The 114,206-nt window shown below is 68.6% G+C and carries 106 protein-coding genes and 1 pseudogene (2 of these 107 only partly in view); 59 read left to right on the top strand and 48 right to left on the bottom strand.

Annotation, left to right across the window (positions count from 1 at the left end; all coding sequences use genetic code 11):
• The 6 genes from JFB92_RS01840 to clpB all read right to left on the bottom strand — a co-directional run.
• Window positions 1-181, bottom strand: partial view of a helix-turn-helix domain-containing protein gene (locus tag JFB92_RS01840; RefSeq protein ID WP_199034316.1) — the start only. 2,096 nt of this gene lie to the left of the window's left edge; the window shows 181 of its 2,277 coding nt (coding positions 1-181); the start codon lies at window positions 179-181; its stop codon lies off the left edge, out of view.
• A 142-nt stretch (window positions 182-323) separates the two neighbouring features.
• A complete protein-coding gene (locus JFB92_RS01835; RefSeq protein WP_199034310.1) occupies window positions 324-1,361 on the bottom strand; it encodes a hypothetical protein in 1,038 nt (345 codons plus the stop codon).
• Between the two features lie 9 nt (window positions 1,362-1,370).
• The gene (locus tag JFB92_RS01830; RefSeq protein WP_199034308.1) at window positions 1,371-2,147 is read right to left on the bottom strand and encodes a peptidoglycan-binding domain-containing protein; all 777 of its coding nucleotides are present in this window, start codon (window positions 2,145-2,147) and stop codon (window positions 1,371-1,373) included.
• Window positions 2,148-2,152: 5 nt separating this feature from the next.
• Entirely contained in the window at window positions 2,153-3,067 is a 915-nt protein-coding gene (locus tag JFB92_RS01825) for a hypothetical protein (protein WP_199034306.1), read from the bottom strand.
• Window positions 3,068-3,118: 51 nt separating this feature from the next.
• A complete protein-coding gene (locus tag JFB92_RS01820) occupies window positions 3,119-4,069 on the bottom strand; it encodes a bile acid:sodium symporter family protein (RefSeq protein ID WP_199034305.1) in 951 nt (316 codons plus the stop codon).
• Window positions 4,070-4,151: 82 nt separating this feature from the next.
• Window positions 4,152-6,749: an ATP-dependent chaperone ClpB gene (gene clpB / locus JFB92_RS01815; protein ID WP_199034304.1), complete on the bottom strand. Its 2,598-nt coding sequence runs from the start codon at window positions 6,747-6,749 to the stop codon at window positions 4,152-4,154.
• Between the two features lie 219 nt (window positions 6,750-6,968).
• On the opposite strand from clpB, the gene JFB92_RS01810 reads away from it, so the two are divergent.
• On the top strand, window positions 6,969-8,036 hold the full coding sequence (locus JFB92_RS01810) for a hypothetical protein (protein WP_199034301.1): 1,068 nt from the start codon (window positions 6,969-6,971) through the stop codon (window positions 8,034-8,036).
• Window positions 8,037-8,099: 63 nt separating this feature from the next.
• On the opposite strand, the gene JFB92_RS01805 is transcribed toward JFB92_RS01810, so the two are convergent.
• The 3 genes from JFB92_RS01805 to JFB92_RS01795 form a co-directional block, all read right to left on the bottom strand.
• Window positions 8,100-9,227 (bottom strand): hypothetical protein, encoded by a 1,128-nt coding sequence (locus JFB92_RS01805; protein WP_199034299.1) that lies wholly within the window; start codon window positions 9,225-9,227, stop codon window positions 8,100-8,102.
• Window positions 9,228-9,745: 518 nt separating this feature from the next.
• Entirely contained in the window at window positions 9,746-10,456 is a 711-nt protein-coding gene (locus tag JFB92_RS01800) for a hypothetical protein (RefSeq protein ID WP_199034297.1), read from the bottom strand.
• 14 nt (window positions 10,457-10,470) lie between these two features.
• Complete coding sequence (locus tag JFB92_RS01795; RefSeq protein WP_199034295.1) at window positions 10,471-10,800, bottom strand: hypothetical protein; 330 nt, start codon at window positions 10,798-10,800, stop codon at window positions 10,471-10,473.
• 381 nt (window positions 10,801-11,181) lie between these two features.
• On the opposite strand from JFB92_RS01795, the gene JFB92_RS01790 reads away from it, so the two are divergent.
• The 4 genes from JFB92_RS01790 (at window position 11,182) to JFB92_RS01775 (ending at window position 13,745) form a co-directional block, all read left to right on the top strand.
• Window positions 11,182-11,382, top strand: coding sequence for a hypothetical protein (locus JFB92_RS01790; protein ID WP_199034293.1), 201 nt, complete (start codon window positions 11,182-11,184; stop codon window positions 11,380-11,382).
• Window positions 11,383-11,814: 432 nt separating this feature from the next.
• Complete coding sequence (locus JFB92_RS01785; RefSeq protein WP_199034291.1) at window positions 11,815-12,351, top strand: hypothetical protein; 537 nt, start codon at window positions 11,815-11,817, stop codon at window positions 12,349-12,351.
• Window positions 12,352-12,392: 41 nt separating this feature from the next.
• Window positions 12,393-12,752, top strand: a complete 360-nt coding sequence (locus JFB92_RS01780; protein ID WP_199034289.1) for a hypothetical protein — start codon at window positions 12,393-12,395, stop codon at window positions 12,750-12,752.
• Window positions 12,753-13,049: 297 nt separating this feature from the next.
• Window positions 13,050-13,745 (top strand): DUF4386 domain-containing protein, encoded by a 696-nt coding sequence (locus JFB92_RS01775; RefSeq protein ID WP_199034287.1) that lies wholly within the window; start codon window positions 13,050-13,052, stop codon window positions 13,743-13,745.
• 36 nt (window positions 13,746-13,781) lie between these two features.
• Here JFB92_RS01775 and JFB92_RS01770 read toward each other — a convergent pair whose 3' ends face one another.
• Window positions 13,782-13,916 carry a DUF4259 domain-containing protein gene (locus tag JFB92_RS01770; RefSeq protein ID WP_199034284.1) on the bottom strand — a complete coding sequence of 45 codons (135 nt, stop codon included), beginning with the start codon at window positions 13,914-13,916 and terminating at the stop codon, window positions 13,782-13,784.
• Between the two features lie 403 nt (window positions 13,917-14,319).
• Between JFB92_RS01770 and JFB92_RS01765 the strand changes: the two genes are divergently transcribed.
• Complete coding sequence (locus JFB92_RS01765) at window positions 14,320-14,610, top strand: hypothetical protein (protein WP_199034282.1); 291 nt, start codon at window positions 14,320-14,322, stop codon at window positions 14,608-14,610.
• Window positions 14,611-14,669: 59 nt separating this feature from the next.
• On the opposite strand, the gene JFB92_RS25975 is transcribed toward JFB92_RS01765, so the two are convergent.
• On the bottom strand, window positions 14,670-15,293 hold the full coding sequence (locus JFB92_RS25975; RefSeq protein WP_199034280.1) for a hypothetical protein: 624 nt from the start codon (window positions 15,291-15,293) through the stop codon (window positions 14,670-14,672).
• Window positions 15,294-15,486: 193 nt separating this feature from the next.
• On the opposite strand from JFB92_RS25975, the gene JFB92_RS01755 reads away from it, so the two are divergent.
• Window positions 15,487-16,890 carry a chloride channel protein gene (locus JFB92_RS01755; RefSeq protein ID WP_199034278.1) on the top strand — a complete coding sequence of 468 codons (1,404 nt, stop codon included), beginning with the start codon at window positions 15,487-15,489 and terminating at the stop codon, window positions 16,888-16,890.
• Here JFB92_RS01755 and JFB92_RS01750 read toward each other — a convergent pair.
• The 3 genes from JFB92_RS01750 to JFB92_RS01740 all read right to left on the bottom strand — a co-directional run bounded on the left by JFB92_RS01750 (window position 16,796) and on the right by JFB92_RS01740 (window position 24,567).
• Window positions 16,796-21,706 carry a DNA repair ATPase gene (locus JFB92_RS01750; RefSeq protein ID WP_199034275.1) on the bottom strand — a complete coding sequence of 1,637 codons (4,911 nt, stop codon included), beginning with the start codon at window positions 21,704-21,706 and terminating at the stop codon, window positions 16,796-16,798. The two genes, JFB92_RS01755 and JFB92_RS01750, sit on opposite strands and share 95 nt — an antisense overlap.
• Before the next feature lie 13 nt (window positions 21,707-21,719).
• A complete protein-coding gene (locus JFB92_RS01745; RefSeq protein WP_199034274.1) occupies window positions 21,720-23,786 on the bottom strand; it encodes an SPFH domain-containing protein in 2,067 nt (688 codons plus the stop codon).
• Between the two features lie 112 nt (window positions 23,787-23,898).
• A complete protein-coding gene (locus JFB92_RS01740; RefSeq protein ID WP_199034272.1) occupies window positions 23,899-24,567 on the bottom strand; it encodes an OB-fold-containig protein in 669 nt (222 codons plus the stop codon).
• Between the two features lie 176 nt (window positions 24,568-24,743).
• Here JFB92_RS01740 and JFB92_RS01735 point away from each other — a divergent pair, with 176 nt between their 5' ends.
• From JFB92_RS01735 to JFB92_RS01725, 3 genes are all read left to right on the top strand, one after another.
• The gene (locus JFB92_RS01735) at window positions 24,744-27,146 is read left to right on the top strand and encodes an FtsK/SpoIIIE domain-containing protein (protein ID WP_199034270.1); all 2,403 of its coding nucleotides are present in this window, start codon (window positions 24,744-24,746) and stop codon (window positions 27,144-27,146) included.
• Between the two features lie 19 nt (window positions 27,147-27,165).
• A complete protein-coding gene (locus JFB92_RS01730; protein WP_199034267.1) occupies window positions 27,166-27,792 on the top strand; it encodes a hypothetical protein in 627 nt (208 codons plus the stop codon).
• A gap of 93 nt (window positions 27,793-27,885) precedes the next feature.
• Window positions 27,886-28,851, top strand: a complete 966-nt coding sequence (locus tag JFB92_RS01725) for a hypothetical protein (protein ID WP_199034266.1) — start codon at window positions 27,886-27,888, stop codon at window positions 28,849-28,851.
• Here the strand turns inward: JFB92_RS01725 and JFB92_RS01720 are convergent.
• The 3 genes from JFB92_RS01720 to JFB92_RS01710 form a co-directional block, all read right to left on the bottom strand.
• Window positions 28,785-29,225 (bottom strand): hypothetical protein, encoded by a 441-nt coding sequence (locus JFB92_RS01720; protein ID WP_199034264.1) that lies wholly within the window; start codon window positions 29,223-29,225, stop codon window positions 28,785-28,787. The genes JFB92_RS01725 and JFB92_RS01720 overlap by 67 nt on opposite strands.
• On the bottom strand, window positions 29,212-29,583 hold the full coding sequence (locus JFB92_RS01715; protein WP_199034262.1) for a hypothetical protein: 372 nt from the start codon (window positions 29,581-29,583) through the stop codon (window positions 29,212-29,214). The genes JFB92_RS01720 and JFB92_RS01715 overlap by 14 nt, the downstream gene beginning before the upstream one ends.
• Window positions 29,584-29,646: 63 nt before the next feature.
• A complete protein-coding gene (locus tag JFB92_RS01710) occupies window positions 29,647-29,862 on the bottom strand; it encodes a hypothetical protein (RefSeq protein ID WP_199034260.1) in 216 nt (71 codons plus the stop codon).
• 145 nt (window positions 29,863-30,007) lie between these two features.
• Between JFB92_RS01710 and JFB92_RS01705 the strand changes: the two genes are divergently transcribed.
• The 5 genes from JFB92_RS01705 to JFB92_RS01685 are packed head-to-tail and all read left to right on the top strand — an operon-like array spanning window position 30,008 to window position 33,752.
• Window positions 30,008-31,225: a TetR/AcrR family transcriptional regulator gene (locus tag JFB92_RS01705; protein WP_199034258.1), complete on the top strand. Its 1,218-nt coding sequence runs from the start codon at window positions 30,008-30,010 to the stop codon at window positions 31,223-31,225.
• 10 nt (window positions 31,226-31,235) lie between these two features.
• Window positions 31,236-31,703, top strand: coding sequence for a cyclic pyranopterin monophosphate synthase MoaC (moaC, locus tag JFB92_RS01700; protein WP_199034256.1), 468 nt, complete (start codon window positions 31,236-31,238; stop codon window positions 31,701-31,703).
• Window positions 31,691-32,182 (top strand): MogA/MoaB family molybdenum cofactor biosynthesis protein, encoded by a 492-nt coding sequence (locus JFB92_RS01695; RefSeq protein ID WP_199034254.1) that lies wholly within the window; start codon window positions 31,691-31,693, stop codon window positions 32,180-32,182. Before moaC ends, JFB92_RS01695 begins: the two co-directional genes overlap by 13 nt.
• On the top strand, window positions 32,182-33,342 hold the full coding sequence (locus JFB92_RS01690) for a molybdopterin molybdotransferase MoeA (RefSeq protein WP_199034253.1): 1,161 nt from the start codon (window positions 32,182-32,184) through the stop codon (window positions 33,340-33,342). The genes JFB92_RS01695 and JFB92_RS01690 overlap by 1 nt, the downstream gene beginning before the upstream one ends.
• On the top strand, window positions 33,339-33,752 hold the full coding sequence (locus JFB92_RS01685; RefSeq protein ID WP_199034252.1) for a molybdenum cofactor biosynthesis protein MoaE: 414 nt from the start codon (window positions 33,339-33,341) through the stop codon (window positions 33,750-33,752). The genes JFB92_RS01690 and JFB92_RS01685 overlap by 4 nt, the downstream gene beginning before the upstream one ends.
• Before the next feature lie 43 nt (window positions 33,753-33,795).
• Here JFB92_RS01685 and JFB92_RS01680 read toward each other — a convergent pair whose 3' ends face one another.
• The gene (locus tag JFB92_RS01680) at window positions 33,796-34,419 is read right to left on the bottom strand and encodes a copper resistance CopC family protein (RefSeq protein ID WP_199034251.1); all 624 of its coding nucleotides are present in this window, start codon (window positions 34,417-34,419) and stop codon (window positions 33,796-33,798) included.
• A gap of 181 nt (window positions 34,420-34,600) precedes the next feature.
• On the opposite strand from JFB92_RS01680, the gene JFB92_RS01675 reads away from it, so the two are divergent.
• Window positions 34,601-35,593 (top strand): Gfo/Idh/MocA family protein, encoded by a 993-nt coding sequence (locus JFB92_RS01675; protein WP_199034250.1) that lies wholly within the window; start codon window positions 34,601-34,603, stop codon window positions 35,591-35,593.
• Here JFB92_RS01675 and JFB92_RS01670 read toward each other — a convergent pair.
• The 3 genes from JFB92_RS01670 to JFB92_RS01660 are packed head-to-tail and all read right to left on the bottom strand — an operon-like array spanning window position 35,590 to window position 37,216.
• The gene (locus tag JFB92_RS01670) at window positions 35,590-36,471 is read right to left on the bottom strand and encodes a hypothetical protein (RefSeq protein WP_199034249.1); all 882 of its coding nucleotides are present in this window, start codon (window positions 36,469-36,471) and stop codon (window positions 35,590-35,592) included. The two genes, JFB92_RS01675 and JFB92_RS01670, sit on opposite strands and share 4 nt — an antisense overlap.
• 56 nt (window positions 36,472-36,527) lie before the next feature.
• Window positions 36,528-36,941, bottom strand: a complete 414-nt coding sequence (locus tag JFB92_RS01665) for a YbaB/EbfC family nucleoid-associated protein (protein WP_199034248.1) — start codon at window positions 36,939-36,941, stop codon at window positions 36,528-36,530.
• Window positions 36,938-37,216 (bottom strand): YbaB/EbfC family nucleoid-associated protein, encoded by a 279-nt coding sequence (locus JFB92_RS01660; RefSeq protein ID WP_199034247.1) that lies wholly within the window; start codon window positions 37,214-37,216, stop codon window positions 36,938-36,940. The genes JFB92_RS01665 and JFB92_RS01660 overlap by 4 nt, the downstream gene beginning before the upstream one ends.
• Window positions 37,217-37,362: 146 nt before the next feature.
• On the opposite strand from JFB92_RS01660, the gene JFB92_RS01655 reads away from it, so the two are divergent.
• The 3 genes from JFB92_RS01655 (at window position 37,363) to JFB92_RS01645 (ending at window position 40,086) form a co-directional block, all read left to right on the top strand.
• A complete protein-coding gene (locus JFB92_RS01655) occupies window positions 37,363-38,667 on the top strand; it encodes a hypothetical protein (RefSeq protein WP_199034246.1) in 1,305 nt (434 codons plus the stop codon).
• Between the two features lie 94 nt (window positions 38,668-38,761).
• A complete protein-coding gene (locus JFB92_RS01650) occupies window positions 38,762-39,094 on the top strand; it encodes a hypothetical protein (RefSeq protein WP_199034244.1) in 333 nt (110 codons plus the stop codon).
• Entirely contained in the window at window positions 39,094-40,086 is a 993-nt protein-coding gene (locus JFB92_RS01645; RefSeq protein WP_199034242.1) for a hypothetical protein, read from the top strand. The genes JFB92_RS01650 and JFB92_RS01645 overlap by 1 nt, the downstream gene beginning before the upstream one ends.
• Window positions 40,087-40,125: 39 nt before the next feature.
• Here JFB92_RS01645 and JFB92_RS01640 read toward each other — a convergent pair whose 3' ends face one another.
• From JFB92_RS01640 to JFB92_RS01620, 5 genes are all read right to left on the bottom strand, one after another.
• Complete coding sequence (locus JFB92_RS01640; RefSeq protein ID WP_199034240.1) at window positions 40,126-41,256, bottom strand: hypothetical protein; 1,131 nt, start codon at window positions 41,254-41,256, stop codon at window positions 40,126-40,128.
• Between the two features lie 103 nt (window positions 41,257-41,359).
• On the bottom strand, window positions 41,360-41,626 hold the full coding sequence (locus JFB92_RS01635) for a hypothetical protein (protein WP_199034238.1): 267 nt from the start codon (window positions 41,624-41,626) through the stop codon (window positions 41,360-41,362).
• 51 nt (window positions 41,627-41,677) lie between these two features.
• Window positions 41,678-43,363 carry a hypothetical protein gene (locus JFB92_RS01630; RefSeq protein WP_199034236.1) on the bottom strand — a complete coding sequence of 562 codons (1,686 nt, stop codon included), beginning with the start codon at window positions 43,361-43,363 and terminating at the stop codon, window positions 41,678-41,680.
• 4 nt (window positions 43,364-43,367) lie between these two features.
• On the bottom strand, window positions 43,368-44,132 hold the full coding sequence (locus tag JFB92_RS01625; RefSeq protein ID WP_199034234.1) for a hypothetical protein: 765 nt from the start codon (window positions 44,130-44,132) through the stop codon (window positions 43,368-43,370).
• Window positions 44,133-44,191: 59 nt separating this feature from the next.
• A complete protein-coding gene (locus JFB92_RS01620) occupies window positions 44,192-44,521 on the bottom strand; it encodes a hypothetical protein (protein ID WP_199034232.1) in 330 nt (109 codons plus the stop codon).
• 214 nt (window positions 44,522-44,735) lie between these two features.
• Here JFB92_RS01620 and JFB92_RS01615 point away from each other — a divergent pair, with 214 nt between their 5' ends.
• Window positions 44,736-45,983 carry a hypothetical protein gene (locus JFB92_RS01615; RefSeq protein ID WP_199034230.1) on the top strand — a complete coding sequence of 416 codons (1,248 nt, stop codon included), beginning with the start codon at window positions 44,736-44,738 and terminating at the stop codon, window positions 45,981-45,983.
• A 197-nt stretch (window positions 45,984-46,180) separates the two neighbouring features.
• A complete protein-coding gene (locus tag JFB92_RS01610) occupies window positions 46,181-47,260 on the top strand; it encodes a hypothetical protein (RefSeq protein ID WP_199034228.1) in 1,080 nt (359 codons plus the stop codon).
• Here JFB92_RS01610 and JFB92_RS01605 read toward each other — a convergent pair.
• Entirely contained in the window at window positions 47,251-47,601 is a 351-nt protein-coding gene (locus JFB92_RS01605; protein ID WP_199034226.1) for a hypothetical protein, read from the bottom strand. The genes JFB92_RS01610 and JFB92_RS01605 overlap by 10 nt on opposite strands.
• Before the next feature lie 15 nt (window positions 47,602-47,616).
• The gene (locus JFB92_RS01600) at window positions 47,617-49,170 is read right to left on the bottom strand and encodes a hypothetical protein (RefSeq protein WP_199034224.1); all 1,554 of its coding nucleotides are present in this window, start codon (window positions 49,168-49,170) and stop codon (window positions 47,617-47,619) included.
• 112 nt (window positions 49,171-49,282) lie between these two features.
• Between JFB92_RS01600 and JFB92_RS01595 the strand changes: the two genes are divergently transcribed.
• From JFB92_RS01595 to JFB92_RS26425, 11 genes are all read left to right on the top strand, one after another.
• Window positions 49,283-50,488 carry a hypothetical protein gene (locus tag JFB92_RS01595; protein WP_199034223.1) on the top strand — a complete coding sequence of 402 codons (1,206 nt, stop codon included), beginning with the start codon at window positions 49,283-49,285 and terminating at the stop codon, window positions 50,486-50,488.
• Complete coding sequence (locus JFB92_RS01590; RefSeq protein WP_199034221.1) at window positions 50,485-50,814, top strand: type VII secretion target; 330 nt, start codon at window positions 50,485-50,487, stop codon at window positions 50,812-50,814. The genes JFB92_RS01595 and JFB92_RS01590 overlap by 4 nt, the downstream gene beginning before the upstream one ends.
• Entirely contained in the window at window positions 50,814-52,001 is a 1,188-nt protein-coding gene (locus JFB92_RS01585) for a hypothetical protein (RefSeq protein ID WP_199034219.1), read from the top strand. Before JFB92_RS01590 ends, JFB92_RS01585 begins: the two co-directional genes overlap by 1 nt.
• Window positions 52,002-52,081: 80 nt before the next feature.
• Window positions 52,082-53,878, top strand: coding sequence for a hypothetical protein (locus JFB92_RS01580; RefSeq protein ID WP_199034217.1), 1,797 nt, complete (start codon window positions 52,082-52,084; stop codon window positions 53,876-53,878).
• An 824-nt stretch (window positions 53,879-54,702) separates the two neighbouring features.
• Entirely contained in the window at window positions 54,703-55,890 is a 1,188-nt protein-coding gene (locus JFB92_RS01575; RefSeq protein WP_199034215.1) for a sulfotransferase family protein, read from the top strand.
• Between the two features lie 271 nt (window positions 55,891-56,161).
• Complete coding sequence (locus JFB92_RS01570) at window positions 56,162-56,443, top strand: hypothetical protein (protein WP_233162137.1); 282 nt, start codon at window positions 56,162-56,164, stop codon at window positions 56,441-56,443.
• Window positions 56,444-56,488: 45 nt separating this feature from the next.
• A complete protein-coding gene (locus JFB92_RS01565) occupies window positions 56,489-56,878 on the top strand; it encodes a hypothetical protein (protein WP_199034213.1) in 390 nt (129 codons plus the stop codon).
• Entirely contained in the window at window positions 56,875-59,967 is a 3,093-nt protein-coding gene (locus JFB92_RS01560; RefSeq protein ID WP_199034211.1) for an ATP-binding protein, read from the top strand. The genes JFB92_RS01565 and JFB92_RS01560 overlap by 4 nt, the downstream gene beginning before the upstream one ends.
• Complete coding sequence (locus JFB92_RS01555) at window positions 59,967-61,832, top strand: hypothetical protein (protein ID WP_199034210.1); 1,866 nt, start codon at window positions 59,967-59,969, stop codon at window positions 61,830-61,832. The genes JFB92_RS01560 and JFB92_RS01555 overlap by 1 nt, the downstream gene beginning before the upstream one ends.
• Window positions 61,833-61,834: 2 nt before the next feature.
• Window positions 61,835-62,377 carry a hypothetical protein gene (locus tag JFB92_RS01550; protein ID WP_199034209.1) on the top strand — a complete coding sequence of 181 codons (543 nt, stop codon included), beginning with the start codon at window positions 61,835-61,837 and terminating at the stop codon, window positions 62,375-62,377.
• Window positions 62,374-63,546: a M23 family metallopeptidase gene (locus JFB92_RS26425; protein ID WP_199034208.1), complete on the top strand. Its 1,173-nt coding sequence runs from the start codon at window positions 62,374-62,376 to the stop codon at window positions 63,544-63,546. The genes JFB92_RS01550 and JFB92_RS26425 overlap by 4 nt, the downstream gene beginning before the upstream one ends.
• 32 nt (window positions 63,547-63,578) lie before the next feature.
• Here the strand turns inward: JFB92_RS26425 and JFB92_RS01540 are convergent, their stop codons facing one another.
• From JFB92_RS01540 to JFB92_RS01505, 8 genes are all read right to left on the bottom strand, one after another.
• A complete protein-coding gene (locus JFB92_RS01540) occupies window positions 63,579-63,917 on the bottom strand; it encodes a YciI family protein (RefSeq protein WP_199034207.1) in 339 nt (112 codons plus the stop codon).
• A gap of 355 nt (window positions 63,918-64,272) precedes the next feature.
• Window positions 64,273-64,914: a hypothetical protein gene (locus tag JFB92_RS01535; RefSeq protein ID WP_199034206.1), complete on the bottom strand. Its 642-nt coding sequence runs from the start codon at window positions 64,912-64,914 to the stop codon at window positions 64,273-64,275.
• 65 nt (window positions 64,915-64,979) lie between these two features.
• Window positions 64,980-66,773 carry an alpha/beta hydrolase gene (locus JFB92_RS01530; RefSeq protein ID WP_199034204.1) on the bottom strand — a complete coding sequence of 598 codons (1,794 nt, stop codon included), beginning with the start codon at window positions 66,771-66,773 and terminating at the stop codon, window positions 64,980-64,982.
• A gap of 9 nt (window positions 66,774-66,782) precedes the next feature.
• Window positions 66,783-67,157: a hypothetical protein gene (locus JFB92_RS01525; protein WP_199034202.1), complete on the bottom strand. Its 375-nt coding sequence runs from the start codon at window positions 67,155-67,157 to the stop codon at window positions 66,783-66,785.
• Window positions 67,158-67,346: 189 nt separating this feature from the next.
• Window positions 67,347-67,625 carry a hypothetical protein gene (locus JFB92_RS01520; RefSeq protein WP_199034200.1) on the bottom strand — a complete coding sequence of 93 codons (279 nt, stop codon included), beginning with the start codon at window positions 67,623-67,625 and terminating at the stop codon, window positions 67,347-67,349.
• Entirely contained in the window at window positions 67,622-68,596 is a 975-nt protein-coding gene (locus tag JFB92_RS01515) for a hypothetical protein (protein ID WP_199034198.1), read from the bottom strand. Before JFB92_RS01515 ends, JFB92_RS01520 begins: the two co-directional genes overlap by 4 nt.
• Window positions 68,597-68,688: 92 nt before the next feature.
• Window positions 68,689-69,651, bottom strand: a complete 963-nt coding sequence (locus JFB92_RS01510; protein ID WP_199034196.1) for a hypothetical protein — start codon at window positions 69,649-69,651, stop codon at window positions 68,689-68,691.
• 210 nt (window positions 69,652-69,861) lie between these two features.
• On the bottom strand, window positions 69,862-71,133 hold the full coding sequence (locus JFB92_RS01505; RefSeq protein WP_199034194.1) for a PQQ-binding-like beta-propeller repeat protein: 1,272 nt from the start codon (window positions 71,131-71,133) through the stop codon (window positions 69,862-69,864).
• Window positions 71,134-71,789: 656 nt separating this feature from the next.
• Between JFB92_RS01505 and JFB92_RS01500 the strand changes: the two genes are divergently transcribed.
• Window positions 71,790-72,941, top strand: a complete 1,152-nt coding sequence (locus JFB92_RS01500; RefSeq protein WP_199034192.1) for a prenyltransferase/squalene oxidase repeat-containing protein — start codon at window positions 71,790-71,792, stop codon at window positions 72,939-72,941.
• Window positions 72,942-72,991: 50 nt separating this feature from the next.
• On the opposite strand, the gene JFB92_RS01495 is transcribed toward JFB92_RS01500, so the two are convergent.
• Complete coding sequence (locus JFB92_RS01495; RefSeq protein ID WP_233162157.1) at window positions 72,992-73,735, bottom strand: MBL fold metallo-hydrolase; 744 nt, start codon at window positions 73,733-73,735, stop codon at window positions 72,992-72,994.
• 160 nt (window positions 73,736-73,895) lie between these two features.
• On the opposite strand from JFB92_RS01495, the gene JFB92_RS01490 reads away from it, so the two are divergent.
• Window positions 73,896-74,372, top strand: a complete 477-nt coding sequence (locus JFB92_RS01490; protein WP_199034189.1) for a hypothetical protein — start codon at window positions 73,896-73,898, stop codon at window positions 74,370-74,372.
• Between the two features lie 61 nt (window positions 74,373-74,433).
• Here the strand turns inward: JFB92_RS01490 and JFB92_RS01485 are convergent, their stop codons facing one another.
• Window positions 74,434-75,381: a helix-turn-helix transcriptional regulator gene (locus tag JFB92_RS01485; RefSeq protein WP_199034187.1), complete on the bottom strand. Its 948-nt coding sequence runs from the start codon at window positions 75,379-75,381 to the stop codon at window positions 74,434-74,436.
• A gap of 183 nt (window positions 75,382-75,564) precedes the next feature.
• On the opposite strand from JFB92_RS01485, the gene JFB92_RS01480 reads away from it, so the two are divergent.
• Window positions 75,565-76,209, top strand: a complete 645-nt coding sequence (locus JFB92_RS01480) for a sensor domain-containing protein (protein ID WP_199034186.1) — start codon at window positions 75,565-75,567, stop codon at window positions 76,207-76,209.
• A gap of 127 nt (window positions 76,210-76,336) precedes the next feature.
• Here JFB92_RS01480 and JFB92_RS01475 read toward each other — a convergent pair whose 3' ends face one another.
• On the bottom strand, window positions 76,337-77,482 hold the full coding sequence (locus JFB92_RS01475) for an RNA-guided endonuclease InsQ/TnpB family protein (protein WP_199034185.1): 1,146 nt from the start codon (window positions 77,480-77,482) through the stop codon (window positions 76,337-76,339).
• Window positions 77,483-77,582: 100 nt separating this feature from the next.
• Here JFB92_RS01475 and JFB92_RS26780 point away from each other — a divergent pair.
• Window positions 77,583-77,975, top strand: a pseudogene (locus JFB92_RS26780) (class I SAM-dependent methyltransferase); the annotation flags it as partial.
• Window positions 77,976-78,443: 468 nt separating this feature from the next.
• Here the strand turns inward: JFB92_RS26780 and JFB92_RS25140 are convergent.
• A complete protein-coding gene (locus JFB92_RS25140; RefSeq protein ID WP_233162135.1) occupies window positions 78,444-79,445 on the bottom strand; it encodes a HEAT repeat domain-containing protein in 1,002 nt (333 codons plus the stop codon).
• 313 nt (window positions 79,446-79,758) lie between these two features.
• On the opposite strand from JFB92_RS25140, the gene JFB92_RS01465 reads away from it, so the two are divergent.
• The 9 genes from JFB92_RS01465 (at window position 79,759) to JFB92_RS01425 (ending at window position 91,557) form a co-directional block, all read left to right on the top strand.
• Entirely contained in the window at window positions 79,759-80,625 is an 867-nt protein-coding gene (locus tag JFB92_RS01465) for a hypothetical protein (protein WP_199034181.1), read from the top strand.
• Between the two features lie 164 nt (window positions 80,626-80,789).
• Window positions 80,790-81,611 (top strand): putative endonuclease domain-containing protein, encoded by an 822-nt coding sequence (locus tag JFB92_RS01460; RefSeq protein ID WP_199034179.1) that lies wholly within the window; start codon window positions 80,790-80,792, stop codon window positions 81,609-81,611.
• A 177-nt stretch (window positions 81,612-81,788) separates the two neighbouring features.
• Window positions 81,789-83,198 (top strand): IS607 family element RNA-guided endonuclease TnpB, encoded by a 1,410-nt coding sequence (tnpB, locus tag JFB92_RS01455; RefSeq protein ID WP_199034177.1) that lies wholly within the window; start codon window positions 81,789-81,791, stop codon window positions 83,196-83,198.
• 216 nt (window positions 83,199-83,414) lie between these two features.
• Complete coding sequence (locus JFB92_RS01450) at window positions 83,415-83,852, top strand: hypothetical protein (RefSeq protein WP_199034175.1); 438 nt, start codon at window positions 83,415-83,417, stop codon at window positions 83,850-83,852.
• Between the two features lie 5 nt (window positions 83,853-83,857).
• On the top strand, window positions 83,858-84,442 hold the full coding sequence (locus JFB92_RS01445; RefSeq protein ID WP_199034173.1) for a DUF1707 SHOCT-like domain-containing protein: 585 nt from the start codon (window positions 83,858-83,860) through the stop codon (window positions 84,440-84,442).
• 33 nt (window positions 84,443-84,475) lie between these two features.
• Complete coding sequence (locus JFB92_RS01440; RefSeq protein ID WP_199034171.1) at window positions 84,476-85,054, top strand: DUF1707 SHOCT-like domain-containing protein; 579 nt, start codon at window positions 84,476-84,478, stop codon at window positions 85,052-85,054.
• A 213-nt stretch (window positions 85,055-85,267) separates the two neighbouring features.
• Window positions 85,268-88,336 (top strand): S8 family peptidase, encoded by a 3,069-nt coding sequence (locus JFB92_RS25970; RefSeq protein WP_199034169.1) that lies wholly within the window; start codon window positions 85,268-85,270, stop codon window positions 88,334-88,336.
• Between the two features lie 150 nt (window positions 88,337-88,486).
• Window positions 88,487-89,971, top strand: coding sequence for a family 43 glycosylhydrolase (locus tag JFB92_RS01430; protein WP_199034164.1), 1,485 nt, complete (start codon window positions 88,487-88,489; stop codon window positions 89,969-89,971).
• Between the two features lie 116 nt (window positions 89,972-90,087).
• Window positions 90,088-91,557: a family 43 glycosylhydrolase gene (locus JFB92_RS01425; protein ID WP_199034163.1), complete on the top strand. Its 1,470-nt coding sequence runs from the start codon at window positions 90,088-90,090 to the stop codon at window positions 91,555-91,557.
• Window positions 91,558-91,614: 57 nt separating this feature from the next.
• Here the strand turns inward: JFB92_RS01425 and JFB92_RS01420 are convergent, their stop codons facing one another.
• Entirely contained in the window at window positions 91,615-92,349 is a 735-nt protein-coding gene (locus JFB92_RS01420) for a winged helix-turn-helix transcriptional regulator (RefSeq protein ID WP_199034162.1), read from the bottom strand.
• A 281-nt stretch (window positions 92,350-92,630) separates the two neighbouring features.
• Between JFB92_RS01420 and JFB92_RS01415 the strand changes: the two genes are divergently transcribed.
• The 4 genes from JFB92_RS01415 (at window position 92,631) to JFB92_RS01400 (ending at window position 95,956) form a co-directional block, all read left to right on the top strand.
• Entirely contained in the window at window positions 92,631-93,677 is a 1,047-nt protein-coding gene (locus tag JFB92_RS01415; RefSeq protein WP_199034161.1) for a hypothetical protein, read from the top strand.
• A gap of 10 nt (window positions 93,678-93,687) precedes the next feature.
• Window positions 93,688-94,419, top strand: a complete 732-nt coding sequence (locus JFB92_RS01410) for an LmeA family phospholipid-binding protein (protein ID WP_199034159.1) — start codon at window positions 93,688-93,690, stop codon at window positions 94,417-94,419.
• A gap of 346 nt (window positions 94,420-94,765) precedes the next feature.
• Window positions 94,766-95,617, top strand: a complete 852-nt coding sequence (locus tag JFB92_RS01405) for a sulfurtransferase (RefSeq protein ID WP_199034157.1) — start codon at window positions 94,766-94,768, stop codon at window positions 95,615-95,617.
• 27 nt (window positions 95,618-95,644) lie between these two features.
• The gene (locus tag JFB92_RS01400) at window positions 95,645-95,956 is read left to right on the top strand and encodes a DUF1416 domain-containing protein (protein WP_199034155.1); all 312 of its coding nucleotides are present in this window, start codon (window positions 95,645-95,647) and stop codon (window positions 95,954-95,956) included.
• Between the two features lie 96 nt (window positions 95,957-96,052).
• Here the strand turns inward: JFB92_RS01400 and JFB92_RS01395 are convergent, their stop codons facing one another.
• Window positions 96,053-96,526 carry a carboxymuconolactone decarboxylase family protein gene (locus JFB92_RS01395; RefSeq protein WP_199034153.1) on the bottom strand — a complete coding sequence of 158 codons (474 nt, stop codon included), beginning with the start codon at window positions 96,524-96,526 and terminating at the stop codon, window positions 96,053-96,055.
• 14 nt (window positions 96,527-96,540) lie between these two features.
• Complete coding sequence (locus JFB92_RS01390) at window positions 96,541-97,422, bottom strand: sigma-70 family RNA polymerase sigma factor (protein WP_199034151.1); 882 nt, start codon at window positions 97,420-97,422, stop codon at window positions 96,541-96,543.
• A 90-nt stretch (window positions 97,423-97,512) separates the two neighbouring features.
• On the opposite strand from JFB92_RS01390, the gene JFB92_RS01385 reads away from it, so the two are divergent.
• A complete protein-coding gene (locus JFB92_RS01385; RefSeq protein ID WP_199034149.1) occupies window positions 97,513-98,196 on the top strand; it encodes a hypothetical protein in 684 nt (227 codons plus the stop codon).
• Between the two features lie 3 nt (window positions 98,197-98,199).
• Here the strand turns inward: JFB92_RS01385 and JFB92_RS01380 are convergent, their stop codons facing one another.
• Window positions 98,200-99,351, bottom strand: coding sequence for an NADH-quinone oxidoreductase subunit D (locus JFB92_RS01380; protein ID WP_372451553.1), 1,152 nt, complete (start codon window positions 99,349-99,351; stop codon window positions 98,200-98,202).
• 95 nt (window positions 99,352-99,446) lie between these two features.
• Here JFB92_RS01380 and JFB92_RS01375 point away from each other — a divergent pair, with 95 nt between their 5' ends.
• Window positions 99,447-99,902, top strand: coding sequence for a DUF1707 SHOCT-like domain-containing protein (locus JFB92_RS01375; protein WP_199034147.1), 456 nt, complete (start codon window positions 99,447-99,449; stop codon window positions 99,900-99,902).
• Window positions 99,903-99,953: 51 nt separating this feature from the next.
• Here the strand turns inward: JFB92_RS01375 and JFB92_RS01370 are convergent, their stop codons facing one another.
• The gene (locus tag JFB92_RS01370; protein ID WP_199034146.1) at window positions 99,954-100,871 is read right to left on the bottom strand and encodes a glycoside hydrolase family protein; all 918 of its coding nucleotides are present in this window, start codon (window positions 100,869-100,871) and stop codon (window positions 99,954-99,956) included.
• A gap of 75 nt (window positions 100,872-100,946) precedes the next feature.
• Here JFB92_RS01370 and JFB92_RS01365 point away from each other — a divergent pair, with 75 nt between their 5' ends.
• The 3 genes from JFB92_RS01365 to JFB92_RS01355 are packed head-to-tail and all read left to right on the top strand — an operon-like array spanning window position 100,947 to window position 103,221.
• Window positions 100,947-101,687 carry a LamB/YcsF family protein gene (locus JFB92_RS01365; RefSeq protein ID WP_199034145.1) on the top strand — a complete coding sequence of 247 codons (741 nt, stop codon included), beginning with the start codon at window positions 100,947-100,949 and terminating at the stop codon, window positions 101,685-101,687.
• On the top strand, window positions 101,684-102,340 hold the full coding sequence (locus JFB92_RS01360) for a 5-oxoprolinase subunit B family protein (RefSeq protein WP_199034144.1): 657 nt from the start codon (window positions 101,684-101,686) through the stop codon (window positions 102,338-102,340). Before JFB92_RS01365 ends, JFB92_RS01360 begins: the two co-directional genes overlap by 4 nt.
• Window positions 102,337-103,221 carry a 5-oxoprolinase subunit C family protein gene (locus JFB92_RS01355; RefSeq protein WP_199034143.1) on the top strand — a complete coding sequence of 295 codons (885 nt, stop codon included), beginning with the start codon at window positions 102,337-102,339 and terminating at the stop codon, window positions 103,219-103,221. Before JFB92_RS01360 ends, JFB92_RS01355 begins: the two co-directional genes overlap by 4 nt.
• A 1-nt stretch (window position 103,222) precedes the next feature.
• Here the strand turns inward: JFB92_RS01355 and JFB92_RS01350 are convergent, their stop codons facing one another.
• Together JFB92_RS01350 and JFB92_RS01345 are read right to left on the bottom strand one after the other, a co-directional pair.
• Window positions 103,223-104,365 (bottom strand): trans-sulfuration enzyme family protein, encoded by a 1,143-nt coding sequence (locus JFB92_RS01350; RefSeq protein ID WP_199034142.1) that lies wholly within the window; start codon window positions 104,363-104,365, stop codon window positions 103,223-103,225.
• 79 nt (window positions 104,366-104,444) lie between these two features.
• Entirely contained in the window at window positions 104,445-106,475 is a 2,031-nt protein-coding gene (locus JFB92_RS01345; RefSeq protein ID WP_199034140.1) for a bifunctional copper resistance protein CopD/cytochrome c oxidase assembly protein, read from the bottom strand.
• 131 nt (window positions 106,476-106,606) lie between these two features.
• On the opposite strand from JFB92_RS01345, the gene JFB92_RS01340 reads away from it, so the two are divergent.
• Together JFB92_RS01340 and JFB92_RS01335 are read left to right on the top strand one after the other, a co-directional pair.
• Window positions 106,607-107,752 (top strand): DUF5925 domain-containing protein, encoded by a 1,146-nt coding sequence (locus JFB92_RS01340; RefSeq protein WP_199034138.1) that lies wholly within the window; start codon window positions 106,607-106,609, stop codon window positions 107,750-107,752.
• A 152-nt stretch (window positions 107,753-107,904) separates the two neighbouring features.
• Entirely contained in the window at window positions 107,905-109,038 is a 1,134-nt protein-coding gene (locus JFB92_RS01335) for a nuclear transport factor 2-like protein (RefSeq protein ID WP_199034136.1), read from the top strand.
• A gap of 156 nt (window positions 109,039-109,194) precedes the next feature.
• Here the strand turns inward: JFB92_RS01335 and JFB92_RS01330 are convergent, their stop codons facing one another.
• Entirely contained in the window at window positions 109,195-110,670 is a 1,476-nt protein-coding gene (locus JFB92_RS01330; protein WP_199034134.1) for an outer membrane protein assembly factor BamB family protein, read from the bottom strand.
• 114 nt (window positions 110,671-110,784) lie between these two features.
• Between JFB92_RS01330 and JFB92_RS01325 the strand changes: the two genes are divergently transcribed.
• The 3 genes from JFB92_RS01325 to JFB92_RS01315 form a co-directional block, all read left to right on the top strand.
• Entirely contained in the window at window positions 110,785-111,840 is a 1,056-nt protein-coding gene (locus tag JFB92_RS01325; RefSeq protein WP_199034132.1) for a hypothetical protein, read from the top strand.
• Entirely contained in the window at window positions 111,837-112,901 is a 1,065-nt protein-coding gene (locus JFB92_RS01320) for a hypothetical protein (RefSeq protein WP_199034130.1), read from the top strand. Before JFB92_RS01325 ends, JFB92_RS01320 begins: the two co-directional genes overlap by 4 nt.
• Window positions 112,902-113,010: 109 nt before the next feature.
• On the top strand, window positions 113,011-114,206 hold the 5' portion of the coding sequence (locus JFB92_RS01315) for a choice-of-anchor A family protein (RefSeq protein ID WP_199034128.1). Its footprint extends 262 nt past the window's final position; 1,196 of the gene's 1,458 nt are visible here — the first part of the coding sequence; it begins with the start codon at window positions 113,011-113,013; its stop codon lies off the right edge, out of view.

Here is a 114,206-nt window from a genome sequence, read left to right as displayed (position 1 = left end):
CTTCGAGCCCCAGTCCCTCGGCCAGCAGTTGGACCGTCTTCATCCGCAGGTTGGGGTGCTCGCCGGACTCCACTCTTCGGATGGTGCGAATTCCCAGGGTGGATCGCTGCTCCAGATCGTCCTGGGTCATGCCCGCCCGCGACCGAAGCCGCCGGACCATCTTGCCGAATTCACTGGTCATGGCTCAGCGTCACCTTGAGGGGAGAAGGTGTGCCCCGGGTCCGCGCAGGGCCGCTCGTACTTCGCGGGGCCGTCGTCAATCGGTAATTCCACCGGCATACGGACAATCATACGTTGTCGACCCGATAACACGCGAGTCATGTTCATACCGCTGCCCGCCGTCGAACACTGAAGCCCTTCGCCGGTCTCCCGGGGCGATATAACCAGTCCCCGGATCCGAAGTAGAACAGGTTCGGTGAGTTCGCGATCTCCACTGGGAGTTCGGCCTCCCAGGCGGTCTCCCCGCCGTAGGCGGCGAACGCGATCTGGTCGTCATCGCGCGACAGGTAGCCCGCGGCGGTCAGCGCCGCGCAGTCCTCGCCGACCGACTCCCCCGAGGACAGGTCGATCACGTTGTCGCCGCGCTCGGGACGGATCGTGAATCCGCCCCCATAGGACGCCGCCTCGTCGTAGTCGTCGGCCAGGCACGCGTACCGGCCGCTGGGGTCCACCGCCACCAGGTCGATCACCGGCGGCTCGACGCCGCCGAGCCCGGCGAGCGCGATCGTCTCGATCCGCTTGCCCTCGTCGTCGACGCGGTACAGCTCGGTGACCGCCAGGTCGCGGTAGAGCCCCTCGGCCGCGCCGTCCTCGCCGGTGTACCAACGCAGGCGGCAGCCCGGCTCGAGTTCGACCGCGCCGGGCAGCGGCTCTCCGTCCCGCGAGTACCACTCGGTCGGACCGAAGTCCTCGACGACCATGCCGTCCTCACTCCACACCGCGGCGCGGTGGGCGAGCAGCGCCGAGCCGTCGGCCAGCCAGGCCGGGTCCAGGCACGCGTGGTCGAGCGGGTAGTCGACTGCCTCGGTCGCCTCCCCGGTCTCCAGATCCCCGATCATCAGCGTCGAGTTCTCACTGCCTCCGGCGATCCAGGACGCGCGCGACCCGGTCGGGTCGACGCTCAGCGATGCGGTCAGGACCCGGCCGACGTCGCCCTCGTGCTCCCAGACGCCGCTCAGGTCGAGGATCCGTTCGGGGGCGTCCGAGCCGACCTCCCAGCGCCACAGGGCATGGTCGTCGCCCACGCCGTAGACGTGCCCGCGGTCGTCGGTGTCCTGGCTCTCGGCCGAGTCCGCGTCGCAGCCGGCCAGCGCCGCGCACAGTGCCAGCAGGCCCGCGGCCATGCGTCCGCTCGCGCCCATCTCGCCACCTCAATCCATCTTGTACTTGCCGGCGTTCTCATCTGCCATGGCGTGTCTGGCGATCAGGTCCATCCAGGCCCGGCCGTCGACGGACCTGTCGGTCGGGTCCACGTCGGTGTCGAACTCGTCGCGCAGCAGCGCGAAGCCTTCCCTGGTCTGCGGGCCGAAGTCGCCGTCGATGGCCATCTCGGAGAATCCGGCCAGGTCCCTCGCGGCCCACTGGATGATCGTGACGTCGGTGCCGTAGTCCCAGTCGAGGGCGACCGCCTGCCTGCCCCGGTCGACGTGGATGTGGTTCCAGTGGGAGCCGTCGGGGTCGTTGTGGCAGTGGAGGACGGTCCCGAAGTGCTTGCGGCAGGTCGCGATCACCGCGAGGTAGCGGCGGCGGAGGCGGCGCCTGGAGTCCTTGCCGTGGACGGCCATGTCGACCCATTGGTCCGGGCCCCACACGAACTTGGTGAAGTCGATCGCCGCCCCGTACCGGTGGTAGCCGGGCTTGCAGACCTTCGCTCCGGCCACCCCGGTCCACCGGTACTGCCATTCGTTCTCGTCGGGCGGGTAGTCGCGGCCGAGCGTCCGCAGGTCGCGGATGACCCGGCCGGCCCGGTCGTGGATCTCGGCGTGCATCGTGAACGAGGTGACCGACGGGTGGACTCCGTAGCCGTTGCCATTGAAGGCGGTCCGGTACCGCATCTTCAGGTCGTCCTCGTAGAGCCAGTTGCGGGTGACGTCGGCGTAGCCGCACTTGGAGCTGGCGAATGCCTGGCTGCTGCTCGGGAACGGCATCGCGCTCACCTCGGTTCCATACGGTAGGAGATCCGGTCGGCGTCCGATTCGATCCAGGCGCCGGCCCGGCCCGGTATCGCCAGGACCTCACCGGCGCAGGCGCATTCGGGCGCGGACTCGAGCGCCCTGCCGACGGGCGTGTAGCGGGACTCGCGCACCTCGCCGTGCAGGTCGCTGAACACCCGGACGACACCTGCTTCGGTCCAGACCGCCGCCATCGGCCGTCCGGCGCCGGTCGCGGTCGCGGCGGGGGCCAGTTCAGTTCCCGGCGGGCCGGTGTGGACGGCCTGGGTTCCGCCGCCGTCGGCCACGACGGCGAACAGCCGCTCTCCGGCCGCCGCCAGGCGGGTCCCGTATCCCTCGCCCAGGCCGTCGGCGAGCGGGTGCGGCGACCAGCTCGCACCCGCGTCGCCGCTGGTGGCCAGCCGGGAGCTGGTCACCAGCGCCAGATGAGGGTCGGGACAGCCCTCGACGGCCACCGCCAGGCCCGATTCGCCCACCGCCGCGATCGAGGTCGCGACGCCGGAGCGGATCTCGTCGGGCACCGGCAGGTCGGCGTAGTCGGCGCCCGAGCCGTCGGCCCGCACCAGGGCGGGCAGGGACCGGTCGGGCGACAGCTCGACCGCGCCGGTGATCCACAGGACCTCCCCGAGCGCGGCCATCGAATGCGGGTGGAAGTCCTCGGGCAGCGTGATGCCCGCGGGTCCACAGGTCTCGGCCCGGCCGTCGGTCACGGTCAGGCGCCGGATCTGGTAGTCCTCGGTGAGCGCCAGCAGTTCGCCGTCGCGCGCGGCGGCGGCGCGGATCGGCGCCGCCGTCCCGTGCCCGCGCGCCGGCGAGGCGATCCCCGCCGCCAGCACGGCGGCCGCGCCACCGAGCACTGTTCTCCGCGAATACCGCGGACGTTCGAATGCGGCCATACCATGCACTATGGCCACTGACAACCGTTAAGTCCGCGAAACGGAGAATATTCATTCTTCAGTGGCCGAGCGGCCCTGGACCGGCCGCCTCGACCAGAACGAGGCCACCAACGCGCCGGAGACGTTGTGCCAGATCGAGAAGATCGCGGCCGGAAGCGCGGCGGCGGCCGTGAAGTGGGCGCCTGCCAGGGCCGCGGCCAGGCCGGAGTTCTGCATCCCGACCTCGACGCTGACCGCGCGTCGACCGGACTCGTCGAGCCCGACCAGCCGGGCCGCGCCGTAGCCGAGCGCCAGGCCGAGAGCGTTGTGGAGGATGACCGCGGCGAACAGCAGCAGCCCGCTGGTCAGGACGGTCTCGGCGCTGGCGCCGACGACGGCCGTCACCACCAGCATGATCCCCAGGACCGACACCAGCGGCAGGACCGGCAGGAGCTTCTCGACGAGTTTCCCTCCGAAGCGCCGCACCAGCAGTCCGGCCAGGACCGGGAACAGCACGACCTGGAGGATCGAGGTCATCAGAGCGGCGGCGTCGACCGGCAGCTCCGAACCGGCCAGCCACAGCACCAGCAGCGGTGTGAAGACCGGCGCCAGGAGGGTGGATACCGAGGTCATTGCCACCGACAGCGCGACATCGCCCTTGGCCAGGTAGACCACGACGTTGGAGGCGGTGCCGCCGGGCGCGGCCCCGACCAGGACCATGCCGACCAGCAGCGCCCCGGACAGCCCGAATGCCTGCCCGATGCCCCAGCCCAGCAGCGGCATGATCGCGAACTGGGCGACGATCCCGGCCACCACGGCGAGCGGGCGGCGGGCGACCAGCGCGAAATCGACCGGGCGCAGGGTCAGTCCCATCCCGAACATGATCACGCCCAGAGCCGGGGTGATGGCGGGGGCCAGGGAGGCCGAGGCGTCGGGCGCGGCCAGCCCGATCGCGGCCGCGGCGAGCACGAGCACGGCGAACCAGCGGCCGGCCAGGCTTGAGATGTTGCGGACGATCTTCACGGACCGGAGCGTAAGCCTCCGCCCCGCGCCCTCCCCCGAAGAGGCGAGCCCATCTCACGCATTGGGCGTCCCACCTGCGCCTCTATCCTTTCGAGACGGTCAACCGGTCCCCCACGTCGCTGGTGCCCACTTTGACCGTGTCGCCATCGATGATCTTGCCCTCCAGCAGATCCCGTGACAGCGGATCGCCGATCGAGTTCTGGATCAGGCGGCGCAGCGGGCGGGCCCCGTAGACCGGGTCGAAACCGCGGTCGGCCAGCCACGACTTGGCCGAGTCGTCGACCTCCAGCCGCAGGCGGCGCGTGTCCATCCGCAGCTGCATCTGCCGCAGCTGGACGTCGACGATCGCCTTGAGGTTCTCCTGCTCCAGCGCGTGGAAGATGACGATGTCGTCGAGCCGGTTGAGGAACTCGGGCTTGAAGTGGCCGCGGATCGCGCCCATCACCGATTCGCGCCTGGCCTCCTCCTCCAGGGTCGGGTCCGTCAACGCCTGCGAGCCGAGATTCGAGGTCATGATCAGGATGACGTTGCGGAAGTCGACCGTGCGGCCCTGCCCGTCGGTCAGCCGCCCGTCGTCGAGGACCTGGAGCAGCGTGTCGAAGACCCGCGCGTGCGCCTTCTCGACCTCGTCGAGCAGCACCACCGAGTACGGGCGCCGCCGCACCGGCTCGGTGAGCTGGCCGCCCTCCTCATAGCCGACATATCCGGGAGGCGCCCCGATGAGGCGGGCCACCGAGTGCTGCTCGGTGTACTCGCCCATGTCGATGCGGATCATCGCCCGGTCGTCGTCGAACATGAACTGCGCCAGGGCCTTGGCCAGCTCAGTCTTGCCGACGCCGGTGGGCCCGGCGAAGATGAACGAGCCGGTCGGCCGGTTCGGGTCCGACAGGCCCGCGCGCGCCCGCCGCAGCGCGTCGGCGACCACGTGCATGGCCTCGTCCTGGCCGACCACGCGCTCGCCGAGCACCTGCTCGGCGTGCAGCAGCTTGTGCGTCTCGGACTCCTGGAGCCGCCCGGCCGGGATGCCGGTCCACGCCGAGACCACATCGGCGATCTCGTCGGCGTCGATCTCCTCCTTGAGCATCGGCGGCTTGGACGACTCGCCGGACCCCTTGATGTCGGCCTCGGCCTCGGTCAGCCGCTGCTCCAGCTCGGGGATCTTGCCGTAGCGCAGCTGCGCGGCCTTCTCCAGGTCGTATTCGCGCTCGGCGCGCTCGGCCTGCGTGCGGAGGTCGTCGAGCTGCTCTTTGAGGTCGGAGACGGCGGTGATGCGGTCCTTCTCGGACTCCCACTGGCGGCTGAGGGCCGCGAGCCGCTCGCGGGAGTCGGCCAGCTCCCGCTGGAGGGACGCCAGGCGCTCGGCGCTGGCCGGGTCGGACTCGTTCTGGAGCGCGGTCTCCTCGATCTCCAGGCGCCGGACGCTCCGCTCGACCTTGTCGATCTCCTCAGGGCGCGAGTCGATCTCGATGCGCAGGCGACTGGCGGCCTCGTCGACCAGGTCGATGGCCTTGTCGGGCAGGAACCGGTCGGGGATGTAGCGGGCCGACAGCTGCGCGGCGGCCACGAGCGCGGAGTCGGTGATCCGCACGCCGTGGTGGACCTCGTAGCGCTCCTTGAGGCCGCGCAGAATCGCCACGGCGTCCTCGATGGATGGCTCTCCCACGTAGACCTGCTGGAAGCGGCGCTCCAGGGCGGCGTCCTTCTCGATGTTCTCGCGGTACTCGTTGAGGGTGGTCGCGCCGATCATGTGGAGCTCGCCGCGCGCGAGAGCGGGCTTGAGCATGTTCCCGGCGTCGAGCGAGCCCTCGGACTTGCCGGCGCCGACCATGGTGTGCAGCTCGTCCATGAACGGGATGATCTCGCCGTCGGAGGACTTGATCTCCTCCAGCACGGACTTGAAGCGCTCCTCGAACTGGCCACGGTACTGGGCGCCGGCGATCATGCTGGCCAGGTCCAGGAGCATGACGCGCCGGTCGCGCAGCGACTCGGGTACGTCTCCGGCGACGATCCGCTGGGCCAGGCCCTCGACGATGGCGGTCTTGCCGACGCCGGGCTCGCCGATGAGGACCGGGTTGTTCTTGGTGCGCCGCGACAGGACCTGGATGACGCGGCGGATCTCGGTGTCGCGGCCGATGACCGGGTCGACCTTGCCGGAGCGGGCGGTCTCGGTCAGGTCGACGCCGTACTTCTCGAGGGCCTTGTAGCCCTCCTCGGGGTCGGAGCTGGTGACCTTGCGGTCGCCGCCGCGCAGGGTCGGGAAGGCGCTGATGAGCTTCTTGTCGGTGGCGCCCTGTTCGGCGAGGAATCCGCCGACCTCGCCGCCGGCCTGCACGAGCCCGGTCAGGAGGTGCTCGGTGGAGACGTACTCGTCGCCGTAGTCGGTGGCGATCTTGTCGGCGGCGTTGATCGCGCGCAGCGACTCTCGGGCCATGGACGGCTCGGACACGCTGGGACCGGACGCCGAGGGCATCTCGTCGAGGCGCCGCTCGGCCTCGGCGGAGACGGTGCCGGGGGTGACGCCGACGAGCTGGAGCAGGCCGGGGGCCGTCGAGCCGTCCACGGTCAGCAGCGCGTCGAGCAGGTGCCAGGGATCGACGGCCGGGTTCCCACCGGCCGCCGCGGTGCGGGCGGCCTGGGATATCACTTCGCGAGTCTTGGTTGTCAGGCGATTTACGTCCACGATCCTGCTTGCCTTCCTCACAGAGTAAAGAACACGGTCGGTGAAACCACCGCAGAGTTGAGTCTATAAGACTCAAGTTCTGGAGGGCCAATCAGTTGGCTCAGGTCACAGACTAAATCCCCCTACCCGCGGGTCCGATCCTTTCAGAGGATGGCAGAGCGACCTTGCCGGATTCGACTAACGTGAGCCTCCGTGACGAACACGGACCGCGATTCGCGGGTGAGCGAGCAAGAGATCGAAGCCCTGGCGTTCAGGATGCAGTGGGTCGGACCGTCCTACGAGCGGTCCGAGGAGGGGATGCTGGACCTGGCCGCCCATCTCAAGTGGCGGCCGGCGGCGACCGACGAGTGGCCCCGCGCAGCGGACGGGTCGTTTCAAGGTGTCGCCGGTACGGCGTCGGCCGGTGGCACGGAGAGACTCCGGTATGCCTATCTCGGCGCCGACGGCATCGTCGTTCCGGTCTCGCAGGTCACCGGCGACGCGATGGCGCAGGCGGAAGAGTTCAGGCGGGTATCCGATATCGCACAGGACGCCCTCAACCCCGCGTCGTTCTTCGGGAACTACTCGCCTTCCCAACGCGCTGCCGACCTGCCCGCCTGGGGGACGCCGTACATGCGGTGGCGAGGCCAGTACACCACCATCGAACTGCGTGCCGGAAAGTCCGGGCCCGAGTTCGTATCGGGCTACACCGAAATCTGGGAGGACGATTACCAGAGCGCCATGGTGCGCAAGCCCACCGGCTTCGTGGGCGCGGTCGCCGGGCCCGACCGCATCCAGCACCTGAATTTCTGGACCGCGAGCGGCTGGGACGAGCTCCTCAAGGACATGACCGGCTTCCTGACCGGCCTGACCGCGGAGTTGACCGCCTTCGGAATGTCCTTGAGCCTGGGGCTCTACGGCCGCATCCACTCCGAGGACGGAACGCCCGACAGTCCGATGCTGTTCGACGTCAGGTGCTCCAATCGACTGCACATCGGCTATGTCGGGCCCGATGCCGTCGATGCCGCCGCTCTCGGCTGGAGTCGCACCGATCCGCAGGCGCTCCTGGGCGGAGGCGGTCTCGAACACTTCGAGGCCCCTTGGCATTTCGACGCCGGTGGCCTCGGGGTCGAAAAGGCCGCCGAGGCCGCGGGACTCATCGTGGAGACCGCCAGAGCCGCCGGAGTGCGGGAGGCGGGCGACCTGATGCTCGGAAAGGAAGGCGAGTACTACCCGGCCCAGAGCCGCGCGAAGTACCGAGGCCCGTACACCATCCGCTATCCCGGGCTACGCCTGCGGACCGTCTGACAGAATCGCGCCCGCCCGGGTGAGTTGCGGCGGACCGGGCGGGCGCGAGTCGGGATCTGAGGTTCAGACGTAGGGGTCGTTCTCCGGGTCGAAGTGAAGTCCCCAGACGTCCTCGTCCTCGGTGAGCCAGGTCTCGCGGCCCTCCTGGTCCTCGGGTCCGCGACCGCCCGCCCCGCGGCCGCCGCCCATCATCGAACTGGACGCTCCGCGACCGGCGCCCATGCCGCCCTTGCCCGCTCCGGCGGCCATGCCGCGTCCCGCACCGGCGCCGCCGCTCGGGCTGCCGAACAGGCCGGTACTGGCACCGGCACCGGTTCCCACACCACCGGCGCCCGCGCCGGTGCCGAGCCCGGTGCTCGCGCCCGCACCGGCGGGAGCGAGCGTCCCGCCACCGGTTCCGCTGGCCAGACCACCGCCGACGTCGTCGGGGTCCTCACCGGCGTAGGAGCCCCAAGGGTTGTCGGAGTCGAGCCCGGAACTACCGGTGTCGAGGGAACTGCCGCCGCCATTGCCGCCGAGCCCACCGGACCCGCCGAAGCCACCGGTGGAATCGGGGTTGTTCAGCCCGGTAGTACCGGAGCCGGAAGGCGAACCGTTGAAGTCGCCGCCGCTGGGCGGTGAGTACCCGGAGGTGTCGAGATCGCCGGAAGACTCGCGGAACGTCGTGTCGCGGGAAGGCTCGACGGTCGGGGAGAACTCGCTCCCGGCCGTTTCGGCATCCTCCCAGCGAGCGAGCACGGTGTCGTTCTGCTCGGTCGCGCGGGCCTGGTAGTCCTGGTCGGATTCCTCGTAGTCCTGGGCGGCGCGGTCGTTGCCGTCCTGCTCGGCCAGCCGCTCGGCCTCCTGCCGCAGCGCGGACTCGTCGGCCTCGGGGTCCTCGGCCTTGAGCCGGGTGTAGTGGCGCTCGGTCTGGTCGGTGACGTACTGGTTGAGCTCGTTGGCGTACTCCCCGTCGAACCCGCCGAGCTCCATCGCGCGATTGGTGGAGTCGTCTTCGCCGTCCCAGGAACACCCGGACGCGATCTCGCACTCGCCGTGCGTGAACGGGGGCCGGATGTGGATCTTCGGGTCCGAGAAGAGGTTGCCCTCGCTCTCAGTCCAGTACTGGGGCGCAGGGTAAGGAAGCTCGTGGGAGTCGCCGCCTTGGAGGGCGTAGATCTCGGCTGCCTTCTGTTCAAGAAGCCCAGCCATACCGCTTGACGCATCACCAATGTCTGTCGCGATCTGCTCGCAGTTTGCGAACACCGTCTCCATCTGTTCGCTGAAGGCGTCGAAATCTGAGCCCTGCCACCCGTTCGACAGCTCGGACAACTTCGCCCGAAGAATCGGCTCTACGCCCGTTTCAGGGTTTTTGGAGAAGTCATAGTTGAACTCGGCCCATTTCTCCGAAATGGTTCGCAGCGCGTACTGATCGCCCTCAGCTGGCCGGATCTGCGAGACCAGAGCCTGGACTTCCTCTTGACTGGGAGCCGCAGTTCCACCGGCAACACAGTAGAAGCTCTCAACTTGACCGGCCACCGGAACAGCGGACACCAGCTTCACCCACGCCTCCTCGGCAGGGTTAGAAGTGTTGGTGCAGTCACCGTTGGGGCACGGATCGCTGTCCAGAAGGGAACTGTTGGCGATGCTGTCCTGCGAGCTGATCGCTTCAGATCCCTCCATGCCCTCGTAAGGATCGGTATCGAGTTCGATGTCCTCGCCACTCATGGCTACTGCACCTCCGCAATGCGGTCGTTGATGGTCTGGCTGACCTCGGGAAGGTAGGTGTCGACGAACCATTGATTCAGTTCGTCATCGCTGAAGGCCAATGACGGCTCGCCGCCGCCGCGAAGCCCGAAGTCCTGGGTGTGGTACAGGTCGATATGGAAGACCCATTGCCCGTCACGAGCGATGACTTCAACATTCGGTTGGCTGGTATCGCCAAGCCAGGAGACGACGGTCCCTTGATCCCAGGGATCAGAAAATTCTTCGCTCGCGGCTTCGTCCCACTCGGATGACTCACCTTCGGCGGCCGATACACGTTCTTCGAACACTGCCGTGGCTTCGCCTTCGCCTTCGGTCGGGATGATCTTGACCTGCAATTCACCCCCTGCGCCCATGCCCTCGTTGTCTCCGAGGTTGAGCAGACCGTTGCACCCGAGAGCATCGGGATCCAGGGTGTTCCCGAGCTCTGAATTGCCGGGCTCGCCGCCTTCGGCGGTAGTGCTACCCCAGCCGACGATGCCCATCTCATCGGCGATCGGCTGGAGGTTATCGAGGACCTCGCAGGCGTTCCAGGAAGTCATCTCGGTGTAGACGGGGTCTTGGGCTTCGTCCGAGCCGTTGTCGTCGTCGGAGGAGCCGCTGTCTTCGCCGCACGCGGCGAGGAGGAGTGCAGCGGCACCCGCCGTCGCGAAAGTCTTGGTGAGAGTGCGCTTCATGAGGTATCGGTGCCCTAGCTGTTGATGTCGTCTTCGGGTGCCGAGACTTCTTCGGTGTTTTGCGCCTCGGTCTCGTCGTGGAGGCCCAGTGACTCGTTGATCGTCACGATCGCGCCGTGCAGATCGGCACGGAGCTTCTGCAGGTTGTCCCAGGTGTCTTCATGGGCGTCCTTGTACCGCTGGCGCGCGTCCTGCGAAGAGTCGAGCAGACCGAACCCGGGTTCGACACCCAACTCATTGCCGCTCTTGAGCATCTCGACCTTCTCGGTCACGAAGTCCAGACGCGCTTGCAGTTCGTCACGGAAAGCAGTCAGGTATTCCGGATCGAGGATGCGCTGAGCCATGAGCGGGGACCTCCGGGGCCAGTTTCGGTGGGTTTGTTGGCGCTCATCATGGTAGCGAACAGTTACCAAACGTACGGTCCACGGAAACGGCGATGGTGATCTAGGCACGATCTAGACGGTTTCGAACCGGAGTGCGTGTCGCGCTTGATTCCGATTTTCCGTTGTGCCAAGGTTTCGTCACGCGCAGTGCGCGGATTCTGAGAACAACTGAATGTCATCGGCGGGCCGCCGATCAATCGCCAAATCTCCTGGCGGCCCGCCTCCCAGACCAACGGAAGGAAACCTCCCATGGTCAGCGTTAGCCTACGCCAAAATCGGGCGGCGACACCAGACCAAAACACGCACGATGACCAGTCCGTCACCCTCCCGGAGGACGGCCGCTTGGCGCTGTCCGCGCGGCGGAACCGGGCCGGGCTCATGATGCTCGTCCAGCAGCCGTTCTACCGTCATCCGAACCTCGGACCGGGCGCTCCGCTGGTCGAGATCACCGGCACCGGCGAGACGGCTGGGTTCTACGACTGGGCCGGTCGACGGCTCTTCCTCCCCGACGGCGAACCCGACCCGGCCTGTCCGGGCGTCTAACGATACCAGCACAACCCGTCCTCGTGCGACGTCGACGCACCCGATTCAGACCCGCGTTCGCCGCGCTACGAACCGGCGCACCTGCGACACCGGTCCGGCGATACCTGGCTCATCGATCACGACCGGCCGCGCGACCCGTTCGACCCCGGACCGTACGGGACGCCAGGCTGGCACCAGGACCAGCGCACCGGCCGCCACCGCAGGGACGAGACCCCCGACCCGCTTCCGGCCGAGGGCTGGGTACCGCCCGAGAACGCCTGGTACCCGGGCATCGAAACCCGCGCCGGACGCCAGGATCAGACTGAGGCATCACAGTCCCCGCCCAGATCCGACCGGGTCGACCCTCGGGGCCCGAATCCGCAACCGGGCCCAGCTCGGCCACGCCGCCAGTTCTGGGGAGAGTCCGAGGCGAGTGCGGCGGTCGATGCCAACTTGCGCGAACAGGCGTGGGACCACTTCATGACCGACTCGGCCCCACTGGCCGCCGCCCACCAGCGTCAGCCCGTTCGCCGGTCCCGGCAGAGTGCGTTCGACCGTGAGGCTGGGCTCGCGCTGCTGATGTGGATCCGCCTGGCCCGGTGGCTGTTCGCCCTCATCCGCTCCCTGAGCACCGGGGCCGAACCGAACCCCGGGCCACAAGAGACACAGGCTGCGGGAAAGCGGCTTCGCCGCTTGGCACGCCAACGGACCGTGGAGGGACCGACGTGCATGGCCGCCCCCGCACCGGGGAGCGTGCCAAGCGGCAGAGCCGCTTTCCCGCAGCCGGGGGTCTCCTATGGCCCGGATCGTCGCGAGTCGACCGGCCCGACGGTGCCGGTGATGCCCCAAGGCGGACCGGCATATGGTGGCCTGGACCGCGGCCAGCCGACCAGCCCGGCGGTGCCGGTGAGACCGGCAGGCGCCGCCGCGATGGCCCGCGCCATCGCCGGCGCCCAACGCGCCAGGGCGGGGGTGGCGGCATGGGCCTAGGCAGGAAGGCACCGCCCCGGGCCCGAGGCGCTTACGCGGCTGTGCTCGCTCAGATCCCATTGCCGGTCCGCTCGATCTCGGCGCCGGTCGCCGAGACCCTGACCGTCCTGGGCGAGACCGAGATCAGCGGCAGGACCGTCCAGTTCGGCACGCTCACCGAGGCCCCACGGCTGTGGGTGGCGCTCCCCGGAGCGACCCTGCCGATCTTCGGGTACCTGACGGCGTTGGTCAGCGGGGATCCGATCCTTCACGTCACCGTTGAGAAGCACGGATCTTGGGCTCGGCGATCGGACAGCTCGGCTGAGATCAAGGCGGCCGCGATGAGAGTCTGGACCGAATGTCTCCGCACCTGCAAGGCCGACGGTGGGGATGGCCCCCAGGACGGCCACACGGCCAGTTGACGCGTTCCTGGATTCCGCTGGTGCCCAAGGCGATGGCCGCTACCCATCAATATATGAATGCTTCATGTTCATAAGGAGTGGTCGCCGCCCTCTCCCGGGTCTGCCAGCCGAGCACTCGCGCGTTCCTTGGGGCGCCGCGTCCTACGCCGGTACTACATGGGGCGGGGCGTCCCACCGAGGGTGGAACCGAAGATGGAACCTGAGGTGGGCGCGCCCACGGCGTGAAATCCCTAGGCTCCATGTAAGACGAAACCGTTCCGCCCCCGATCAATCCCCTCTGTTCCTCGGGAGTTCTATATGAACACTGCCCCGGTCCGCACCGCCCGCATCACCGGCGCCCTCTATCTGGCGCTCGTCGTCGCCGGAACGTTCAGCTTCCTGTTCGCCCGCGGCGCGATCTACGTCGAAGGCGATGCCGCCGCCACCGCCGCGAACCTCATCGACCAGGAGACACTCGCTCGCCTCGGTCTGGCCGGCGAATTGGCCAGCGTGGCCGCGGCAGCGCTCCTCGCGCTCTGGTTCTTCCGCCTCTTCCGACCAGTGAACCCCTTCGCCGCCGGATCACTCGCCGCGTTCGGACTGTTCAACGCGGCTACGATCCTCGTCGGAGCGGCGTTCACGTCTGTCGCGATCGGCGTCGGTTCCGGGGAGCTGGCCGCTCCAGACGATGACCCGGCCGGCACCGCCATGCTGATGTACGACCTGAACGGCGCGGCCTGGGGAGTGGGGACGCTCTTCTTCGGGCTCTGGCTCATCCCCATGGGCCGCCTGGTGGTCAGCTCGGGATACATGCCGCGACTTCTCGGCCACTTGCTGGTACTGGGAGGATTCGCCTACATTGCGAGCGCCTTCATTTCGTACCTTTGGCCTAGCGCGCCGGGCGCGGTGATCGAAGGCCTCGCGCTCGTCCCGCAGGTCGGCGAGTTCTGGATCATGGGCTACCTGCTGATCATCGGGGTGCGCCGGACGGAAACGGCACATGACACCCTCTGAGGCGGTCCGGACCGTCGGGTTGCGGGTTCGGTAGTTTCAGTCGTCCTCGTATTCCTCGGTGTCGGTGACCTCGCGCATCGCACCGCCAAGACCGGCGGCTGTGCCTGACGGATCGGCCACGCAGTCGAGCGCGCCGTCATTCTCGAACGGACCCATGCCCCAAGCGCCCATGTCTCAATCCATCTCAACGTGGTCTTTGATTCGGGCAAGGCTAGCCATGCGGGTGACGGCACCGCCTCTTGACGCCGAACCGCCCACCTGGTTGCGGTACAGGTCTGCGGTTTCGCCTCGAGCTAGTCGGCCGCCAACGCCTTCCGAGACTGCGACCGGCGCTGGGGGCCCGTGCCGAGTGCGGGGCGCGTCGGCCGTGCGAGAGCCGTGCAGCAGTCGTGCGTGGTCCGTCCACGATACGGAGTGAACACCGATTCCGATAACGGACTCCGGCCATCTACGCCTTCGCACCGGGCGTGGGGACGGCCGGAGGCGATGGGGAAGGGGGCACTGCTCCGGGTCCCCTTCGCCATCGCGCCGGATCAGTGGTGTTGCTTCGCCGCATACAACTGAAGGGAACAACATGAAGAAGCGTCTCGCAGCCGTCGCCCTCGCGTTCGCGGCCGCCATGATGGTGGGCGTCTCGGCCCCCACCGCGGCCCACGCCGAGGTGGTCGAGTCCGCGCCGACCGTCCAGCAGGATGATTTCTGGGACTGGCGGTACCTCGGGGCCTACAGCTCTCGCGCCGCCTGCGACGACGCGGGGGGCAAATTCGAGTTCGAATCGCTGCCCGCGATCGTCAACACCAAGTGCGTGAAGGGCAACAACGACGGCCGTATCGTCTACAAGCTGTACTGGCGTCCCTTCTTCTGATCGGAGACCCGGACGACGAAGCCCCGGGCCTCTCGGCCCGGGGCTGTCGATCGCGGCGCTTACTTGCGGGTGCCGGTGAGGTTGAAGATCGACTTCAGCTTGTCGAGGAACGACGGTTTCGGGGAAGTCTCGGCCTCGGGCTTGGCCTCCTCGGTCTTCTCCTCGGGCTCCTCGATCGTGTCGATCTCGGGCTCGGGGGCTTCGGCCTGGGTCGGGACCTTCGGTTCCGACTTGTCCTCCGGTTCGGACTTCTCCTCGGCCTCGACCGGCTCCGGTTCTTCCTCGGCCTCGACCGGCTCCGGCTCTGCTTCCGGCTGCGCCGGCTCGGTCTCGGCCTTCACCGGTTCCTCCTCGGGCTCCTCGGCCTTCGCCGGTTCCGGAGCGGCTTCCGACTCGGGGGCCTCCGGTTCCTCGGCTTCGGCGGGGGTCTCGGTTTCCTCGGATTCGAGCAGTTCCTTGAGGTCGGCGAGCTTGATGACGGGCACGCCGGTCTCCTCGGCCTTCTTGACGCGAGCCTCGGAGGGCTTCACCGTGTCGTCGATGACCAGGTGGGTGACGGTCTTGGTGAACTTCGCGGCCACGGCGACATCGGCGTCGGCATCGGCGATGCCGCGGGCCTCTTCGGCGTCAGGGCCGGTGCCCAGGACGATGATCCTGATCTTCGCTCCCGTCTTCGTCGGCACGGGGACCTCCCTATTTCGGTTCGTTATCGGCTACAGGGGCACAACGGGCTTAGAGTCACGCGCTCCCTGGTAGCGTACCGGGCCGCCCGCGCGGCCCGGTCGACTGGAGCCGCGCGAATCGGAGCGAATCCCCGAGAGCCGCGGTATCGTTCCGTAGCGATACGAACACCGCTCGCGGACCTGGGGGCGCAGAGTGGACCGGACCGAGCGCACCGCAGTCCTAAAAGCTCAATTGCGCGTGCTGGCGACCGCGGGGCTCATCGGCGTCCCGGTCTCGTTCGCGGCGTTCGTCTTCCTCGCGCTGCTGCACCGGCTCACCGGGTTCGTATGGGAGGACCTGCCCGAACGCCTCGGCCTCGGGACGCTCCCGTGGTGGTGGCCCGCGCCGTGGCTGGCGGTCGGCGGCCTCCTCGTCGGGATCGCCGTACGCTACCTGCCCGGCCGCGGCGGGCACGTGCCGCTCGAAGGACTCGGTACCGAACCGGTACCGCCCTCGCACACGCCGGGCATCCTCCTGGCCGCCCTCGGCGGACTGCCCTTGGGTGCGGTGCTCGGACCAGAGGCACCGCTGATCGCCGTCGGCAGTGCCGCGGCCACCGCCTTGACCCATCGATGGGGTCCGCGGCGGGACACCCCGGAGCACGCGGTGCTGTCCGCGGCCGGGGCCGCCTCGGCGATCGCCGTCATCTTCGGCAGCCCGTTGATCGCCGCGGTGTTCATCGTCGAGTCCGCCGCCGCCACCGGACACCGGCGAACCAGGATCGTCCTGCCGTGCCTGCTCGCGTCCGGCATCGGCGCGCTGATCTTCACCGGACTGGGCTCGTGGACCGGGTTCGAGATCGCGTCGCTGGCCCTGCCCGAGATCTCCGGACCGCTCGAACTCGGCCTCACTGACATACTGTGGACGGTGCCAGCGGCCATTGCGATCGCCTACGCGGTCAAGCAGCTCCACCGACTCGGCCACTGGTTCGAGTCGCACTCGATCCGGCGGCAGGGGGCCGCCGCCGTACTCGCCGGCCTGTCCGTCGCGGCCTGTGCCGGAGCCTATGCGCTGCTCACCGGCAGGTCGCCGGTCGAGGTGGCCCTGTCCGGGCAGGAGACGCTGGCGGACGTGGCCGCCGAGCCGGAGGCGTGGACGGCCGGAGCACTGGTCGCGCTGCTCGTCTTCAAGGGCCTGGCCTACGGGGTCTCCCTCGCCGCGCTGCGCGGAGGACCGATCTTCCCGGCGCTGTTCCTCGGCGCGGCGGCCGGACTGCTGATGTCCGGCCTGCCGGGGTTCGGGACGGTACCGGCCCTGGCCGCCGGGATGGCCGCCGCCACGACCGCGATCCTGCCACTCCCGGTCTCATCGGCGGTGCTGGTGACACTGCTGCTGGGCCCGGCCTCGGCCTCGATGACGCCGATCGTGCTGGTCGCGGTGGTGGTGGCGTACGTTTCCGAGCAGGCGCTCGACCGGTATCAGCCGTCGAAGCCGAATCGCCCGCGTGAGGCGGCCGCGCGGGTCATCGCGGTTCGGGGCGTCCGCCGCGCAACGCGCCCTCGATGCCGCCGACCCGGTCGGACAGCAGTGAGATCGCTCCGACCGCCCTCGACATAGGATCGTCCTCGCCGCCGCCGAGGAGCTTCTCCCGGCGGAACGCCTCCTTCACCGCTTCCCAGCGCTCGACCTGGTCGTCGGTGAGCCGGTATCGCAGTTCGGCGAGTTTGAGGAGGTTGGCCTCGGCGCCCGAGGCGAGCGTCTGGGCCTCGCCCGCGTAGTGGTCGTCGATGACCGCCTCGAGCTCCTCGTCGTTCATCACCGGGACCACGCGTTCGGCGAGCCGGTTCATGTTGCGGTACGAGCCCTGGAGCAGGAACGGCGGTTCGGTGCGCGCGGCGTCGTCGGTCGCGGCCGAGCCGATGTAGGCCATGTTGTTCCGCAGGACCGTGCGCTGGATGTGGACCATCTTGCGCAGGACCGAGAGGACCTGGTCGAGTTCGCCCGCCGAGTAGGCGTGCACCAGGTCGTCCGGGTTCGCGGTCGGGTCGCCGGAGGCGAGGCGGACCAGCAGTTTGACGTCGCCTCTTTCGCGGCCCGCAAGCGGGGCGGTCACCGGGTTGGAGGTGAGCGCGTTCTCGATGTAGGAGTGCGCGAAGACCTCGTCGCGTCCGGAGAGGACGTCGCCGAGGTTCCATACGTCGGCGCGGTTGGCGAGCATGTCGGGGATGCGGAACTTCTGGCCGGCCTCGGTGTACGGGTTCCCGGCCATGCACACGGCGAACCGCTTCCCGCGCAGGTCGTAGGTGCGGGTGCGACCGTCCCAGACGCCCTCCATCTTGCGTTGGGCATCGCACAGCGAGATGAACTTCTGGAGCAGCTCGGGGTTGGTGTGCTGGATGTCGTCGAGGTACAGCAGCACGTTGCTGCCGCATTCGAGCGCGAAGTTGATCTTCTCGACCTCTTGGCGCGCGGTCGCGTTCGGGGCGTCGGCCGGGTCGACCGAGACCGTCTCGTGGCCGAGGGAGGGCCCGTTGACCTTGACCAGGAGCATCCCGAGCCGGTCGGCCACATACTCCATGAGCGTGGTCTTGCCGTAGCCGGGCGGGGAGATGAGCATGAGCAGGCCGGACTGGTCGGCCCGGCGCGAGTCGCCGGTGCCGGCGCCGATCTGCTTGGCGAGGTTGGCGCCGATCAGGGGCAGGTACACCTCGTCGATGAGCTGGTTCCGCACGAACCCGGGCATGACCTTGGGCTTGAACTCGTCGACCCGCAGCGAGCGGCGGTGGGCCTCGACCAGTTCGCCGCGGCGGCGCTGGTAGGTCCGGTAGCCCGGGAGGGTCCGGGTGCGGAAGCGGCCGGTCCGGGAGAGGAACTCGTCCAATCGGAGTCCGAGCACCCGGTTGTCGATGCGTGGATGGACGCCGAGGAGGCCGGTGACCTGGGTGGTCAGGTCGGCCGTCACGTCGTAGGTGTCCACTCCGGACAGGATCATGGCCAGGGCCTCGGGGAGGTCCTCGGCGTCGAAGTGTTCGTCCTCGGACCGGGCTAGGAACGAGTCGAGCCAGGTCCAGGCCAGGCTCCACTGCGAGTACAGGTCGCCGTCGAGGGCGCGCAGGTCCTCGTCCAGGCCGCTCCTGGCGCCGGGGCCGAGGCGCCGCTCGAGGGCGGCCAGCAGGTCGCGGGCCCGGCCGGAGGCGGCGAACTTGCCTCCTAGGGCGAGCTCCTCGGCGAGGTATTCGGCGGCGAGATCGGTCGGCGGGTTCAGCCGGTAGCCGTAGTGCGTCGACAGGCGGGTGCCGTCGAGGAACGGGGCCAGTCCGGTTTCGATCTCGTCGATCAGGCCCCGCATGGCGTCGGCGCTGCCGAAGGTCTCGCGGACACGCGCCAGGGAGCGGGCCTGGGAGGCGATGCGCTCCTGGTCCTCCTTCTCGACGCCGACGGTCCAGTAGAGCTGGGCGGCGGCGCGGGCGGCGGGGGTGTAGCGGAGCATCCCGGCCGCGCCGTGGAGGCGCAGCAGTTCGGTCAGGATCGCGGCGGCGTCGGCGTCGTGGACGCCGCGCTCGTAGCCCTCGTCGTAGCGTTCGGCCGCGGCCGCCGAGACGAACCGCGGCAGGTCCTCGGCGAGGAGCCTGGTGGGGCCGTGCTCGGCCAGCAGGGCCGCGGCCAGGTGCTCGCCGCGGTAGACGCTCTCGTTCTCCGAGGGCAGGAACTGGTTCCAGTACGGCTTGGTGCCCTCGAACTCGGGGTCGTCGACGACGTGCCGGTAGTCGGTGCCGGTCAGCGAGAACGCGAGCCGGTCTCCGGACGGCACGAGGGTGAGGTCGAGCGGCTGCGTGTTGACCGGGATGCGGTACTCGCCGAACTTGATGGCGTCGCCGTCGAACAGGTCGAGCTGGTCCTGGAGGGCGCGTCCGGCCTCGGACCGGGCGGCCGAGATGCGGCCCTCGATCTCCTCGGCGCGGACGGTGTCGTCCAGTTCCCGCAGCTCGGTGATGACGCGGCGGAGCCGCTCGACCATCGGGTCGGTCGCGAAGTAGGTGTTGACCTCGTCCAGCGAGGACAGGGTGGCGGTGCGCCGGGAGACGGCCTCCAGGATGCGGTCGGCGCTGGCGGCGAGCTGCTCGGCGCGGCGGGCGGCCTCGTCGAGGAGGTTCTGCTTGCGCGAGGAGAACGCCTCGTAGACGTCGGTGCGCTTGTCGGCCAGCTGCGCGAGGAACTCGTCGAAGTCCGCGAAGCGCGTCTCGAGGTTCTCGATGGTCAGCAGGAGGCGACCGAGCTGCTCGTCACAGGCCGCGGGCGTGCCGGCGGCCGAGAGCGCGGCGGTGACGGCCTGCCCGAGCAGGGCGTACTCGGCGGCGAACTCGGCCCTGCCCTCGCCGATCGACAGCTCGCGGCGCCTGGCAGCGAGCGCGGCGCGGGTGCGGTTGACCGCGGCCAGGACCTCCGAGACGCGCCCGAGGATCGCGGTGCGGACGGTCGCGTCGCCGATCTCGAGGGTGGAGACGACCTCGGTGAGGGTCTCCAGGCCGAGCTGGCGGGCGTCGAGCTGCTCCACCAGCGGCTCGGACTCGGCGACGGTCTCGATGGCGTTCGCCTTGCCTTCGAGCTGCTCGATCTCGGCGAAGTACGGCGCGAAGGCGTCCTCGCGTTCGAGGTAGGCCACGGCGCGGCGGCCGGTCGAGTCCAGGATCTCGGCCAGGTCGGCCTCGAGCCCGGCGATCCGGTCGAGGTCGATGTAGCGGACGTCCTTGAGGGTGACCAGGTGGCCCTGGGCGCCCCGCAGGTCGGTGAGCAGGTCGACCCACTGCTCGGCGGACTTGGGGGCCTCGCCGCGGGCGCGGCGCAGCAGCTTGACCGTGTCGTTCCCGGCCTGGTCGAGGGCCTTGCCGGCCTCGGCGGTCAGTTCGGCGACCGTGGCGTACTCGTCCAGCACGGACTCGGCCGTCTCGCGGACCGAGCGCAGCGTCTCGTTCAGCGAGAACAGGCCCTCGTCGCCCAGCCACGGATAGTCGTCCAGGCAGCGGGTGGCGGCCGCGATGAGCGCCTCGAACACGGCCTGCCCGGGGTCCATCTCGCGGACCATGCGCGCCACCGACAGGGCGTCGGAGACCGCGCGGACGGCCTCGGCGTTGCCGATGCGGTGGATCGGGCCGTCGCCGCTCTCGGCGGCCGCGGCGTGGGCCTCGGAGACGAACGGGGTCGACCACACCTGCACCGGGTGGACGCGGGTGGCCTCGTCGCCGGTGAAGCGGAACGCGACCATGGTGCCGTCGTCGAACACCGAGTAGCCGTGGACGCTCATCGGCGCCGCGACTTCCTTGCGGATAACGTTGTACGGCAGGAGCAGCGAGCGTCCTTCGGCTTCGTGGTAGAAGACGTAGAGGACGTCCTCGCCGTTGGGCGAGCGGATCTGCCGCTTGAACTTCAGGCCCTCGGTGTCGTGGTCGAAGGTCTTGAGCTTGCCCTCGTTGAGGTAGTAGCCGCCGGGGAAGATGATGCCGTGGTCCTCGGGCAGGCGGCGGCAGGCCTGGCCGATCGCGTCGGCGCGCTGGACGTCGCCGGTGCGGGTGTTGTAGATCAGGTAGCGCACCTGCGTCTCGTTGTACGGCAGGATGCGCAGCAGGAGCAGCGGACCGATCCGCGCGTAGGCGATGTCGGCGTCGGCCAGCGACTGGAGCGGCTCGGCGACCGGCTCGTCGTAGACGCCCTCGCCGGTCTCGGTGTTGTCCTCGATCTTGACCGTGAGGGTGCCGTTCATGCACTCGACGAAGATCTCGTCCTCGATCGACACGTGCGGGTGGCGGCCGGTGACGTGGTCCTCGCGGGTGGTCTCGGTCCACTCGAACTCGAACGGCTCGGGCCAGGTGTGGTCGGCGTCGCCGCGGGCGTCCATGTAGGAGGCCGTGCCGTCCGGTTCGAGCTGCCAGCGCAGAACGCGCTGGTCGCCGAGCTTCTCGCCGATCCTGAAGACCGCCAGCAGTCTGGTCTCGACCTGCCGCACCTGGAGCAGCTCGGTCGACTTGTAGTAGCGGTACATCTCGGTGAAGTCGGACTCGAACCGGGGATCGTCGAGCACGTGCCCGGGCGAGTCGACCGCCTTGAACGAGTACTTGCCGTCCTCGCGGACGAACTCGTGGACGGCGAACACGTCCCCGACCGCGGTGTGGGACTTGAGCCCCATGTGGACGTTGTAGCCGAAGAGGAGACGCCCGCCCACCTGCACCATGTCGCGCGGCACGCAGTTGTTCCCGGTGCGGATGCGGGTGGTGCCCAGCAGGCTCAGCTCGGTCGACCCGAACGCGGCGACGCGCTCGGCGTTGAGCGCCTCGGCCCGGTCGGTCAGCTCGGTGGCGTAGTCGGCCAGCCGCTTGGACAGGACTTCGTACGTGCCGGCGTCGAGCGCGCCGGACTCGGTCGTCTCCTCTTCGGCCATGTCGTTCCCCCGCCTAGCTCGCGGTCATCTCGACGGCGGGCTTCTCGGAGACCCCCAGCTGCTTGGCCTTGTCGAGCAGGCCCGACAGCAGGTCGTGGTCGCCGCCGCCCTGCATGAGCTTGACCAGCGCGGCCGAGACGGTGAGGTTCTTGACCTCGTCGCTGCCCAGGTTCGCCAGGACGGCCTTGAGGTCCTCGCCGAAGGAGGACTCTCCGTTCGTCCAGTTCGCGGCCACCGACTGGGCGACCTCGGAGTGGGCGACGAAGCCGTCGACGGCCTTGCCGTAGCCGATCGCGCCGACCACCCGGTCGAAGAACTGGGTGTCGCCGCCGACCAGCGAGATGTCGGCGCCCTCCAGGCCCGTGGCGATGACGGAGGCCTGCTGCTCGGCGATCGAGCGTCGGGCCTCGATCTCCAGGCCGCGCAGCTCCTTCTCCATCTCCAGGCGCAGGCGGTACTCCTCGTGGGCCTTGGACGCCTCGGACAGGGCGTCCATGGCGCGGGCCTTCTCGGTGAGGCCCTCGGACTCGCTCAGCAGCCGCAGGCGCAGGGCCTCGGCCTCGGCCTTGCCCTTCGCGGCGCTGGCGTCGGCTTCGGCCTTGCCCTTGGCGGCGTTCGCCTCGGCCTCGGCGCGGCCGATCGCCTCGGATGCCTTGGCCTCGGCCAGTCCGCCCTTCTCGATCGCGTCGGCCTCGGCCTCGCGGACCTGGACGGCCGCCAGGCCGTCGGCGGCGGCCAGGGCCTGGTCGCCCTCGGCCTGGCGGATCTTGGCGCGGGCCTCCAGCTCGGCGGCCTGCTGAGCGGCCTCGGCCTCGGTGATGCGCTGGCGGGCGGTGTGCTTGGCCGCGGTCTCGGCGGCCTCGGCGGCCTTGATGTCCTTGACCAGGTTCTCCTGGGCCTCGGCCTCGGCGCGGATGATGATCTGCTGGCGGTCGCGCTCGGCCTCCTCGGTCGCGCGCAGGCGCTTGATGCCCTCTTCCTGCTCGGCGACGGTCTTCTCCACGGCGATGCGCTCGCGGATGACGTCGGCGATCTCGCGCTTCTCGGCCTCGACCTCCTTGTTGGCGGCGATGCGGGCGAGCTCTTCCTCGCGTTCGCGGGCGACGACCTCGAGGATGCGGTCCTTCTCGATCCGCTCGGACTCGACGGCGATGACGCGCTCGCGGTTCTTCTCGGCCACGGCGATCTCGCGCAGGCGGTTCTCGTTCTGGACGCCGGTGGCCTCGTCGGCCTTGATCTGCGCGGTGTCGGACTTGAGCCGTTCCTCGCTGCGGACCTTCTGGATCTCGGCGTTCTCGCGGGCGCGGAGGGTCTCGACCTCGCGCTGCTGGCGGATCTCGGCCTCTTCCTGGCGGCGCTCCAGCTCCAGGACGGCCTCGCGGGCCTCGACGTCCTGGCGCTTGATCTCCTTCTCCTCGTGGCGGCGGTGCTCGTTCGTGGTCACCGCTTCGCGCGCGGTGAGTTGGGTGATCTTGCGGATGCCCTGCGCGTCGAGGATGTTCTGGGGGTCGAGCTGCTCCATCGGGGTCTGCTCGAGGTAGTCGATGGCCGCGTCCTCGAGCGAGTAGCCGTTGAGGTCGGTGCCGATGACCTGGAGGATCCGGTCGCGGAACTCGTCGCGGTTGGTGTAGAGGTCGGTGAAGTCGAGCTGCTTGCCGACGGTCTTGACCGCCTCGGAGAACTTGGCGTTGAACAGTTCCTGCAGCTTGTCCTGGTCCGAGGCGCGCTTCGGGGTGACCGACTCGGCGACGTTGCGGACGTCGTCGGCGGTGGCGTTGACCCGCACGAAGAAGGTGATCGAGATGTCGGCTCGGATGTTGTCCATGCAGATCAGGCCGTCCTTGCCGGACCGGGCGATCTCGATGGTCTTGACCGAGATGTCCATGAACTCGGCGCGGTGGACCACCGGGAGCACGACCGCGGTGGTGAACGAGACCTTGGTCTTGCCGGCCTTGGTGATGACCAGCGCCTGACCTGGCGGGACCTTCTTGTAGCGGCTGACGATGAACGCCGCTATGCCGAGGACCATGAGCGCGACCACCACAATGACGGTGACACTGGTCGCCTGGGATGTATCCATTGGGCTTCCTTACGGGAATCGGGAGGACGTTGAGAAGCGGGCGCTATGACACCCTACTGAGAAACCGCAAACCGCGGGGTACACGAGTCCGGCTCAAGAGGGCGCGGCCACCCTAGGAGTCGGCCGTTTCGAGATCGGGCGGCAGGGAGGCCGGGACGACCAGGAAGATCTTCTCGGCTTCGTCGTAGTCGAAGATCACCAGCTTGGAGTGCCGTGAGAACAGCTCGTCCTGGATGCCGGGGGGCTCGTGGACGGAGCGGCGGATGTTGATCAGGTGGACCTTGCCGTCCTCTTCGGTCAGTTCGGCCTGACCGGAGTCGGTGGTGACCGTGCCGGTCCGGACCACGCACATCTTGCCGACCAGGCCGCGGTGGGTGGTGACCGGCGGGTCGGCGAAGAGCTTCGACAGGGGTCTGGCCAGGAGTTTCGCGCCGAGCATGCCCACGCCGATCCCGGCGACGAGCAGGGCTATGCCCGAGGCCGCCGCCGGTATGAACACCTCGTCGCTGCTGCGCACCCAGGTGGTGCCGAGCACCGTCACGATCCAGCCCAGCGTGATCCACAGTGAGGCCACCACAGTGAACGGGACCGCGCCGAACCCGAACGCCGACCAGAAGGAGCCGCCCGCGTCCAACTCTGCGTCCGCGTCGCCGCCGAGGTCGAACATGTCCACGTCAAGCGCGCCCACGATGACGGTGATCCAGTACAGGACCACGAGGACCAGACCGAACGTGAACACGATCGGAGGGAATGACAGGGCTATGTCCAGGAACTCACGCATGGTTCGTCCTTGTCTCCCGTGCGCGCGGGCGCAGGCGCGGACGGTGTTGGCAGGCGGGCGGCACAGTCCGGATAGACCGGATCCGGGTCTGCGTCTAGGTTAATGCACGCGGGCGAGTGCCGAAAGGTTGCCGACTCGCCGCTATCCTGTGACCGGGTCAACTTCGAGGAGGTCCGGTGCCAGGTTTCCGCTCCACGCTGGCGAACGCGGCCGCCGGCTGCGACATCGCCGCCGCCCGGCTCGCCTCGGCCCGCAGACGTCTGGGGGCGGCGGCGTTCGAGACCCCAGTGGACCCGGCGGTCCTCGAGGCCGAGCGACAGATATCCGACGCCGCCACCGCCTCGGCAGCGCAGCTGCGAGGCGACGCCTCGCTGCTCCCGGCCGGGACGCTCGTCCTGCACCAGGACCGCACGATCCCGCTGCTGGTGCCCTTCGGCGAGGCCGGCCACCTGGCCACCGGCGTCGACGCCCGCGTCGACGGGGTCGCCGCACTGATCAGGAACGCCGTCCTGCACGTCCTGGCCGGAACCGACCCCGGCGAACTGCGGGTGGCCGCGATCGACCTGGCCACGCTCGGGGCCGCCTTCGCACCGCTCAGGCCCCTGGCCGACGCGGGCGTGATCGAGGCGGTCGCGACCGACACCAGAGCCGCGGCCGACGTGCTCACCCTGGCCGAGACCCAGGTCGCCGAGTCCATCGCCGGGCACCGCACCGACCGGCTGCTGCTGGCGATCGCCTCGCTCGGCGACGCCCCGAGGGCCGTGGTCGAGCGGGTCCACGCCATCGCCCGCTCGGGACTGGAGCACGGGGTGACCGTGCTCGCAGCCGGGCTGCCCGACCTGCCGCAGGCCACGGTCATGCGCGAGGTCGACGGGCACGTCGAGGTCTCGAACCCCCCGGCCGCGCCGGTCACGCAGGGCGCACGGCTGGCGGTCCCGGCCGCCTGGCCCGAGGCCCCCGACCCCGCGTTCGTGGCCGGAGAGGCGACCCGCCTGGCCGAGCGCGCCCGCGAGGCCGCCACCCTCGCCTTCGGCGACCTCATCCCCGGCACGCCGCTCAGCGGCGACCCCGCGAACGGCCTGGAGGTGCTCATCGGGCGCGACGCGGCCGGAGAGGTGCGGCTGCGCTTCGACGACGCCACCCCGCACTGGATGGTCGGCGGCCGCACCGGCGGCGGCAAGACCGTGTTCCTGCTCGACGTCCTCTACGGGCTGGCCTCCCGCTACTCGCCCTCGGACCTGGCGCTGTTCCTCCTGGACTTCAAGGAGGGCGTGTCCTTCACCGAGTTCATCCCCACCCGGCGCGACGACACGTTCATCCCGCACGCGCGCGCCGTCGGCGTCGAATCCGACCGCGAGTACGGACTGGCGGTGCTCCGGGCCCTGAACGAGGAGATGACGCAGCGGTCGACGGTGATGAAGCGCCACGGCGTGGCCTCCTTCGCCGGGCTGCGCGACCACGAGCGCTACCCGAGGATCGTGTGCGTCGCCGACGAGTTCCAGGTGCTGCTGGCCGGGAACGACAAGGTCGCGAGCGAGGCGGTCTCGCTGCTGGAGAACCTGGCGCGGAAGGGCCGCTCCTACGGCGTCCACCTGGTGCTGGCCTCCCAGACCATCTCCGGGATCGAGGCGCTCTGGTCCAAGAGGGACTCGATCTTCGGGCAGTTCCCGATGCGGGTGGCGCTGCCGGGCGCCAAGTCGATCCTCGATGTCAACAACGACGCGGCCGCGCGCATCTCGCTCGGCCAGGTCGTGGTCAACACCGAGGGCGGCGCGAAGGGCGCCGACCGGGTGGCGCGCTTCCCCGACACCGACGCCGCGGTGATGCTGCGGCTGCGGGAGCAGTTGCGGCACGCGCACTCCGATTTCGGCGCACCGCGCGTGTTCTACGGCTACCGCCCGGTGCACTTCACCGACACGCTGCCGGGCGAGCGCAAGCCCGGCCGGGCGCTGCTGGGCCGCGAGGTCTCGCTGCGCCTGGAGGCGGCCGGGGTCGACCTGGACCGGCGGCCCGGACGCCACCTGGCGATCCTCGGCTCCGACCCGGCCGGAGGCGAGACCCTCGAAGCCGCGGCCGAGTCCCTGGCATACGCCGCCCGGCCCGGACCCGGTCTGTGGACTGTGGACTTCACCGGCTCGGCGAAACTCCAGGAAGCGGCCCACCGGATCCCGCCCGAGGAGTTCGCGTCCCGGCTCGGCCGGATCCCCGACGACACCATCGTCCTCGCCTGGGGGATCGAGGCGGCCGGCCTCGACCGGCCCGCCCAGAACGCCCTGCGCGAACTGCTGCGCACCGGACCGGCCCGCGGCGTCCACCTCCTGGCCTGGTGGCGGATCTACCGGCGCTTCCTCGACGACGTCGGCGGCAGCGCCGGACGCGAGGACGTCGCCTGCTCGCTCATCCTCAACCTGCCCGGCACCGAACTGCTCGGACACTTCGGCCAGCAGTTCCAGCACTGGAGTCCCCGCCCCGGCCGGGCCCTGCTGATCGACCGCCACGCCGACACCGGCTCGGGTCGGCTCATCGTGCCATTCTCCCGCCCGTCGCCCACCACCGCCCAAACCGGAGTGAACACTTGACTTTGAGAGGAAAACGCGCGTGAGCGCCTTCGACGACTACCTCGCCCAGCTTCGGCGCCTCGACGAGGTCCGCCGCGGCGCCGAGGAGGCCGCCGCCCGCGACGCCTCCCGCACTGAATCGATGGGCGAACGCGTCGACCGGCTCACCGAACGGGCCACCCAGCAGCGCGCGGCCGTCGACGAGCTCGCCCGCGCCGCCCGCGTCGAGCCCCCGCCGCCGGTCGCGGCCCAGCCGCTCGACGGCGACCCGTCCATCGAGATCGGCGCCGCCGAGGCCGACCTCCAGATCGCGCGGACCGAACTCGAAGAGGCCCGCTTCCTGGCGCACCGGCCGCCGCTGCTGCCGCGATGGCGCGGCGACGAGCGCAACGGCCTGATCTACGGGCTGTTCGCGCTGGCGGCGCTGGTCGCCCAGCTGGTCATCCTGCGCACCGTCAAGGCCGCCGACCTCACCGAGGCGATCCTGTTGGGCGTGTTCATGGTCGCCTGCCCCCTGGCCGCGTTCGCCGCGGGCTGGCTGACGATCGGCGTCGTGGGCCGACCCCGCATCATCGACCGGGAAAAGAAGCTGGAGAGGAACTTCCGCCTGGGCCTGGCCCTATGCGGCTCCACCCTCATAGTCGCCTGCCTCGGCTTCTTCAGTTGATCTGCCCGGCTGTCGCGAACCCGACAACAGACGTTCTCCGCCGATTCGTGTCGTTGTCCCGGTGTTCGAACGAGGGCTCCTAGCGTCTGGAATGTGACCACATACGAGCACGAAGCGCCGCTGCGGCTGCTTCAGGACAATCCGAAGCTCGCCGAAGAGCTGTACTGCGGGTTGCTGGGTCGCCGCCTCCCGGACTACACCGACGTCAAACCCGGTTCGGAGGCGATGACACGCGGCGACGACGCGGTCATCCGCAACTGCGACAACGTCGCGGTCTACTACCGCGGAGAAAAAGAGGCTTTCGCGCTGCTCTTCGAGGTGCAGCGCGGCAGGGACGACGACAAGCGCTACAGCTGGCTCGATTACATCGCTTCGGCAAGGACGCGACTCCAGTGTCCGGTGGCGCTGGTCGTCATCACCTTCGACGAGGCCACAGCGAAGTGGACGAGCGAGCCGATCCAGACGGGCCATCCCGGCCTCATTCTGCGGCCGCTGCTCATCGGGCCGAGTCAGATCCCGGTCATCACCGATCCCGACGAGGGACGCGAGAACGTCTCGATAGCGCTGCTCTCACTCATCGCCCACGGCGGCGGCGAGCAGGGCGGAGACGTCATACGGGCCTACTACGAAACCATCCGAGGATTCGACCGGACGCTCTGGTCGCGGTACGCTGAATACGCGCTGAATGCGCTGCAAGGAGATCAGTTCATGGTTCTGCAGGAGATCATCATGAGCGATACCACGCTCCCCAACACCTACCGACTGGGGCTCTTCGGCGAGAAGTACCGCGAAGGCAGGGCCGAGGGCAAGTCCGAGGGCCTGGTCGAGGGCGAACGTACCGCGCTCAACCTCTACCTCGAACTTCGAGAGATCCCGGTCTCCCAGGAGGTGCGTTTCCGAATCGACTCCTGCGAGGACGCCGAGCAGCTGAAAGCGTGGCTCGGCGACCTGATCAGGACCGACAGCACCGAGCACATTCGCGACTTATCGACCTACACGGCGCGGCCCCCGGCGTCGAGGGCCGCGCCGTTCGCGTCTCTGCGGCGGCGCAGCAGGTAGATCAGACCGGCCATCGGGAGGACGAGGGGGACCAGGCCGTAGCCGGTGCCGAAATGGGACCAGACCGAGGCTTCGGGGAACCAGTCTGGGACCGCGTAGCTCAGCGCGCCGACGCCGAGGACACCCACCAGTTCGACGGTGACCGCCGCCAGGGCGGTATGGGCCGCGCCCTTGATGATCGCCGCGGCCGCGACCAGGTAGATCGCGGCCGCGAGAGTCGAGAGCGCGTAGCTGACCGGGGCCTGGTCGAACTTGGTGGCCACCTGGTAGACCGCGCGGACCCCGGCGGAGACGGCGAAGACGACGTAGACGAGCACGATGAGGCGGCCGAACCCCGAGGAGAGCCGGCGCGGCGCGGTCTCAGGCGACGACATCGATTTGCAGCTCCCAGATCTGGTGGAGCCGCAGCATCAGCGCGGCCACGATGAGGCAGGAGGCGGCGACGGTGCCGATGCCCCACCTGCTGCGGTCGATCGAGCCCCAGAACAGGGCCGCGACCGGCACGAGGAGGGTCGTCACCAGGTAGGAGAAGAACAGCGCCTTGCCGTCGCCGGCGGCCCCCGGCACCACGACTATCGCGGTCACGAGCTGGGCCAGCAGCAGCACTTCGAGGGCGCCGACGCCGACGACGTTGGCCATCCTGACCCGCTTGGAACGCGCCGTGTCGACGAAGAACCACGCTGCCAGGACCAGCGCGGCGGCCTGCACCGTGAGGTAGAGCCATTCGATCACGGACTCGACCGTAATACAGCCCGCCGTCCGGTCTCCCGGGCGGCGGGCTGAAGGAGCGTTCGCTCAGAGGTGGTTGCGCAGATAGATCCAGGTGACGGAATTGGGTCCGACCACCTGCGTAGGCCCTTGGAAGTGCCGAGGATCGGGTTCGCGTTCGGGTATGAGACCGACCTCACGTTTGCGACGCCGCGACACGAGGCGCGCCGCGACCTTGAGGATGGCCGTCCAGCGGCGCTTGACGGGCGGCACTCGGATCTCGCTGGCTTCGAAGCCTGTCATGGGGGTCTCCGTGGTCTCTATCGTTCGACGATCAGAAAGATAACCGATCGGTCAGCTTTCTATTGTCAAAGCTAACACAAAAGCTGACCGAGTGGTTATCTTTTATTGCGCCGCCGCCGACCGGCACCGATACAATCGGCCTCCCATGCCGACATCGAGAGGACCGCCTGTGGCCGGAGCAGAGCAGCGCCGTTACGCCCCCGGTCGCGCCCGGCGCGAACAACTGCTCTACGTCGCCCACGAGTTGTTCGCCGCCAACGGATTCGGTGCCGTCTCACTGCGAACCATCGCCGCCCGGGCGGGCATCTCCCACGCCTCGGTACTGCGCTACTTCGATTCCAAGGACGAGCTGCTGATGGCGTTGCTGCACCGCTGGGAAGCCGTCAACGCCGCCTGGGCCGACGATCGCTTCACACCCGGCAGCGACGAGTGGATGGTCGGACTCGCCCGCCGCAACGCGACCCAGGACGGGTACGTGTCCCTGTTCGCCGGGCTCATCGGAGCCGCCACCGCCACCGAGCACCCAGCCCACGACCACCTTCGACGTCGATACCGGTCGGTGCGCGAATACCACCGCCGGGTCGGCCACGCCGGCGACGCCGCTCGAGTAGTCGCCGCCTGGGACGGACTCCAGGTCATCTCCCTCTACCGCGACGACGTCGACATCCCCGGCGAACTCGCCGACTACTTCTCTCGCACACGCGGGTCGACCGCCCGCTCCGCACTCGATATCGCCGAATCCGCCGTCGCTCCCGCCGCTAAGCCCGAGGTCGACCGGACCGGCTACGCCGCCGGGCGGGCGAAGCGCGCCCGCATCGTCGCCGCCGCCATGGAGCTGTTCGCGCAGCGCGGCTTCGCCGCCACAAGCTTGAGCGAGATAGCCGACAAGGTCGGCACCGCCAAGTCCACCATCCTGCACCACTTCGGTTCGAAGGAGAAACTCCTCGAGGCCGTTCTGACCCGACGCGACGAACTCCCCTGCGACGATGAAACGGCCGCGCTGCCTCCACGTGCGTTCTTCCGCAAGATGATCGAGCACGCCCGGTCCGCCGATGCCCGCCCCGGCCTGATCGAGCTCTACACCGTCCTGTCGTGCGAGGCCACCGCCGCCGACCACCCCGCGCACGAATACTTCGCCCGCCGTTTCGATCTGACCATTCGCGACCATGTCGCCGCCTTCGAGCGACTCCGGGCGAGCGGAGAGCTCGCGCCCGGCCGCGACCCCGAACACGAGGGCCTGTGGTTCGTCGCCCTCTGGGACGGCCTCCAGGTGCAGTGGCTCTTCGACCCGGACTCGATCGACATCGCCGCCGAACTGCGCGCACATCTCGAGGGCCTCCTCGCCGACCCGCCCCGCGGCTAGACTTCTGGGCATGGCTGACCTCACGCATGTCGACCGGGACGGCGAGGCCCGCATGGTCGACGTCTCCGGCAAGGACGTCTCCGCCCGGTCCGCGCGGGCGACCGGCCGCCTGCGCACCACGCCGGAGGTGGTCGCGGCGCTGCGCGAGAACTCCCTGGCCAAGGGCGATGCGCTGGCCACGGCCCGGATCGCCGGGATCATGGCGGCGAAGAAGACCCCGGAACTGGTGCCGCTGTGCCATCCGATCGCGATCAGCGGCGTGAAGGTCGATCTGGCCGTGACCGACGACGGCGTCGACATCGAGGCGCGCGTCAAGACCGCCGACCGCACCGGGGTCGAGATGGAGGCGCTGACGGCGGTGTCGGTGGCGGGACTTACCTTGGTGGACATGGTCAAGGCGGTCGATCCGGCCGCGCAGATCTCCGATGTCCGAGTGGAAGAAAAGCTTGGAGGGAAGACGGGCGAATGGCACCGATAAGCATCGTCGTCGTGGTGGCCTCGAACAGGGCCGCCGACGGCGTATACGAGGACACCTCCGGGCCGATCCTGGTCGAAGGGTTCGTCGCGCACGACTTCAACGTGGCCGGACCGGTCGTGGTCCACGACGGCGACGAGGTCGAGCAGGCACTGCGCGACGCCGTCGACGACGGGTACGACCTGGTCGTCACCTCCGGCGGCACCGGCCTGACCTCGAAGGACCTCACCCCCGAGATGACCAACCGCGTCGTCGACTACGAGGTGCCCGGCATTGCCGAGGCCGTCCGCGCCGCCGGGCTCGCCAAGACTCCGCACGCGGCGCTGTCGCGCGGCATCTGCGGCGTGGCGCGCAGGACCCTGATCGTCAACCTGGCCGGGTCGACCGGCGCGGCCAAGGACGCCCTCACCGTCCTCACGCCGGACCTGCTCGAGCACGCCGTCTCGCAACTGCGCGACGGCGATCACGAGAGGGAGACCTGATGCCGATCGACTGGGCCGAGGCCCGCGCGACCGCCTGGCAGGCCGGATACGAGGCCCGTCCGAACCCGGAGACGACCGGGTTCGAAGCGGCGCTCGGTTCGGCCCTGGCCGCACCGGTCGTCGCCGCCTCCGACCTACCGGCGTTCCCGACCTCGGCCGTGGACGGCTGGGCGGTGGCCGGCTCCGGTCCGTGGATCGTCACCGGCGAGGCGGCCTTGGCCGGTGCCGTCCCCGCACCGATGGGTACCGGTGACGCAGTCAAGATCGCAACCGGCGCACAGGTGCCCGAGGGCTGCGAAGGCATCATCCGTCTCGAGCACACTGACGTCCGGGGCGAGTTGATCGACGGGGATCCGGACCGGGAATGGCGCGAGGCGGGCGAGGAGGCGAAGCTCGGCGAGGAGCTGATCCCGGCCGGGACGCGCATCACGCCGCCCGTGCTCGGCTTGGCCGCCGCTGCCGGGCAGGCGTCCCTGGATGCCTACCGGAAACCGCGAGCGGGCATGGTCGTCTTCGGCGATGAGCTGCTGACCTCCGGGCCCTCCCGCGACGGGCGCGTCCGCGACTCGCTGGGACCGATGGTGCCCCACCTGCTGGCCGCCGCCGGATCCACCTCGCCCGAACCGATCGGACCGGTCGCCGACACCCTCGACGAGCACGTGCGCGCGCTGCGAGAGGGACTGGAGACGGCCGATCTGGTGTGCACCACCGGCGGCACCATGGTCGGCCCGGTCGACCACCTGCACGCCGCGCTGAAGCTGGTCGGCGCGAGCTACATCATCAACTCCGTGGCAGTGCGCCCCGGCTTCCCGATGCTGCTGGCGCGCACCGACGAAGGGCGCTTCATCGCCGGGCTTCCGGGCAACCCGCAGTCGGCGGTGATCGCCCTGATCAGCCTCGTCGTACCGCTCCTGGCGGGGCTGCGCGGCCTGTCGCTGCCCGAACTGGGCGAGATCACCGTGTCCCAGGACGTTCCCGGCCGCGGCGACTTCACGCACCTGTCGCTGGTCGACCGCTCCGGTCGTCGCCTGGGCCACCACGGCTCGGCGATGCTGCGCGGACTGGCGCGGGCGGCCGGGTTCGCCGTCATCGCGCCGGGCGCCGAGGCCAAGGCCGGGCAGACCGTTCCGCTGGTGACGATTCCGGGGGTGAGCGCATGATCCGCGCCGAGGTCAAAGAGACCGCGATCGAGGTCGCCGAACACGAACGCGCGGCGGCGATCGACCAGGCCGGAGCGGTCGTGACGTTCTCGGGCAACGTCAGGGACCACGACCGCGGCCGGGGCGTGGGGGCCCTGCACTACGAGGGCCACCCTTCTGCCGAGCCGATCCTGCGCGAGATCGCCGAGGAGATCGCCGCGCGCCGGGGCGTGCGGGCGGTGGCGGTGTCGCACCGGATCGGCGACCTGGAGATCGGCGACGCGGCCCTGGTCGCCGCGGTGTCGGCCGACCACCGCAAGGAGGCATTCGACGCCTGCGCCGACCTGGTCGACGAGGTGAAGGCCCGCCTGCCGATCTGGAAGCACCAGTTCTTCACCGACGGCACCGACGAGTGGGTCAACTGCCCCTGACCGGCTTTTGTCGCGAAGTCGACAGAGGCGTTCCGCGCCGCCGCTAGGCGTTCTTCCTGCGGTTCACGAGCTTGACCACCACGACGCCGGCGACCACGAGGACCAGAGCTCCGAGCAGGATCGAGGCGATGAGCGCGCCGCTGCCCGAGTCGCCGGCCTCGGAGGCCTCCGTGGCTTCGGCGTCGTCTCCGGTGGCCTCATCGTCGGCCGGGGCCTCGGCCCGCTCGGTCGTCTCCTCCTCGCCGGTCGGCTCGGAGGCGGTGGCCGCCAGCAGGTCGTCGGGGATGTCCTCGACGGTGAAGGCCACCGAGCCGTCGACGCGGTGGCCGTCCTCGGAGATGACCCGGAAGGCCACCGTGTACTCGCCGGGAACGGTGTAGAGCATCGGCTGGGAGAAGGTGTCGCCGTCGTACTCGGCGTCACCGGCGTCGATGACCTCGCCGTCGGGTCCGGTCACGGCGATCTCTGTGGAAGGCCCGTCGAGAATTTCGGAAAACGTCGCCGAGACCGAAGCCGGAGCCGTCTCCACGGTCGCCCCGTCCTCGGGGTCGGAGCCCACCATGGCCGCGTGGGCCGAGGCCGGGCCGGCGGCCGACAGCGCCAGCGCCGCGCCCGCTCCGGCGGCCAGCAGCAGCCTGCGGGCTTGTTTGAGGGAACCTTGCAGCATCTGGTCATGGTGCCATAGCCACCTCGGCGCCCGGTCCGGTCGCGAATCGCCTCCCGTCGCAGATCACAGACATCCGGTTACACGGCGTACGCGACTCGTCCGGCAATTTACCCTCATCGCGAGGATTGTCACGATAGGCCCCGTGTTGACGATCCCCGGAAGTTGTGATGTGCTTACGTCCATGGTTGAACCGATCCGATGGGGAATCCTGGCGACCGGCAACATTGCTTCGACCTATGTAGAAGATCTTGCCCTCCTGGACGATTGCAAAGTCACGGCGGTCGCGTCTCGTTCGGCCGAACGCGCGGCCGCCTTCGCCGAGAAGTACCGGATCCCGCACGCATGGGACTCGGTACAAGCGCTTGCCCAGGACGATGAAGTCGACATCGTCTACGTCGCGACTCCGCACTCCCACCACTACATCCCGACCATCCAGCTGCTCGAGGCCGGCAAGCACGTGCTGTGCGAGAAGGCGTTCGCCTACAACGCCAGCCAGGTCCGCACGATGTTCACCGTGGCCAAAGAGCATCAGCGGTTCCTCATGGAAGCCATGTGGACCCGGTGCAACCCTGCCATCCGGGAGATGCGCCGCGCGATCAAGGACGGCATGATCGGCGACGTGATCGCCGTGCACGGCAACTACGCGCTGCCCGGCCCGTTCCCTCCCGAGCACCGCCTCCGCAACCCCGAGCTCGCCGGCGGCGCGCTGCTCGACCTCGGGATCTACCCGATCACGCTGGCGCACTTGGCGCTGGGCGTCCCCGAGTCGGTACACGCCGAGTCGATGATGTCCCCCGAGGGCGTGGACGAGTACACGGCGCTGACGCTGCGGTATCCGAACGCGATCGCGCAGCTGTCCTGCTCGATCATCGGCGGAGCGGCCGACGAGGTCACCATCTCCGGCACCGAGGGCCGCATCCGGCTCAACGACTACGCGTACCGCCCCAGCGGGTACACACTGGAGCGGTACGGCGAGCAGCCTCGCGAATTCGAGGCCCCGTACGTGGGCCACGGCTACGTGCACGAGGCCCTGGAGGTCCATAGAGCGCTCAAACAGGGTCGGCTCGAGTCGACCCTGGTCCCTCCCTCGTCCACTATCGAGGTCATGGAGATCATGGACGAGGCGCGCAAGCAGATCGGCCTGCACTACCCGGGCGAGACCCGCCCCCTCTAGTACTCGATCTCCTTGCGGGTCCGCTCGCGGCGGGCCAGGATCGCCGACTGCTTCTCGCGCAGCCATTCGGCGCGGCTCTCGGCGCTCTCGATAACGGTCGAGGGGGCCGCCTCGATCGGGATGCCGCGGCGGCCGGACTCGGCCCTGAACAGGTCGTCCAGGCCCGGCACCAGCGCCATGCACGGGCCGGTGAACAGCCCGGTGGCGGCCTCCTTGGTGCGGATCCAGCCTTTGTACTCGATCTCGCTGACGTACTGGCGCTTCGCGGTATCGGGGTCACGCAGGGCCTGCTCGGCGGTGAGGGCGTAGAGGGTGAAGATGATGGAGGTGGCCTTCTCGACGGCCCAGCCGCGACCGGGGACGGGCGGCAGGTAGCCGGCGATGTCCTCGGCCATGGTCTCGGACACGAGCTGCTCGATGATCCCGTCGAGGTCGCGGGTGCGGATCGCCTTGATCTTGTCCCACTTGGCCGTCGTGTCGTCGAAGCCGACCTCCTTGGGGCCGATGTCGATGGCGCCGAAGCGGTCCAGTTGCCGCAGGAGCAGTCCGGTGCCTCTCGGGGGCTTCTCGCCGGACGTGACGATCTTGGAGAGGCTGAACCGCCAGTCCTCGGTCACCGGCGAGGCCGGGACGGGCAGGCGGCTGAGCAGGGTCTCCAGGTCGAGGTCGTCGAATCTGTTCTTCATCGAGCCGGCCGCTGAACCGGCCCGCTGCAAGGTGGCGTCGGTTCTACCCGCGACCGCCTCCTTGGCCGAGTCCACGCGAGCCTGCGCGGCTGCCCGGGCCCCCTCCCTGGCCCCGACTGCCTCTTCCTTCACCTGGTCGCCGACCTCTTTGGCCTTCTGGGCGACACGACCCAGACGATCTTTCATTCCCATGTGAAGAACTTACACACGCTCCGCCGGCTCACGAGCGTCACCGGACCCGGCGACGCTCAGTCGCGGCGCCGGTCCAGGTTGTCCCGGGCGCGGTCGCGCATCTCCTCGGGCATGTAGCGGTTCATCATGCCCATCACGTCGATCTTGTCGCCGACCAGCGCCTGGGCCATCTCGGCCATCTTCAGCCCGTAGGTTGCCGTGGCCTCCTGGATCAGCGCGACGATCGTCGGACCGAGCGACTGCTTGAACCGCATGGCCGACTCGTCGATCTTGATCTTGTCGACCCGGCCGTCCGAATCGAGCTTCACCGAGATGAGCCCGTCCTCGGAGAAGACCTCGACCGCGTCGGCGCCGAGCTGCTGGCTCATCTCGTCGTACTTGCGGAGCGTCTCCTTGGCCTCGGCCTCCATCTGCTGCAGGCGCTCGAGCATCTCCTCGGGGCTGGTGGGGCGTTCGTTGCGGTCGCTCATCCGCGGTCCTCCTGCTGGCTCTCCATGAAGTCTCCCATGATGCCGTTGACCTGCTCGGACAGGTCCTGATCGGCCTTGGCGGTGGCGGACTTGACCGTCGCGGCGATCACCTCTCCCAGCTCGACACCGCTCAACTGGAACGCCTTCATGCGCAGGTCGATCTCCTTGACCACTCCGCTGGCCCCGGCCACGACGCGCACCTCACCGTCCTCGGAGACCGACTCGGCCTCCATCTCAGTGGCCAACCGCTGCACCTCCGCGACTTTGTTCCGCATCTCCTCGTCGGACAACGACCTCCCCTTTCTCGCTCATGACGCGGCATTCCACGCCTAACCCGATGCTATAAGCGTGTTGCACGGCGCGGGTGACGGCCCGATACCCTCGGAAGCCACGGCACCTATCTCACAGATGAGGTCACGCGATGTCACTGTTCCGTCCGGTCAAAGACAAGCTGACCAGCGATCCCGCCTATGCTTTCCGGACCCACCCCCAGAGCAGATTCCCGGTCGCCGAGCCCGGAACCGCGCGATTCGAGCCCGGATGGGGCGGCATCGCCGTGCGCGCGAGCTGGCGCCGGGGCCTGCCGCGCAGGTACTCCGAGTCGCGGATCACGCGCACCGACACGCAGCGGGCCGAGTTCCGCCCGCTTCCGGGCATGGGCCACCTCAACGTGGACCTCATCCGCGAAATGCTCGGCGGCTTCCGGCCGTTCACCCCGGTGGTCACCGTCGACGGCGCCCCGGCGGCCACCGGCATCGGCGAAGGAGTGATCGCCGTTCCGGCCGGCCGGCACCTGGTCCAGCTGCAGTCCGGCGCCTCCGGCCCCTACCGGTCGGTCGACGTGCGGCCCGGCGAGGTCGTCGAGCTCGACGGCGTCACCACCAAGCTGCGGCACCTGACCTGCATGGAAGGCCGCCCGATCGACTCCTACCGCGACATCGTCCTCGGCCCCAGGGGGAAGACGCGAGTCAAGGACGGAGCGCTGTTCCGGTCCCTGGCCGTCGGCGGGCTCGCGGCCATCGCCGTGCTCGGGCTCCTCGCCCTCGCCGGACTCACCGGCGTCCTCGACTTCGAACTCGACTCCGCGGCCACGATCATCCCGGTCGTGGCGACCTACGCGCTCGTCGCCATCGCCTTCGGGATCTGGGAGAACCGGCCCGGCAACCCCGTCGGAGAACCGCACGGGCCCGACCTGCACAGCGGCGTCAACCACCGCGTCCTGGACCCCCACGACGAGCAGCCGCCGCAGGCGGCCCCGGGCCGCGCGGTGCTGCGGGTGCACGCCGTCTACCGCCAAGACCACAATAGAGACGACGTCGGCCCCGGCGAGCCGACCGGCCGGAGCCTCAAGGAACTGCTCGACAAGAACGCCGCCGAACGCGCCAAGAACTGGGACTCGACCGGCGAGCCGGCGCCACCTGCGGCCCGTCCCTGGATGGCGCCGCCACTGGTCAAGGTCAACGGCCGGGACCTGCCCGCGGCGTGGGGCCTCAACGAGTACCAGCTCCCGCCGGGCCCGAGCGTCGTGGAGGTCGCGGTCCCGCCTCCGACGAACCCGGCGGACGGTCGGACGCAACTGCTGATGGACCAGTCGGCGATCCGCGTGAACGCACAGCTGGATCCCTCGCGCCCCACCGAGATCGGCGCCTACGCCCGGGTCCGCATCACGCCCGGGACCGACGGCGCGACCTTGAGGGAGTACCGCGGCCTCATGCGGCAGGCCTGAACGGCTGGCAGAGTCCGTCTAAACTCGAATGCAGACCCCGTACCCGTTACGGGCCCCCGTCCGACCGCCCAATGCGATCCGCAGGAGACGTTCCATGACCGGAACCGGATTCGACGCAGAGCCTGAAGAACTGCGACAAGCCGCCTCCACGCTGAGACAGTCGTGTGAAGAGATCCAGGCCCTGTCCGATTACACGAAAGAGGCCGACCCCGACTGGGAGGCATGGGGTCTGTGCGGCGCACCGCTCGGCGGTATCTACTTCGCGCTGGCCTCGGCCTACCGCTTCGTGCTCGGCGAGTGCAGCGGCGCCCTAGAGGGCGTCGCCGGCGGAATCGAGTCATGCGGCGATTCGTACGCCGACAACGACGACGAACTCGCGAGCGGCCTGGATCAGGTCTGCTCCCAGATCGAAGGGGTCGATGCCTGATGAGCGACGACATCGAGCGCCCCGACTGGCAGGACGGCGCCCCCGAAGACACCCACACCTCGTTCAGGGACCTCGGCAGCTCCGACACCTGGGTTCCCGACGGCGGGGACCTCGAGGCCGGAGCCAAGAGCATCACCGGAGTCAAAGAGGGCTCCAAGATCCTCACCTCCGGCGGTAAAATCGGCGACGCCTTCGGCAACGTCGACAGCCTCACCGACTGGGACGGCCTGTTCTCGGCGGGCACCACGCTCATCGGCGAGGCCAACGAGATCGCCGACCAGGTCGGAAAGTTCATGGAGGGCGCCACCAAGATCGCGGAGGACCCGAAGGGCTGGCTGGCCGGCACCATCGTCGACTTCCTGCTGGAGATCTTCGACCCCCTGGACGACCTCCTCCAGCTGCTCACCGGCAACGAGGCGATCATGAAGAACTCGGCCGAGATGTGGAACGCCGCCTCCGACGGCTGCCCCCAGATCGGCGACTACGTGGTCGAATCCGGTCACGCCGCGATCCAAGGCTGGGGCGGCGACGCCTCCCAGGCGGCTCGCACCCGCATCTCCGAGGTGGGCATGGCGATGCACGTCATGGGCTACGGAGCGGTCGCGATGAAGCACATCATGACCCAGGCCGCCGAGCTCGCCAAGGCCGCTTACGACCAGGTCAAGAAGCTCCTGGCCGAAGGCGTCGAGTGGGTGCTGACCCGCGTCGCGGCCTATCTGGCCGCCAGTTGGGCCACCTTCGGCGCGGCGGTCCCGGTCGCCATCGCCGACACCGTCCGCAAGGTCATGAGCCTGCTGATGACCGCCTTCAACTTCGTCAAGCGGGCGATCAGCATCTTCACCAACATGGTCAAGAGCTGCCAGGGGCTTCAGATGATCGTCGACAAGGTCAAGCCGGTCCTCGAGAAGCTCCAGAAGATCCAGAAGGCATACGACAGCAACAAGGGCATGATCAACGCGGGCGTCGACCTGGCAGGCCAGGCATTCAAGTAGCCGACCCGGCGCGCGCCGGACATACCGGGAGCGCACCGCTCAATGCTCGGCGAGGTTCGGAACCTCGACGACATCGCGGGCGCTTCCCGGCTTCAATGTCATCGAATACTCATCGCCAAGTGGTTCGGCTTCACGGTTCGAGGAGCTGAACCGCTTGGTCACGACCACGTCGAGCGCCAGCTCGGCGATGTCCCCGCGCCCGACCCGCGCCACGGTGTCGGCGCGCGCCGCTCCGGCCGCCGCCTCGACCCGATGCTCGCCGGGAGCGACCTCGAATATCCAAGTGGCCCATCCGGAAGCCAGAGAATCGCCGTCGAGGCGCAGATCGGGCGGAGCGGTGAACGACCTTGACTGAGGCGCGGGCCGCGGGGCCAGAGCCACGATCGGGAACGGCTCGGTTCGCTGCCGCAGCCGCGGGTGGAGCACGATCAGGCCCGACTCTTCGGAGGGCCGCGGCAAGGCGCCCCCGCCGTGGGGAAGACACCAGACTCGTCGGACCGAACCTGGAACGCGGTCCCATTCGACCGCTTCGGGTGCCGAAGCCGCTTCGCGCAGCCTCCTCGCGGCACCGCGATAAGCCGCTTTGTGGGCGGTGAGTCTCGCGGCGTACAACGCGCCGACGACACCACCGATGACCAACGGCACGACTACGGCGGCGAACATCGCAGCTGGCGTCCCGCCCGAGGTGAGCCGCCCCAGCGCGACCGCCGAGACGATGCAGGCGAGAATGCCGACGGACCACGCCCATCCGAGCCGCATTCCCGGAGCGGGGCCGCCGACCTGGGGAATCCCGCGTCCGCCCAACACTCCGTGGAGGTTCCGAGTCGCCTCATGGCGGCGCGGGTCGATGAACGGCGAAGCGTATTCGAGCTCGACCGTCCCGTCTCCGTCCTCGACGCGGAACGGCCAGGATGAGCAGCAGACCGCGTCCGACTCCTGCGTCTGCACCGTCACCAGATGGCAGCCCGGCCGGAGCCGGACATGCCACTCGCCGAAACCGACCGCCTGGGGACGGGAGTCGACAGCGGCGACCGGGATGACCGAGTCCTGAACACCGCCCCGATGCGCACGGAACTCGGAGAGGAACTCCAGACCCCCGGTGGCCGAATGCCGCACCCGCACCCCGGCACCCCCGATCCCGGTCGGCCACGGCCCCTCGGCCCGTTTCAAGTCCCGAATCCGAATACCCGACTCGGCACTATCGAGCGCCTCCAGACGCATAGACCGGGGGATGGCCGCGGGCTTGACCCGCGGAACGGGCCCAGCATCCGGCTCAGCCATCGAGATTCGATGCCACACGGTCGAGCTCGTCGGCCGCGGCCTGGTCGGTGGCCCGGGTGGAGAGGCAGTTCGACGCCTCCGTGAACTCCTTCAGTTCCACGAGCATTCCCGTGTCCAGACTCGCCTGGGTCGCGGCGGAACCAGGCAAGGTCCCGATCGCATTGACCGCGTTCCCGTCAGTGGGGTTCTCCGGGAACTCGTACCGAGTGATGTCTGAACCATGATCGTCAGACCAGTTGCTCGTGTTCGTCCCATTCATTTGCCGAGGACACGGGACGGCCGGTGGTCGGCCGTCCCGTGTCCCAGCCGTCTACGCATAGGGGTCGTCGTCCTCGTTGCCGATGCCCCAGACGTCGTCTTCTTCGGTGAGCCACGTGTCGCCGTTGCCTTCACCTTCACCGGCACCCATGCCGGGCCTGCCGCCAGCGCCGCCGCCCATCATGCCGGTCATACCGCGTCCACCGGCACCGGCACCGCGACCGGCGCCCATACCACCGGCGCCGCGCCCTCCCGCACCACGACCGCCGGCCGCACCAGCACCGGCGCCACGGCCGGCACCCATACCACCGGCACCCATCATGCCCATGCCACCAGCACCGGCTCCAGCACCCGCTCCCGCTCCGGGACCGAGGCCGCCGGGTCCGCCACCGCCGGTGCCGATCCCGGGAGGAGCGACGGCACCGCCGCCCCCACTGGCCAGACCACCCCCGATGTCATCGGGATCGTCGATACCCCCGGAGCCCCACGGATTGTCGGGGTCGAGACCGCCCCCGTCTCCACCTGGCGGGTCTCCCAGGCCGGGGCCGCCAGGGCTGCCTGGAGGGGAAGGAGGGTCGAACCCTCCACCGCCGCCGATGCCACCAGACGGACCGCCGGGCGGGTTCAGTCCTCCACCTCCGGGCATGGTCGGCACGTCGCCTGAACCGCCGCCGCCCGGGTTGAGGCCGTCATAGCCCATGGGGTCAGCTCCACCATCTCCGACGCTGGTGGCATCGGAGTTGCTCACTGTGGGACTGAAGCCTCCGACTTCATCGTCTGCCATATCTCGACGGGTTGTGATGTCGGTGGTGATGTTGTCCAGTCGCTGCTGGTAATCCTCGTCCAGGTCGTCGACGTCCTGCGTCACTTGAGCGTTCGCGTCTTCTTCGGCCATGCTCTGGGCTTCGCTCGGACTGTACCCATTCGACTCGTAATATGCGGCGCGATCGGTCTCGAATTGAGTGACTTCGTTCCGATAATCGTCGTTGTCGGGATAGCCAGCCAACTCCAGGATATCGTTTCCGCTATCATTCGCGCAAGCATCATCGATGATCTCGCACTCTCCGGCCCAGAACGCCGGCCTCACGTGAAACTGCGCGGACTTCCAGAAACCGCGGCCGTCAACCCATACCAGTGGAGCCGGGAACAGAACCTCGCCGGCGTCACCGCCTTGGAGAGCATAGATCGACAACTGTTTCTGCTCTAGCATGGCGAGAATCCCGTTTCCACCGCCTTGCCCATCGGCCGAGCCGATATCCTCCTTGACCTTAGCGAGATTCCCCTTGACGATTTCGACCTGTTCCTCGAAAGCGTCATAGTCGTCGCCGGTCCACTCCTGGCTCAGCGCCTCTAGTGCAGTTTGCAGATGACCTTCGAGTGGCTGAAAGACATCCATGAAGTCCTGCCATCCTTCTTTGATGGCTTGGATCGCGTAATCGTCCCCGTCCGAACCACGGAGCTGCTCTACGATCTCGCTGACTTCCATGTCATTGGGCGTGGCCATACCTGAAGGAATAGGTTTGATTTTCCCGATCTGGCCAGTGACGGGGATGCACGACATCAACTGCAGCCACGGCTCTTCTCCAGGGTTGTTCTGATTCTCGCAGCTTCCATTGGTGCAGCCGCGGGCGTTCACGAAGTTCCGCTCGAAGCGGCTGGACTCGTCGGAGTCGCCGCCCTGCTCCATCTCAGCGTATTCGTCTTCCTCGTATTCGCCGTAGTCGACGCCGTCGCTCATCGCACTACTCCTGACCGGTCATATCGGTAATATCCTGATGCACTGTGGGCACGTACTCGTCCACCAGCCACTGTTGGAGCTCTTCATCGTCGAACGAATAGGTGTAATCCTCGATCGTGCCATCGAGGATTTCCTGGTTCTCGTTGAAGTACTCGTCACCACTATTGTCGTTATAGCGGATACTCACCGTCAGCAACCAGTTGCCGTCACGGGCGTAGGCGTTGAGAAAGCGCGCTTGCTCGTCCTCCAATACCAAGAGCACGCCTTCATCCCATTCAGATCCGAGTTCGACGCGGTCGGTTTCCTGGAGAGTCGAGCTCTGTCCCAGCTGAGCTTCGACATCATCGACCGATCTCGCTTGGTAGCTAGCTTGTGCTTCCTCTTCAGTGTCCCATGGAATGATGCTCACCCAAAGTTCACCGTCATTGACTCGAGGAGTGCCGTCGCTGTATTCCCACGACGAGACCGTGACCTGGCCACTGCAGGTAGCGGCCTGTTGGTCAAGTCCCTCCCCATAGCGGGAACTGTTGAAGCCTTCGTCGCCCTGAATGGCTTCGATCTGCATGTAGTCCATGATCGGCTGCAGGTCATCGAGTACCTCGCAGCCGTCCCAGGAGCGCATCTCCTCGGTAACGGGGTTCGAGGTGTCGCCCGATCCGTTCTCGCCGTTGTCGCCATCTTCACCTTCGCCATCGCCATCGCCGCAGCCCGCTGCCAGTACGGCCAGGATCCCGCTTGATGCGATCAGGCGAATTGTCGCGGATCTCATTCGTTCAATCTCCCTTTGGGTCTCGAGTCGTTTGAAAGACGTGACCGACAACTTCAGCTTCAGAGCTGGTCACCATATCCATCGAGGCCCGAAGCGTTCGTGGTCTCGGAACTTTCGTGCGCTTCGATCGACTCGTCTAGCCGCTCGAGCAAGCCGTATAGCGAACTGCGGATACCCTCAAGGCTCTGCCAGGTCGTCGAATGGAATGTCGAGTATTCGGTCTTGGCATTGCTGTTCGATGGGAGGTCGCCCCAGCGTGGTTCGCGACTGAGCACCCGATCGCCTTTGAACATCGGCATCAGGTCGTCCTCGAGCTTGTCCAGCAACTTCTCTCGGACTGTGCGCTGGAACTCACGCATGGCTTCTGGATCTAGCTTGCGCTCTGGCATGGGGCCTCCGGGGATGAGGATGCGTTCAGGTCTCGTGACGAATTCAGGTTAGCAGGGCAGTACCACACCCCGTGGGCCTCGAGGCCGCGGGTGCGAGGAACCGCTGAGTCGCAGTGCTGTCCCTGGTCAGCGCATGCTTGGGTCGTTCGGAACACTTGGATATATTCAGAGAGACAGGTTCCATATTCTCTGAATCCCATTGAGGTGACCGGACATGAGCGAGCCAGTAGGTGTCACTCCCCAGCAGCTCTCCGACGCTGAGCAAGTCCTCCGAGCGCAGATGCCGGCTGCTCAGGAACTCGAGGGGAAGGCCAATGACGACGGGCTGGACATGATGGCCTGGGGCGTCCCGGGTCTGTTCCTCTCGCCGGGCTATTACTCCCTGGTCGCAGACCTCCGCGAGCTGTTCCGCATGATGAACGTGGGGATCGAGGGTCATGCCGACCGGCTCAAAGACTGCCGCGAGGCGTGGGAGACCACGGACATGGACATGGCCCGGGAGTTCTCGAAGTTCGACCCCGAGGGTCTCGGCGGCAGTATCGACTGGGGCGGATCGACCTTCACCGACGGCGGCGACAGCTACCACGGTCCGGGGCCGGTGGGGTTGGTCGACTCCGGAGCTTGGAAACAGGCCCCTACGAAGGCGGTCACCGGCGGCTACGAGGTCTTCCAAAAGATCTTGGCCGTCGGTCGCGCTGACGACGCCGGCGAGGCAGTCAATTCGGTGATGGACCTGGCCGCCAGTGCCGCGGGCTGGGGCTGGGACGTGATCGATGCCGCCGTCAACCCGCTGTCGTTCTTGATCTCGGCGGGCCTGGACTTCCTCATCTCTCTCATCCAGCCCCTTGACGACCTACTCGGCATGGTCACCGGCAACGGCGAGCGCATGGCCGCCGAGATCCAGCGCTGGGACGGCCTCAAGGGCGCCCTGCCGCCCATCGGTGAGGAGATAGCGAAGCTCCCCGAAGGCGGACTCAGCGAGTGGTCTGGCCAGGACGGGGACCTTGCGCGGGAGAAGATCAAGGACTTCGCCGAGTCGGTGTTCAAGCTTGGGGATCAGATCCAAGTGCTTCAGGGCCTCATGCAGTTGTGCGAGATGATCGCGACCCTGATCCGCAAGACGATCCTGAGCCAGATCTCGCAGCTGATCACGAACTGGGCGATCAGCTGGGCGGCCGCGTTCGCCGCGGCAGCCCCGACGTTCGGCGCCTCGACCGCGGCCGCGATGGCGAACTCAATCCGCTCTGGCATCGCGACCACCATCACGTGCTTGAACCGGTACGGCAGGGTCGCCGACACGTTCGTGCAGGCGAACCGCATCTTGTCGCGGGTCGCGACGGTTTTCGAGACGGCGGCGAAGCCGCTCGCAGAGGCCGGGTTCAAGTCGGTCGGCATGGTCGGCACGCTCGCGGGCAGCGGCAGCCCTTCGGCTGGCGACATCGCCGACGGGTTCGACGGGTAGTGGTGGGTTCGAAGTCGCCGGAGGCGCGGCATGGGTTTCGTGGGCCCGGTGATGTCGATGATGCTCCATTGCTGGCCTACCGGGACGCGTCCGGGTTGACCTATCGTGCCGACGGCGAATTGGTGGTCGGCTTCAGTTCGGTCGAGGAGTATCGGGCGGGGCGGTCAGCGCCTGTGTACGCAGGTGAGGCTCTCGGGGTGTTGGACGTCTTCGTGTGCACCTCCGAGACCGCCGACGCCACTGGTGTGCTGGTCTTGGACGGTCGGCCGGTCGCGGCCGGGGACGGAAGGTATCAGATCGAGTTGCCGCCGGGTGGGCATCGGGTCGAGGTGCAGGGCGCCGACGCGGCCAGCTCCGAGTTCGACTTGGCGCCGGGGGAGCGCGTCTGCTTCACCGCCGGGCATTCGGTGGCGGTGCGGCACCAGAGCGAGTACCGCACCCGGCTGTACCGGGTGCGGGACGGCTCCGACTACATGCCGGTCCTGAGCGCCTCGGAATCCAACCGTTCGGGTGTCGGCTGCCTCATGGCCGTGGCCGGCACGGTGGTCCTCGCGCTATCTGCGACACTCGCAGCGGTCTTGCCCGAAGGAGTGGTGGCGGAAGTGGCCGCCGTCGTCGCGGCCGCCGGCGCGCTGGCGCTGATCGCCGGAGTCACGATCGGCATCGTCTCGACCCGCCGCTTCCACAGGCGGGCGAAGTCGGCGCGACTCGAGCCGGTGCACCGTTCGGTCGGCAACGGTGCGTTCGCGTTCCCCTCCCCCGAGGACCTGCGAACCTGGCGCCAGACCGGCACCGCGCTCGGTGTCGCGGTGGTGTTCGACCTGTTCTTCTACCGCCTCTCACGGGGATCAGACGGCGTCGCGGCCTATGCGGGCTCGAACCGGGAGTTGGCGCTGGCCCACGCGGGGCGGCCGCGACTGTGGATCGACGGCGTCGAGGTCCCGAGCGACTGGTCGACCTGGTACTACTCGCTCGCGGCGGGCGAGCACCGTTTCCGAGCCGAGTACGGTCCCGATCCGCTCGACGGCTCCACCGTCCGCCACGAGTTCGCCTTCGAGGTGAAGAACACGGATGACATCGCGGTGCTCCAAGTCCCGGTCCGGGTGTTCCGAATCTGGGACGACACAGAGCAGCGCTTGACCGGCCCCGCACCGCAGATCGCGCATCGGGTCTCGAAGCGGGCCCGCAATCTCGCCGCTCGCAGCGACGGCCGTAACCCTGGCGACTTCTGGCACCCGCCGCGCAGTTGGCCCCGGAAGGGCGAGTCTCACGTGTAGATGTCGTCGCTCCCGGGCATCACCTTCGGGAGCTGCTGGATTATCCAGTCGTCCGTCTCGCCGCCGGTGTCGATGGCGTGCTGGAGCCCGTTGATCATGCCGTGGAGAGTGCCCCGCAGGTACTGGAGGTTGCGCCAGGTGGTGGCGTGGAACTCGGCGTACTGTTCGCCGGCGTTCTGGTACGCGCCGGGGGTCGAGCCGAAGGCCGGGGCCTTCTTCAGCGTCCCGTCGCGCAGGACCGGGACGATCTCGTTCTCGAGCTCGTCGAGCAGGTCTTCGAGGAAGACCCGGTAGCGCTCGAGAGCGGCCGGGTCGAAGGTGCGCGTCCGCTGGATCGCCATCTGCGTCACTTCCCTTTAGGCGTAGGGGTCGTCGTCTTCGCTGACGAAGCCCCACATGTTCCGGTCTTCGTTCAGATCGACGTCGGGATCGCGTTCGGTGTTCTCGCCGCCCATCGGGCGTCCGGCGCCGCCCGCGCCGCCCATCATGCCGGTGGTGGCGCCTCTGCCCGCACCCGCGGCGGCCGCTCCTCCCGCCGCCGCTCCGGCGCCCACGGCCGCTCCGGTTCCGGCCCCTCCCGGCGAGGGAGACCCGCCGCCGGGCGATCCGAGGCTGCCGCCGGGGGCCGCGCCGCCGATTCCGCCGCCGCCTCCGCCGGGCCCGCCGCTGGCGAGGCCGCCGGGGCCCTCGTCTTCGGGGTCCGCGCCACCGCCGCCGGAATCGTCGTCGGGTGCCCGGCCTTCGGGCGGGTCCACCGACGGGTCCTGGGTGGTCTCGGGCGAGGCGGTCCCGCTCGGCTGCTCCATCGACGGCGATTCGAGGTCCATCTTCGACTCGTCGGCACCGTCGGGGTAAGGCTTGTCGCTGGCGGTGGTCCGCATGCCCTGCTGCTCGGCGTCGTTGTCGGCGCTGCGCTGGTCGATCTCCTCGTCGATGCCCTGGTGGCGCGATTCGTAGTCGCTCTGGTTCTGGTCGATCACGCCCCCGAAGTTGTCCATGGCGTCGGCCACGGCCATGTCCTTGGCCTCTTCGAGCGTGATGCCCTTGGGGTCGAGGCCGTCGGCCTCGATGTTCGCCGGGTTCTCGTAGTGCCGGATCCAGTGGTCGACGCGGTCGTCGATGTAGTCGATGATCTCGGTGGCCAGGTCGGGGTCGACTCCGGCCAGCTCCACCGCGCTCTCGGCGTCCTGGCAGGTGTACTTGATGCAGTCGCCGTGCCACCAGGCGGGCCTGATGTGCATGGCGACCCAGCTGTGCCATTCGCCTTCGATCCAGAACTGCGGCGCGGGGTAGGGGATCTCCCCGGAGTCGCCGCCTTGGAGGGTGTAGATGTTCTCTTCAGTGGACTCGAGCTGCGAGACGGTCGCGTCGACGTCCTCGAGGATCCCGTCGACCAGCTCCCTGGTCCCGTTGGCCATGGTCACGAACGCGTCGAAGTCGGTTCCCGACCAGCCCTCGGCCAGGTCGGTCAGGTTGGACCGGATCCGCTCCGACCAGTCCCCGAGCTTGCCGCCGACCTCTTCGGTCCATCCGGCGCGCAGCCTGGCCAGGGAGTGCTCGTCGGCGTGCTCGGGCCGGACGGCCGCCACCGCGGTGCGGAAGTCCTCCTCGGTCGGGTAGGACATGCCGTCGATTCGGGGCTTGAGACGGTACAGCTGGTCCTGGACCGGCACGGCCGAGACCAGGCGCTGCCACTGGTCCTCGGCGGGGTGCTCGGTAGGATTGCCGCAGTCGGCGGTCGAGCAGGGCCGACGCCAACCGGGCGGGACGAGGCCGACATCGTTGCCGCCGCTGCCGCCGGCCGCGAGTTCGCCCTCGACGTCGCCGAACGCCGGTTCCGCGGACATTGCGGACGCCGTGGCGGGTTCGAGCCCTCCGTATGCTTCCTGTTCGAACTGGCTGTCGCTCATGAGGGTGCTCACCTCGGCTGGGGTCGTGGCCGGTCTCGGTATCAACCGTAGCAACCGGACGCCAGCCGGGTCGCGCACGCGACCAGGTCGAGCGCCCGTCCGGGAGGACCCGATGCTGCAACGACTCGTCCGCTACCTCGTCCTGCTGTTCGGCAGGCTGTCCGGCGCGCACCGCTTCAGGCCGCACGCGCGTTCACCGTTCCCGGTCGCGACCGGGAGGGTCGGCGGGGTGCCCGAAGGGTGCGGGACGATCCGCATTTCCTCCAGGATGATCACGCGGGCCCGCCAACCTCGGGTTCGACGGCCGGAGCCGGGTGAACCGCTGCCGCCCAAGGGCAACGAGTACCAACTGCTGCGTTGGCCGGGGCATTTCCCGGTGATCCTGATCGACGGCGCCCCCGCGGCCACGGGCCGCGGGAGGGGCCGGATCGCGGTTCCGGCGGGAAGGCACCTGGTCCAAGTCCAGGCCGGGGCGTCGGGCCGCCACTGGCCCGTGGAGGTTCCCGAGGGCGGCGAGGTGCGATTGTCCTCGGTCGTCGCCGAACCGTTCTACAGCGGCGTCCTGTCAGAGCGCATGCGGCGGTTCTACCGGTGCTTCCGGCTGGGCCCCAGGCGTCTCGGCCGGTCGGTCGCCCGGTTCGAGCCGGTGGGCGAGGACATCACCTGGCGTCCGGTCGACCCCGACGACCTGAGCGAGCCCGATCCCGGTTCGGGCGCGATCCTGCGCATCCACGTCGTCTTCCTGTACGACAGCTTCCACTCGATCCAGCCGCTCGAAGTCCGTCGTACGCCGCTACCGGAGGCACCCGTGGCGGCCCAGCCTATCCCGGGCCGCCGACAGGATCCGGACGCGCCGTTCGTCGAGGTCATAGGCGAGGAGCTGGAGGGCATGGGTCGCTGGTGGAAGCGAGAGCGGCGGGCGCTGGTGCGCGACATGCGGTGGGACCACGCCGCCGGGGAACGCAAGGCGGCAACGGTGCGCAGGCGCGGCCTGCCCTGGGTGGAGCCGCCCCGAATCACCCTCGACGACCGCGAGCTGCCGGCGATCTGGGGTCTGAACGAGTACCGCCTGCCCCCCGGTTCGCACGACCTTCTGGAGGTCGCGATCCCGCGCCCGGCACCGTTGCTGGACAAGGGCACCGAGGTGGATTTGTTGGGATCTTCTAGACTTCTGTTCGACCTGGATCTGCGTGAAGGGTCGGTCACCGAGATCGAAGGCTACGCGCAGATCAAATCGACAATGAACGCCGACGGTCTGACTCTGACTCGATATTCGGGTCGGATCTGGACCGCTGAGCCCCCGAGGAACTCCCCATGACCTCTATCGACATCGATGCCGAACAGCTCAGATCGGCCGCCGAGATCCTCCGAGGAGTGGCGGACGAGGCCGGTTCCCTGGCCGACTACGCCAAGGAGGCGGACCCGGACCTGTGGATGTGGGGGCTCGGCGGACTTCCGTTCGCGGCCGTCTACTTCGCCGGCATGAACGGCTTCGTGCACCCGACGTTCGAGGAGACCCGGACCGCCATAGACGGTCTGGCCTCCGCGCTCGACAAGTGCGCGGAGGACCACGAGGGCAACGACGACGAGATCGCCGCTGAGCTCTCCAGGATCGCCGACCGGATCGATTCGGGTGATCTGTGATGTCCGACGACGAACTGAACTGGCAGGACAACGCCCCCAGCCAATCTCCCACGGTCGCCGAGGACGGCGCCTGGGGCGGCCAGTGGAAGGACTACTACGACGCGACCACCGGCGAAGGCTCCCGCAAGGCCGACTTCGACGGGCAGACGAGCGGACTCCACCAGTGGGCCTCGCAGTACGTCCCCGATGACGGGAACGAGTCGTACACCAACACCCATCAGGGCTTCGGCATGTACGGCAACATGCCGGCCCACCTCCGCTACGACGGCGACACGGTCGGATCCGATGTGCGGGTCAGCGGTCGCAACGACGACGGCAGCATCGCCTACGACGGCCGATCCCACAGCAACGTCTCCGGAAACAACATGCTGCAGAGCGCCGCTTCGCCGCTCACTCTGGGGATCAACACGTTCCAGAACGCTCAGAAGATCGACAGCTTGACCGACTTCGGTGCGATCACCAATCTCACCACGAGCCTGGCGGGCGACCTCCTCGCCGTCGGCGACGCGATGAAGCAGTACACGGCGTTCGTCGAGCACATCGGCGACCCGAAGTTCGACCCGGTCCAGTGGCTCGCCGGAACCCTGATCGACTTCCTCATCCAGGCCTTCCAGCCGCTGGAGGACCTGGTGGGCCTGGTGTCGGGGAACGAGAGCCGCATGAAGAAGTCGGCCGAGATGTGGGGCACCGTGGCCGAAGGCGCCGCACAGGTCGGCGACCACGTCAAAGAGGTGGGAGTAGACGCCCTCTCGGACTGGGTCGGCCAAGACGGCGACACGGCGCGCGTTCGCGTCGAGGACCTCGGCGAGTCCACCAATGTCCTGGGCTACCTGGCGGTGGCGCTGCAGGCGCTGCTCACCGAGATGGCGAACTTGGCGAAGATGCTGCGGCAGGACATCGTCGATCTGATCGCCAAGGGTGTCTCTTGGGCGCTGACGCGGCTGCTGCCGCAGGCCGCGGCCGCGGTGGCGACGTTCGGCGCCTGGACGGCGGGCATGGTCGCGCAGGGCGTCGCCAAGATCGCTTCGCTGATCATGAGGGCCCTCAACTCGATCAAGCAGGTGCTGCGCATCTCCGAGCGGGCCGCGAAGATCATCAGGTTCGTGCTCGAAGTGATCGACAAACTCAAGCCGGTCCTGAATCTTCTCGGCAACCTGGCCCAACAGGCCGCGCGATTATGGGTCTGAACTTCCGCTGGCTGCAGGCTCTCGGGCAGGATGCCGCCGCTCCATACGAGCTCGCGAAGCATCCGCTCGGGAGCCGGACCGTGTTCTCGCACGCGATGTATTCGATCTGGGTCAGGAGCGGGGTCGGATCCAGGGGCCTTCCCTCGCCCGAGAAGGGCATCCTGATTCTGGAGTCGGACCTGCTCGGCGGCATCGAGGAGCTCGACGAGCCGCGGCCTTTCACTCCGGTGGCGCTCATCGACGGTGAGCCGGTGGCCACCGGATTCGGAAGGGTCGACATCGATCTGGAGCCGGGCCGCTACCTGCTTCAGATCCAGAGCGGCGCTTCCGGCGCCTACTGGCCGATTGAGGTCAAACGGGGACTGTTCACCCGCGTGACCTCGTTCGTGCCCCAGCGCCTCGACGAGGGCCCCGTTCCGGAGCTCGTACGCCAGTGGTTCCTGCTGCCGACCCGGTCGGTCCCGCCGCGCATGGGGCGCGCGGTGACCGCGGTGCTCGCAGTCCTCGGGAGCCTGGCCGGATTCGCCGCCGTCGGCTTGACACTGCTTCAATTCGATTCCGGCGAATCCCAATCGCGCCTGATCATTTATCTGGCCCTCGTGGGGTACGTCCTCGCCTCGATCTTGGGCGGCATCCTGTTCTATCGGATCGGCCTGCTGATCGAGCGGGTGTGGAACCGGATCGCCGAGGCCCGCCTGAGATTCGGCCTGCCGGTCGCGGAGTACCGGGAGACACCGTGCCCGGTCGGGACGTGGCGGCCGGTCGATCCTCGGGACGTCTCGCCCGCCGCCGGGCTCCGGGTGAACCTCGCCTACGTCCAGGCCCCGCATCGGCCCGAAGCGCCGCTCGGAACGATCGTGGACGAGCAGGAGGTGGCCAGGGCCGCCAAGCGAGCGCGCCAGTTCGGGGAGGACTATCCGCCCGAGGTGCGCCCGTGGATGTCCGCGCCCCGGGTCGTGATCGACGGCGAGCCCGTCCCCTCGATCTGGGGTGTCAACGAGTACCGGCTCGCGCCGGGGACGCATCGCGTGACCGTGGAGGTCCCGCCGCCCCCGGAGGTGCTGGTGGGAGCGGGCACCGAGGTCGAACTCGGCCCCGATTCGGTCCTGGACACGGAGGTCGGCGCGTCGGGTGCGGTCGAGGCGTTGGCGCGCGTCGAGATGACTCCCGGTTTCGAGGGCTGGGAGCTGCGGCGCTACTCGGCGACGCTGACGGCCACCTCGTTATCGGCGGTTCGCTTCGACGCGCCGGCCGGTGTAGCGGCGCCCGCTGCTGCGGGGCAGTTCGGGGCCGAGGCGGATGCCGCGGTGGCAGGCGGATTCCAGGCGGATCGAGAGCGCGACCAGTTGGAGGCCGATCGCGGCGGACGCCTTCCCCAGTTCGTAGAGTCGTTCGCCGACTTCGCCGAAGCCCATGACGGCGGCGGCGTCGCGGCATTCGGCGGCCAGGCGCAGCCAGGCCACGGCGGTCGTCCGGAGCACCTGCCCGGGCTCGGGTTCGGGGGCGGGGCTCCGGCGCATCATGTCGAGGACCGAACCGAGTTCGGCGGCGGCGGCCGCGTCTTGCTCGGATGGCCGGATCAAGGGGGTCTCGGGTGGTTCGATCCCGAAGCGGCTGAGCATACGGAAATACTACCGGAACCGCGGTCGGTCCGGGGTTCCAGTCGCGCCGTCCCGAAGGCTCCCGAGCAGGTGCGTTATTCGGTGGTGGAGGCGGCCTGCTCGTCGTGGTTCTGGCCGTTCTCCAGGGGCCACACGGTGGCCTCGACCGAGCCGACCAGTTCGAGGGGGCCGACCAGCGAGGCGGTGCGGGCGACGGTGAAGTCGTCGAGCGCCAGCAGGCTGATGCCGCCCCTGCTCTGTGCGACGGCCGCGTAGAAGGCTCCGGTGCCCTTGTCCTGGAACACCCATCCGGGCCGGGTGTCGGTCGGGATGGTCGGGACGCCGCCGGAGACCTGCCTGAGGTTCCCGGTCGCGGCCGTGTCGGGGGCCATCGGCCCGGCGGGCCGCCGGGGGCCGGGGGCGTGCATGGTGCCGTTGTGGTCGACCGGGACCTCGGTGCGGTCGGGGACCTGGTAGCGGGTGGGGTCGCCGGAGACGGGGATCGGGGGCGGCTGGGGCGGGCGCTCGGCCTCGGTGATCAGGGCGCGCACTTCGACGCGCCCGGCCACGTAGTTCACGGCGAGCACGCCGACGGCGAGCACGGCCAGGTCGATGCCGACCGCGAGCAGGACCCGCAGGTTGGGGTCGAGCCCGGTGCCGATGCGCGCCAGGGAGAGCAGGCCGGCCGCCAGGGCGAGGACGATGAGGCCGAACATGGCCCCGGCCAGGGCGACCGGCCGTCCGACTCGGGGGCGGGGCGCGCTGGGCCACTTCTCGGCGGCGCGCACGCCGCCGAGCGCTATCGCCGCGAGCGAGGCCAGGACGAGGCCGGCGACGGCGAATGCGATCGCCGCGACGGTGAGCCGTCCGGCGATGTCATCGATGGCGTCCATAGTGGTCTCCGGCTCGTAGGTTCGGTTCGGGGTCTATTCTCCGGTGCATTCCAGGTATCGAGAGTAGGACACCGGGAGCACCGAGTTTAGTGTCGGATTATCGACACAGTGTGACAGCAGGGCCGCCCGCCGCCGTCACGTGACACCACACGACAGCCCACGATATGTAAGAATCTTCGCATTCCTCCCCGCCGGCAAGGAGTTCGCATGCGACGCACCGCACCTTGGGTAAGTCTCGTCAATACTCTCGGTGCGGCCAGAGTCCGGGGCGCCCGCGCCCACCCGGGCCGGGTCTTCGACCGCATGCTCTCCAAGGCCGAACGCCTGGCAGAGGCGGATGCGGCCCTAGCTCCGGAGTTCGTGGAGTCCTACCGGTTCCTGCTCGACTGCGCCGCCGAGACCGAGGGGATCTCGCTGTTCGGCTGGGAGGGCTTCGTCGACGACCTGACCCGCCGCATGGCCAGTTACCTGCGCGTCGAGCGCCTGGTGGCCGAGCGCTCCGAGATAGCGCGCGAGCCGATCGAGCGCCCGGTGGTCGTGACGGGTCTGCCCCGCACCGGCACCACCCTGACGCACCGGATGCTGTCCGCGCACCACGGCAACCGGGCGCCGCTGCTGTGGGAGCTGGTGAACACCGACTTGAGCGGGGCCGACGAGAAGCTCAAGCGGCGCCGGATCAGGCAGGCGCGCGCCATGGGCAGGCTCGGGGGCATGGCGGCTCCCGGATGGAACCGGATCCACCCCCTGGAGGCGTTGCAGCCCGAGGAATGCGTGTTCGCGCTGCCCCACGGGCACAACTTCACCACCCGCGCTTCGATGCCGGCCTACCTCGCCTGGCTCGACGCCCACGACTTCACCCCGGACTACGAGCACTACCGGCGCGTGCTCCAGGTCCTCCAGTTCGGCCTCCCGCGGCGGCGCTGGATGCTCAAAGCCCCGTTCCACCTGTTCAACCTCGACGTGCTGCTGAAGGTGTTCGACGGCGCGACGATCGTATGGACGCACCGGGCGCCGTCGACGGTGATGGGCTCTTGGTGCTCCCTGGTCGAGACCGCCCGCGCACTGACCTACCGCACTGTGGACCCGGCACCGATAGGCCCGGAGTGGCTGGGGATCTTCCCGCAGGGAATCGAGGCGGCCCGCCGCGTCCGCGCCGGCGCCGCGCCCGGGCGGTTCATCGATGTCTCGTACGATCGGCTCACCGACAACCCGCACGGAGAGTTGCCGATCCTGTTCGGGGAGTTGGAGATGGGCTGGACCGGCGCCGAGGAGGACACCCTGCGGTCGGTGCTGGAGCGCCCCGACTCGAAGCGAGGCCATCAGTACCGATTGTCCCGATACGGCATCGACGCAGACCGGGTCGACCGGGAGTTCGGCGACTACTGGGGCCAATGACCGCCCACGACCGCTCGACAATGCCCCATTGCAGTGTCGGATTCCCGACACAGGGTGATAAGCCGCAGGTCATTGAAACATCCGAGTGGCCGCGGTTCACTTGATGAACGACCGGTTTCGCGATTGCGCATCGGGCCGACGACAGTGCGCTGAGTCAGGGGACCGGCATATGATGAACGCAGACCCCCCGTCGGGTTGGGAGACAAGTTACATGAATGAACCTTGCATAACATGAGGTCTATGTGGCCCATGTGACGAGATGGGACTGACGATGATTAAAGACACGCTCTGGACGGTGGCCGCCCACGTGCAGGCACAGGATGCCGAGATCAACACCCAGGGGATCATCAGCTTCTTCCTGAGCCGCATCGCCCCGATCCTGCTCGCGATCCTCGGACTCATCTTCATCGCAAGAGCCAACAAGGGAGAGGTCAGCCGGGTGCTGACGTCCTCGACCATCGCGATCCTCGGCATCGCCTTCATCGCCGGCGCGGTCGTACTGGTGGCCGTGGGCGGCGGACTCGTCGACGTCCTCTTCAGCGAGAACGAGTAGCTCCCGCCCGCCCCGCCACCGAGCCAGCCTGGATGGAGGACGCCCATGCGCCTGCGCACTGACGACGACATCTACCGCGCCCGGCTGCTCTACCTAGGCCCGCCCGGGTACACCCTCCCGATCCACCTGCCCTACGCCCAGTACGGGGTCTTCGCCGCGCTGCTTGCCCTGTTCATGTTCGTCTACTGGCTCTTCACCGGCGACGTCAATCTCTTCCCCTCGATCGAGATCTCCCTGGCCCTGGTCGCGACCTCCCTGATCTTCCGCTACGTCGACGCCGACCGCCCGGCGACGACCGTGCTCCGCACCCTCCTGACCGACTGGAAGCACACCCGAGAGGCAGGCGCCGAGAAGCGAATCCCGGCGTTCTCGACCCGATCGATCCGGCTCCGTCCCACACTCGTGGAGACCGCCCGACAAGAGGAGCGCCTATGAGCGGCGAGGATCGCCGACAGCCCGTCGCCAAGTTCTCCGCCCCCCGGCCTCCCGCCCCGGTCCGCGACCGCGAACGCTCCGGCGACCTCGACGACGACGCCACCGCCCTGGCCGACGCCGTCTTCAGGGCGGAGCCGGTCAAGGAGCACGGCAGGACGGACACGGTCAGGCAGCAGGGCCGGACCGAGCCCGCCGGGCAGCAGCAACCGGCGGAGCAGGCGCGCTCGCAGAACGGATCCCGACACGCGACTCCACCTGCGCCGACGAGCCCTCCGACCGCACCTTCTCCACAGGGTTATCCACAGGAACGGTCGAGTTATCCACAGGGTGGCGCACAGGCTTATCCACAGGCTCCGACCAGCGGGAATTCACAGGGTTATCCACAGCACCCACAGAGTTATCCACAATCCGCGCCGAGTTATCCACAGGCACCTGACCAGGGGCGCGGGAGAGTTTCCACAGCTCAACGACGAGCCCCTTCGCAGGAGCTCGTACCGGTCAAAAAGCCCAGCGCGGAGGAGCTCGCCACCACCGGTGAGCCGAAGCCGTCTCGCGTCAAGCCGGTCAAGCAGGAGAAGGAGCGCGCCCCGCTCCGCGACCTGTCGCTGACCGAGATCGCCGGGCACGCCACCTTCACTCCCAACACCGTCACCGCCTGGTACAAGCTGCCCGGCGTCCGGTGGTCCTTCCGCCCCGACCTCGAGCGCGAAGCGCTCATCACCGCCATCGCCGAGCAGTTCGCCGGCCTCGCCGGAATGCGAGTCCACCTCAGGCGCACTACCCAGCCGTTCCAGGCCGACCAGTGGGCCCGCAACGTCGACCAGGCCACGGCCCACCCGCTGCGCACCGTCCCCGGCGGCACCAGCTGGGCCGACCACCTCGTCGCCGCCCAGCGCCACCTCCACCAGCTCTCCCATGCCGAGGGCCAGACGTTCCTGGGCATCACCTTCACCCGCAGGTCCATGTTCGACAACCTCGGCGAGAAGGTCGGCCGCATGTTCGGCCGCGGCACCAAGCTCTCCGAGCGCGAGCGCATCGAGAAGCGCAGCCTCCAGTTCGACGAGGTCCTCGGCTCGTTCGGCGTGCGCGCCCGACGCGCCACGACCTCCGAGCTCGAATGGCTCGTCTACCGCTCGGTCGCCCTCGGCATGGAGCCGCCGCGGCTGCTCTCGGGCCACGACAGCGACTGGAGCCCCGGCGACGTCCTCGCCCTCAGCGAGTCCATCGAGCGCTACCGCAGCCCGTACGGCTCCACCGTCAAGCTCGTCAACCGGCTCACCGGCGAGGAGAAGCACACCGCGATCCTCACCGTCGGCCGCATGGAGGAACTCGAGATCCCCCAGCGCCACGAGCCCTGGCTGCACTTCCACGAGCGCTGCCCGTGGCCGATCGAACTGTCCAGCCGCGTCGACATCCTCGGCCCCGGCGAGGCCTTCCGCGACCTCGACCACCGCCTGCGCATGATCCGAAGCCAGCAGCGCGACTACGACGACCACGCCATGGACGCCCCGCCCGAGCTCCAGCGCCTCGCCGAGCGCGCCCTCGGCGTCGGCGACGAGATGACCACGGGCCTCCCGATCGACGCCGCCCGCGCCCACGGCTGGCACCGCCTGGCCGTCACCGCCGACACCAAGGAAGAGTGCCTGGAGCGGGCCCGCACGCTGATGCAGATGTACCAGCGGGAGATGCGCATCAGCCTCCAGCACCCCAAGAACCAGGACTGGCTGGCCCGCGAGTTCGTCCCCGGCGAACCGGTCGCGCAGACCGGGTATGTGCGGCGGATGCCGGTCAAGCTCTTCGCCGCGGCGCTGCCACAGGCCGCCTCCACCGTCGGCGACCGGCGCGGCGACCTCATCGGGCGCACCGCCGGAACGTGCAGGAGGCCGGTCTTCCTGGACCTGCACTTCGCCACCGAAGTCCGTGAGAAGTCCGGCCTGAGCGTCTTCGTCGCCGAACCCGGCGGCGGCAAGTCCACGCTCATGGGCGCCCTCGGCTACCTGGCGGCCCGCCGCGGCGTCCAGGTGACCCTGCTCGACCCGTCCGGCCCGCTCGCCAAGCTGTGCGAGATGCCCGACCTCAAGCCGTATTCGCGGGTGCTGAACCTGACCGGCTCCGAATACGGCACGCTGGCGCCGTACGCGCTCATCCCCTCGCCCAGGCGGGAGCACTTCGACGACACCCCGGAGGGCCAGCGCGAGTACGACATCGCCGTCTCCAACGCCCGATCCGAACGCCGGATGCTAGTGCAGGACATCTGCGCGATGCTCCTGCCCCCGCAGGTCCAGCGCGAAGCCTCGACCGCCCGCCTGCTGCGCCACGCGGCCCGGCACGTCCCGGCCGAGGAGGACTCCGCGCTCGAGGACATCGTCGAGTCGCTGCAGGACGCCGAGGACCACGTCACAGGTGACGGCGCCGAACTGGCCGCCCTGCTGCTCGACGCCGCCGAGATGCCCCTGGCGAAGCTCTTCTTCGGCACCCCCGACAGGGGCGTGCTCGAGGACGACACCGCCCTGACCGTCATCACCATGGCCGGCCTGCGGCTGCCAGACCTGGGCATCGAGCGCGAGTACTGGAGCGCCGAGGAGGCCCTGGCCCTGCCGATGCTCCACACCGCCCACCGCCTCGCGGTCCGCCGCGCCTACGGCGGGGACATGAACCGCCGCAAGCTCGTCGGCCTCGACGAGGCCCACTTCATGGAGGGCTGGAAGTCCGGCCGCTCCTTCCTGGTGCGCCTGGCCCGCGACTCCCGGAAGTGGAACCTGGCCGCGCTCGTGGCCAGCCAGAACCCCAGGGACATCCTCAGCCTCGACGTCCAGAACCTGGTCAGCACCGTCTTCGTCGGCCGCATCGCCGAGGACGCCGATGTGGCCTCCGAGGCGCTCCAGATGCTGCGCGTGCCCACCGGCGTGGGCTACGAGCAGGTCCTCGCCTCGCTGAGCGAAGTGGACGCCGCCGAGACCAAGCGCCTGCCGTACCGCGAGTTCGTCATGCGCGACGTCGACGGCCGGGTCCAGCGCATCCGGGCCGACTTCGGCTGGGTGCACGGCCTGCTCGACTACCTCAACACCACTCCCGGGGAGGAGAAGTAGTGGCCCACCCCTCCCGAAAAACTCCTCGCATAGCGCGAAAACTGGCCCGAATAATCCTGGTACTGGCGACCGCCGCCGGCGCCCTGTTCCTCATGCCGACCTCCGCGGGCGCGCAGGGCGAGGAGGGGTGCACCGACTACGAGTGGCACAACGACTGGGTCGCCTGCGTCGACGTGCTGCCCACCGGCACCGAACTGGACTGCGAGGTCGAACCGCAGCCTTCGACCCCTGACTCCGGCATGGCCGGCTGGTTCGCCGAGCCAAGCGAGCTCGATAAGAGCACCGGTGTCGGCACCTACAGCCGCTACGGCTACGCGGGATACCAATTGCCGATGTACGGTTCCCAGGAGATGAGCATCAGCGGCTCGTGCGTCAATTCGATCTCCCTTCCTAACGGGGCCGACACCGCGAATGCTCTGGCGAACATGGAGTTCAACGTCTCGAAATCCGTCATCGGCGCCTCGAACTCGCTGCGACAGGCTGCTTGGGAGCCCGATCGGATGTGGGGTTGGTCGAACGGCTTCATGGAGACGGTCTCACAGCTTGTCTACGAACAAGTCTTCACCGTCTTCGGAGCTGTCACGGTTGGTGTCATCGGCATTTACCTCTTGTGGCGCAGCCGCCAAGCCGACATGAACAACGCAGTCACCACCGTCGCTTGGGCCGCACTCATTCTTGTATTGGTCACTGCGGTCGTACGTTGGCCGGTTCAGTCCGCGAACTACACCGATGAGGCTCTCAAGGTCGGCATGAACTTGAGCACCACTCTGATTCAAGACGACTCAGCTGCAGACTGCATCGACGGCTCCGACCTAACCGAAGATGAGGTCGAGGAAATGCTGGATCGGAACCGCAACAACCCGAATTTCTGCATCGATACCCGCTCCGCTTCAGTCCTCGCCTCGGATCTTGTCTCGAACGAAGTGCTCTACCAAAATTGGCTGCGGACCATGCTCGGACAGAGCGAAGAATTCGAGTACGAGCGAGAGAATGGTGAGATCGTAACCGAAGACGGCAACCCTGTGGTCTCCAGTTCGAATGTGGCCTACAAGTACGGCAGGGCGCTCTATTCGGCCCAGGCTTTTAGTTGGATCGACAACGAAGCCGCCTCGGACCCTGAGATTCGCGACAGGCTCATCGAAGAGAAACAGGAACTCTGGCGCAACCTCGTGGCCCAAATCCAGCAGGAAGACCCCGAGGCCTACGCGCACCTAAGCGGCGAACGCGCTTGGGAGCGGACTGGAACCGGCCTGCTGACACTGCTGACCTCCCTGTTCTTCGCGCTCTTCGACATCACCGCTTCGGTCCTGATCATCCTGGGCTTCATGATCGTCCGCTTCGCGATCGTCGCGCTGCCGATCGTCGGCACGATCGCGATCCTGCGCCCCGCGGGCGGACCGTTCAAGCGCCTGGTCAACACGGTGCTCGGCGCGGTCATCAACGTGGCTGTGTTCTCTCTGGCGGCGGTGATCTACATCTTCGCCACGGGTCGAATCCTGGGCACCACTCTGCCCGTGCCCATGCAGGTCATCCTCATAGGGCTCCTAGGTGTGGCGGCGTGGATGCTGCTGCGCCCGTTTCGCCGAATAAACAACCTGGTCGCCGGCGGCGGCCCGGCCGACGCCCTGCTGGGCAGGCGAAGGGACACCGAGAAGGAACGGGAGATCGAGAGAGAGCGTGAGCGGATCGTCGAGCGCACCCGGGATCAAACTCGCCCCGAAGGCCAGGCGGACCGGGGTTCGGTCCGGACCGCCGAACGCACCGAGACCCGCTCCGCGCCGCCGGACCACCAGCCCGGCCAGCAGGCCCCGAGCACCGCATCGACCTCGGGTGACGGGGTCTACAGGCCACAAAGGGGGTCCTGACATTGCGACGATTGTTCCGGATCGTCTTCTCCCGCTATGGCATCGTGGCGATCATCCTCGTCGTGGTCATCATCGCGCTCGCCCTCGCCCAGACCCGCGACGACACCCCGCTCAGCGGCAGCACCTCGGGGAACGGCGAATCATCGGACGAGTCCGAGATCCCGGATCAGATGACGGCCGACGACGGCATCGCCACGTTCGACTGCGAAGGCGAGGACTGCTACGCGGCCGAGGAACTACCTGAAGAGGCAGTCGACCGCGCGCTCGCCTTCGCCGAGGCCTGGCTCAACCCCGACGGACTCGACCAAGCGGCCTGGTACGAGTCGATCGCCCCTTACCTCACCGAGGACCGGGCCGCGGCGATGGAGCAGGTCGACCCGACATCGGTTCCCGCCCAAAGCATCGAAGGCGAAGCTACCGCCGAAGGCAACCGGGTCTCCATCCCTACGGACACCGGCACCCTGATCCTGTCCATGTCTGAGAGCGCCAACGGATGGACGAGTAAGGACTGGTTGGTCTCGGCGATCGACTGGGAGTCGCCGTGACCACGACAGACGAACCCCGATCCCCCCGCATCCCCAAACGCCTCAGGCCCATGATCTGGACCGTGGCATTCCTCTCGGTCTGCTGCATCGGCGCGGTGGTGGCGGTCGTGCAATTGCTTACCGACCAGCGGGACGACCCGAACCAGGAGACCCTGCTCGCCGGCTGCGGTTCGAACGTCGAGATCGACCCCGACGCCGAGTTCCCTTCGATTGGCGGCTACGGCTCCGACCAGATCAGGAACGCCGCGATCATCGTCGCGGTGGGGCAGGAGATGGAGGTCCCGAGCCGGGGCTGGATCATCGCGATCGCCACCTCGATGCAGGAGAGCGGCCTGAAGAACCTCGCCAACCCGGCCCACCCCTCCAGCATGGAGCTGTCCGACGAGGGAGTGGGCTACGACCACGATTCCGTGGGACTGTTCCAGCAGCGTCCGGCCTCCGGCTGGGGCAGCGTCGAGGAGCTCATGAACCCGGCGGTCGCCGCCGAGAAGTTCTACGACAAGCTCCTGACCATCGACGGCTGGGAGAACATGGCCCTCACCGACGCCGCCCAGGCCGTCCAGGTCTCGGCCTTCCCGGACGCCTACGCGAAGCACCAGCCGACGGCCATCGACATCGTCAACACGCTCACGAACGGCGGTGCCCGCGTCGCCAACGTGTCGACCGAGCTGGGAAGCTGCGCGGCAGCCGGCGAGATCTCGGCCGCGGGCTGGACCGTTCCGGTGCGGGCCCCGGTCTGGTCGGGCTTCCGCACCCCGGAGCGGCCCACGCACTACGGCGTCGACCTCGGCGCCCCGCGCGGCACGGAAGTGGTGGCCGCCGCCGCCGGGACCGTGATCACCTCCGAATGCAACGCGAGCCTGAACGGAGGCCCGTACTCCTGCGACGTGGACGGTTCCCCCGAGGTGGCGGGCTGCGGCTGGTACGTGAACATCGTGCACGCCGGTGACTACCTCACCAGGTACTGCCACTTCGGACAGGCACCATTGGTGCAGGTAGGCGACACGGTGCAGGCCGGGCAGCTCCTCGGATACGTCGGTTCGTCCGGACGCTCCTCGGGACCGCACCTGCACTATGAAGTCCACCTGGAGGCGGACCGGAGCCCCGCCGGAGCCGTTGACCCGGTCGCGTTCATGGAGCAGATGGGCGCCCCACTCGGAGAGGCGTAAAGCTCCGGACTTCGATGCGCCGAAGTCCTTTGTCAGACATCCGGGTCTGGAAGGAGCTCCCGCACCTCCTGCGGGCACCGGCAGGCGGCTGCCATCTTCGCGGCCCATTCCAGGGCTTCCTCGCGTGTCTCGACGTCGACGATCGAGAGCCCACCGAGCACCGCCTTGGTCTCCGGAAACGGCCCTTCGGCTATCTCCCCATCGGTGGACACGACGGATGCGCGCTGGCTCTCCAGCCCAACACCGATCACCCACACTCCGGCTTTCTTAGCCTCTTCGACGACCTTGAGGGAGGCTCTGGCCACGTCGGGCAGCTCCTCCCTGGGGAAGGTCATCCATCCGTCGTCGAACGAGATCAGGTATCGCGTCATTTAGTTGCTCCTTGATTCGGCCGTGCTTCTGATTCAGATCGTACGGGGGAGCCACGACAATTCGATCGATTCGTCCCCGAACCAAGGGACTCCAAGCTGCCGCGAATGCGGCTTGCCGCATGTCAGGCACGAACGTTCCGAGAGCAGGTTCTCGGGACTGACTTGGCCGCTGCGTTCGCAACGGGCATCGGTGTCGGTGGGTCCCGGCAGTGCGGCAGCTTCATCGGGCTCGGGCCGATTCGTGTCGCGGTGCCTGACCTCGTAGACTCGCTCGGTGTACCTCCAGCCTTCCGGAGTGCTGTGGAAACGCTCGACCATCGAGAGCCGACCACCGACTTCGGCAAGCCGCCCCGGTTCAGAGCGGACCGTCGTCGGTCTCCCGAGAATCTAACTTCTCTAGTTGCCCACTCCAAGAAACAGTGCCTGCCGGTGCGGCCGGTTGGGTTCCTTCGAAGGGAGCGATCGCGTCGGCCGAGGGCTCTGGCGATGGCTTCATTCGGTCGGCTGCGAGATCTTCCTCGAGCGGAACGCCACCGGCCGGCGCGATGTAGTCGGGCTTCTCAAATCCCGGGGTGGACTGCACGCAGCCGGACTGGAGCGTAAGAGAGACACCACCTTCATCGCCTGCAACGGTCCACCACAAGTTGACTCCATCGGGCCGCCTGGCCTCCATAGATCCTGGTCCGTCTCCGTTGCCATCGTCCCTATGGAGATCATAGCCAGATTCTGTCCACATTTGACGTAGGAGATTCGTGTACTCGACTCGAACGAGATCGGTCACGGAATCTTCGGCACTAAACACATACCTGATTTCGATGGAGACCCAGCCCTCATATTGGGATCCGATTTGAGAGCAATCCTCCTCATTCATATACCTGCGTCTCCCAAATCCGGGAAAGTCCGGTAGCCCATCGGCCGTGTCTCTGACAATCTGCTCCAACAACGGATAAGCCTCAGCCTGGTCGAACTCTCGTTCGGGAAGCGATTCCTGAGACATGCATCCTCCAAGGAGCAGGGTCAGCGCGACTAGAGTCGCGAGTGCGGATCGAGCGAACATTCGATTCATTGTTTCTGTCCGGTGATGATGTCGACCATGTGCTCTCTGGCTATATTCGGATCTGCACCTTTGTCGTCCTTGAGGTACCCACTATGGATAGAACATCCGCCGTCGCCGATCGCTTCTGAATCGAATGTCTGGCCGCCGAACTCCGGTGCGACCGGGTCAATTCCAAGTGGGTACGAAAGTCCGGCGGCAGTGGTGATCGCGTCTCCATCGGCCCTGGTGGACCAGACACTGTCGGCACCGCCGCTGAGCGAGTCCGCTGTATCGACCATGAGGCCCGGATTGCCGAAGTCGACGATCTGGTCCGCTGCGACCTGATAGTCCCTGGCAGTAGCTCCAACGACTGAGCTGCCGCATGAATGGCCCATCAGGGTGGTATGAGATTCTCCCTCGTGGCTGGCGTCGATGCCCTCTACGAAGTTGTACAGGTCCTCGCGGGCGTCCTCCGCGTAGCTGGCTGACCAGGCTTCGGGGTTGATCTTGTCATTGTGAGTCGGGTATGCGCTATCAGACGCGTCATAACCGAGCCACATCACCACCGCGGTCTCTTCTCCTGCCGGCCCCCAGTCGTTGTCATCACCCTGAATGACTGCGGCATCGTCCACCAGTCCGCCGATCCCTTCGAGATCTGACGTCGTTCCGGGTACATAGACCGCGGTGTGGTCGGCGGTATCGGGGTTGCCGACCGAGACGACAGCCTGCCCGTCTACGGCGGAGTCGAAGTCGAGCAGATAGAGGTCCTCGCCGTTCTCCTCGCCTGTCTCCAGCCGGTCTTGCAGCGAGTTGAGGTTTTCGAGCTGGTTCTGCAGCGAAAGGTATTCCTGCTCGTCGAACGAGCCTCCGTACGGGTACTCGTCAAGTGTCGCGTCCATTTCTGCGAGCTGCTGCTCTATCGAATCGATCTCGTTGTGGAGGTTCACATGGTTGGCATCGTTACGCACCTCGGCTGGGAGGCCGTCGAGTGGCCCGAGGAGGCCCGGGTACTCCTCCAGAAGGGCGTCGCGTTCGTCTTGATCGAGGTCGTTCCACCATTCGTTGACTCCGTTCGGGGTCGCCTCGGAGTCCCCTGACGTCAGCTCGTTGAGGAAGTCGACATTTCGATCGTCGGCCGCTTCCTGGTAATCGTCGATCAAGTCGTCGTAGGTGGCCCCCAGAGGCGGCGGCTGCGCCGCCGGTTCGTCGAGGATCGACTTGAGGACGCTCACCGCCTCGCTCTCCGCTTCGTGGGCGCGAGTCATGATCGCTGTCAGGGCCTGGCCGAACGCATCGGCTAGGTCTTCAGCGGCGTGGTTCAGCTCCGTCGCAACCAAGTGGCGGCCGGTGTCGGCATTCAAGTCGGCTTCGGTGAAGCGAGTACGCGACAACAGGAGCGATGGCGGATTGAGCTCGGATATGTCGTAGAGCAGGTCTTCCGAGAGCTCGACTCGGTGATCGTCGGCCGGGCCCGTGATCGCGAACTTGCCGGCTTCGATGTTCCCCAGCAACTCCTCGAGGTCCTGCTGGGCGGCGGCGAGCTCTTTATGCGCGTCTTCAAGTGTGGCCTTGATCTTGACGTTCACGTAGATGCTGAGGTCGTCCTGGAAGCTGTCGGCCACATAGCCGACTTGGTCGCGGACGGCGTCCGCGGTGTCGCCTTCGTAGTGATCGGTGCTGAGGTGCTTGCTCGCCACGTCCTCCGTGAGGACCTCTGCCTGCTCCACCATGCCGGCGATGTAGGTGTCCATCCTCTCTGCCAGCGTCTTCATCACGCAGAAATCGGTGTCGCGCAGGTCTTCCCAGTTCAGTTCGCTCATGCAGGGAACTCACCAATCCGGCCTGGCGGACCCCTGCTCGGCGGCCCGTCCCGGGAAGAGTTCGTGGTCGGCGTACCGCGCGAAGTCGTCGGAGGTGTACTCGTCGATCTCCACGGTCTGCTCGGCGGCGGTCGCCAGGTACTCACCCAGGTTGCCGACCAGCGTGGCGAGTCGGGCGGCCTGACCGCCGCACCAGAAGTTCGCCGCGCTGTCGAGAGCGTCGCCGATGGCGCAATGGCCGGACGTCAAAGCTTCGGCGGTCGATTCACACTCGCCCAGCAGTTCGTCTCCGGCCGATCGGATGGCCACTTCGACACCGAACAGGGCCTCGACCGCGTCGTAGACCTTGTCGGGCTCCATACTGAAGACTTCGGCACCGGCCATCAGCGAGCCGCCGTCGTTTCAGCAGGACATGAGGTTTCAGGGGGTGTCATGAGAGTGGGATATCACTCTCGGTCATCGTTTGATTTCCGTTGCTCAATGTAGCAGGGCAAATCGAACCGGTGTGCCCCGAGAATTCCCCGATGTATTCATATAGTGGGACAGGGGTGCTTTCCCCTGCCCCGACCCTGGTCAGCCCTCACAGTCTGAGGCCAGCGAAGCCCAGATTCGGGTGGCCTCGGTGACGAGCTGATCGGCGTGAGCGTTCCCCCATTCCAGGTGGAGTGGTGCCGAGACCCGCAGTCCAGGCTCGTCGGTGTCAAGATCGATCACCGAGCCGAGCACCGCGGGATCTACCTCGTAGAAGGTGACCCGCAGCCGCGCTTGGAACGGGAGCGGAGTGAATTCGACTCGCCTGCCGTCGATCTCGGCTCCGGCTACCGAGGCAGAGGCCATGGATCGCCTGTTCATGCGATCACCTCCTGACGGACGTAGGCCGCGCTGTCGAATTGGCGCTCCCATTGGGCGATATAAGGGGCGGCAGCGGGCGGGTACACCCGCGCTGCCGCTCTGCCGGCCGCCAAGGCCCGCCCGGCTTCCGGGACTCCAGGAGCGAGATCTCGGTCGGGCTCGGGCGTGCGCCCTCCGAGCCCCAGGAGACGCAGGATGAGGTCGAGCAGATTGCGCAGCAACGCGATAAGGCGCTCTCGCGCGGGCTCGCTCTGCGAGTAGTGCGTTTCGTGGAGGATCTGCGAGCCCGAGAGGAAGCGATACCAAGCGCCCTCGCGGAGAGAACTGAACTGCTCAGCCTCAGCGGATTCGAGGGCGACCGCGGGCAGCCTCGGTTCAGTCTCTTCGTGCTGGCCGACCTGCCAGCGCCCTTCCCGTCTCGGTCCCGGCCTCGGCCGGTTCGGTCCGGTGTCCTGGCTGGTTTCGGGAAGTGGATCGGGACGTTCTCCGCGTCGATGGCGACCGGTGCGGGTGTCCTGGTACCAGCCGGGCGAGCCGTACGGGCCCGGGTCGTCGGGATCGTAGGGGCGGGCCCGGTCGATGATCCATGTGTCTCCTGACTGGTGTCGGAGGTGAGGCGGCTCGTATCGCGGTGAACGCGGGTCGCTCTCGGGGATGGTCGGGTCGTGGTCGGCCGGGTCGTACCGGTAGGCACCGGGGGTGTCGGCCAGGTGGCTGAGATGGTGCGGATCGATGTCTTCGTGAGCCCACGCGAAGGCGTGAACGTCCTGTTCAAGGCAGGTTTCAGCGGCAGCGCGGCGGTTGAGAAACGCCGTCTGTTCGTTGTTTCCAGGCAGCCTGAATTCGGGTATGGTCTGGAGAACCAACGGGGTTCGCTCCTTTGGTCGAGAGCCGCCCGGTGGCACGAAGTTTGCCGACTGTGGGCCACCGGGCGGCGGCTTAATCTTCCATATGAAGTTAGGCTCGCGCACCCGTACGATAGGTGTGCGAGCCTTAATGCTGCGTGATCATCGGAGCGAAGTCAACCACCAACGGCTACGTGTCGCCGAATCCTGAGTGGAACTCAATCTCCATCAGGGGCCATCAGCTCGTCGCCGCCTTCGAGAGAGTTGACGCAGTCGGGTTGCACGCCAACCTCAAACGTGAGGTCCAGAGTCTGGAAGTCCCCCTCAAGTGCCGCTTCAACCTTGATAATGCTGAGATTCTCGTCCGACGCCTCGGTGAGCTCAGTATCTACGACATATCCCGTAGATGCGCCGTTCTGAGCCTCCCACTCTGAGATGGCTTCGACAAGCTCATCTGGGTCAACGCCTTTGTACGGATCGCACTGAGCAGCAATCGCAGGCTCCGCATCTCTAGCTCCAAGGAGGAGTGCAAGGTAATCGGATGCGGTCTGTTCAGGATCGTCCTCGACCGACTCACCGTCATTGGCTGACTCATCTGAAAGTGCGACATCAGAGACGCAGTACTCCTCATCATTGACACCCTGAACGGTGACTATGAAGGTCCTCGGTTCCTGTCTTCCGGAGACGTAGAAGACCGTTACCTTGATCGAGTAGCCCTCTTCAACCGCCGAGGACTCGTCGATACTCACGTCAAGGTCCGGTGTCCGGCCCTCAAGGTAGTCGGCCGAAATCTCGTCGCGAAGTGTCTGAAGGTCAGCAGGAGTAAGTCCTTGATTCGCCCCGTCGCACACTATCCGCTGAGCACGCTCAGTTTCTCCGTTCGTTCCATATCGCAGGTAGCTCCATGCCGCTGAGGTGGCGGTCGGTGGTGCTTCATCTCGCGGGTCAGTGGCGTCGTTCCCCCCTCCGGAGGCAAATGCTGGAGCGAACCAGGCTCCGCCTCCCAGCACCAGGGCCCAGACTCCGACTAGTGCCCCGACACGCCCCCAGTGCCGAGGAGGGTCCTGGAAGTCCTCGTCCTCTGGAACTCCCGGCACGCTGGAGACGGACTGGCTCCCGCCCGGCCCGCTGGCCGCCGCGAGCTTCCTTCCGAGCCGCCGAGTCCGCCGAAACACAGCCATCAACCCTCCACCAGGTCAGTCAGCGCCGCCCTCGGATCGCGGCCCCTGCCGTATCCACGCTCATAACTGTTCATTCGAGGCACCTCGCGTCTCGATTCGCTCACCGGCTCCAGGCTGCTCCGTCACGATCCGGCATCGTCTCGAGGTGGTGGCTCCGCTCATGGGCTGATACTACCGACGAGCAGAGCATCGGTCATCTCTCCGGCGAGCTCACTGCTCCACCTCGGCGAAGACGCCTATGGAGGTATGACTCCAGGCTTGCTCGATCGCGACCGCGTAGCCGGGACCGACCTCGACCATGCCCGGCACCAGGTCCTCCGCCAACCATTCCCCCGTAGCGGCTTCGATCGCCACAGGTGGGCGGGCTCCTTCGGCGTTGTCCATGTAGAACACTCCCCCGAACGATGCCAGCCAGCGGTCCGGAATCAGCCGATCTCCTCCGACGTCGTCCGCCGTCCAGAGGATCTGCCCCTCCTCGGCCGTGAACGCCGAGATCTCCTCGCTGTCCCAGTTCAGGCATCCGACTATCGCGACCTGATCGTAGAAGCACGACGGCGTGGCAACCGTGTCTGCTTCGACCAGTACCTCCGTCATCTCCAAGTCCACGACGGCGGCATGGTAGACGTCGTCTGCGAAGACACCCTCGAAGTGCTCGCCTTCGACCATCAGCAGCAGTCCGCCCCCGATGTCGTCGACCTTGAGTCGCCTGTCGGTCTCGTAGCTGTATCCGACGGCTCCGTCCTCGAAATCGACGACTCGGAGCTCCTGCCGCTCATCCTCGGTGTAGGCGACGCCGCCGACCGCCCCCTCCAGGACCCCGGCCGCGTCGAAGTCGGCACCCGACCAGAGCAGGTCGCCGGTGGCCGTGTCGAACAGGAACGACATCGCACTCTCATAGCTCTGATAATCGACCCGGCGGTATCCGTCCATGACCACGAGCACGTGCTGCTCATCGGCCTGCACGATCGACAGCCCTTGCCCGTCGATCTCGGACTCGGCTTCGCCGGTGTAGTGAAGCCCGCCGTCGTCCGCGCCGAAGGCCCGCAGGCTCACCGTTCCCGACTCCTCCCAGGCGTGGAGCAGGACGACCTCGTCGCCGGTCTTGACGAATGCGGTGTCGCTCTGGTCGAGGACGTCTTCGAAGGGCCGGTCGTGCTCCGGGACTGCCTGGCCGACCTCCATGTCCTCTTCGAAATCGATGGCGCGGATGATCGCTTCGTTCTCGTCGTAGTAGGAGGTGCCGTACTCAAGGGAGTAGAGCACCGTCCCATCCACGAAGTAGTCCTGGGCTTCGACTGCGGCGTCCGGCTCAGGAGAGAACGCCAGCGGCGGAATGGTCTCCTCTTCGACGGGATCGGCAGAGGCAGAGGCCGAGTCACCGCCGCTCAGGGTCCCTTCGTCGGAAGTGCAGCCGACTGCGGCGACCAGGACGAGACTGGCGCAAAGCAGCCGAAGCCAATGAGAGGTGCATGAACGAGACATGCCGACATGTTACTGATTCGCCACAACCCGTGGGGGACACGGAAGTCGGTGCTCTCCACTGCCTCGAGTCGTCACCGGCTTCGACCCAGGATCCAGGCGGCGTGTTCAGGAGAGTACCGGCAAACGAACTCCGCCGCTCGGCTCGATGTATAGATTCTGACATGTCAATGTCTGTTCGGACTATTGCGATCTTGGGATCACTCTGCTTCCGTCAAACCTCGGCACTTCGATCCACAGCATGAGCTGGAGAAACGGACTCCGATTAGCTTGGGACACAACTGTGTCAATCCACTCCAATACTTCGGCATGGAATCCGGACTTGGAGGTTATAATATTTAACTTAACGAATGCTAAGTTCTCATGAGTGTTTCAGGTCTGTCACTATGATTTGAAGTTTGCAGCTGTCGTGCAACGGCGCATCGAGAGCCCTACCAACGATCTAGGGATGCGCGCCGCCGCCCGTCCTCCACAAGGCGGTCCGTCCCCGATCCAGACCGGGGAGGTGCGCGATGCCCAAGCGCCGATGGCCCACCGAAGACGAACTCAACCGTTGTCTCACACTTGCGGCCAAATGGATCACCCGCAATCGGTTGGCGGAAACCTCAGCATGGCCGGTGTCCGCCGGAGTCGATGAACCATCCGTCTGGGGCGGAACGGTGGACGCGGTCCTCGCCGTCGAAGCGCTGCGTGACCTCGGCGGCGATGTCGCCGCCTCAGTCGGGAATCCCCACCTGGAGCGCACGCAGGCATGGCTCCGGGACCGCCAGAACGGCGACGGATCGTTTCCCAGCGCCGAGTTCGCGTACTCGGGAGCCGAACCGACGGCCTGGGCCCTGATCGCCCTGCACAAGACCACGAACAGCAGAAGCGATGAAGTGATCGAGAAGGCCCTGCGATTCCTGGAGAACTGCGTCGACCGGCGCGACGGCTCGGTCTCCTCCACTCCGAGTCACTTCGAGCTGCCCCGCACCATGCCCACCGCTGTGGCCCTCTGGGCGTTCTCACTTTGGGACCACCAGCCGGACCTGCGCGGCAAGATGGTCACTTACCTGCTGCGATGCCAGGACAACGACAGCCACGGCTGGGGCGTCACGAGCTCCGCCAGACCGAACCCGGCCACCACCGGTCAGGTGATCGTCGCCCTCCGGGCCGCCTCGGTGCCGCCCCAACGGTTCCGGCTGGCGACCGAGTACCTGGTGAAGCAGCAGCGAGTCACCGGCCGGTGGCCCAGCAGCATCGACGAATGGCACACGCCTCCCGATCACGACGCGCCCCAGCCGGTCCACAAATGCCTCAACAGCGGCAGCGTCTGGTGCCTGCTGGCGCTCTCAGGGAGCCATGACCACCGAGCACGGTCGGCGTGCCTCAGAGCGGTCAGGTACCTCCTCGACTCGCAGACGACCACAGGCTCCGGAAGCGACGAGGGTTCCTGGTTGACCAGCGACGACGGTTCCCAGCGCCACGTTTGGCTCACCGCCCAGATAGTCGAGGCCGTCGCCGCCTGGCAGTCCGGGCTCCCCCGGATAGGGCTTCGGCGGGAGGGCATGCGGCTGGCGAATTCGGTCCTCGCACTGGTCGATCTGATGCTGGAGAGGGCCACCCAGATAGCGTTGTTCGGCGTCGTAGTGGCGGTGATCGCGCTGAATCTCGGACCGGCGGACGCGAACGTGCTCGAACGGATGGTCGGAGACTGGGCGGCGTTCCGTCAGGGTCTGCTCACCTCGGGCCTGTCCACCGCGATCATCGGCGCGATCTCATGGGGTGTAAGAGGCGTCCGCAACTGGAGGGCGAGGCTACGTCAACGGTGACATCGCGCCAGGACCGCGGTCACCGGGGGCGGCGACTCCGTGGCGACGGATCAGGCGAGATCGATGACCAGGCGAGGTTCGGCTACCGCTATTTCGCCGGTGTAGGACCGTCGTGCCGCTTCGATGAACGGTTGTGGGTCCGACCCGGGCCACAGGTGGGTGAGGAGGAGGCGGTCCGCTCGGGCTTCGGCGGCGTTTTCGCCGGCTTCACGGGCGCTGGAGAGTTGGAGAGCAAGGTCCCGTGGCACTTGCTCGGCATAGGTGGCTTCCGCGATGAACAAGTCCGCGTCCCGCGCCAGATCCGCGATGTACGGTTCGGGGCCGGTGTCGCCGGTGTAGGCGAGGGTTTGGTCGTCGGCCGAGAGGCGGATGCCCGCATTGGTTCTCGAGTGTGGCAGCAGTCGCGTCGTGATATCGAAGGGGCCCAGCGGGATCCGCTCACCTGGTTCAAATTCGTGCAGGTCGTAGGCGTCGTCGAGCATTCCGGGCCGATCCAGGGCGAGTACCGCGTCCAGTTCTCCCGGTGGCGCGTAGACCGGCAGCGCGGGAGGCGGTGCGTCATTGAGCGCCCTGGCTCGCAGCAGCGGGTTCAGGTCTGCGCAGTGGTCCGGATGACCGTGACTGATCAGCACCGCCTCGATCTGGTGTGGGGCCGAGTGCTCGAGCAGGTGCGGCAGAGTCGCGTATCCGAGGTCGATGACGAGTCGGAAGTCCTGGTGTTCCACCAAGAATCCGCTGCATGACTTCCCGGCCTCCGGCCAGGCGCCGCAGCCGCCGAGAACCGTGATCCGCATGGTGTCGACCATATCGCCTTGCCGAGTCTCTCCCGAACCGATGCCCCACGGCATCGCTGCCGGGCCGGACGGCACGATATGGGCGGCCTTGGAGATCGGCCCGCTGGTCGCGATCACCAACCGAGTTCCGGCGTGGCCCGTGCCGAATATGCTGAGGGGCATGGAGTACCCCAGGGTCATCAGGTGCAGGGCCGCATTCGGCGGCGCCGTCGGAGGGAGCGCGGTGGCCGGCGTCATGTCGATCGTCTTGGCCGTCGCTTGGGTCTTCAGGAGACCTGACACCGAATCCCGCTTCGTCATTTTTGGCGTGCTATGGGTGATTATCCTCCTTATCTATACGTTCGTGCAGGCTGTGTCCATTCCATGCAGGATCATCGTGGACCGAGACGAGATCACCTTCATCCGCCGACTCGGGCGGCGCCAGACGTTCCGGTGGGACCGGATCTGGGGCTTCGAGGTCGTCAAGCAGCATAGGAGCTTTCAGGGTCGTATCATCGGCTTGGACGGGCAGCGGAATGCGCCCGCCGCGCTGCACTGCTACAGGTTCGGACTCAGTGCGCCCGCGTCACTTCGCTATATCTGCGAGATGCTGAACTACGAGCTCTCCTTGCGGCGTCGAGCGTGGGCCGGCGACTGATGCCTCGTCCGAACCCGGTGCGGCGCGGTCCGGAGTCCGGTATCGCAGCCTGCCTGCGCGGTCAGGGGCGGGTGCGGCCGAGCCATAGGCCCAGTTGGAATCTGGTGGAGGCCCCTGCCTGGTCCATCAGGTGGCGGAGTCTTCTCTGCACCGTTCTCGGCGAGACGTCCAGGTTTCGAGCCACCGCCTTGTCGCCGAAGCCCTGGCCGAGCAGGGCGAGGATCTGTTCGTCCAGGGTGTCCTCGTCCTCGCCGGGGGCACCGGTCTCTGCGAACAGCTCCTCGGACTGCTCCCAGGTCATCTCGAACAGCGCCTCCAGGGCCTCCAGGAGGCCCGACTGGTGCACGATCAGCGCCCCGGGCCGGTCGGTCGAGCCGAGCGGGACCAGGGCGGCCGAGTCGTCGGCCATGACCATGCGCAGCGGCACCGACTCGGTCGCGCGAACGCGCTCTCCGGCGCGCATCGAGTCGCGGATGTGCCCGATCATGCCGGGCCGGTCGAGCATGGCGCGCTCGACGACGACCTGGTAGGCCACGCCCCGCTCGACCGCTTCGTCTTCGGCGTCGTTCTCGGCGGAGCTGACCACCGACGGCTCGGCCTTGACGAAGGCGCGCACCGTGCGTTCGGCGGCTCGCTGGATCTGCATGAAGCGGTTGCGGATCGCCTCGGCGCCGCTGACCACCTCCACGACCTCGCGCACCGATCGGCGCCCGCTCTGGCTGCGGAAACGCTCGGCCAGGTCGGCCAGTGCCGCTTCGGCGCGCGAGAGCTCGGACCTGCGGCCCATCAAGAGCGAGCGCAGCGCCAGCTCGGGCGGCCCGGCCCGGTAGCGCTCGCCGTCGACGGCGACCAGGCCGAAGGCGACCAGGCGCTCCAGCTCGGCGACCGCGGTCGGGTGGGAGCAGCCGAGGTCGGCGGCCACCTCGGGCGCCGCGGCCTCGCCGTGGTCGATCAGGAACCGGTAGGCGCGCTCGGCCTCGGCGTCGATTCCGAGAGCGGCGAGTTCCATGACACCCGAGTATGCGCCATCGGAGCCGAAAAACGAAGGGCGTCATCGGCGGCGGCCCGGAGCGCAGGAGTGCCCGTGCGCTGTGCGTCTTCCGTTGCGACGCATCGTGGTAGGGCTGTCCCTACCCTCGATTGACCTGGTCACCGGCTCGTAAGGGAGCGCAGCCGGCCATAGCGTTGAGGCATGAAGACGATTTCGAAACGCATCGGTCTCGACACCGCATACCTCCTGTCGAGCTTTCCCATAGCACTGCCCGCATTCGTGATCGCCGCAACCGGATTCTCGGTCGGGGCGGGCCTGGCCGTCGTGTGGGTCGGTGTGGCGGTCCTGGCCGTGGCGCTCCACGCCGCGCGCGGTTTCGGCGCGATCGGGCGGGCGCAGCTCGCGACGGTACTGGACGCGGAACTGCCCGCACCGTATTACGCGCAGCCGCCGGAGGGGGCCTCGCGCCTGCGCAGGTTCCTGAATCCGCTCACCTGCATCCAGTCTTGGCTTAATCTCTTGTGGATCGTCATTTCCTTCCCGGTCGCGGTCTTCGGGTTCTGCATCGCCCTTTCCTGGTGGGTCGCGGCGCTCGGCTCTCTGACCTGGCCGCTGTACGGCTGGATCATCGACCGGGCGGGCGGCGAGCACGGCCTCCACGAAGCCACCCGGTGGCTCGGACTCGACGATTCGTACGCCTCGGCGTCCCTGGTGAGCCTGATGGCCGGGATCGTCCTCTCGCTGCTGCTTCCGCTGGTCCTGCGGGGTGCGGCGCTCATTCAGGCCGGCCTGGCCCGCGCCATGCTGGCCTCGCTCCCCGTCCCCGAGCACCGCCGTGCGGCATAGGCCGCATCTTGATGTGGAGGTCCGCCTACAGGACCAGGAAGATTCATGTCTACCGTCAGGTGGCTTCCGGCTGGGCCGGGAGCTTGTCCCTCGCTCGCCGCCGCTGGCTGCGACGTGAGTGGAGACGTTAGGACCCTTGACTAACAGCCCACGCCAACCGTCCCCGTGCACGCACGTTGATGGCGGCGACGATGTCGGCCGGTCCAGCGAGACCGCACCCACGACATTCGAGCTCGTCTCTCGAACTTCGATTGACCTTCTCAGTGTGGTGACACAGCGGACACATCTGACTGGTGTGCCGCGCGTCCACCTCGACCACCGGCACCCCGGCACGCTGCGCCTTGTAGGCGATAAACCTGCCGAGCTGGTGGAAAGGCCAATTCGAGATCCTGCCCCGCTGGGACCGGGAAAGCCGTACCCGCTCGCGGATGCCACCGAGTTCCTCGAGGGCGATGCCGCGACCGGTGCGTTCGGCCACGGACACGATCTCCTTGCTGACCTTGTGATTCACATGCGAAGCGTGCCGCGATTCCTTCCTCGCGCGCTTCTTCAACAGTTTCTTCGCGGACTTGGTGCCTTTGGACTGGAGCTTTGCCCGCACACGTGCCTGCCGCCTGCGGTAGCGCTCCAGACCCCGGCCCTGGTGGTTGTCCCCGTCGCTGGTGGTGGCGAGGTTGACGATTCCGCGGTCGACTCCGATGAAATCGACCGGTTCGAACCGCTCACGCTCGGGGATCTGCACGGTCGCGGCCAGATAGAGCTCCCCATCGCGTTCGAACAGGTCCGACTCGCCCGCCCGGTGCGCTTGAAGAACCTTCAGGTGCCGGCGCGAGGCAGCGAACCGTACTCCCTTGAGCCGTCCGGAAGCAGTACGGATCGAGATGGTCCTCTCCTGGAAGTCCCAGGACAGGCACCGGTCGTCGAACGGCTGAGCCGCACCTGGCCGGAAGGCAACGGGTCTGCTGGTTGCGGCCCGAGCGCGATTGCCGCGTAGTTTTCCGGTCCTAACTTGCGCGTGGATGGTGGTGTAGGGGTCACGGACCTTCTTGATTACATGCTGGGCCAACTGCGCGCCGATCCCGGTGCCTTTCACCTGCTCGTAGGCCCGTCCGCGCAGGGCGTATTCACGCTCGATCCGCCCGGCTTCGTCGCGATGGGCGAAGGCGATCCTCGCGACCCGGTTGGCCTCGGCATTGCAGACCGACAGTGTCGTCACCAGCGCGGCGCGCTGCGCCACATCAGGTTCGAGCTTCACAGTCACCGTCTGCTTCACGCCACAAACCGTAGATCAAGGGTCCGACAATCCAGATTCCCAACAACCGGCAACACATTCGGCGCCAACAATCGGCCGAGTCGGATGATAGCTTCGGGCCATGTCTGAGAACCCGTTCCCGGACACCGATGCCGCGATCGACTTCGGCGAGGCCGCGGTGTGGTTCAGGCAGAAGGCCGAGGCGCACACCGACGGCTACCGGCGGCTCGCCGGAGTGCTGACCGAGCCGGGCGACCGGCTCGCGGCCGACGTCGGGTGCGGGGCCGCGGGCATGGCGCTGGCGCTGGCCGAGCGCCTCCCCGAAGCGCGGGTGGTCGCCGTCGACGCCGAGCCCGAGATGGTCGCCGTCGCGCGCAAGCGCGCCGACGAGGCCGGTCTCGCGGTCGAGACGGCCGTGGTCGACCTCGACCAGGACGGCCGACTTTCCGAGGTCCTGGGCGGCCCGGCGGACCTGATCTGGGCCGGGCACGTGGTCCACCACGCCGCCGACCAGCAGGCCGTCCTCGACGGACTGGCCGGTCTCCTGGCTCCCGGCGGGCGGCTCGCGCTCGGCGAGGGCGGGATCAGACCGCAGTTCCTGCCGCGCGACCTGGGGGTGGGCCGGCCGGGCCTCGAACTGCGTCTGGCCGAGGCGGCCTCCCGGCGGTTGGAGGCCGAGAACCGCGCGCACCGGGCGAAGCCGCTGCCCTACGGCTGGAACGTGGCGCTGGAGCACGCCGGGCTGACCGGGGTGCGCGAGTACAACGAGGCGGTCGCGATCCCCGCGCCGCTGGAGGGCCCGGAGCTGGAGCACGCGATCGACGCCCTGCGGCGGTGGGCCGACTGGAACCGCGACTACCTGGACGCCGAGGACCAGGCGACGTGGGAATCGCTCCTGGACTCCGACAGCCCGTACTGGCTCGGTGACCGCCGCGACCTCCACCACCTGGAGGTCAGGGCCACCTACGTGGGTTGCAGGCGCTTATTCGTCGGCATCGAGGGTGCCGGTCTCGTTCTCGAGCTGGAAGAGCCGGTCGAGGGCGGCCAGCCCCAGGGCGTCATCGAGCTCATCGGCGCGGGCGAAGTCGCTGAGCAGGTCGAAACCGTCGGAGACGCCGAGGCGACCGAGCCGGTAGGCCGCCTCGATGCGGCCGTGCCAAGGGAAGGACGGGTCGGTCGCGAGTGCGCTGAACGCCTCGATGCCGCCGTCGGGGCAGATGCCGTGGACGGCTTCGGCGGCGTCGATCCCGAGATTGTAGTCCATGATGGACTCTACGCCCTTGATCAGACGCCACAGGGCCTTGATCGCGGCGACCGGGTCGTCGTCGGCGAGCTGCTCGGCGCAGATGATGCGCAGCCGGGAGCTGATCAGCGGCGAGGAGGCCAGGAACCCGAAGGCCATGGCCGCCGAGGTGCGGTCGACGCGCCGCAGCATGTTGGCCGCGCCGTGGCGCACGTACTCGCTGGCGGCGTCGTCGGTGACCAGGCGCATCAGCGCGATCCCGGCCGGGCGGTCGGAGCAGTCGACCAGGGCGCTGGCCGCGTCCAGGCGGCTCTGGTCGTCGACCGTGGGATCGGTGGCGATCGCCTCCAGGGCGCGCGCACCTTCGCGGGCGCTGTACCGGCCCAGGTGCTCGGCGGCCTCCAGCCGCACCTCGATGTCCACCTCCGAGGACTCCACGACCGGATCGAGGCGCAGCGCCATCTCCTTGCCGCCCAGGTCGACCAGGTCCTGGATGAGCTGGATGCGCATATGGGCCTCGATGCCCTCGTTCTGCATCGCGTCGACCAGGTTCCGCATGGCCCGCTCGCGCTGCTCGGGGGCCTGGCCCGATCCGCCGCGGGCGGCCTCGACCGCCTCGGCGACCTCGCCGACCCGGTCGGGTGGCCCGAACGGCTCGGAGAGGCCGGCGGAACGCCGACAGCGCACGACCGCCCACGTCGCCACCAGGAACGGGCCGATCATCAGCGTCCAAAGACCCACGGATTGAACGGTCGCAGCCATACGTTGAACCTCGGGTACTAGCTGGGTTTTCGCGGCCTGCACTTCTCGGTACGGCCCAGCCGATCGCTCCGGGAGGTCGGGCACGCTGGCGGAGTCGCAACCGGCGCCTTCCGGCGCCGGGCCATGAATCTTAGACCCTCAACGCGAGGCCGGATCGCACCGGGTGTGCGACGCACGGTAACCGCCGGTCCGCGCCGTCCACGCCAATAGCAGAGGCGCTGTACGATCGGTTAGGCCCCGGTGGAAAACCACTTCACCAGAGAACCCATCCCCAAGAGCAGAGGCACGAGCGATGACATACCCGCCCCCTGGCGGCTACGACCCGAATCAGCCGGGCGGCCAACCGCCGCAGCAGCCCAGCGACCCCTACTCCCAGGGTTACGGACAGGGCTACAACAGCGCTCCGCCGCCCGGGCCGCAGAACTACGAGCTCAACCAGCCGCAGCAGTACCCCTCGCAGCCGCCGCCTACGAACCCGGGCATGACGCCGCCGCTGGGCGTGCAGCCGGGCTACCCGCCGGGTGCGCCGTCGCCGCTGCCGCCGCAGGTGATGCCGCAGACCGGCGGAGGCAACAAGCTGCCGCTGGTGCTCGGGATAGTCGTGGCCCTGGTCGTCGTGCTCGGGGTCGTGGCGATCCTGGTCGTGCCGGGCATGCTCGACGACGATGACTCCAACGAGGCCGGAGACGGCGGGACCAGCGAGGCCGCCGAGGACGAGACCACCGAGGAGGAGCCCGAGCCGACCGAGGAGCCCACGGAGGAGGAGCCGACCGAGGACTCCGGTTCGGGCAACTACGAGGGCTGGGGCTCGCCGATCAACTCCGACAACTACGACGTGAGCACGCCCGAGGGCGTCGCGATCGAGTGGAAGGTGCTGGCCGACGACGGCGACACCGACGCCATGTCGCAGCTGATGTGCGAGAACCCGACCGAGAACCTCGAGTGGGAACTCGAATGGGCCGAGGACTACGCCCCCGACTACAACTTCCTGATCTGGGGCATGTCCCGTGAGAACAACGGGCAGACCGAGGTGTGGGCCAACTGGACCTGGGACGACGAGGAGCCGAACGAGGCCTCCGAGAACGCCGACGTCGACTCGGTGTTCGTCGTCGTCGAAGAGGGCGGCACCTGGAAGATCTGCGACTACTACTACCTTTAGACCCTGATCGCCGATGGCCGGGCGCTTCGCGCCCGGCCATCGGCGTATCCGATGTGGCGCCGCAGTGGACGCTCTTTCCGCCGTTTCGCCTCGAATGCCGGAAGTTATCCACAGGCCGAACGTGAATGATTGACGCTCGGTATCGGCGTCACGACACTTGGCGCATGATGCAGATTCCCGCATACCGCACCGCGATCGCCGAACCGTCCGCTTCGACCGGCGCAGGACTGCGCAAGCGCTTCGAGGAGGCATTCGAGGCCGATCTCAGCCTCACCGCCACCGGCCGCACCGCCGCCTGGATCCAGGGCTTCGACGTCCTGCCGCCCGGCGTGGCCGAACACGAATGGCCCCTCGAGTACGCTCCGGGCCTGCCCGTGGAGGACACGGCCGTCGTCGACGGCCTGCCGGTCACCCACCGCGCCCGCACCCTCGTCGATCTGGCCGCCGGGCTGCCGCGCCTGGAGGCGGTGGCCGCAGCCGACCAGTTCCTGCGCGGCGGCATCGACGCCAGGAGCCTGGCGGCGGCCCTCGAGAAGGTCCACGGGAACCGCCTCAGACGCGCCAACGCCGCCCTCCTGGCCGCCGACCCCAGGGCCGAGTCGCCGATGGAGTCGTGGACGCGCTGCCTGATCCGCGACGCCGGCCTGCCCGCGCCGACCCCGCAGCTGCGGGTCAGGACCGCCGACGGGCGCTCGGCGTTCCTCGACCTGGGCTGGGACGCGTGGAAGGTCGGGATCGAGCACGACGGCATGGACGCCCACACGGGCACGGAAGCCGAGCTTCACGACCGCCACCGCCACCACGCCCTGCACGGCCTCGGCTGGGAGGTGATGACCCTGAACGCCGCCGATGTCATGGAGCATCCACGGAAGTGGCTGACCGAGCTGCGGGAGCTCCTGCTGTCCCGCGGCTGGGACCCGGACCTGTCCGACCTCCACGACATCGGAGCCCGGATAGAGGCGCTCACCCAGGCGATGCACCGTTGAGGGCATACAAGCCGTTCATGAATAATATATACAAAAAATCACTCTTGTGGGCTATTGCGTCACCTCAGGCACACTGGGATATTTGATATGTAGTACATGTGTCTGACAATTGCTCAATTGCTTCATCAAGGGTGGTGACATATGGCGGGTGGGCGCTTCAAGGCGCGGCCAGGGTGTGTGTTGCAGGCCTATCGGTTCGCTCTCGACCCCAACAGTGGGCAGGAGTCGGCGCTGCGGTCGCATTGCGGCGGGGCGCGAGTGGCCTACAACTGGGCCGTGTCCTGGGTAATGGCTGCCTGGTCGCAGCGGGCGGCCGAGGCCACCTACGGCATCGCCGACGAAGAATTGACCGAGTGGCGGCCGTGGTCGCTCCCGGCACTGCGGCGTGCGTTCAATGCCGCCAAGCGGACCGATCCGCGCCTGGCCGGGTGGTGGGCCGAGAACTCCAAAGAGGCTTACAACACCGGGCTGACGGCCGCTGCGACTGCCTTCGACAACTTCGCCAAATCCAAGCGCGGTGACCGCGAAGGCCCCAAGATGGGCGTGCCACGCCGCAAGCGCAAGGGTCGGGCGCAGCTGTCGTGTCGATTCTGGACCGGAACCATCCGCGTGGAACCGGATCGGCGGCATGTGACCCTGCCCCGGCTGGGCACGATCCGGGTCCACGAGAAGACCTCCAAACTCGAGCGCAGGATCGCGAATGGGACCGCCCGAATCCTTTCTGCTACGGTGCGGTTCGAACGCGGGCGCTGGTTCGTGGCCTTCCAGGTCGAGGTCGAACGCGCCAAGACCACCCCGCGCCATCCCAACACGGCGGTCGGGGTCGACTTGGGCGTCACGCACCTGGCCGTGACCGCCGACTCCGACGGCAACACCGAGTTCATCGCGAACCCACAGCACTACGAGGCCGCGCTCCAGAAGTTGCGGCGCGCCTCGCGTCTGGTCTCCCGCCGTCAGGGTCCGGACAAACGAACCGGGCAGCAGCCCTCACGCCGGTGGCTCAGGGCCAATGCCGAGCGCAACCGAATCCATCATCGGGTGGCGAACCTCCGCGCCGACGCCCTCCACAAGACCACCACCAACCTGGCCGCCGAGTACGGCACGGTGGCCGTCGAGGATCTGAACGTGGCCGGGATGCTGCGCAACCGGCGCCTGGCCCGCAAGATCGCCGACGCCGGGTTCGGTGAGATCCGCCGACAGTTGACCTACAAGACCGACTGGCGAGGCGGCCAGCTCGTGGTGGCCGATCGGTGGTTCCCCTCTTCGAAGACCTGCTCGGGGTGTGGCGCGGTGAAAGCCAAGCTGCCGCTGCACATCCGGGTGTTCAAGTGCGAAGCGTGCGGCCTGGTCAAGGATCGGGACGAGAACGCCGCATTGAACCTGGCCGCTCTGGCAGCGGTCTGCTCGACTGGTACCGGAGTGGCCGGAGACCAGGGCACGAAAGTGCCGAACCCTCGCCGAGCCGACAACCAGACCCGCGCAACCACCGGTATAACTGCCGGTGGGCGGGCCGTCGGCGCAACACCCGTACCACGGGACAGAAACGAGGACCGTAAGCACGCCTACACGCAACCGACGTTGTGGTAGACGCGCACGGACTTCCAGGCCGGAAACGACCGGGATGCTGGCTCCATGCAAAGGTTTCAGCGACAGGTGATACCGGCCACGGCCCGACGACGGGGCCGGTCGGAAGGGCAGTGGAAGTACCTGAGGGCGAGCGTCACGAGGGCGGTGGTACCGGTACCGGCAGGTTACGATCGGGGCGAGCATTGTTCGATCCACCTGAAGCCGCCGGGAGTGTAGGTGACCGAAGCGTCGTTCGCCGGGTTCGCGCACCCGGCGCTCCCCACCGTGGACGAGATCCGGGACTGGGCCCTGGACCCGTACTCGACCGCACCCGAGGGGCGCCAATGGGACCTCACGCTCGCCACCGACGAACTCGCCGGCACCTGGCTCGAGCTGGCGGCGGAGCCGACCTGCCCGAAGCGCTCGTTCGCCCTGCACGTGCTCTACATATACTCCGGAGACGCGGTGCGGACCCGGTTCAGGGTGCACACCCGCAAGCGGGTCGACAAGCTGCTGGACAAGGCACAAGAGACACGCGACCAGTATGTTGGACTGTGGGCCGAGAACACCAAGGCGCTCATCCGACAGCCGGACCTGTTCGACTACGACGAATGGTGCAACGGCGGTCTGGTGCGCCGCCCCCGTCGGCTCGCCGCAAGCCAACGCAGAAGGTAACCCGCATGTCCACGCCCGACCCGAACATCCGCATCTCCAATGCCGAACGCGAGGCGATCATCGGCCGCCTCCAGTCCGCCACCGAGGAGGGCCGCCTCGAACTCGACGAGTTCGCCGAGCGCTCCCAGAAGGTCTACGAGGCCAAGACCTACGCCGAGGTCGAGCGCCTGCTCACCGACTTGCCGGAGGAGACCGGGGCGCTCTCGGTCCCGGGCGTGCCGCGGCCGAGCGCCCGCGTCCCCGACCTGGAGCTGGCACCCTCCTTCAGCTCGGTCAAGCGCGAAGGCGGATGGACCGTCCCCTCGCGCATCGTCGCCAAGCCCAAGTACGGCTCGGTCAAGCTCGACTGCCGCCACGCGGAGTTCAGCAGCCGGGACGTCGTCCTGGAGGTCGGGCTCGCGTTCTCGTCGGTGGAGGTGGTCCTTCCCAGGGGCGCCTCGGCCGTCGACGACGGCGTCCAGTTGCACGGCGGATCGATGCACAACGGCTGCCACGACAGCGGCGGACCCAGCATCAGGGTCAGCGGCAACAACTGGTTCGGCTCGGTCAAGATCCGCTATGAGCGCCGCTTCCTGTGGTGGCGCTGGTAGCCCCCGCGGCAGAAGCGAACGGAGAACCAGCGCATGACCGAGCCCGACCCGAACCTCCGGATCTCCAACGACGAACGCGAGGCGATCGTCGCCCGCCTCCACGCCGCCGTGCAGGACGGACGCCTCGACCTGGCCGAGTTCGACCAGCGCTCGCGCGAGGTCTACGAGGCCAAGACCTACGCGGAGGTCGAGCGACTCCTGGCCGACCTGCCTGCTGACGGCGGCGCGGTCGCGATCCCGAAGGGGCCCGGGAAGTCGACCCGGGAACTGCGGTTGAGCCCGGTCCACGGCAGGGCCGTGCGCGACGGCAACTGGACGGTCCCCTCCCGCATCGTCGTCGAGCCCACCCACGGGGCGGTGAAGCTCGACATGAGGGAAGCGAGGTTCACCAGCCGGGAGGTCGCGATCGACATCGCCCTGACGCACGCCTCGCTCACCGTGGTCCTTCCGCGGGGCGCCTCCGCCGAGGAGGAGGAAGTCCAGATCCACGGCGGCAACGTCAAGATCGACTGCCACGGCGACGGCGGCCCCCACCTGGTGGTGAACGGCCGCAACAAGTACGGCAGGGTGCGGATCCGCTACGAGCGGCGCTTCCTGTGGTGGCGCTGGTAGCGCTCCGTCACCCCGGGCCATGGCCGGGAGCCCGTGTACATCGAATTCAGTGAATAACTTCTTGCTTGATGTCACGGCCGTGTAACAGTCTCGCCGGGGCGTCGAAATCTCCTCATATGAGGGTTTACACCGAGTCGTGCTCACAATAGGCTCGCTTTCGTGCGCTGCATCTCACCCTCCGCAGCGCCGTCCCCCTTGAGAGGAGCTCATCGAATGGGATCTCCCATCCCCCGTATATCCAGACACGCGAAGGGGCGCGTCAGAACCGGGGCCAGGATCACCCTGGCCGCGGCGACCGTCCCCATAGTCGTGGCCGGAATAGTCACCGCGGCCGGTCCGGCCGCGGCCGACCCGCCCGGTCTCCCCGAGGTATCGCCCGAATACCTCAAGGAGGCACCGGCCGAACCGGTCGAGTACACCGACGGCTACTACTTCGTCCAACTCGAGGACGAGCCCGTCGCCACCTACGAGGGCGACCAGTCCGGACTGCAGGCCACCGCCCCCGAAGAGGGAGAGTCCATCGACTTCGACTCGGCCGCGGTCGAGGAGTACCGCGACCACCTCGCCGCCGAGCGCGAGGACGTGATCGACGAACACGGCCTCGATGCGGTGTCCGAATACGACACCGTGTTCAACGGCTTCGCCACCGAGCTGACCGCCGAGCAGGCCGAGGAACTGGCCGCCAGCGACGAGATCCTCTCGGTCGAGCGGGACGAGGTCTACCAGCTCAACACCGCCACCACCCCCGACTTCCTGGGTCTGGAGGGCCGCCACGGCTCCTGGAACCGGTACTTCGAGGACCCCGAGCGGGCCGGTGAGGGCGTCATCGTCGGCGTTCTCGACACCGGGGTCTGGCCCGAGAACCCGTCTCTGGAGCCCCTGCCCGAGCCCCGCCCCGACCAGGACGTCATCGACCAGAAGTGGCAGGGCGAGTGCGAAGAGGGGCAGGATGAGGACCCCGACGGCAATATCACCTGCAACAACAAGCTGATCGGCGCCCGCTGGTTCGACTCGCGCGGCAACGGCGACACTCCCGGCCACTACGCCTCCCCGCGGGACTCCGACGGGCACGGCACCCACACCATGACGACCGCGGCCGGCAACTACCAGGCCCCGGTGACCATGGACGGCGAGGAGTTCGGCACGGTCTCGGGCATGGCCCCGGCCGCGCGCGTCGCCGCCTACAAGGTCTGCTGGGGCGGCTGCCCCGGCGCCGACCTCGTGTCCGGCATCGAGGCCGCGGTCAACGACGGCGTCGACGTCATCAACTTCTCGATCGGCGGAGGCGGCACGCCCGAGTTCGTCAACGCCATCTCGCTGGCGTTCTTCAACGCCGCCGCCTCGGGCGTCTTCATCGCCGCCAGCGCCGGCAACGACGGCCCCGGGTCCACCGTGGACCACCAGGAGCCGTGGGTGACCACCGTCGCCGCCTCGACGCACGACATGACCTACCGGTCCGATCTGACTTACGGCGACACCACCACGACCGTCGGCGCCATCAACGGCGCCATGGACTTCCCGCTCAAGTCCGCCTCCGACGCCGCGTTCGACGACGCCGACTCCGAGGCCGCAGCGGGCTGTGACCCGGGCACCCTGGACCCGGCGAAGACCGAGGGCTTCGGCATCCTCTGCGAACGCGGCAACCTGTTCACCGACATGGCCAATGAGGTCGCCGCCGCCGGCGGCACGGCGCTGGTCGTGCGCGACGTCGACGACCGCGGCCCGGCCTCGGTGGTCACCTCGCAGGCCGTCCCGGTCATGCACGTCTCCTACACCGACGGCCTGGACCTGGTCGACTGGCTCGGCCAGACCGGGGACCCGACGGTGTCGGTGACGACCTCCGAGCGCATCGGGCAGAACGCGCCCGAGGTCACCGCGTTCTCCTCCAACGGTCCGGGACTGGCCGCCGGGCAGAACCTGCTCAAGCCCGACGTCACCGCGCCCGGCGCCGAGGTGCTGGCGGGCATGGTGCCCGACGTCAACCGCGGCAACGACTACGCGGCGGCGCAGGGCACGTCCATGTCGAGCCCGCACGTGGCGGGCCTGGGCGCGCTGCTGATGTCGGCGAACCCGGACTGGTCCCCGATGACGGTCAAGTCGGCGATGATGACCACCGCCTACACCACCGACCTCGACGGCGACCCGATCCAGCGCAGCGGCGAGGACGCCACGCCGTTCGACTACGGCTCCGGGCACGTCGACGGCCGGGACATGTTCAACCCCGGCCTGGTCTACGATTCCGGCCCGTCCGACTGGGTCCAGTACATCTGCGGCACTCCCGAGGCGCACAAGATCGCCGAGACCTGCGATCTGTTCGGCTCGATCGAGCCGTCGCAGCTGAACTACCCGTCGATCACGGTCGCGCAGGTCGCCGGCGCCTACACCGTCGAGCGCACGGTGACCAACGTGGACGATCGGGCGGCCCTCTACATGGCCAAGGTCGACGCCCCCGAGGGCACGACCGCCTCGGTCGACCAGCGCTGGCTGTACCTGCGTCCTGGCGAGTCGGCTACGTACGAGCTGACCGTCACCCGCACCGACGCCGCCTTCGACGAGTGGGCCTTCGGCTCGCTCACCTGGAAGCAGATCGGCGGCGGCTGGAACCGCCACGAGGTCACCTCGCCGATCACGGTGAAGCCGGCCATGCTCAGCATGGCCGAGGAGACCACCCTCGACGGCGCGCCGGGAGCGGCGACGCTGACCGGCACCGCCGGCTTCGACGGCTCGATCAGCACGAGCGTGAACGGCATCGTCGCCTCCGACCGCAACGAGGCGACGCTGACCGACCCGACCAGCGGGTCCTTCCCGACCGACGACCCGGTCGAGAACTCCCACGTCAAGGCCTGGGAGTTCACCACCCCGGCCGACGCCTCGATGGTGCGCTTCGCGACCTTCGACGAGGAGCATCCGGCGGGGACCGACCTGGACCTGTTCGTCTACCTCAAAGGCGACGACGGGTCGCTGACGCTGGTCGGCCTGTCGGCCGCCGGAGGGTCGAACGAGTCGGTCACGCTCCCGGGCGGCTACACCTTCGTGGTGTACGTCGACCTGTGGGCGGGCCCGGACAGTGTCGATTCGACGCTGCACTCCTGGGTGGTGCCGGGCGGCGACGAGGGCAACCTCGCCGTGGACCCGGTCGAACAGGAGGTCGCTCTCGGCGAGGAGTTCGACGTGAACCTGTCGTGGTCCGGCCTGGAGTCCGGTGCCCGGTATCTGGGGACGTTGGACTACGCCTCCGAAGGCGAGACCATCGGGTCGACGGTCGTCAACATCGTGACCTGACCGGTCTCTGAACAGTGAAGGCGCCCGCCGCGATTCGCGGCGGGCGCTTTCGCGTCCACACGCGAGGCCGCATAGGGGTTGATAGATATCGATGTTTTGGCTAACATTTTCACTACTTTATCGATCAACACTCAGTGAGGAGCCCCGATCATGCGACGCAGACGGACGGCCGCGCTCGCCGGCCTCGGAGCCGCGGTCCTGGCCGCCGCCGGGCTGACGATGCTCAACCCGGCCACCGGCAACGCGGCGGTCACGCCAGGGACCTGGTACAACATCACCAGCTCCCACTCCGGACTCACACTCGACATCGACGGCGTCTCGACCGAGCCCGGCGCCGAACTGATCCAGTGGAACGCCACCGGAGCGGAGAACCAGCAGTTCCGCTTCCTCGACTCCGGCGACGGCTACTACCGGATCCAGGCCCGCCACTCCGGCATGGTCCTGGACGTGTGGGAGTGGAACGCCGACAACGGCGCCACCATCGCCCAGTACGACGACCTCGGCGGCACCAACCAGCAGTGGTCGGTGACCGAGCACGACGACGGCTCGTACTCCTTCACGAACCGGTTCTCCGACAAGGCCCTCGACCTGTGGGAGTCCTCGACCGAACCGGGAGCGCGCATCTCGCAGTACACCTACAGCGGCTCCGAGGCCCAGAGGTGGGAGCTGCACGAGGTCGACGACGGCGGCACAGGAGAGCCCTCCCAATGCGACGCCGGCCCCACCCAGCCTTCGAGCCTGAGCGGTGACCTCGGCGCCCACGACCCGGCACTGTGGGCCGGCTGCAACGGCGAGGACTGGTACGTGTTCGCCACCGGCGACGGCCGCTTCGGCGACGGCAACATCCCCATCCGCCGCTCGACCGACGACGGCCGCACCTGGCAGAACGTCGGCACCGTGTGGGACACCAAGCCCTCCTGGCTCACTCAGCAGATCTCGGGCGTCGACAACCTGTGGGCCCCGGAGATCTTCTTCGACGCCGCGCAGGGCAAGTACTACCTGTACTACTCGGCCTCGACCTTCGGGAACCAGCGGTCGCTGATCGGACTGGCCACCAACACGACCCTGAACCCCGACGACCCGGACTACCAGTGGGTCGACGAGGGCGAGGTCCTCCAGTCCTACGAAGGCGATCCGTACAACGCCATCGACCCCAACATCGTCGTCGACGGCTCGGGGACCCACTGGATGGTCTACGGCTCCTGGTGGCAGGGCATCCACACCGTCCAACTCGACTGGCCCTCGGGCAAGCCCGCGGCCGGTGCCCAGCCGATCCGCCTGGCCACCAAGGACGGCGGCATCGAGGGCCCCTCGATGATCGAGCGCGACGGCCAGTACTACCTGTTCGTCTCCATCGGCAGGTGCTGCGACGGAGCGAACTCGACCTACCAGATCACCGTGGGCCGCTCCGACTCGCCGACCGGACCGTTCCTCGACGCGAACGGCGTCGACATGCGCAACGGCGGCGGCACGGTCGTCCTCGGCGGCCACGGCAGCTTCGTCGCCACCGGCGGACAGTCCATCCACCGGGGACTGATGGCCTACCACTCCTACCACCAGAACGGCGGCTTCTCGCTCGGCATCGAGCAGATCGAGTGGACCGCCGACGGCTGGCCCGTCCTCGACGGCGCCTGACCCTCCGACCGGGTGCGCGTCCGGGCGCGCACCCCGGCACAACCCGCTCTATTCCCTTAGACAACGGCGGGGCGCCCACCCGGACTCTGGGCGCCCGCCGTACCCCTGGAGCAGCCATGACAAGATCCAGACGCGCCCGCGGCCTCCTCGCGGGCCTGACAGCGACGACGACCGCCGCCCTCGGGCTGGTCGCGGCCTCAGCACTCCCGGCACAGGCCGCCGTCCAGACCGACCAGTGGTACGTCATCACCAGCGCCCACTCCGGGCTCGCCCTCGACATCGACGGCGGCTCGAGCGAAGCCGGCGCCGAACTCGTCCAGTGGGACCGGACCGGCGCGGACAACCAGCAGTTCCGCTTCCTCGACTCCGGCGACGGCTACTACCGCATCCAGGCCCGCCACTCCGGCATGGTCCTCGACGTCTACGAGTGGAACGCCGACAACGGCGCCACCATCGCCCAGTGGGACGACCTGGACGGCACCAACCAGCAATGGGAGGTCACCGAGCACTCCGACGGCACCTACTCCTTCATCAACCGGTTCTCCGACAAGGCCCTCGACCTGTGGGACTGGTCGACCACGCCCGGCGACCGGATCTCCCAATACGACTACAGCGGGGCCGACGTACAGAAATGGCACCTCGACCCGGTCGACGGGTCCGGGGGCGGGACCGTGTCGAGTCCCATCAGCGACGGCGCCGACCCGTGGCTGGAGTACTGGGACGGCTACTACTACCTGTCGACGACCACGTGGGACTCGACGGTGATCATGCGCCGCGCGACCACCCTCGAAGGGCTCAAGACCGCCCCGGCCACCGTCGTGTGGGACGACGCGGGCGTGCCCGACCGGTGCTGCAGCCACTGGGCGCCGGAGTTCCACCGCATCGACGGGGTCTGGTACCTGATGTACACCTCGGGCAACTCCCAGACCAACTACGACGGGCAGAAGCTCCACGTGCTGCGGTCGACCGGCGACACGCCGATGGGTCCGTACGAGTTCATGAGCACGCCCCTGCCGAACCAGTGGAACATCGACGGCTCCTACCTCGAGGTCGGCGGGCAGCTGTACCTGCTGTGGTCGGAGTGGGACGGCCCCGACCAGTCCATCCGGATCGCGGCCATGTCGAACCCGTGGACCGTGACCGGAGCGCACGTGACCATCTCCCGGCCCACGCACAGTTGGGAGACGGTCGGAGCGCGCGTCAACGAGGCCCCGGCCGTGCTCCAGCACGACGGCCGCACCTTCGTGACGTTCTCGGCCTCCTCGTGCCAGACCCCCGACTACAAGCTGGGACTGCTCGAACTGACCGGCGGCGACCCGCTCTCGGCCGGCTCGTGGACCAAGTACGACCAGCCGGTGTTCCAGGCGGCGAACGGCGTCTACGGATCGGCCCACAACGGGTTCTTCACGTCTCCGGACGGCAGCGAGCAGTGGCTGGTCTACCACGGCAACCCGTCGTCGTCCGACGGTTGCGGATCGAACCGCCAGACGTACGCGCAGCCGTTCGACTTCGGCTCCGACGGCCTCCCCGACTTCGGGGAGCCGCTGGGACGCGGAGTCTCCATCCCCGCCCCCTCGGGCGAGTGACCGGGTGAGATCAGGGCCGCGACCCCGTTTCGGGGTCGCGGCCCAGCTGCTAAGTCCTCAGATTTCTTGTCGGAGGCCGATTCTTTCGGGCTCCGTTTCACTCTCCCGCAGGCTGTCGGGGGGCGGGGCGACGAACTTGTAGCCGACCTGGCGGACCGTGCCGATCATCGACTCGTACTCGCTGCCGAGCTTGGCCCGCAGGCGCCGCACATGCACGTCCACAGTCCTGGTGCCGCCGAAGTAGTCGTAGCCCCACACTTCGCGCAGCAGCTGCTCGCGGGTGAACACCCTCCCCGGGTGCTGGGCCAGGAACCGCAGCAGCTCGAACTCTTTATAGGTCAGGTCCAGCGGGTGGCCCTTGAGCTTGGCCGCGTACGTGTCGGGGTCGACGGTCAGATCCCCGGCCCTGATCACCGCCGGGCCCGCCGCGGCGGCCGCGTTCGGCTTGCCCGTGGCCAGCCGCAGCCGCGCCTCGATCTCGGCCGGTCCGGCGCCGGCCAGCAGGAAGTCGTCCACGCCCCAGTCGGCCTGAAGCGCCGCCAGGCCCGCCTCGGTGACGATCCCGAACAGCGGGACGGTCAGCCCGGTCGCCTGGAGGACCCGGCAGGTGGCGCGGGCGTCGGCCAGATCTGAGCGGGCGTCGACCATGACGGCGTCGGGGCTCGGACCCGAGAGCAGCGCGCGGACGTCCCGGCCCGCGTAGCGGGCGCGGTGGGGCAGCAGTTCGAGCGAGGGAAGGATCGACTCTGGAGAATCCGGAACCGGGTTCGAGGTGAGGATCAGTATTTCCACAGCTGGCCTCCGCTGTTATTGAGCACACAATCACATCGACGCCTGCGGAGATGTACATTCGCACAGGCTGTGCTTCCCGACGTCGATGGCGGGCGGCAATTACAGACGGTAGGTAGATTAGAGGTAATTCTAAAGGGTCACCGGCCGGATGACCAGCTTCACCTTCCTGCAACCTCACATCGTGACGAACCCGTTGTGCACGGGAGGGCCGACGCGACACCTCCGCCGGTGCGGCGGCGAAGGTGAGCGTTCCGCGGCGACCTTGCCGTAGGCTGTCCAACGTGTCGTACAGCCGACCCGACGAGACCTGGGGCTACGAGCCTCCCGAGGTGCCCCGCCCCGCCGACGGCAGCGGCGAGCAGGCCGCCTGGCGGCCGCCCGAGGAGGCCCCGCGCCGGTCCGGCAGGCGCCGCGCCGCATCGTTCCTCCGCTCGCGCCGGAGCACCCCCGACTCCGAGCCCGACCGGCTCCCGGACGCCGAGCCCGAGCGCTCCGAGGACCACACCATGCCGCCGCCGACCCCGCACTGGCTGCACCGCCTCCCGCCGGTGGCCGTCGCCCTCGTCATCGGCGCCGGGCTGATCCTCGGCGCCCAGCTCGAACGCCCTATCTACGCCGCCGGCATCGGCGTCCTCCAACTGGCGATGCTCGCCGCGGTCACCTGGACCAGGCGCATCGACGGCGCCTGGGTGCCCCTGGCGGTCGGCGCGCTCGTGGCGGTGTCCGCCGACTGGGCCGCGGTCTACTGGACCCCGGTCTCACTGCTGCCGGTCACCGTCCTGGTCGCCGGGGCCTTCGGCGCGGCCGTCGCCGCCCAACTGGTCCGCCGCGACCACGCCGGCGTCACCGAGAACCTCGGCTTCACCATGCTCCTGGCGATCGGCGCCGCGGGCTACGCCTGCTATATCGCGCTCTCGCGCCTGGGCGCGGCCCCGCCGGCGATGTACTCGGCCGTCGTCGCCGCCACCACCGCGATCCTGGCCGCCCGGGCCGTCGACGCGGTCATGCCCGACCCGCGCATCAACCGCCAGGTCACCCGCGGGGCCTTCGGCGTGGTCATCGGTACCATGTGCGGCACCGCCTCGGCCGCCTACGCCGGCCTCGTCATCGAGGGGCCCGACCCCCGGGACGCCGCGATCGGCGGACTCATGGTCGCCCTCACCGCCGTCCTGATCGACCTCGCCTGCGGCTACCTGGCCGCCGCCCGCCGCATCGACGGCGAGGGCGCCGCCCCGCCGGCGGTGGCGGGGGTCGCCGGACCCCTGCTCGCCTTCGCCCTGACCGGACCGGTCGTGTATCTGTTGTGTGCGTACTACCTAGTCGACTAGGAGACCCTCCGTGGGCAAGATCCTCCGCCGCGTCCTCATCCCCCTGGTCATCGTCGTCGCCCTGGTCGCCCTGCTCGACCGGGTCGCGAACGCCGTCGCCGAGCGGCAGGTGGCCTCCCAGGTCGCCGACACCGCCGCCGACCACGGCGCCTACTCCGACCAGCGGCCCGACGTCACCATCCACGGCTGGCCCTTCGTCACCCAGGTGTTCGGCGGCGAACTCGAGCAGATCGACATCACCCTGAGCGACGTCGGCGCCGACGGCCTGGTCTTCCCCGAGCTCGACCTGGTCGCCAGCGACATCGAGGCCGACTGGCGGGAACTGGCCGACGGCACCGGCCGGATCACCGCCGCGACCGTCGACGCCGAGGGCTCGATCGCGCTCGACTCGCTCTCGAGCCTCGTCGACGACTTCGTCGACATCGACGCGACCGTCGAGGACGACGGGACCGTGCGCCTCGAGGCCACCGCCGAGGTCGAGGGCATCCGGTTCGACCTCGTCACCGAGGGGCGGATCGCCCTCGCCGGGAACGCCCTGGAGATCGTCACCGGCGAGTTCGAGCTGGCCGACGGCGGCGCGCTGCCGCCCCAGGGCGAGGCGCTGCTGGAGGAGTACACGTCCCAGCTCAACACCACCCTGGACCTGCCCGAACTGCCCTACGGCATCGAACTGACCGAGATCTCCTTCTCTGACGGGACGATGGAGGTCGCCGGCTCGGCGACCGACGTCGACCTCACCTGAGGCGACCCGACGCGTACCGCATGCCGAGAGGGATGTGGCCACCAGCCGAGAAGTCTGCTAGCGTTCTGCCCATGCGCAAGCCGATGCTCACCAAGCGGCGCGCGATCGACTTCTGCAGGATCGCGACGACGCTGTGTCGAATGCCCTAGGCGGCTGCTCGTAGCAGTCGCCGCTTAGCGGCCCAGCGTGCGCAAATTAAGAGCAAGGCTTCAACGCATCCCCGGACATTTCTCTGTCCGGCTTCCTCCTGCTCATTGTGTTCTGAACCGAGCGCGTACCGGGCCGCCACGCACCCAGTTACATCAACTTCGTTCACACTCAACGACGTTCAGGAGAGAACACAACTATGGCTCGTGAAGACGTGCTGGTCACCGCCGATTGGGCGGAAGAGAACCTCGACACCCCCGGCGTGGTGTTCGTCGAGGTCGACGAGGACACCTCCGCCTACGACACCGGACACATCAAGGGCGCGGTCAAGATCGACTGGAAGGACGACCTCCAGGACCCGATCCGCCGCGACTTCGTCAACCAAGAGCAGTTCTCCGCGCTGCTGAGTGAGCGCGGCATCGCCAACGACGACACCGTCGTCCTCTACGGCGGCAACAACAACTGGTTCGCCGCCTACGCCTACTGGTACTTCAAGCTCTACGGCCACCAGGACGTCAAGCTCCTGGACGGCGGCCGCAAGAAGTGGGAGCTCGACGCCCGCGACGTCACCACCGAGGCCCCCAAGCGCGAAGCGACCACCTATGTGGCGCAGCCGCTCGACTGGGACCTGCGCGCCAAGCGCGACGAGGTCGAGGCCGCCATCGGCGCCAAGAACCTCATCGACGTCCGCAGCCCCGACGAGTACGCCGGCCGCCTCCTGGCCCCGGCGCACCTGCCGCAGGAGCAGTCCCAGCGCGCCGGCCACGTCCCGACCGCGCTGAGCGTCCCGTGGTCCAAGGCCGCCAACGAGGACGGCACCTTCAAGTCCAACGACGAGCTCCGCGAGATCTACGTGGACGAGGCCGGCCTGGACGAGGACAAGGCGACCATCGCCTACTGCCGCATCGGGGAGCGTTCGAGCCACACCTGGTTCGCACTGCGCGAGCTCCTCGGCTACGAGGACGTCAAGAACTACGACGGGTCCTGGACCGAGTACGGCTCGCTGGTCGGCGTGCCGATCGCGCTCGGCGACGAACCCGGCGAGAAGTGATCCGGCGACGGTAGGAAAGGAAACACCATGTCTGACGGCTGCGCTGCGCCCGACCAAGACGCCGCCCTGCCGGCGTCGGTCGACATCGAGAAGGAGACCGTGCTGACCGGAACGGTCGTCAACGACGAGGGAGAGCTCGTCCAAGGCGCCTACGTGCGCCTGCTCGACGGCTCCGGAGAGTTCACCGCCGAGGTGGTGACCGGCGAGAACGGGCAGTTCCGCTTCTTCGCCGCGCCCGGCGAGTGGACCCTGCGGGCGCTCTCGCGCTTCGGTGACGCCACCGGCGAGGTCAAGGCCGAACAGGGCCTCAACGAGACCAAGCTGGCGGTGAGCCGCTAAAGACCGACCGGGTAGGTTCAGCTCCTGACCCAGTCCGAAAGGCCGGGACGCACAATGCGTCCCGGCCTTTTTCGTGTGGGTGTTCCTTTCGGCTACTCAGCCGAACATGCCCGGCTCGTACCAGCCGGCCGGGGTCTGGGCGACGACGTTCATCCGGTTGTAGCCGTTGATCATCACGATCGTGAAGATGAGCGCCGCGAGCTGTTCGTCGTCGAAGTGCCTGCGGGCCTCGTCCCAGACCTCGTCGCTGACGCCGGTGTCGGCGTCGGCGATGCGGGTCGCCTCCTCGGTGAGGGCCAGTGCGGCGCGCTCTTCCTCAGTGAAGACCGTGGCCTCGCGCCAGGCCGAGACCAGCAGGAGCCGCTGCGCGGCCTCGCCGGCCGCCAGCGCGTCCTTGCTGTGCATGTCGGTGCAGAACCCGCAGCCGTTGATCTGGCTGGCGCGCAGCAGCATCAAGTTGGGGACGGCTTCGGGGAGCTGGGCTTCGTACAGCACCTGGGTGGCGGCGTTGAACTTGCGGTAGAACTTCTGGCCGAGCTCGGTGGCCATGATGTCGATTCGGGCTTCCATGGTGTATCCCTTCCTCATTCGGCGCTGCGGGTGGTTCGCAGGCCGTGGAACTTGCGGGGGTTGCGGACCACGTCGACGGTGGCGACGCGGCCGTCGCGGATGCCGAGGGCCATGACGGTTGCGATCCGGCCCTCGTGGAACAGCAGCAGGCCGGGATTGCCGTTGATCACGGTGGCCTTGACCTGCGGCGGTGCGTACTTCATGGAGGTTCCGGCCAGGAACCGGACGATCTTGTCGGCGCCGTGGATCGGTTGGAGGGCCGCCCGCGCGACGCCGCCGCCGTCGGAGGTGAAGACCGCGTCGGAGGCCAGCAGTCTCAGCAGCCGGTCCATGTCGCCGGACGCGGCGGCCTCACCGAAGGCCTGGACGATCTCGCGGTGGGCCTCGGGGTCGACGTCGAAGCGCGGCTGGCGGTCCTCGATGTGCTCGCGGGCCCGGCTGGCGAGCTTGCGGCAGGCGGCCGGGCTGCGGCCGAGCGCCGTGCCGATCTGGTCGAACGGCAGCCCGAACACGTCGTGGAGGACGAAGGCGGCGCGCTCGGCCGGGCTGAGCGTCTCCAGGACCACCAGCATCGCCCAGGACATGGAGTCGGCCAGGCCGACCGAGTCGCCCGGGTCCGGCGCGGTCTCGACCGGTTCGGGCAGCCAGGGCCCGACGTAGGCCTCGCGGCGGCGCCGGGCCGAGCGCAGCACGTCCAGGGCGATCCGGGAGGTGGTGGTGACCAGCCAGCCGGTGAGGTCCTCGATCGCGTCGAGGTCGGAGCCCTGGAGTCGGATCCAGGCATCCTGGACGGCGTCCTCGGCTTCGGCGACGGTGCCCAGCAGCCCGTAGGCCACGCCGACCAGGCGGGGCCTGAGCTCCTCGAACTCGCTCGCGGCGGTCTCTGCTCGGTTCATGTCCAGAGGACGGGTCGCGGCCCCGAAGTGTGACATCCGGGAGGCGATCGTGTCGAGCGTCTCAGTTCCCGATGCGGCACACTGATGGGCGTGTTCGCAGAGCTCTCCCCCGTCTGGCGCCGGCGCCTGGTCGTGATCGTCGCGGTCTGGGCCGTCGCGCTGGTGGCCGCGGCGTTCCTGGGGAACCGGGCGACGGTCCGCGAGCAGGCCGACGCCGCCGAGGGACGCGCGGGCGCGGACGCGGCCGTGGGCGTGGCCGCCTCGGCGCTGGCCGGCTCGGCCTTCGAGTTCGCCGTGGGACCGGGCGTGGCGCAGGAATGCGAGATCACTCCGGTGCGGGACGGGGTGGAGTACCTGCGCACCTTCGAGGTCTACACCGACGAGCCCGAGCTGGCGTTCCGGCAGGCCGCCGCCGACCTGGCCGACCACCTCGGCGTCGAGGGCCCGGTCTCGGCCGAGCACTGGCGCCGCACCGCGAGCGGCTCGTTCCTGACCGTCGGCCTCCACATCGAGACCGAATCCGAGGGCCCCTCGCTGATCGGCCGCGTCTCCACCGGCTGCCGTCCCGCGGGCGCGGACTTCGGCGTCCTCTCCCCGGCCGAACGTCCCGACTGGATCGATCTGGCCGCGGCCCACCCCGGCCTCGACGCCGCGGACGCGGCCCTGACCGCCTACGCCCGAATCGACTGCGCCGAAGGCGGCAGCGCCGAGACCTGGTGGTGGTCCACAACGGACGACCGCCGCATCCCCCAGATCACCGCCTCCTGCGGGTAGCGGCTACTTGTCGATGTCGCCGACCACGAAGAACATCGAGCCGAGGATGGCGATCATGTCCGGGATCAGGCAGCCGGTCATGAGGGTCGACAGGGCCTGCACGTTCGAATACGACGCCGAGCGGAGCTTGAGGCGGTACGGGGTCTTGTCGCCTTCGCTGACCAGGTAGTAGCCGTTGGCGCCCAAGGGGTTCTCGGTCCACACGTACGTCTCCCCGACGGGCGGCTTGAAGATCTTGGGGAGCTTGACGTTCACCGGGCCGGCCATGGGCGCCGCCCGGTCCAGGCAGGTGCGGGCCAGGTCGATCGAGGCGCTCACCTGGTCGAGCAGGACCATGAACCGGGCGTAGCAGTCGCCCTCCTCGCGCAGCACCACCGGCACGTCGAGCTCGCCGTACGCCAGGTACGGCTCGTCGCGGCGCAGGTCGAAGTCGAGGCCAGAGCCGCGCGCGACCGGGCCGGTCACGCCGTACGAGGCGGCCACGGCCGGGTCCAGGACGCCCACGCCCTTGGTACGGGCCGCGAAGATCTCGTTGTACCGCAGCATCTTGTCCAGCCGCTCCATGCCGTGCTCGACCCGGTCGAGGGCGGCCCTGGCCCGGTCCTCCCACCCGGAGGGGACGTCGCGTTTGAGGCCGCCGACCGCGTTGTACATGTAGTGGATGCGCCCGCCGCTGGCCTCCTCGAACACCTCCTGGAGGCTCTCGCGTTCGGTGAAGGCGTAGAACATCGGGGTGATCGCGCCGATCTCCAGCGGGTAGGAGCCGAGGAACATCAGGTGGTTGAGGATCCGGTTCATCTCGGCCAGCGCCATGCGCAGCCACACCGCCCGCTCGGGCACCTCGATGCCGCCGAGCCGCTCGGCGGCCAGGGCCACCCCCAGCTCGGAGCCGAAGGCCGAGAGCCAGTCGTGGCGGTTGGCCAGGAGCATGATCTGCCGGTAGTCGCGCACCTCGTAGAGCTTCTCGGCGCCGCGGTGCATGTAGCCGACGATCGGCTCGCACGCGGTCACGCGCTCGCCGTCGAGCCGCAGCTTCAGGCGCAGGACCCCGTGCGTGGAGGGATGCTGGGGACCGATGTTGAGCACCATGTCGGTGGTCTCGGCGCCGGCCCCGACGCCGACGACGACTTCCTTGTGCGCGTCCATTCCCCACATGGTCGCAGGTCCGGCGCCGACAGGGAAGTCTCGTGCGGCATGTTGCCGCTTGCTGGCATCCTTGAACCTGCACCCGACGATGGAGGTGGCCCCAGATGGACCGCGATCAGATGCGCGCCTCGGAGTCCGACCGGCAGCTCGTGTTGGACCAGCTGCGGCAGGCTGTCGAGGACGGCAGGCTCGACGTCACCGAGTACCAGTTGCGCATCGACGCGGCCATGAGCGCCAAGGTCTACTCCGAGCTGGACGTGCTGCTGGCGGATCTGAAGAGGCTGCCCCCTCCCGGATACGAGGACTGGCACACCCGGCAGTCGACCACGCCGATGCCGGCCAACCCGTCGAGCATCTCCAAGGTCAACCAGCAGCTGCGCGCCGAGGCGGCCTCGGCCCGCTCGGGCCGCTGGCGCATCTTCGGGGTGTCGGCCGCGATCGCGGCGGCGATCGCCGTGGTGCTCATCGTCATCTGGCCCGAGCTGCTGCTCTACATCGCCATCGGGGTGCTGGCGGTGCTGGTCATGTTCGTCCTGGCCGCGGTCCTGGGCCTGTTCTAGCACCGAACTCGGGAAGGTACGAGACATGTTCCCTCGGCCGCCGGGGGTTGATCAGGCTTCGCCGCCGCGGAAGGCCGGGGTGCGGGCCGGGTCGGGGGCGTAGTCGAAGGGGTGGTCGCGGTCGCAGCGGAGCCAGCCGTCGCGGACGGTCAGGCGCGCGACCTGGACGGCCGAGCGGCGCCCGCCGCCGGGGTGGGTGAAGTAGTACAGGTAGGCCTCGTCGTCGCCCTGCGGGAGGGCCATGGCGTGGTGGCCGAGGGCCTCGTCGAAGGCGCGCCTGCCGGGGGCGGCCAGCAGCGGCATGGGCTGGGGGTGCCAGGAGCGCAGGTCGGTGGAGCGGTGGACGAGCAGGCCGGACCAGCCGTCGGTGACCATCCAGCCCACGCCGCCGAGCTCGAACACGGTCGGGCCCTCCTGGCCGCGGTCGTCGACGGCGGCCCCGGTGGTCTTCCATTCGAGCAGGTCGGGCGAGTCGGCGGTGTGGATGTGGGAGTCGCGGGTCTCGTCCTTGAACCACATGCGCCAGGTGCCGTCGTCGAGGCGGTGGACGGCGGCGTCGATGGCGCGCTCGGAGTCGAGGTCCAGGGTGGACCGGTAGGTCCATTCGACGAGGTCGGTCGAGGTGTAGTGGCGGATCTCGGCCGGTCCGGTCCAGTCGCCTCGCACGCCTTCGAGGAAGGTGACGTACATGTGCCATGTGCCGTCGTGGCGGAGGATCTCGGGGGCCCACCAGGTGTCGCCGTCCTCGAACAGGGCTCCGGCGTAGGTCCATTCGCGGCCGTCGGGGCCGACGGCGTGTCCGATGGCGGTGCCGTGGACCCATTCGACCCCCGCGTCGGGTGCGTCGGCGCGCCGCTGGGTGTAGAACATGTGCCACCGGCCGCCGTCGGGGTCGTAGACGACGGTGGGGTCGGTGGGGCCCTCGTGGACGGGATCGGTCAGCAGCGGTGCGGGGGCCGGGGTGGGCATGGAACCTCCAATGATAGCGCTTTCCAAGAGCATACCGACCACTGTCTCCGAAGACAAGTCGGATACCTTTGACGCATGGACCTCAACGCGGACCTGGGGGAGGGTTTCGGGCGGTGGGAGCTGACCGATGACGCCGCGTTGCTGCGCGTCGTCACCAGCGCCAACGTCGCCTGCGGCTTCCACGCCGGGGATCCGGCCACCCTGCGCGACGTCTGCGCCGCCGCCGCCGAGCGCGGCGTGTCGGTCGGCGCCCAGGTCTCCTACCGGGACCTCGCCGGATTCGGGCGACGCGAGATGGACGTCCCCGCCGCCGAGCTGGCCTGCGAGGTCGCCTACCAGATCGGGGCCCTCCGCGTCTTCGCCGAGGCGTTCGGGACTCCGGTCCGCTACGTCAAGCCGCATGGGGCGCTTTATCATCGGGCCGGAAGGGACGAGGTCCAGGCACGCGCAGTGGCCGAGGGGATGGCCATCGCGTCGGTGGGGGTGCTGCTGTGCCGGGCCGGAACCGCGCTCGAACGGGTCGCGAAGGAGACGGGGATCCGCGTGGTCGCCGAGGCGTTCGCCGATCGGGCCTACACCGCCGACGGGCGCCTGGTGCCCCGCGGCGAGCCGGGGGCGGTGCTGACACCCGAAGCGGCGGTGGCGCAGGCGCTGGACCTGGCCTCGGGCGAGGTGACCGCGGTGGGCGGCGAGCGCATCCGCGTCGAGGCCGACTCGATCTGCGTCCACGGCGACAGCCCCGGCGCGGCCCGCACGGCCGCCGCCGTACGCTCCGCATTGGACGATAAAGGCATCAAAGTGGAGGCATTCAATTGACCGCGCGAACCAAGGCGACCCCGCTCGGGCGGCTCGAACCGCTGCCGGCCGGGCCGCGCGGCGTCCTCATCGACTGCGGCACCGGCGAGGCCGCGCGCGCCTGCTACCGGGCGCTCCAGGCCCGCCGCGTCAGCGGCGCCCTGGAGGCGACCGACCTGATCCCGGGCGCGACCACCGTCCTGGTCGACGGGGTCGAAGAGCCCGAACTGCTGGCCGCCGACATCCCCGACTGGGTGCTCGGCGAGGAGTCCGAGCCGTCCGGCGAGCCGGTCGAGATCCCGATCGCCTACGACGGCCCCGACATCGAGGCCGTCGCCGGCCACTGGGGGGTGAGCGTCGAGGAGGTGGCCGAGATCCACGCCTCGGTCGAGTACGAGGCCGCGTTCTGCGGCTTCACCCCCGGCTTCGCCTACCTCGAGGGCCTGCCGGAGCGCTGCCACACCCCGCGGCGGGACGACCCTCGCAAACAGGTCCCGGCCGGGTCGGTCGGCGTCGCCGGGGCGTATACCGGCGTGTATCCGCGTTCGAGCCCCGGCGGCTGGCAGCTGATCGCGACGATGACCAACCCCGGGCGGCTGTGGAACGAGCACCGCGAGCCCGCCGCCCTGCTGGTGCCCGGCACCCGGGTCCGGTTCGTGGCGGTGAGGCTGTGAGCCACATCGAGATCCTGCGAGCCGGGATGCTGACGACCTGCCAGGACGCCGGGCGCGCGGGCTGGGCCCACTTGGCCGTCCCGCCCTCCGGCGCCGCCGACCGCCCCTCGTGGAGGCTGGCGAACCAGTTGGCGGGCAACCCGACCGGCGCGTGCGCGCTGGAGACGACCCTGACCGGCTGCACGGTCCGGGCCCACCGGAACGTGACCGTCGTGGTCGGCGGGGCGCCGTGCGCGGTGACCGTGGACGAGCACCCGGTCTCGTGGGGCCAGCCGGTGAACCTCCCGGCCGGCTCGGTGATCGACGCGGGCCCCGCCGAGGTCGGCGTCCGCTCCTACCTGGCCTTCTCCGGTGGCCTGCACCCGAAGGCGAGCCTGGGCTCGCACTCGACGTGCCTGCTGTCCGGGCTCGGCCCGGCGCCGCTGACCGACGGCGACACGATCCCGCTGGGCCCGGCCCCGGCGCACCCGCCGCTGCCGACGCAGTGGCCCGCGCCGTGGGCGGGAGTGACCGAGGAGATCGTCCTGAAGCTGCACCTGGGGCCGCGCCTGGACTGGTTCGCCCCGGACACGGTCGCCGAACTGACCAAGGGGGTCTGGACGGTCTCGGAGCACTCCAACCGGATCGGGCTGCGGCTGAGCGGCCCGACCCTGTCCCCTGCCGAGGGCGGCAGGGAGCTCCCGAGCGAGGGCATCGTCGCCGGGTCGCTCCAGGTCCCGCCGAACGGCCAGCCGATCCTGTTCGGCGCCGACCACCCCACCACCGGCGGCTACCCGGTGCTCGGCGTCGTCGGACCGGCCGCGCAGGCCGCGGGCGCCCAGGCCCGCCCCGGCACCAGGATCAAGTTCGTGCCGCTCCCGGTGCCGCAGTGGAGCACCTGAGTCAGCCGTCGAGGGCCTGAGCGAAGTCGTCCAGCAGGTCCTCGGTGTCCTCGATCCCGGCCGAGAACCGCACCAGGTCCTCCGGCACGCCGGTCGGCGCCCGGTCCGCGTCGCGGCCCCGGTTCCCGGCGGCCGGGCGGGCGATCAGCGACTCGACCCCGCCGAGGCTGGGCGCCGCGTACGGCAGCCGCAGCTGCTTGATGAGCACCTCGGCGGCCTCCAGGCCGCCGGCCGGCCGGAACGCCAGCATCGACCCGGAACCGTCGAACCAGGCCCGGGCCCGCGCATGGTCGGGATGGCCGGGCAGGCCCGGGTAGGCGACCGCGGCGATCTGTTCGTGCCCGGACAGGTACTCGGCCACCGCCTGCGCGTTCGCGTTCTGCCGCCGCACCCGCAGCTCCAGGGTCTTGATGCCTCGGGCCAGCAGGTACGCCGCGTGCGGATCCAGGCAGGGCCCGTACAGCGTCGTCGTCCGCCGCACCCGTTCGACCAGGTCGGCCGAGCCGGTGACGACCCCGGCCGAGACGTCGGCGTGGCCGTTGAGCGCCTTGGTCGCCGAGTGGCACACCAGGTCGAAGCCGAGCTCGTGCGGCCGGAACACCACCGGCGTGCAGAAGGTGTTGTCGACGATCGAGGCCAGGCCCCGCTCGCGGGCGAAGCCGGAGAGCGAGGCCAGGTCGCCGACCCTGATGAGCGGATTGGTGATCGACTCGGCGTAGACCGCCTTCGTCTCTGGCCGCAGCACCCGGGCCCACTCGGCCGGGTCGTCGGCCGAGGCGAAGGTGACCCGCCAGCCCAGCCGCTCGGCCTGCTCGGTCAGGAGCACCCCGGTGCCGCCGTAGACGCTCCCGGCCACGATCACGTGGTCTCCGGCCGCCAGAAAGGTGTGGAGCACCGCCGCGATCGCGGCCATGCCCGAGGAGGTGGCGACGGCCGCCTCGGCGCCTTCGAGGGCCGCGAGCTTGCCGTGCAGGTACTCCTGGGTGGGGGTGTTGGCGTAGCGCAGATAGCCGGCGTCCTCGCCCGGCTCGGACTCGAACACCGTGCCCGGGTAGATCGGGAATACCACCGAGCCGCCCCGCGGCGGCCGCGGCTCGCCGGCGTGGACGGCCCGCGTCGCCATGCGGGCGTGTGCGTCGCTCATCTTTGTGAGGCTACGACCGCTCCGAGGGGACGGTCCAGAAAACGACCTTAAGTTCCGCTTACGTCCCGCCGCCGGGCCGTCAGCGCCGTTCCTGGTCGAGGCTCGCCAGGTACGCGTTGTAGACCTCGTGGGGGTCGTCCTCGGGGTGGCCGGAGGCGCTGGCCCGCTCGGCCATGCGGTCGAGGCGGCGCCCTTCGCGCTCGTCGGCGCGGGTCCACTGCCCGATGAGGACGGCGATGATGATCAGGCTGGGGATCTCCCCGAACGCCCAAGCGATGCCGCCGCCGGTGCGCTGGTCGGCCAGCAGGTCGCCGACCCACGGGACGGCCAGGCCGGTGTACCAGGTCTCGGCGATCAGGCCCGTGCCCATCATCAGCGCCAGGCCGAACACGGCGTGGAAGACGATCGACACGAAGTACAGCAGCACCTTCGCCGGGTACGACAGCTGCCGCGGCTTGGGATCGGGGCCGAGGACGATCCAGAAGAACAGGCTCCCCGAGGCCAGGAAGTGCCCGGTCATCAGCAGGTGCCCGAAATGGGAGTTCATCGCCCACTCGAAGATCCCGGTGAAGTACATGATGTAGAGGCTGGTGAGGTAGATGACCAGGGCGACGACCGGGTGGGAGACGAGCCGGGCGAAGCGGGAGTGGACGAACGCGAGCAGCCACTCCCGGGGGCCGCCGGAGCGCCGCGGCCGGATCGCGCGCAGCGCGAGCGTGACCGGCGCGCCGAGGACCAGGAACACCGGCGCGAGCATGTTCAGGGCCATGTGCTGGACCATGTGGGCGCTGAACAGGACCAGTCCGTACTTGCCCAGTCCGGTCGAGGTCACCAGGACCACCACCGCCCACCCGGCGATCCACATGGCCGTCCGGATCCACGGCCAGGCGTCGCCGCGGCGCCGCAGCCGCACCACCCCGGCGATGTAGAAGCCCACGCCGAACGCCGCAGCGGTGCACACCAGCACCGCCGGGTACCAGTCGAGCATCAGCGAGGAGAACGTGATCGGGCCCGGCGTGGCGAACCCGAGGAATGCCGCGTTCGGGTCGGGCAGCTCGCCGGAGGGCGGCGGGGTCACCGACAGGGACGCGGCCAGGCCGAACGCGACGGCCATGACCGCCAGCTCGACCGCGGCCAGGCGCCAGAAGGCCCGCCGGTCCCCGGCGTTCACCGCCGGGATGGTGCGCCTCCGGTGCGCCCAGCCGATGAGGCCGCCGACCGCCAGCAGCGCCGCCTTGGCCAGCGCGATGCGCCCGTAGTCGGAGGTCCACAGGTCGGAGAAGTCGACGTTGGCCCCGAACACGATCAGGCCGCTGGCCCCGACCGCCGGGTAGGCGAAGGCGGCCGCGGCCGAGTACCGGCGCACCGCCACGGCCGGGTCGGCGCGGGCGATGAACAGCGCCAGCAGCCCGCCTGCCCAGAAGCAGGCGGCCACGACGTGGATGATGAGGCCGTCGACGGCGATCTGGTGGTTGCCGTTGGCCGCCGAGTGGCCGGTGAAGATCGGGGGCAGCGCCGCCCCGATCGCCGCCGCGGCGGCAGCGGCGGCCCAGGAGACCTTGAAGGAGCGGGCCGCGACGACCGCGGCCGCGAGCGCCAAGGCCGCGGTCGCTCCCAGGCTCGTCCCCTGATCGGCTTGGGTCAGGTACGACCATGCACCCGAAAGAGTGAGGTCGTCGAATCCGAGCGCGAAGGTGTTGGCGTATTCGACCGGAACCCGCACGAGCGCGACCAGGGCCCACAGGCCGGTCGCGACCGAGCCGATCCGCAGCCACCGCCACGCCTGGGCCGAGAGCCTGGAGCGGTCCTCGGCGCGTCCGGGAAGGAAGATCGCGGCCGCGACCGTGCAGCCGACCGAGGCGAGCATCAGCAGGTCGTAGGCGTACTTGAGCAGGCCGGCCGCCCACGTCACGGCCGGGTCGGCGGCGCTGAGACCGGGGATGGCCTCCAGTTGGATCGCCCCGCCGGCGTCGAGCGCGATGACGGCCGCGACAGCGCCCGCCGCGACCGCCGCCAGCACCGCGGCCGCACGCCATCCCGAGCGCCCGCGCGAAGCCGGATCGGGTATGGTGACGGCGGTGTTTTCGCTGGTCTCGGTCGACGTGGTCACGTACCCCAGCATGGCTGAATGCTCCAGCTCACGCCCCACCGGGTGGGGCCGTTCATCTCATAGGACTCCCTGGCGAGGCCCATTGGCCCGGGCAGCCGGCGTGTCAGGGGGGTAAGGCAGGCTGGAACGCAATGGGAATCATCGAACAGCGCGGTGACATCATGAATCTGCTGCAGGGCACGGGCGGCTCGCTCGGGAACATGCACTTCACGCTCGACGGATCGGACGACCCGTCGAACGTGCTCAACCTCATGAGCCTGGACGCCTATCTGGCCGGGACGCAGCCGCACGCGGTGGTCCGCGCGCTGGAGGCGGTCGGCGACGATCTCGAGCTGATCCCCGAGGGCGGGGAACTGGTGCGCTCGATCTCCGGCTCGTCGTTCCTGCAATTGGTGCGCGGGGACGGCTGGACGCTGCGGACGCAGCGGTGGCGGGACGGCTCGGGCCAGGCGGTGGTGACCGCCGCCACCCGCGAGCGGGCCGAGGAGATCGCCTCGTTCGTGGTCGACCAGGCCGGAGTGCCCGAGGAGCCACGCGACGACAAGGTGGACATGGGGTTCTGGTACCGGTCGGCGCGGGGCCCATTCCGGTCGACGCGGTCGATCACGGCTCCAGACTGGGGCGGGATCGAGCGGAACTACTCCTCGAACGCCGGGTCGGCGCTCGGCAAGCTCATGTCGACCCAGCCCTCGGACGTGGTCGGCCGCCTGGTACTCCTGCACGGCCCGCCGGGGACGGGCAAGACCACGGCGCTGCGCGCGCTGGCCCGCGAATGGGCCGAGTGGTGCCAGGTGGACACGGTGCTCGACCCGGAGGCGTTCTTCGCCGACCCCTCCTACCTGATGGAGGTCATCATCGGCTCGGAGATGGACCTGCACCTGGGCGAGGATTCGCAGCGGGGCGACGGCTGGCGGCTGATGATCCTCGAGGACTGCGACGAGCTGATCCGCGGCGAGGCCAAGGAGGCCTCGGGCCAGTCCCTGGCCAGGCTGCTGAACCTGACCGACGGTCTGCTGGGCCAGGGCCGGGAGATCATGGTCGCGATCACCACGAACGAACGGCTCGACCGGCTCCACCCGGCGGTGGTGCGGCCGGGCAGGTGCCTGGCGCAGATCGAGGTCGACGCGCTCTCGCCCGAGGAGTCGAGCGACTGGCTGGGCGGGGAGGCGGTCGGCGAGCCGATGACGCTGGCCGAGCTGTACGCCCGGCGGGGCGGCACCGACCCGACCGTGTCCGAGGCGGCGATCCCGCAGCAGCCGGTCGGCCAGTACATCTAGTTCGATTCTCAACCTTCGGCGCAGTTCAGGCGCTGTTCTCGTTCTCTCATGGCCCTGTCGCGGCTCATCGATGACCGATGGCGTCACCTGCGGCGGTTTGCGTCCGTTTCCTAGCATGGGGTCGAACACCCCACGCCAGGAGCCTAGACGCCATGAGCAGCGACCCAAGTGCACCGACGGGAGTCGGTGAGCAAGAAGCGGGCCGAATCGACGGTGACCACGATCGACGCAGACGCCGTGTTCTCTGGACGGTCGCGATCACGGTCGCCTCCATCGTCGCGGCCGGGATGGCCTGGTACTCCGTTCGCGAGCACCCTGCCCAGGTGGTCGTGAAGGAATTCTTCGCCGCGTTGCGGGACAAGGACGCTGAGGCCGCACTGGAACTGATTTCACCGGACGGTCTCGACAACGCACCGCGGTCAGAATTCCAGGCGCCCGAGGCCCTCGGCGGCGGCTGGGAACTCACCGGCACCGAGCGCACCCACAGCGACGAGGCCACCATTGACGTGACTGCGGAATTCTCGACCCTCGATGGCATGTTCGAGTACGAGTACACCGTCGTGCGCAACCAGTCGAGCGGAGACTGGGAACTTCAGGACCCCTTCGTGGCGGTGAACACGTCGGGCGTCCCCGATGCCCTCGACTATCTCCAAGTGAACGATGTGATCGCTCCGAGGGACGCTCGGGACCACTTCTGGCTCTTCCCGGGCTCGTACCGTTTCTACCAGGACGTGCCCGGAATCTTGGACCTCGAATGGCCCGGGATCGAGGACCGAACCGAGCCCAGGACGGCGTACCTGTTCAACGCCTATTCCTCGACCGAGCCCTACAAGTTCGACGGCGCGTTCGCCGGACCCGACGGGAACGCGGCGGTGCAGCAGCTCGTCGACGAGCGGATCGCCGCCTGCTTGGAGGCTATGCAGCCCGATCCGTCCGGCTGCCCGTTCGGGATCCCCGACGGAACGCCCGTCTACCTCGACGAAGGTCCGGTCGAGCACTTCGACGAAGCCGAGTGGAGCCTCGCCGGCCCCACCCCGCTGGTCGAGATCATGGTCTTGTCTCCCTGGGCCGAAAACGGGTTCGCGCTGGTACCCGTGAACCCGGAAGACACGCTCACCGCCGTGATGTATGGCGACGGCGTCGACTTCGAGACGACCTGCGAGTTCGACTTCTCGATCTGGAGCCTCTCCCTGGTGCCCGAGGACGGGACCGTGGCGTTCGCCTTCGATGAGTCCTCCGGAATGGAGAAGGTCCCCTACACCACTTGCATCGGCTTCGAACCGTGAGCCGGATTCAGACCCGATCAGAGTTCGCCCAGGTGTGGTGTCCGGGGACGTTGTCCTGAACAGTAGCGGCGCGTCGACCTGACACTCGCCCGCCGGGTCGCCGGCACCCTGTCCCGCCCGGTCGTGCTCAAGGTCCTGGCCGAGGAATGAGCCCGGTCAGCCCCACAGGTCGGCTGGCCAGGCGCTGAGGGTGGTCCTGTCGATGTCGTCGAGGACGGTGACGATCTGGCCGGGCCGGAACTCCTTGGCGGACCCCGGCAGGGCCAGGCCCTCGCCGGTCTCCAGGTTGTAGGCGACCACGCCGTAGTCGCTCCAGCCCCACATGCTCGCCGAGCCGTGGACCCACAGCGTGGACCCGACCGCGGAGGTCCGGGTCGAGGCGCCGATCGAGGCGGTGGCCGTCCACAGTTCGTCCCCGGACTCGACGTCGTAGGCGACCAGGTTGTCGGTCTCGCCTTCGACGGCGACCGCCAGCACGTCGGCTCCTGGGCCGAGCCCGACTGCGCGCCCGGCCTCGGGCGCGGTCCAGGCGGTCTCGCCGGTCGCGAGGTCGACCAGGGCGGCCTCGCCGCCGATGGTCAGCGGCAGCATCCCGTCGCGCGGCCGGACGGTGGCCAGTCCGCCGCAGCTGACCAGGTCCTCGGTCTTGGCGGTCTCGGCCTCGATCTGCCAGAGCCGTTCGCCGCCGCGCAGGCCGTAGCCGGTCAGGGTCGCGGTGCACTCGTCGGCGGGGTTGTCGTCGTAGTCGTCGTAGAAGACCAGCGTGTCCCCGGCGACGAAGGAGCCGTCGTGGGTCTGGACGCTCGCCAGCGCGTTCCCGTCCTCGTAGGCGGTGACCGTCCGGTCCTCGTGGCCGTTCGGGTAGGACTCGATCAGGAGCGGGTCGGGCACCGGCTCCCCGGTCCAGGTGCCGCCGCCGACGGCCTGGGCGCTGGCGTAGGTGGGCGTCGACCACAGGGTCGCCAGGTTCTGTGGGTCGCGCGCGTAGAGGATGCAGTCGCCGATGTTCCCGTCCTGCTCGCCGGTGCACTCGGTCATCAGGACCGCGTCGGAGTAGACCGACACGAACGAGGCGTCCTGGTCGCGCCAGACCTCTTCGCCGGTCTCCAGGTCGAGCGCCACGGTGTCCTCGCGGCCGGGCCACTCGTAGTCCTCGTCCTCGAAGAGGCTGTCGATCGAGACCGAGACGACCACCACCTCGTCGGCCACGCCGACCTCGGGCCCGAACTCCTCGACGGGATGCTCCCACACCCTCTCGCCGCCGTCCTCCAGGCGCAGCCCCTCGTCGGTGAGGAACAGGGCCCCCTGGTCGAGGTGCACGACCGTGCCGCCGTCCGTCCCCAGCTCCGTCGACCACAGCGGATCGCCGCCATAGGGCTCGACGCCGTCGGGGGCCGATTCGTCGGAGCCGGGGGAGCCTCCGGACTCCGCTTCGGCGGCTATGGCCCCCTCCGCGGCGGGCAGCTCCCCGTCCGGCCAGTCCGATTCGTCGACGTCGCCGTGCCCGACCAGCTCCGGCAGCGCGAAGGAGGTACCGATCATGGCGAGCGCCAGCGCGCCGGCACCGATCTGGACCGGCACGGGCCAGCTGCGCAGCTCCGGCCACAGGCCCCAAGGTCGCTCCTCGCTCATCGATTCCTCCCGGATCGGCGGTTCCGATTCCGAACCATAGTCGGACCCGTCAATATTGCGGGGCCGCTCTAGCATCGGCAGCAGATCCCCGCCCCCGAGCCCGAGGTGCCCGACATGCCCGATCCCGGTATACCGAGAAGCCGCCGCGAGAGCGCTCGCCTGGGCTGGGTGGTGCTGTTCTCGCTCCTCTCGCTCGTGCCTATCGCCGTCTGGAACGGCGTCGACGAGCCCGACAGCCCTTCGGAGCTGGTCGCGGCGTTCCTCGAAGCGGTGAGCGAGGGCGAGGTCGACCGGGCGCTGAGCTACACCGACGCGAGCGTCCCGACCGGCGAGGCGGCGGCGTTCCTGCACCCGGACGCGATCGACGGCGGCTGGGACGTGCTCGAGGTGACCGAGCGGGAGGGCCGCTACTCCTCGGAGACCGACGTCACGGCCACGATCGGGCGGGACGGCGGCACCGCGGTCGGGCATTTCACGGTCCGGGAGGGCTTCGACGAGGAGCTGGTCCTGTCCGATCCACTGGTCAAGGTCGCCGTCACGCCCGGCTCGCAGCTGAGCGTCCGGATCGGGGAGCGGGTCGACGACCGCACCTCGACCGACATGCTCACCACGCTGGTCGGCCAGCCGTGGACCTACGAGCTGCTGCCAGGGGTGTACCGGTTCTACGGCGGCGAACCGACCGCGGTGCTGGAGGCCCACGCCGACGGCGAGGCGATCACGGTCAGTCCCCCGGCCCCGGAGCCGACTCCCGAACAGGCGATGGCGGTGCAGACGCGGGTCAACGAGTTGATCGACCGCTGCCTGGAATACCGCCTCCAGGCCCCGCCCGGGTGCCCCTTCTCGACCGACGGCTACGTCGACACCCCCGAGGGCCAGCGGCTCGAGGAGCTCGAGGACATCGAGTGGACCCTCGTCGAATACCCGCTGGCGGCCGTCGTCGAGGCCGACCCCGAACTGGTCGGACAGAACCTGCTCCAATTGCGGTTCACCGAGCCGGGCCGGCTCGAACTGCACGGCACCGGCACCGAGGACCGGGACGAGTGGATCGAGTTCACCACGCCGTGCCGCTTCGTCGGCAGCGAACTGCTCGTGGTCCTCTCAGGCGACGACGAGGTCGGACTCGCCCCGCTCGGCACGCCCGAGACCGACAGCTGCAGGGGGACCGCATGAGACGCGTCCTGGCCTGGGCCCGGCCCCGGCGCTGGTCGATCTTGACCGAGGCGGTCCTGGCGGCCCTCGTGGCGGCGATCGGCGTGCCCGTGCTCGCCCTCGACGGCGACACCGAACCGGTCGACGTCGTCACCGCCTACCTCGACGCGCTGCGGGACGGCGACGTCGACCTGGCCCGCGAATACATCCGCGAGCCCGACTCGACCGCCGACAGCTCGTGGCTGACGGCCGAGGCCATGTCCTCGGACTGGGAGTTCACAGTGGAGCAGCCGACGCGTTCGCGGACCCGCGTCCACGCCCAGATCACCGCGGGCGGCCAGAGTGCCGAGGCGGTCTTCCAACTCGAGGTGTCCGAGGACGAGGCCCTGATCACCAACCCGTACGCGCACCTGTCGATGACGCCCCGAGGCGGCGGAGGCGGCTTCGGGCTCTCGGAACTCGAGCTCAACGGGCACGCCGCGGAGCCAACCTCCTCCGGCGAATCCGGCGTCACCGAGTTCGCCCTGTTCCCGGGCGCTTACACCATCGGCGAGAGCAACGACCTGCTGTCCGATCCGGAGCCCCCGGTCTTCCTGGCTGCGCCGAACGAGCGCACGGGGCTCGCGAACTCCTTCGATCCGGTGCTCGCCGAGGCCCTGATCGGCGACGACGCGGTCGAGGAGCGGCTGAACGCCGACCTGGCCGACTGGATCGACGTGTGCGCCCAGAACGCCGATCCGTCCCCCGCGGGCTGCCCGTTCTCGGCCGAGACCGACTGGGGCCTGACCGACGGCGCCGACGACTACCTCGACCCGACCGACCTTGCCTGGGAGGTCGACGTCTACCCGCGGGTGCGGTTCGCGACGAATCCGGCCTACGGCGGCTCGTACACCGTGGAGACCGTCGAGCCCGGCCGCGTCCACCTGACGGCCACGGCCTACGACCTCTTCGAGGACGAAGAGGGTCCGTTCTCGGCCTACTGCGCGATCGACCTGGCGGGCCTGGAGCCCGTGCTCCTGCCCGGCGGGCGGTTCGAGTTCGACTATCCGGAGGAGGTCTGGGCCGACTGCCGCCCGGCTTGACCGAACGAATTTCGGCGCAACACCGCCGGTCCGCCGAAAAACTTCCGGAACGCCTCTAATATGGTCTGCGCTCCCCCTGCCTGAAGTGATAGTCCGATTAGGGGGACCTGTGAAGAAGCAAGCGGCCGCGATGACCGCGCGCCATCGGAGACTCGCCGCCCGCGCCGGCATCGTCGGCGCCGCAGTGGGCGCAACGGCGATCGCGGTGGCCGCCTCGATGATGAACTCGCAGGCGCTCGCGCAGGAGGTGACGGTCGATCCGCTCTCACCGGCGCTCGGCTTCAACGCGTTCATCGAGGGCGACACGGTCCTGACCGAGAGCGAGATGGAGGGCCCGCTCGCGACGGGCGGCGACCTGGCCGTGCAGGGCCCGTACAGGATCGACATCCACAGCAGGGCCACCTTCTACGACGGGGACGACACGAACCCGAGCTCTCTGGTCGTCGGCGGCTCCGTCGACTGGGAGCAGAGCACCTCTGCCGGGACGGCCCAGGTGCTCAACAGCAACGGGTACGCGAAAGTCGGCGATCTCACCGGCACCGACGTGGAGACCACCGACGCCAACGGAGCGAGCCAGCCGACCCGGCTCGTTCCCTCTGGGGCCGGATACGACTCGGCGCCGCGCGTGGAACTGACCGTGAGGCAGCCCGCCGACACCGTGGAGTCCTCGCCGATCGACTTCGCCACGGCCTTCTCCGAGATGAAGGCCGACGCGGAGCTGCTCGCCGGCTGCGCGAACACCGTGACCATGTTCGACAGCCGCGAAGGCGGCTCGGAGGTCGCCAAAGGGGAGGTCGAACCGGGTCGGCAGATATTCATCACCCTGACCGAGGGCGAGACGAACGTCCTGAACGTGACCGGTGACGACCTCAACAACATGTCGGACCTGACCTTCGTCAACAAGCCGACGGCCGATACGCCGATCCTGATCAACGTGGACACCTCCTCCACCGATGGCGTACTCGATTGGGATGTCGCGAGCCAGGCCGGGGTCTCGGGGGTGGACGCGCCGTACATCCTGTGGAACTTCGGCGACACCGCCGAGCTGACGCTCGTGGGCGGCGACACCGTCGAGGGCAGCGTCTACACTCCGAACGCCGACTTCACCGACCTCAGCATCTCCAACGTCGAAGGCCAGATCGTGGCGGCGAACGCCGTACTCGGCACGACGGCCGCCAGTTCCGGGGAGGTGCACCACTTCCCGTTCGCGGCGGAACTGAGCTGCGAAACCGAGGTAGACCCGACCCCGTCCGAATCGCCGACGAGCGACGGGCCGACCAGCGACGACCCGACCTCAGATGGCCC

The organism is Glycomyces salinus, assembly GCF_016428645.1.
Classification (GTDB): Bacteria; Actinomycetota; Actinomycetes; order Mycobacteriales; family Micromonosporaceae; genus Glycomyces; species Glycomyces salinus.
Note: the sequence above shows the minus strand (reverse complement) of the source record. Positions and strands in the feature narration are given on the sequence as shown.

Bases quoted from the DNA above. Each gene is read 5' to 3' on its own strand.
- JFB92_RS01835 (WP_199034310.1), bottom strand. From the start codon at position 1,361: ATGGGCGCGAGCGGACGCATGGCCGCGGGCCTGCTGGCACTGTGCGCG.
- JFB92_RS01830 (WP_199034308.1), bottom strand. From the start codon at position 2,147: ATGCCGTTCCCGAGCAGCAGCCAGGCATTCGCCAGCTCCAAGTGCGGC.
- JFB92_RS01825 (WP_199034306.1), bottom strand. From the start codon at position 3,067: ATGGCCGCATTCGAACGTCCGCGGTATTCGCGGAGAACAGTGCTCGGT.
- JFB92_RS01805 (WP_199034299.1), bottom strand. From the start codon at position 9,227: ATGGCTGGGCTTCTTGAACAGAAGGCAGCCGAGATCTACGCCCTCCAA.
- JFB92_RS01800 (WP_199034297.1), bottom strand. From the start codon at position 10,456: ATGAAGCGCACTCTCACCAAGACTTTCGCGACGGCGGGTGCCGCTGCA.
- JFB92_RS01795 (WP_199034295.1), bottom strand. From the start codon at position 10,800: ATGGCTCAGCGCATCCTCGATCCGGAATACCTGACTGCTTTCCGTGAC.
- JFB92_RS01775 (WP_199034287.1), top strand. From the start codon at position 13,050: ATGAACACTGCCCCGGTCCGCACCGCCCGCATCACCGGCGCCCTCTAT.
- JFB92_RS01770 (WP_199034284.1), bottom strand. From the start codon at position 13,916: ATGGGCGCTTGGGGCATGGGTCCGTTCGAGAATGACGGCGCGCTCGAC.
- JFB92_RS01765 (WP_199034282.1), top strand. From the start codon at position 14,320: ATGAAGAAGCGTCTCGCAGCCGTCGCCCTCGCGTTCGCGGCCGCCATG.
- JFB92_RS01750 (WP_199034275.1), bottom strand. From the start codon at position 21,706: ATGGCCGAAGAGGAGACGACCGAGTCCGGCGCGCTCGACGCCGGCACG.
- JFB92_RS01745 (WP_199034274.1), bottom strand. From the start codon at position 23,786: ATGGATACATCCCAGGCGACCAGTGTCACCGTCATTGTGGTGGTCGCG.
- JFB92_RS01740 (WP_199034272.1), bottom strand. From the start codon at position 24,567: ATGCGTGAGTTCCTGGACATAGCCCTGTCATTCCCTCCGATCGTGTTC.
- JFB92_RS01720 (WP_199034264.1), bottom strand. From the start codon at position 29,225: ATGTCGTCGCCTGAGACCGCGCCGCGCCGGCTCTCCTCGGGGTTCGGC.
- JFB92_RS01710 (WP_199034260.1), bottom strand. From the start codon at position 29,862: ATGACAGGCTTCGAAGCCAGCGAGATCCGAGTGCCGCCCGTCAAGCGC.
- JFB92_RS01705 (WP_199034258.1), top strand. From the start codon at position 30,008: ATGCCGACATCGAGAGGACCGCCTGTGGCCGGAGCAGAGCAGCGCCGT.
- moaC (WP_199034256.1), top strand. From the start codon at position 31,236: ATGGCTGACCTCACGCATGTCGACCGGGACGGCGAGGCCCGCATGGTC.
- JFB92_RS01695 (WP_199034254.1), top strand. From the start codon at position 31,691: ATGGCACCGATAAGCATCGTCGTCGTGGTGGCCTCGAACAGGGCCGCC.
- JFB92_RS01690 (WP_199034253.1), top strand. From the start codon at position 32,182: ATGCCGATCGACTGGGCCGAGGCCCGCGCGACCGCCTGGCAGGCCGGA.
- JFB92_RS01685 (WP_199034252.1), top strand. From the start codon at position 33,339: ATGATCCGCGCCGAGGTCAAAGAGACCGCGATCGAGGTCGCCGAACAC.
- JFB92_RS01680 (WP_199034251.1), bottom strand. From the start codon at position 34,419: ATGCTGCAAGGTTCCCTCAAACAAGCCCGCAGGCTGCTGCTGGCCGCC.
- JFB92_RS01675 (WP_199034250.1), top strand. From the start codon at position 34,601: ATGGTTGAACCGATCCGATGGGGAATCCTGGCGACCGGCAACATTGCT.
- JFB92_RS01670 (WP_199034249.1), bottom strand. From the start codon at position 36,471: ATGGGAATGAAAGATCGTCTGGGTCGTGTCGCCCAGAAGGCCAAAGAG.
- JFB92_RS01665 (WP_199034248.1), bottom strand. From the start codon at position 36,941: ATGAGCGACCGCAACGAACGCCCCACCAGCCCCGAGGAGATGCTCGAG.
- JFB92_RS01660 (WP_199034247.1), bottom strand. From the start codon at position 37,216: ATGCGGAACAAAGTCGCGGAGGTGCAGCGGTTGGCCACTGAGATGGAG.
- JFB92_RS01655 (WP_199034246.1), top strand. From the start codon at position 37,363: ATGTCACTGTTCCGTCCGGTCAAAGACAAGCTGACCAGCGATCCCGCC.
- JFB92_RS01650 (WP_199034244.1), top strand. From the start codon at position 38,762: ATGACCGGAACCGGATTCGACGCAGAGCCTGAAGAACTGCGACAAGCC.
- JFB92_RS01645 (WP_199034242.1), top strand. From the start codon at position 39,094: ATGAGCGACGACATCGAGCGCCCCGACTGGCAGGACGGCGCCCCCGAA.
- JFB92_RS01635 (WP_199034238.1), bottom strand. From the start codon at position 41,626: ATGAATGGGACGAACACGAGCAACTGGTCTGACGATCATGGTTCAGAC.
- JFB92_RS01630 (WP_199034236.1), bottom strand. From the start codon at position 43,363: ATGAGCGACGGCGTCGACTACGGCGAATACGAGGAAGACGAATACGCT.
- JFB92_RS01625 (WP_199034234.1), bottom strand. From the start codon at position 44,132: ATGAGATCCGCGACAATTCGCCTGATCGCATCAAGCGGGATCCTGGCC.
- JFB92_RS01620 (WP_199034232.1), bottom strand. From the start codon at position 44,521: ATGCCAGAGCGCAAGCTAGATCCAGAAGCCATGCGTGAGTTCCAGCGC.
- JFB92_RS01615 (WP_199034230.1), top strand. From the start codon at position 44,736: ATGAGCGAGCCAGTAGGTGTCACTCCCCAGCAGCTCTCCGACGCTGAG.
- JFB92_RS01605 (WP_199034226.1), bottom strand. From the start codon at position 47,601: ATGGCGATCCAGCGGACGCGCACCTTCGACCCGGCCGCTCTCGAGCGC.
- JFB92_RS01600 (WP_199034224.1), bottom strand. From the start codon at position 49,170: ATGAGCGACAGCCAGTTCGAACAGGAAGCATACGGAGGGCTCGAACCC.
- JFB92_RS01595 (WP_199034223.1), top strand. From the start codon at position 49,283: ATGCTGCAACGACTCGTCCGCTACCTCGTCCTGCTGTTCGGCAGGCTG.
- JFB92_RS01590 (WP_199034221.1), top strand. From the start codon at position 50,485: ATGACCTCTATCGACATCGATGCCGAACAGCTCAGATCGGCCGCCGAG.
- JFB92_RS01585 (WP_199034219.1), top strand. From the start codon at position 50,814: ATGTCCGACGACGAACTGAACTGGCAGGACAACGCCCCCAGCCAATCT.
- JFB92_RS01575 (WP_199034215.1), top strand. From the start codon at position 54,703: ATGCGACGCACCGCACCTTGGGTAAGTCTCGTCAATACTCTCGGTGCG.
- JFB92_RS01570 (WP_233162137.1), top strand. From the start codon at position 56,162: ATGATTAAAGACACGCTCTGGACGGTGGCCGCCCACGTGCAGGCACAG.
- JFB92_RS01565 (WP_199034213.1), top strand. From the start codon at position 56,489: ATGCGCCTGCGCACTGACGACGACATCTACCGCGCCCGGCTGCTCTAC.
- JFB92_RS01560 (WP_199034211.1), top strand. From the start codon at position 56,875: ATGAGCGGCGAGGATCGCCGACAGCCCGTCGCCAAGTTCTCCGCCCCC.
- JFB92_RS01540 (WP_199034207.1), bottom strand. From the start codon at position 63,917: ATGACGCGATACCTGATCTCGTTCGACGACGGATGGATGACCTTCCCC.
- JFB92_RS01535 (WP_199034206.1), bottom strand. From the start codon at position 64,914: ATGTCTCAGGAATCGCTTCCCGAACGAGAGTTCGACCAGGCTGAGGCT.
- JFB92_RS01530 (WP_199034204.1), bottom strand. From the start codon at position 66,773: ATGAGCGAACTGAACTGGGAAGACCTGCGCGACACCGATTTCTGCGTG.
- JFB92_RS01525 (WP_199034202.1), bottom strand. From the start codon at position 67,157: ATGGCCGGTGCCGAAGTCTTCAGTATGGAGCCCGACAAGGTCTACGAC.
- JFB92_RS01520 (WP_199034200.1), bottom strand. From the start codon at position 67,625: ATGAACAGGCGATCCATGGCCTCTGCCTCGGTAGCCGGAGCCGAGATC.
- JFB92_RS01510 (WP_199034196.1), bottom strand. From the start codon at position 69,651: ATGGCTGTGTTTCGGCGGACTCGGCGGCTCGGAAGGAAGCTCGCGGCG.
- JFB92_RS01505 (WP_199034194.1), bottom strand. From the start codon at position 71,133: ATGTCTCGTTCATGCACCTCTCATTGGCTTCGGCTGCTTTGCGCCAGT.
- JFB92_RS01495 (WP_233162157.1), bottom strand. From the start codon at position 73,735: ATGCGGATCACGGTTCTCGGCGGCTGCGGCGCCTGGCCGGAGGCCGGG.
- JFB92_RS01490 (WP_199034189.1), top strand. From the start codon at position 73,896: ATGGAGTACCCCAGGGTCATCAGGTGCAGGGCCGCATTCGGCGGCGCC.
- JFB92_RS01485 (WP_199034187.1), bottom strand. From the start codon at position 75,381: ATGGAACTCGCCGCTCTCGGAATCGACGCCGAGGCCGAGCGCGCCTAC.
- JFB92_RS01480 (WP_199034186.1), top strand. From the start codon at position 75,565: ATGAAGACGATTTCGAAACGCATCGGTCTCGACACCGCATACCTCCTG.
- JFB92_RS01465 (WP_199034181.1), top strand. From the start codon at position 79,759: ATGACATACCCGCCCCCTGGCGGCTACGACCCGAATCAGCCGGGCGGC.
- JFB92_RS01460 (WP_199034179.1), top strand. From the start codon at position 80,790: ATGATGCAGATTCCCGCATACCGCACCGCGATCGCCGAACCGTCCGCT.
- JFB92_RS01445 (WP_199034173.1), top strand. From the start codon at position 83,858: ATGTCCACGCCCGACCCGAACATCCGCATCTCCAATGCCGAACGCGAG.
- JFB92_RS01440 (WP_199034171.1), top strand. From the start codon at position 84,476: ATGACCGAGCCCGACCCGAACCTCCGGATCTCCAACGACGAACGCGAG.
- JFB92_RS25970 (WP_199034169.1), top strand. From the start codon at position 85,268: ATGGGATCTCCCATCCCCCGTATATCCAGACACGCGAAGGGGCGCGTC.
- JFB92_RS01430 (WP_199034164.1), top strand. From the start codon at position 88,487: ATGCGACGCAGACGGACGGCCGCGCTCGCCGGCCTCGGAGCCGCGGTC.
- JFB92_RS01425 (WP_199034163.1), top strand. From the start codon at position 90,088: ATGACAAGATCCAGACGCGCCCGCGGCCTCCTCGCGGGCCTGACAGCG.
- JFB92_RS01405 (WP_199034157.1), top strand. From the start codon at position 94,766: ATGGCTCGTGAAGACGTGCTGGTCACCGCCGATTGGGCGGAAGAGAAC.
- JFB92_RS01400 (WP_199034155.1), top strand. From the start codon at position 95,645: ATGTCTGACGGCTGCGCTGCGCCCGACCAAGACGCCGCCCTGCCGGCG.
- JFB92_RS01395 (WP_199034153.1), bottom strand. From the start codon at position 96,526: ATGGAAGCCCGAATCGACATCATGGCCACCGAGCTCGGCCAGAAGTTC.
- JFB92_RS01390 (WP_199034151.1), bottom strand. From the start codon at position 97,422: ATGAACCGAGCAGAGACCGCCGCGAGCGAGTTCGAGGAGCTCAGGCCC.
- JFB92_RS01380 (WP_372451553.1), bottom strand. From the start codon at position 99,351: ATGTGGGGAATGGACGCGCACAAGGAAGTCGTCGTCGGCGTCGGGGCC.
- JFB92_RS01375 (WP_199034147.1), top strand. From the start codon at position 99,447: ATGGACCGCGATCAGATGCGCGCCTCGGAGTCCGACCGGCAGCTCGTG.
- JFB92_RS01370 (WP_199034146.1), bottom strand. From the start codon at position 100,871: ATGCCCACCCCGGCCCCCGCACCGCTGCTGACCGATCCCGTCCACGAG.
- JFB92_RS01365 (WP_199034145.1), top strand. From the start codon at position 100,947: ATGGACCTCAACGCGGACCTGGGGGAGGGTTTCGGGCGGTGGGAGCTG.
- JFB92_RS01350 (WP_199034142.1), bottom strand. From the start codon at position 104,365: ATGAGCGACGCACACGCCCGCATGGCGACGCGGGCCGTCCACGCCGGC.
- JFB92_RS01340 (WP_199034138.1), top strand. From the start codon at position 106,607: ATGGGAATCATCGAACAGCGCGGTGACATCATGAATCTGCTGCAGGGC.
- JFB92_RS01335 (WP_199034136.1), top strand. From the start codon at position 107,905: ATGAGCAGCGACCCAAGTGCACCGACGGGAGTCGGTGAGCAAGAAGCG.
- JFB92_RS01330 (WP_199034134.1), bottom strand. From the start codon at position 110,670: ATGAGCGAGGAGCGACCTTGGGGCCTGTGGCCGGAGCTGCGCAGCTGG.
- JFB92_RS01325 (WP_199034132.1), top strand. From the start codon at position 110,785: ATGCCCGATCCCGGTATACCGAGAAGCCGCCGCGAGAGCGCTCGCCTG.
- JFB92_RS01320 (WP_199034130.1), top strand. From the start codon at position 111,837: ATGAGACGCGTCCTGGCCTGGGCCCGGCCCCGGCGCTGGTCGATCTTG.